Annotated in this window: 118 protein-coding genes and 2 tRNA genes (1 of these 120 only partly in view); 71 read left to right on the forward strand and 49 right to left on the reverse strand. The window is 65.1% G+C overall.

From position 1 onward, the window contains the following. A partial coding sequence (locus SSO01S_RS11560; RefSeq protein WP_174520785.1) for a beta strand repeat-containing protein occupies positions 1-4,356 on the reverse strand: 4,356 nt, incomplete at its 3' end. 476 nt (positions 4,357-4,832) lie between these two features. Here SSO01S_RS11560 and SSO01S_RS11570 point away from each other — a divergent pair. Then, the gene (locus tag SSO01S_RS11570; RefSeq protein ID WP_066798860.1) at positions 4,833-5,468 is read left to right on the forward strand and encodes a phage tail protein; all 636 of its coding nucleotides are present in this window, start codon (positions 4,833-4,835) and stop codon (positions 5,466-5,468) included. A gap of 70 nt (positions 5,469-5,538) precedes the next feature. On the opposite strand, the gene SSO01S_RS11575 is transcribed toward SSO01S_RS11570, so the two are convergent. Continuing rightward, entirely contained in the window at positions 5,539-5,829 is a 291-nt protein-coding gene (locus SSO01S_RS11575; RefSeq protein WP_066798861.1) for a DUF6916 family protein, read from the reverse strand. Positions 5,830-5,946: 117 nt separating this feature from the next. Here SSO01S_RS11575 and SSO01S_RS11580 point away from each other — a divergent pair, with 117 nt between their 5' ends. Beyond that, positions 5,947-6,492 carry a GNAT family N-acetyltransferase gene (locus SSO01S_RS11580; protein WP_083942990.1) on the forward strand — a complete coding sequence of 182 codons (546 nt, stop codon included), beginning with the start codon at positions 5,947-5,949 and terminating at the stop codon, positions 6,490-6,492. Positions 6,493-6,494: 2 nt separating this feature from the next. Here SSO01S_RS11580 and glmS read toward each other — a convergent pair whose 3' ends face one another. The 7 genes from glmS to SSO01S_RS11615 form a co-directional block, all read right to left on the reverse strand. Beyond that, complete coding sequence (glmS, locus tag SSO01S_RS11585) at positions 6,495-8,318, reverse strand: glutamine--fructose-6-phosphate transaminase (isomerizing) (RefSeq protein ID WP_066798864.1); 1,824 nt, start codon at positions 8,316-8,318, stop codon at positions 6,495-6,497. A 28-nt stretch (positions 8,319-8,346) separates the two neighbouring features. Next, on the reverse strand, positions 8,347-8,802 hold the full coding sequence (locus tag SSO01S_RS11590; protein WP_157073757.1) for a hypothetical protein: 456 nt from the start codon (positions 8,800-8,802) through the stop codon (positions 8,347-8,349). Beyond that, positions 8,748-10,103 carry a bifunctional UDP-N-acetylglucosamine diphosphorylase/glucosamine-1-phosphate N-acetyltransferase GlmU gene (glmU, locus tag SSO01S_RS11595; protein ID WP_066798866.1) on the reverse strand — a complete coding sequence of 452 codons (1,356 nt, stop codon included), beginning with the start codon at positions 10,101-10,103 and terminating at the stop codon, positions 8,748-8,750. The genes SSO01S_RS11590 and glmU overlap by 55 nt, the downstream gene beginning before the upstream one ends. A 127-nt stretch (positions 10,104-10,230) precedes the next feature. Continuing rightward, positions 10,231-11,229: a nucleotidyltransferase domain-containing protein gene (locus SSO01S_RS11600; RefSeq protein WP_066798867.1), complete on the reverse strand. Its 999-nt coding sequence runs from the start codon at positions 11,227-11,229 to the stop codon at positions 10,231-10,233. Next, positions 11,226-12,071, reverse strand: coding sequence for an HprK-related kinase A (locus SSO01S_RS11605; protein WP_066798868.1), 846 nt, complete (start codon positions 12,069-12,071; stop codon positions 11,226-11,228). Before SSO01S_RS11605 ends, SSO01S_RS11600 begins: the two co-directional genes overlap by 4 nt. Further along, a complete protein-coding gene (locus SSO01S_RS11610; protein WP_066799177.1) occupies positions 12,068-12,334 on the reverse strand; it encodes an HPr-rel-A system PqqD family peptide chaperone in 267 nt (88 codons plus the stop codon). Before SSO01S_RS11610 ends, SSO01S_RS11605 begins: the two co-directional genes overlap by 4 nt. Positions 12,335-12,358: 24 nt before the next feature. Next, positions 12,359-12,745: a hypothetical protein gene (locus tag SSO01S_RS11615; protein WP_066798869.1), complete on the reverse strand. Its 387-nt coding sequence runs from the start codon at positions 12,743-12,745 to the stop codon at positions 12,359-12,361. Positions 12,746-12,817: 72 nt separating this feature from the next. On the opposite strand from SSO01S_RS11615, the gene SSO01S_RS11620 reads away from it, so the two are divergent. The 10 genes from SSO01S_RS11620 (at position 12,818) to SSO01S_RS11665 (ending at position 22,630) form a co-directional block, all read left to right on the forward strand. After that, entirely contained in the window at positions 12,818-14,011 is a 1,194-nt protein-coding gene (locus SSO01S_RS11620; RefSeq protein ID WP_066798870.1) for an ATP-binding protein, read from the forward strand. Between the two features lie 31 nt (positions 14,012-14,042). After that, positions 14,043-15,077: a substrate-binding domain-containing protein gene (locus SSO01S_RS11625; RefSeq protein ID WP_066798871.1), complete on the forward strand. Its 1,035-nt coding sequence runs from the start codon at positions 14,043-14,045 to the stop codon at positions 15,075-15,077. Beyond that, entirely contained in the window at positions 15,077-16,453 is a 1,377-nt protein-coding gene (pstC, locus tag SSO01S_RS11630) for a phosphate ABC transporter permease subunit PstC (protein ID WP_066798872.1), read from the forward strand. Before SSO01S_RS11625 ends, pstC begins: the two co-directional genes overlap by 1 nt. Further along, on the forward strand, positions 16,446-17,747 hold the full coding sequence (pstA, locus tag SSO01S_RS11635; RefSeq protein WP_066798874.1) for a phosphate ABC transporter permease PstA: 1,302 nt from the start codon (positions 16,446-16,448) through the stop codon (positions 17,745-17,747). Before pstC ends, pstA begins: the two co-directional genes overlap by 8 nt. Then, the gene (gene pstB / locus SSO01S_RS11640) at positions 17,747-18,514 is read left to right on the forward strand and encodes a phosphate ABC transporter ATP-binding protein PstB (protein ID WP_066798876.1); all 768 of its coding nucleotides are present in this window, start codon (positions 17,747-17,749) and stop codon (positions 18,512-18,514) included. Before pstA ends, pstB begins: the two co-directional genes overlap by 1 nt. After that, complete coding sequence (gene phoU, locus SSO01S_RS11645; protein WP_066798878.1) at positions 18,514-19,206, forward strand: phosphate signaling complex protein PhoU; 693 nt, start codon at positions 18,514-18,516, stop codon at positions 19,204-19,206. The genes pstB and phoU overlap by 1 nt, the downstream gene beginning before the upstream one ends. Continuing rightward, a complete protein-coding gene (gene phoB / locus SSO01S_RS11650; RefSeq protein WP_066798881.1) occupies positions 19,206-19,898 on the forward strand; it encodes a phosphate regulon transcriptional regulator PhoB in 693 nt (230 codons plus the stop codon). Before phoU ends, phoB begins: the two co-directional genes overlap by 1 nt. Positions 19,899-19,962: 64 nt before the next feature. After that, positions 19,963-20,259, forward strand: coding sequence for a hypothetical protein (locus tag SSO01S_RS11655; protein WP_066798882.1), 297 nt, complete (start codon positions 19,963-19,965; stop codon positions 20,257-20,259). 264 nt (positions 20,260-20,523) lie between these two features. Next, a complete protein-coding gene (locus SSO01S_RS11660; RefSeq protein ID WP_066798883.1) occupies positions 20,524-21,414 on the forward strand; it encodes an SDR family NAD(P)-dependent oxidoreductase in 891 nt (296 codons plus the stop codon). Positions 21,415-21,511: 97 nt separating this feature from the next. Continuing rightward, a complete protein-coding gene (locus SSO01S_RS11665) occupies positions 21,512-22,630 on the forward strand; it encodes a hypothetical protein (protein WP_066798889.1) in 1,119 nt (372 codons plus the stop codon). 51 nt (positions 22,631-22,681) lie between these two features. Here SSO01S_RS11665 and SSO01S_RS11670 read toward each other — a convergent pair whose 3' ends face one another. Continuing rightward, entirely contained in the window at positions 22,682-23,020 is a 339-nt protein-coding gene (locus SSO01S_RS11670) for a DUF2794 domain-containing protein (RefSeq protein WP_066798890.1), read from the reverse strand. A gap of 3 nt (positions 23,021-23,023) precedes the next feature. After that, positions 23,024-23,704: a serine O-acetyltransferase EpsC gene (gene epsC, locus SSO01S_RS11675; RefSeq protein WP_066798892.1), complete on the reverse strand. Its 681-nt coding sequence runs from the start codon at positions 23,702-23,704 to the stop codon at positions 23,024-23,026. A gap of 154 nt (positions 23,705-23,858) precedes the next feature. On the opposite strand from epsC, the gene SSO01S_RS11680 reads away from it, so the two are divergent. Beyond that, positions 23,859-24,617 carry a sulfite exporter TauE/SafE family protein gene (locus SSO01S_RS11680; protein ID WP_066798894.1) on the forward strand — a complete coding sequence of 253 codons (759 nt, stop codon included), beginning with the start codon at positions 23,859-23,861 and terminating at the stop codon, positions 24,615-24,617. On the opposite strand, the gene SSO01S_RS11685 is transcribed toward SSO01S_RS11680, so the two are convergent. The 3 genes from SSO01S_RS11685 to SSO01S_RS11695 form a co-directional block, all read right to left on the reverse strand. Further along, positions 24,614-25,498 (reverse strand): DMT family transporter, encoded by an 885-nt coding sequence (locus SSO01S_RS11685; protein ID WP_066798896.1) that lies wholly within the window; start codon positions 25,496-25,498, stop codon positions 24,614-24,616. The two genes, SSO01S_RS11680 and SSO01S_RS11685, sit on opposite strands and share 4 nt — an antisense overlap. 41 nt (positions 25,499-25,539) lie before the next feature. Next, complete coding sequence (locus SSO01S_RS11690; protein ID WP_066798897.1) at positions 25,540-26,067, reverse strand: carboxymuconolactone decarboxylase family protein; 528 nt, start codon at positions 26,065-26,067, stop codon at positions 25,540-25,542. A 109-nt stretch (positions 26,068-26,176) separates the two neighbouring features. Continuing rightward, positions 26,177-26,722 carry a peroxiredoxin gene (locus SSO01S_RS11695; protein ID WP_066798898.1) on the reverse strand — a complete coding sequence of 182 codons (546 nt, stop codon included), beginning with the start codon at positions 26,720-26,722 and terminating at the stop codon, positions 26,177-26,179. A 130-nt stretch (positions 26,723-26,852) separates the two neighbouring features. On the opposite strand from SSO01S_RS11695, the gene SSO01S_RS11700 reads away from it, so the two are divergent. Beyond that, positions 26,853-27,749, forward strand: coding sequence for a hydrogen peroxide-inducible genes activator (locus tag SSO01S_RS11700; protein WP_066798900.1), 897 nt, complete (start codon positions 26,853-26,855; stop codon positions 27,747-27,749). On the opposite strand, the gene SSO01S_RS11705 is transcribed toward SSO01S_RS11700, so the two are convergent. The 3 genes from SSO01S_RS11705 to pgsA are packed head-to-tail and all read right to left on the reverse strand — an operon-like array spanning position 27,746 to position 28,985. Next, positions 27,746-28,183: a molybdenum cofactor biosynthesis protein MoaE gene (locus SSO01S_RS11705; RefSeq protein WP_066798901.1), complete on the reverse strand. Its 438-nt coding sequence runs from the start codon at positions 28,181-28,183 to the stop codon at positions 27,746-27,748. The genes SSO01S_RS11700 and SSO01S_RS11705 overlap by 4 nt on opposite strands. Further along, entirely contained in the window at positions 28,180-28,431 is a 252-nt protein-coding gene (gene moaD / locus SSO01S_RS11710) for a molybdopterin converting factor subunit 1 (RefSeq protein WP_066798903.1), read from the reverse strand. Before moaD ends, SSO01S_RS11705 begins: the two co-directional genes overlap by 4 nt. After that, entirely contained in the window at positions 28,431-28,985 is a 555-nt protein-coding gene (pgsA, locus tag SSO01S_RS11715) for a CDP-diacylglycerol--glycerol-3-phosphate 3-phosphatidyltransferase (protein ID WP_066798904.1), read from the reverse strand. Before pgsA ends, moaD begins: the two co-directional genes overlap by 1 nt. Before the next feature lie 125 nt (positions 28,986-29,110). Here pgsA and SSO01S_RS11720 point away from each other — a divergent pair, with 125 nt between their 5' ends. Then, the gene (locus tag SSO01S_RS11720) at positions 29,111-30,403 is read left to right on the forward strand and encodes an MFS transporter (protein ID WP_066798906.1); all 1,293 of its coding nucleotides are present in this window, start codon (positions 29,111-29,113) and stop codon (positions 30,401-30,403) included. Here SSO01S_RS11720 and SSO01S_RS17755 read toward each other — a convergent pair. Continuing rightward, entirely contained in the window at positions 30,400-30,567 is a 168-nt protein-coding gene (locus SSO01S_RS17755) for a hypothetical protein (RefSeq protein ID WP_169798352.1), read from the reverse strand. The genes SSO01S_RS11720 and SSO01S_RS17755 overlap by 4 nt on opposite strands. 145 nt (positions 30,568-30,712) lie before the next feature. Here SSO01S_RS17755 and SSO01S_RS11725 point away from each other — a divergent pair, with 145 nt between their 5' ends. Further along, entirely contained in the window at positions 30,713-32,290 is a 1,578-nt protein-coding gene (locus tag SSO01S_RS11725) for a family 43 glycosylhydrolase (RefSeq protein ID WP_066798908.1), read from the forward strand. Here the strand turns inward: SSO01S_RS11725 and SSO01S_RS11730 are convergent. After that, the gene (locus SSO01S_RS11730) at positions 32,287-33,294 is read right to left on the reverse strand and encodes a LacI family DNA-binding transcriptional regulator (protein ID WP_066798910.1); all 1,008 of its coding nucleotides are present in this window, start codon (positions 33,292-33,294) and stop codon (positions 32,287-32,289) included. The genes SSO01S_RS11725 and SSO01S_RS11730 overlap by 4 nt on opposite strands. A 73-nt stretch (positions 33,295-33,367) precedes the next feature. On the opposite strand from SSO01S_RS11730, the gene SSO01S_RS11735 reads away from it, so the two are divergent. Next, positions 33,368-34,144: a kinase gene (locus SSO01S_RS11735; RefSeq protein ID WP_245646743.1), complete on the forward strand. Its 777-nt coding sequence runs from the start codon at positions 33,368-33,370 to the stop codon at positions 34,142-34,144. 49 nt (positions 34,145-34,193) lie between these two features. Here SSO01S_RS11735 and SSO01S_RS11740 read toward each other — a convergent pair. Continuing rightward, positions 34,194-34,269: transfer RNA gene (locus SSO01S_RS11740), tRNA-Ala, on the reverse strand. Between the two features lie 74 nt (positions 34,270-34,343). Beyond that, positions 34,344-34,661, reverse strand: coding sequence for a TIGR02300 family protein (locus SSO01S_RS11745; protein ID WP_066798912.1), 318 nt, complete (start codon positions 34,659-34,661; stop codon positions 34,344-34,346). Positions 34,662-34,762: 101 nt separating this feature from the next. Here SSO01S_RS11745 and aroA point away from each other — a divergent pair, with 101 nt between their 5' ends. From aroA to SSO01S_RS11775, 6 genes are all read left to right on the forward strand, one after another. Then, positions 34,763-36,088 (forward strand): 3-phosphoshikimate 1-carboxyvinyltransferase, encoded by a 1,326-nt coding sequence (gene aroA, locus SSO01S_RS11750; protein WP_066798914.1) that lies wholly within the window; start codon positions 34,763-34,765, stop codon positions 36,086-36,088. A gap of 15 nt (positions 36,089-36,103) precedes the next feature. After that, on the forward strand, positions 36,104-36,745 hold the full coding sequence (gene cmk / locus SSO01S_RS11755) for a (d)CMP kinase (RefSeq protein ID WP_066798916.1): 642 nt from the start codon (positions 36,104-36,106) through the stop codon (positions 36,743-36,745). 811 nt (positions 36,746-37,556) lie between these two features. Then, positions 37,557-39,269 (forward strand): 30S ribosomal protein S1, encoded by a 1,713-nt coding sequence (gene rpsA / locus SSO01S_RS11760; RefSeq protein ID WP_066798918.1) that lies wholly within the window; start codon positions 37,557-37,559, stop codon positions 39,267-39,269. 160 nt (positions 39,270-39,429) lie between these two features. Continuing rightward, positions 39,430-39,708 carry an integration host factor subunit beta gene (locus tag SSO01S_RS11765; RefSeq protein WP_066798920.1) on the forward strand — a complete coding sequence of 93 codons (279 nt, stop codon included), beginning with the start codon at positions 39,430-39,432 and terminating at the stop codon, positions 39,706-39,708. Positions 39,709-39,788: 80 nt separating this feature from the next. Further along, positions 39,789-40,739, forward strand: coding sequence for a prolyl aminopeptidase (gene pip, locus SSO01S_RS11770; protein WP_066798921.1), 951 nt, complete (start codon positions 39,789-39,791; stop codon positions 40,737-40,739). Between the two features lie 38 nt (positions 40,740-40,777). Then, a tRNA-Leu gene (locus tag SSO01S_RS11775) sits at positions 40,778-40,864 on the forward strand. A 58-nt stretch (positions 40,865-40,922) separates the two neighbouring features. On the opposite strand, the gene SSO01S_RS11780 is transcribed toward SSO01S_RS11775, so the two are convergent. The 8 genes from SSO01S_RS11780 to SSO01S_RS11815 form a co-directional block, all read right to left on the reverse strand. Further along, positions 40,923-41,531, reverse strand: a complete 609-nt coding sequence (locus SSO01S_RS11780; protein WP_066798923.1) for a hemerythrin domain-containing protein — start codon at positions 41,529-41,531, stop codon at positions 40,923-40,925. Between the two features lie 55 nt (positions 41,532-41,586). After that, positions 41,587-42,378, reverse strand: coding sequence for a pyrroline-5-carboxylate reductase family protein (locus SSO01S_RS11785; RefSeq protein WP_066798925.1), 792 nt, complete (start codon positions 42,376-42,378; stop codon positions 41,587-41,589). Beyond that, positions 42,375-42,878 (reverse strand): type III secretion system chaperone family protein, encoded by a 504-nt coding sequence (locus SSO01S_RS11790; protein ID WP_439646565.1) that lies wholly within the window; start codon positions 42,876-42,878, stop codon positions 42,375-42,377. Before SSO01S_RS11790 ends, SSO01S_RS11785 begins: the two co-directional genes overlap by 4 nt. A 105-nt stretch (positions 42,879-42,983) precedes the next feature. Beyond that, positions 42,984-43,268: an accessory factor UbiK family protein gene (locus SSO01S_RS11795; protein ID WP_066798928.1), complete on the reverse strand. Its 285-nt coding sequence runs from the start codon at positions 43,266-43,268 to the stop codon at positions 42,984-42,986. Positions 43,269-43,287: 19 nt separating this feature from the next. Continuing rightward, entirely contained in the window at positions 43,288-43,845 is a 558-nt protein-coding gene (locus tag SSO01S_RS11800) for a TspO/MBR family protein (RefSeq protein WP_066798935.1), read from the reverse strand. A 10-nt stretch (positions 43,846-43,855) separates the two neighbouring features. Further along, positions 43,856-46,966, reverse strand: a complete 3,111-nt coding sequence (locus tag SSO01S_RS11805) for an efflux RND transporter permease subunit (protein WP_066798937.1) — start codon at positions 46,964-46,966, stop codon at positions 43,856-43,858. A gap of 3 nt (positions 46,967-46,969) precedes the next feature. Beyond that, a complete protein-coding gene (locus SSO01S_RS11810; RefSeq protein WP_066798939.1) occupies positions 46,970-48,016 on the reverse strand; it encodes an efflux RND transporter periplasmic adaptor subunit in 1,047 nt (348 codons plus the stop codon). A 13-nt stretch (positions 48,017-48,029) separates the two neighbouring features. Then, positions 48,030-48,803 (reverse strand): TlyA family RNA methyltransferase, encoded by a 774-nt coding sequence (locus tag SSO01S_RS11815; protein ID WP_066798941.1) that lies wholly within the window; start codon positions 48,801-48,803, stop codon positions 48,030-48,032. Between the two features lie 125 nt (positions 48,804-48,928). Between SSO01S_RS11815 and SSO01S_RS11820 the strand changes: the two genes are divergently transcribed. From SSO01S_RS11820 to dxs, 7 genes are all read left to right on the forward strand, one after another. Continuing rightward, the gene (locus tag SSO01S_RS11820; RefSeq protein ID WP_066798942.1) at positions 48,929-49,606 is read left to right on the forward strand and encodes an RBBP9/YdeN family alpha/beta hydrolase; all 678 of its coding nucleotides are present in this window, start codon (positions 48,929-48,931) and stop codon (positions 49,604-49,606) included. Positions 49,607-49,787: 181 nt separating this feature from the next. After that, complete coding sequence (locus tag SSO01S_RS11825) at positions 49,788-50,759, forward strand: alpha/beta hydrolase (protein ID WP_066798943.1); 972 nt, start codon at positions 49,788-49,790, stop codon at positions 50,757-50,759. 105 nt (positions 50,760-50,864) lie between these two features. Then, on the forward strand, positions 50,865-51,239 hold the full coding sequence (locus tag SSO01S_RS11830) for a MerC domain-containing protein (protein WP_439646566.1): 375 nt from the start codon (positions 50,865-50,867) through the stop codon (positions 51,237-51,239). 62 nt (positions 51,240-51,301) lie between these two features. Then, positions 51,302-51,760 carry a Fur family transcriptional regulator gene (locus SSO01S_RS11835; protein ID WP_066798945.1) on the forward strand — a complete coding sequence of 153 codons (459 nt, stop codon included), beginning with the start codon at positions 51,302-51,304 and terminating at the stop codon, positions 51,758-51,760. Between the two features lie 10 nt (positions 51,761-51,770). Next, positions 51,771-52,334 (forward strand): nicotinamide riboside transporter PnuC, encoded by a 564-nt coding sequence (gene pnuC, locus SSO01S_RS11840; RefSeq protein ID WP_066798946.1) that lies wholly within the window; start codon positions 51,771-51,773, stop codon positions 52,332-52,334. Then, positions 52,304-53,317 (forward strand): AAA family ATPase, encoded by a 1,014-nt coding sequence (locus SSO01S_RS11845; RefSeq protein ID WP_245646746.1) that lies wholly within the window; start codon positions 52,304-52,306, stop codon positions 53,315-53,317. The genes pnuC and SSO01S_RS11845 overlap by 31 nt, the downstream gene beginning before the upstream one ends. A 136-nt stretch (positions 53,318-53,453) precedes the next feature. After that, on the forward strand, positions 53,454-55,379 hold the full coding sequence (gene dxs, locus SSO01S_RS11850; protein WP_066798950.1) for a 1-deoxy-D-xylulose-5-phosphate synthase: 1,926 nt from the start codon (positions 53,454-53,456) through the stop codon (positions 55,377-55,379). Positions 55,380-55,420: 41 nt separating this feature from the next. On the opposite strand, the gene SSO01S_RS11855 is transcribed toward dxs, so the two are convergent. Beyond that, on the reverse strand, positions 55,421-55,630 hold the full coding sequence (locus SSO01S_RS11855; RefSeq protein ID WP_218000367.1) for a hypothetical protein: 210 nt from the start codon (positions 55,628-55,630) through the stop codon (positions 55,421-55,423). A 246-nt stretch (positions 55,631-55,876) separates the two neighbouring features. Here SSO01S_RS11855 and SSO01S_RS11860 point away from each other — a divergent pair, with 246 nt between their 5' ends. From SSO01S_RS11860 to SSO01S_RS11890, 7 genes are all read left to right on the forward strand, one after another. Then, positions 55,877-56,539, forward strand: a complete 663-nt coding sequence (locus SSO01S_RS11860) for a PAS domain-containing protein (RefSeq protein WP_169798353.1) — start codon at positions 55,877-55,879, stop codon at positions 56,537-56,539. 101 nt (positions 56,540-56,640) lie between these two features. Beyond that, positions 56,641-57,672, forward strand: a complete 1,032-nt coding sequence (locus SSO01S_RS11865) for a COX15/CtaA family protein (protein WP_066798957.1) — start codon at positions 56,641-56,643, stop codon at positions 57,670-57,672. Next, positions 57,639-57,983 carry a divalent-cation tolerance protein CutA gene (cutA, locus tag SSO01S_RS11870; RefSeq protein ID WP_066798959.1) on the forward strand — a complete coding sequence of 115 codons (345 nt, stop codon included), beginning with the start codon at positions 57,639-57,641 and terminating at the stop codon, positions 57,981-57,983. Before SSO01S_RS11865 ends, cutA begins: the two co-directional genes overlap by 34 nt. A gap of 170 nt (positions 57,984-58,153) precedes the next feature. Continuing rightward, positions 58,154-58,633 (forward strand): 50S ribosomal protein L13, encoded by a 480-nt coding sequence (gene rplM, locus SSO01S_RS11875; RefSeq protein ID WP_083942992.1) that lies wholly within the window; start codon positions 58,154-58,156, stop codon positions 58,631-58,633. Beyond that, a complete protein-coding gene (rpsI, locus tag SSO01S_RS11880) occupies positions 58,633-59,193 on the forward strand; it encodes a 30S ribosomal protein S9 (protein ID WP_083942993.1) in 561 nt (186 codons plus the stop codon). Before rplM ends, rpsI begins: the two co-directional genes overlap by 1 nt. An 85-nt stretch (positions 59,194-59,278) precedes the next feature. Continuing rightward, positions 59,279-59,761: a hypothetical protein gene (locus tag SSO01S_RS11885; RefSeq protein ID WP_066798965.1), complete on the forward strand. Its 483-nt coding sequence runs from the start codon at positions 59,279-59,281 to the stop codon at positions 59,759-59,761. Between the two features lie 98 nt (positions 59,762-59,859). Next, complete coding sequence (locus SSO01S_RS11890) at positions 59,860-60,594, forward strand: class I SAM-dependent methyltransferase (protein ID WP_066798967.1); 735 nt, start codon at positions 59,860-59,862, stop codon at positions 60,592-60,594. A 166-nt stretch (positions 60,595-60,760) separates the two neighbouring features. On the opposite strand, the gene SSO01S_RS11895 is transcribed toward SSO01S_RS11890, so the two are convergent. From SSO01S_RS11895 to SSO01S_RS11905, 3 genes are read right to left on the reverse strand one after another with little or no spacing between them, the layout of a single operon-like run. Beyond that, the gene (locus SSO01S_RS11895) at positions 60,761-61,507 is read right to left on the reverse strand and encodes a metallophosphoesterase family protein (protein WP_066798970.1); all 747 of its coding nucleotides are present in this window, start codon (positions 61,505-61,507) and stop codon (positions 60,761-60,763) included. A gap of 6 nt (positions 61,508-61,513) precedes the next feature. Next, positions 61,514-62,341 carry a diacylglycerol/lipid kinase family protein gene (locus SSO01S_RS11900; RefSeq protein ID WP_066798972.1) on the reverse strand — a complete coding sequence of 276 codons (828 nt, stop codon included), beginning with the start codon at positions 62,339-62,341 and terminating at the stop codon, positions 61,514-61,516. A 33-nt stretch (positions 62,342-62,374) separates the two neighbouring features. Beyond that, a complete protein-coding gene (locus SSO01S_RS11905; protein ID WP_066798974.1) occupies positions 62,375-63,844 on the reverse strand; it encodes a DUF5597 domain-containing protein in 1,470 nt (489 codons plus the stop codon). 112 nt (positions 63,845-63,956) lie between these two features. On the opposite strand from SSO01S_RS11905, the gene crcB reads away from it, so the two are divergent. From crcB to SSO01S_RS11930, 5 genes are read left to right on the forward strand one after another with little or no spacing between them, the layout of a single operon-like run. Beyond that, the gene (gene crcB / locus SSO01S_RS11910; protein ID WP_066798977.1) at positions 63,957-64,334 is read left to right on the forward strand and encodes a fluoride efflux transporter CrcB; all 378 of its coding nucleotides are present in this window, start codon (positions 63,957-63,959) and stop codon (positions 64,332-64,334) included. Between the two features lie 5 nt (positions 64,335-64,339). After that, positions 64,340-65,464, forward strand: a complete 1,125-nt coding sequence (locus SSO01S_RS11915) for an RluA family pseudouridine synthase (protein ID WP_157073767.1) — start codon at positions 64,340-64,342, stop codon at positions 65,462-65,464. After that, positions 65,461-66,135 (forward strand): HAD-IA family hydrolase, encoded by a 675-nt coding sequence (locus SSO01S_RS11920; RefSeq protein ID WP_083942995.1) that lies wholly within the window; start codon positions 65,461-65,463, stop codon positions 66,133-66,135. The genes SSO01S_RS11915 and SSO01S_RS11920 overlap by 4 nt, the downstream gene beginning before the upstream one ends. Then, positions 66,132-66,350: a hypothetical protein gene (locus SSO01S_RS11925; protein ID WP_066798982.1), complete on the forward strand. Its 219-nt coding sequence runs from the start codon at positions 66,132-66,134 to the stop codon at positions 66,348-66,350. The genes SSO01S_RS11920 and SSO01S_RS11925 overlap by 4 nt, the downstream gene beginning before the upstream one ends. Then, positions 66,347-67,039, forward strand: coding sequence for an ATP12 family chaperone protein (locus tag SSO01S_RS11930; RefSeq protein ID WP_066798984.1), 693 nt, complete (start codon positions 66,347-66,349; stop codon positions 67,037-67,039). Before SSO01S_RS11925 ends, SSO01S_RS11930 begins: the two co-directional genes overlap by 4 nt. Before the next feature lie 240 nt (positions 67,040-67,279). Here the strand turns inward: SSO01S_RS11930 and gmk are convergent, their stop codons facing one another. The 6 genes from gmk to SSO01S_RS11960 form a co-directional block, all read right to left on the reverse strand. Beyond that, positions 67,280-67,930 carry a guanylate kinase gene (gmk, locus tag SSO01S_RS11935; protein WP_066798986.1) on the reverse strand — a complete coding sequence of 217 codons (651 nt, stop codon included), beginning with the start codon at positions 67,928-67,930 and terminating at the stop codon, positions 67,280-67,282. Between the two features lie 50 nt (positions 67,931-67,980). Next, complete coding sequence (locus tag SSO01S_RS11940; RefSeq protein WP_066798988.1) at positions 67,981-68,175, reverse strand: hypothetical protein; 195 nt, start codon at positions 68,173-68,175, stop codon at positions 67,981-67,983. A 58-nt stretch (positions 68,176-68,233) separates the two neighbouring features. Further along, positions 68,234-69,625 (reverse strand): class II fumarate hydratase, encoded by a 1,392-nt coding sequence (gene fumC / locus SSO01S_RS11945; protein WP_066798993.1) that lies wholly within the window; start codon positions 69,623-69,625, stop codon positions 68,234-68,236. Positions 69,626-69,723: 98 nt separating this feature from the next. Then, positions 69,724-70,458 (reverse strand): sulfotransferase-like domain-containing protein, encoded by a 735-nt coding sequence (locus tag SSO01S_RS11950; protein WP_174520787.1) that lies wholly within the window; start codon positions 70,456-70,458, stop codon positions 69,724-69,726. Beyond that, complete coding sequence (locus SSO01S_RS11955) at positions 70,455-71,378, reverse strand: aminotransferase class IV (RefSeq protein WP_157073759.1); 924 nt, start codon at positions 71,376-71,378, stop codon at positions 70,455-70,457. The genes SSO01S_RS11950 and SSO01S_RS11955 overlap by 4 nt, the downstream gene beginning before the upstream one ends. A 195-nt stretch (positions 71,379-71,573) precedes the next feature. Continuing rightward, positions 71,574-72,056 (reverse strand): SspB family protein, encoded by a 483-nt coding sequence (locus SSO01S_RS11960; protein WP_066798997.1) that lies wholly within the window; start codon positions 72,054-72,056, stop codon positions 71,574-71,576. Positions 72,057-72,163: 107 nt separating this feature from the next. On the opposite strand from SSO01S_RS11960, the gene hisB reads away from it, so the two are divergent. The 9 genes from hisB (at position 72,164) to SSO01S_RS12005 (ending at position 77,887) form a co-directional block, all read left to right on the forward strand. Continuing rightward, entirely contained in the window at positions 72,164-72,751 is a 588-nt protein-coding gene (hisB, locus tag SSO01S_RS11965; RefSeq protein ID WP_066799187.1) for an imidazoleglycerol-phosphate dehydratase HisB, read from the forward strand. Further along, entirely contained in the window at positions 72,748-73,020 is a 273-nt protein-coding gene (locus tag SSO01S_RS11970) for a YciI family protein (RefSeq protein ID WP_066798999.1), read from the forward strand. The genes hisB and SSO01S_RS11970 overlap by 4 nt, the downstream gene beginning before the upstream one ends. Further along, positions 73,017-73,619, forward strand: coding sequence for an imidazole glycerol phosphate synthase subunit HisH (gene hisH / locus SSO01S_RS11975; protein WP_066799004.1), 603 nt, complete (start codon positions 73,017-73,019; stop codon positions 73,617-73,619). The genes SSO01S_RS11970 and hisH overlap by 4 nt, the downstream gene beginning before the upstream one ends. Before the next feature lie 144 nt (positions 73,620-73,763). Continuing rightward, the gene (gene hisA, locus SSO01S_RS11980) at positions 73,764-74,495 is read left to right on the forward strand and encodes a 1-(5-phosphoribosyl)-5-[(5-phosphoribosylamino)methylideneamino]imidazole-4-carboxamide isomerase (protein WP_066799006.1); all 732 of its coding nucleotides are present in this window, start codon (positions 73,764-73,766) and stop codon (positions 74,493-74,495) included. Continuing rightward, positions 74,492-75,253 (forward strand): imidazole glycerol phosphate synthase subunit HisF, encoded by a 762-nt coding sequence (gene hisF / locus SSO01S_RS11985; RefSeq protein WP_066799008.1) that lies wholly within the window; start codon positions 74,492-74,494, stop codon positions 75,251-75,253. Before hisA ends, hisF begins: the two co-directional genes overlap by 4 nt. Before the next feature lie 52 nt (positions 75,254-75,305). Further along, positions 75,306-75,512 (forward strand): hypothetical protein, encoded by a 207-nt coding sequence (locus SSO01S_RS11990; RefSeq protein ID WP_066799010.1) that lies wholly within the window; start codon positions 75,306-75,308, stop codon positions 75,510-75,512. Between the two features lie 31 nt (positions 75,513-75,543). Then, a complete protein-coding gene (locus tag SSO01S_RS11995) occupies positions 75,544-75,864 on the forward strand; it encodes a phosphoribosyl-ATP diphosphatase (protein WP_066799012.1) in 321 nt (106 codons plus the stop codon). Then, positions 75,864-76,241 (forward strand): histidine triad nucleotide-binding protein, encoded by a 378-nt coding sequence (locus tag SSO01S_RS12000; RefSeq protein WP_066799014.1) that lies wholly within the window; start codon positions 75,864-75,866, stop codon positions 76,239-76,241. Before SSO01S_RS11995 ends, SSO01S_RS12000 begins: the two co-directional genes overlap by 1 nt. Before the next feature lie 86 nt (positions 76,242-76,327). Further along, positions 76,328-77,887, forward strand: coding sequence for an amino acid permease (locus SSO01S_RS12005; protein WP_066799016.1), 1,560 nt, complete (start codon positions 76,328-76,330; stop codon positions 77,885-77,887). Between the two features lie 102 nt (positions 77,888-77,989). Here the strand turns inward: SSO01S_RS12005 and SSO01S_RS12010 are convergent, their stop codons facing one another. Then, the gene (locus tag SSO01S_RS12010; protein WP_066799018.1) at positions 77,990-78,988 is read right to left on the reverse strand and encodes an adenosine kinase; all 999 of its coding nucleotides are present in this window, start codon (positions 78,986-78,988) and stop codon (positions 77,990-77,992) included. A gap of 56 nt (positions 78,989-79,044) precedes the next feature. On the opposite strand from SSO01S_RS12010, the gene SSO01S_RS12015 reads away from it, so the two are divergent. Next, positions 79,045-79,722 (forward strand): EI24 domain-containing protein, encoded by a 678-nt coding sequence (locus tag SSO01S_RS12015; RefSeq protein WP_066799020.1) that lies wholly within the window; start codon positions 79,045-79,047, stop codon positions 79,720-79,722. Further along, positions 79,719-80,090, forward strand: a complete 372-nt coding sequence (locus SSO01S_RS12020; protein WP_066799022.1) for a hypothetical protein — start codon at positions 79,719-79,721, stop codon at positions 80,088-80,090. The genes SSO01S_RS12015 and SSO01S_RS12020 overlap by 4 nt, the downstream gene beginning before the upstream one ends. 29 nt (positions 80,091-80,119) lie before the next feature. On the opposite strand, the gene queG is transcribed toward SSO01S_RS12020, so the two are convergent. Then, positions 80,120-81,184 carry a tRNA epoxyqueuosine(34) reductase QueG gene (gene queG, locus SSO01S_RS12025; RefSeq protein ID WP_066799024.1) on the reverse strand — a complete coding sequence of 355 codons (1,065 nt, stop codon included), beginning with the start codon at positions 81,182-81,184 and terminating at the stop codon, positions 80,120-80,122. Between the two features lie 36 nt (positions 81,185-81,220). Between queG and SSO01S_RS12030 the strand changes: the two genes are divergently transcribed. The 4 genes from SSO01S_RS12030 to msrB are packed head-to-tail and all read left to right on the forward strand — an operon-like array spanning position 81,221 to position 85,170. Beyond that, the gene (locus SSO01S_RS12030) at positions 81,221-82,138 is read left to right on the forward strand and encodes an ABC transporter ATP-binding protein (protein ID WP_083942997.1); all 918 of its coding nucleotides are present in this window, start codon (positions 81,221-81,223) and stop codon (positions 82,136-82,138) included. Beyond that, entirely contained in the window at positions 82,135-83,388 is a 1,254-nt protein-coding gene (locus tag SSO01S_RS12035) for an ABC transporter permease (RefSeq protein ID WP_066799028.1), read from the forward strand. The genes SSO01S_RS12030 and SSO01S_RS12035 overlap by 4 nt, the downstream gene beginning before the upstream one ends. Before the next feature lie 33 nt (positions 83,389-83,421). Then, positions 83,422-84,654: a cytochrome P450 gene (locus tag SSO01S_RS12040; RefSeq protein ID WP_066799029.1), complete on the forward strand. Its 1,233-nt coding sequence runs from the start codon at positions 83,422-83,424 to the stop codon at positions 84,652-84,654. A 30-nt stretch (positions 84,655-84,684) separates the two neighbouring features. Beyond that, the gene (msrB, locus tag SSO01S_RS12045) at positions 84,685-85,170 is read left to right on the forward strand and encodes a peptide-methionine (R)-S-oxide reductase MsrB (protein ID WP_066799031.1); all 486 of its coding nucleotides are present in this window, start codon (positions 84,685-84,687) and stop codon (positions 85,168-85,170) included. Positions 85,171-85,236: 66 nt separating this feature from the next. Here msrB and SSO01S_RS12050 read toward each other — a convergent pair whose 3' ends face one another. The 3 genes from SSO01S_RS12050 to SSO01S_RS12060 form a co-directional block, all read right to left on the reverse strand. Beyond that, positions 85,237-85,785, reverse strand: coding sequence for a CHAP domain-containing protein (locus SSO01S_RS12050; protein ID WP_066799033.1), 549 nt, complete (start codon positions 85,783-85,785; stop codon positions 85,237-85,239). 128 nt (positions 85,786-85,913) lie between these two features. Further along, positions 85,914-86,996, reverse strand: a complete 1,083-nt coding sequence (locus SSO01S_RS12055; RefSeq protein WP_066799035.1) for an NAD(P)/FAD-dependent oxidoreductase — start codon at positions 86,994-86,996, stop codon at positions 85,914-85,916. Next, positions 86,996-87,937 carry an alpha/beta fold hydrolase gene (locus SSO01S_RS12060; RefSeq protein WP_066799037.1) on the reverse strand — a complete coding sequence of 314 codons (942 nt, stop codon included), beginning with the start codon at positions 87,935-87,937 and terminating at the stop codon, positions 86,996-86,998. Before SSO01S_RS12060 ends, SSO01S_RS12055 begins: the two co-directional genes overlap by 1 nt. A 49-nt stretch (positions 87,938-87,986) precedes the next feature. Here SSO01S_RS12060 and SSO01S_RS12065 point away from each other — a divergent pair, with 49 nt between their 5' ends. From SSO01S_RS12065 to SSO01S_RS12105, 9 genes are all read left to right on the forward strand, one after another. Beyond that, entirely contained in the window at positions 87,987-88,460 is a 474-nt protein-coding gene (locus SSO01S_RS12065; RefSeq protein ID WP_066799039.1) for an A24 family peptidase, read from the forward strand. Positions 88,461-88,516: 56 nt separating this feature from the next. After that, positions 88,517-89,560: a Flp pilus assembly protein CpaB gene (gene cpaB, locus SSO01S_RS12070; protein ID WP_066799040.1), complete on the forward strand. Its 1,044-nt coding sequence runs from the start codon at positions 88,517-88,519 to the stop codon at positions 89,558-89,560. Between the two features lies 1 nt (position 89,561). Beyond that, on the forward strand, positions 89,562-91,220 hold the full coding sequence (locus SSO01S_RS12075) for a type II and III secretion system protein family protein (RefSeq protein ID WP_066799042.1): 1,659 nt from the start codon (positions 89,562-89,564) through the stop codon (positions 91,218-91,220). 22 nt (positions 91,221-91,242) lie between these two features. Next, positions 91,243-91,878 (forward strand): CpaD family pilus assembly protein, encoded by a 636-nt coding sequence (locus SSO01S_RS12080; protein WP_083942999.1) that lies wholly within the window; start codon positions 91,243-91,245, stop codon positions 91,876-91,878. Further along, a complete protein-coding gene (locus SSO01S_RS12085; RefSeq protein WP_066799044.1) occupies positions 91,875-93,146 on the forward strand; it encodes a CpaE/TadZ family protein in 1,272 nt (423 codons plus the stop codon). The genes SSO01S_RS12080 and SSO01S_RS12085 overlap by 4 nt, the downstream gene beginning before the upstream one ends. 54 nt (positions 93,147-93,200) lie before the next feature. Continuing rightward, entirely contained in the window at positions 93,201-94,178 is a 978-nt protein-coding gene (locus tag SSO01S_RS12090; RefSeq protein WP_066799045.1) for a type II secretion system F family protein, read from the forward strand. Positions 94,179-94,182: 4 nt separating this feature from the next. Beyond that, the gene (locus SSO01S_RS12095) at positions 94,183-95,172 is read left to right on the forward strand and encodes a type II secretion system F family protein (protein WP_066799046.1); all 990 of its coding nucleotides are present in this window, start codon (positions 94,183-94,185) and stop codon (positions 95,170-95,172) included. Positions 95,173-95,251: 79 nt separating this feature from the next. Further along, positions 95,252-95,803 carry a hypothetical protein gene (locus SSO01S_RS12100; protein WP_066799047.1) on the forward strand — a complete coding sequence of 184 codons (552 nt, stop codon included), beginning with the start codon at positions 95,252-95,254 and terminating at the stop codon, positions 95,801-95,803. An 11-nt stretch (positions 95,804-95,814) separates the two neighbouring features. Then, positions 95,815-96,327: a helix-hairpin-helix domain-containing protein gene (locus SSO01S_RS12105; RefSeq protein ID WP_066799048.1), complete on the forward strand. Its 513-nt coding sequence runs from the start codon at positions 95,815-95,817 to the stop codon at positions 96,325-96,327. Here the strand turns inward: SSO01S_RS12105 and SSO01S_RS12110 are convergent. From SSO01S_RS12110 to SSO01S_RS12125, 4 genes are all read right to left on the reverse strand, one after another. Next, positions 96,320-96,835: a hypothetical protein gene (locus tag SSO01S_RS12110; RefSeq protein WP_066799049.1), complete on the reverse strand. Its 516-nt coding sequence runs from the start codon at positions 96,833-96,835 to the stop codon at positions 96,320-96,322. The genes SSO01S_RS12105 and SSO01S_RS12110 overlap by 8 nt on opposite strands. Next, on the reverse strand, positions 96,832-99,495 hold the full coding sequence (gene ppdK, locus SSO01S_RS12115) for a pyruvate, phosphate dikinase (RefSeq protein ID WP_066799051.1): 2,664 nt from the start codon (positions 99,493-99,495) through the stop codon (positions 96,832-96,834). The genes SSO01S_RS12110 and ppdK overlap by 4 nt, the downstream gene beginning before the upstream one ends. 159 nt (positions 99,496-99,654) lie before the next feature. After that, positions 99,655-101,889, reverse strand: coding sequence for a glycine--tRNA ligase subunit beta (glyS, locus tag SSO01S_RS12120; protein ID WP_066799053.1), 2,235 nt, complete (start codon positions 101,887-101,889; stop codon positions 99,655-99,657). Between the two features lie 232 nt (positions 101,890-102,121). Beyond that, complete coding sequence (locus SSO01S_RS12125; RefSeq protein WP_174520788.1) at positions 102,122-103,015, reverse strand: glycine--tRNA ligase subunit alpha; 894 nt, start codon at positions 103,013-103,015, stop codon at positions 102,122-102,124. A gap of 200 nt (positions 103,016-103,215) precedes the next feature. Between SSO01S_RS12125 and SSO01S_RS12130 the strand changes: the two genes are divergently transcribed. The 4 genes from SSO01S_RS12130 to pth all read left to right on the forward strand — a co-directional run bounded on the left by SSO01S_RS12130 (position 103,216) and on the right by pth (position 107,707). Beyond that, positions 103,216-105,366 carry a TonB-dependent receptor domain-containing protein gene (locus SSO01S_RS12130; protein ID WP_157073760.1) on the forward strand — a complete coding sequence of 717 codons (2,151 nt, stop codon included), beginning with the start codon at positions 103,216-103,218 and terminating at the stop codon, positions 105,364-105,366. A 71-nt stretch (positions 105,367-105,437) separates the two neighbouring features. Beyond that, on the forward strand, positions 105,438-106,313 hold the full coding sequence (locus tag SSO01S_RS12135; protein ID WP_066799189.1) for a TraB/GumN family protein: 876 nt from the start codon (positions 105,438-105,440) through the stop codon (positions 106,311-106,313). 124 nt (positions 106,314-106,437) lie between these two features. After that, positions 106,438-107,055, forward strand: coding sequence for a 50S ribosomal protein L25/general stress protein Ctc (locus SSO01S_RS12140; protein WP_066799058.1), 618 nt, complete (start codon positions 106,438-106,440; stop codon positions 107,053-107,055). A gap of 82 nt (positions 107,056-107,137) precedes the next feature. After that, on the forward strand, positions 107,138-107,707 hold the full coding sequence (gene pth, locus SSO01S_RS12145; protein ID WP_066799060.1) for an aminoacyl-tRNA hydrolase: 570 nt from the start codon (positions 107,138-107,140) through the stop codon (positions 107,705-107,707). A gap of 340 nt (positions 107,708-108,047) precedes the next feature. Here the strand turns inward: pth and SSO01S_RS12150 are convergent, their stop codons facing one another. Beyond that, complete coding sequence (locus SSO01S_RS12150) at positions 108,048-109,025, reverse strand: transferrin-binding protein-like solute binding protein (RefSeq protein ID WP_066799062.1); 978 nt, start codon at positions 109,023-109,025, stop codon at positions 108,048-108,050. 169 nt (positions 109,026-109,194) lie between these two features. On the opposite strand from SSO01S_RS12150, the gene ychF reads away from it, so the two are divergent. Continuing rightward, on the forward strand, positions 109,195-109,959 hold the 5' portion of the coding sequence (gene ychF / locus SSO01S_RS12155) for a redox-regulated ATPase YchF (RefSeq protein WP_066799064.1). The gene runs 333 nt beyond the window's last position; the window shows 765 of its 1,098 coding nt (coding positions 1-765); it begins with the start codon at positions 109,195-109,197; its stop codon lies off the right edge, out of view.

Here is a 109,959-nt window from a genome sequence, read left to right on the forward strand (position 1 = left end):
TGTGGTCGCCGACAGCGTCAGCGGCGAGGCCGAGAGCGATGCGTTCGCCAAACCGCCGAACGTGATCGTCTGCGCACCCCTTGCGATCACCGCCGTGGTGATCGTGCCGGTCGCAGTTACCGGCGTGCCCTGGCTGTCGGCCACGCGGATGCGGTAATTGTACGTGCCCGCGAAAGAGGGCGTACCTGAGACGGTGCCGGTCGCGACATCGAGCGTGGTGCCGGTCGGGACAGCGCCTGCATCCAGTGCATAGGTGTAGGGCGCGACGCCGCCCGAGGCGGGGTTGGTCTGGGTGTAGCTGGCACCCACGGACGTGCCGGTCGGCGCGTTGGTGGCGATCGTCAGCGTGAGCGGAGTGACCGTGAAGCTCTGCGGCACATTGGTTGCGGCGTTCCAGTTGCTGTCGCCCGCCTGGCTCGCGGTGATCGAGCAGGTGCCGGTCTGGAGCAGCGTGACCGTGGTGCCCGAGACCGTGCAGACGCTGGCCGTGGTCGAGGCAAAGCTCACGCTCAGGCCCGAAGATGTGGTCGCCGACAGGGTCAACGGCGAGGCCGAGAGCGATGCGTTCGCCAGAGGACCGAACGTTATCGTCTGCGCGCCCCTGGCGATCGTCGTCGTGGTGACCGTTGTGTCTGCAGTCGCCGGGGTACCCTGGCTGTCGGTCACGCGGACGATGTAGCTGAACGTTCCCGCAACGGTGGGAGTACCCGAGACCGTGCCGGTGCTTGTATTGAGCGTGGTGCCCGGTGCAAACGCGCCTGCCGCCAGCGAATAGGTGTAAGGTGCAACCCCGCCCGACGCAGGGTTGGTCTGGGTGTAGCTGGCACCCACCGTCGTACCGGTCGGCGCGTTGCGAGCGATCGCCAACAGGGCCGGCGTGACCGTGAAGCTCTGCGGGACATTGGTCGCAGCGTTCCAGTTGCTGTCGCCCGCCTGGCTCGCGGTGATCGAGCAGGTGCCGGTCTGGAGCAGCGTGACCGTGGTGCCCGAAACCGTGCAGACGCTCGTCGTGGTCGAGTCGAAGCTGACCGCCAGCCCCGAAGACGCGGTCGCCGACAGCGTCAGCGGCGAGGCGGAGAGCGATGCGTTTCCGAGAGGACCAAAGGTGATCGTCTGCGCGCGCTTGGCGACAATGATCGTATAGGCGTTCGCAACCGTATATGGCCCGCCGCTGCCGCCGCTGGACGCGTCGGTCGCCGTCACGGTGAAAGTATAGGTTCCGGCCTCGCTGGGCGTGCCGCTGAGCACGCCGGCGGGCGTCAGGCTGGTGCTGCTCGGCATCCCGCCCCCGGTAAGCGCGTAGGTGTAGGGCGCAGTGCCGCCGCTCGTGGTGAGTACCTGGCTATAGACCGTGCCGAAAGTGGCACCGGGCAGTGCGCCGGCTGCCGGGCTCATCACCAGCGTCGGTGCGGTGATCGTCAAGCTCACCGAAGTGGCAGCCGCAGTATAGGGGCCGGTGCCAGTGGAACTGTCGGTGACCATCGGGACGAAGGAGAAGGTGCCCGAAGCTGTCGGCGTACCGCTGATCGTGCAGTTGGCATTGAGCGCGGTGCCGGCAGGCAGTGCTCCAGAGACCGGAGTGGGGAGGCAGCTATAGGTGGATCGGCCACCGGAGATCGTCAGCGAAACGCCCGACAGCGCCGTGCCCCGCGTTCCGGAGCCGGTGAGACTAGCCGCAAAGCTAGGATTGCCGACCGCCATGGTGACGGTGCCCGGTGTGGACGTTCCGCTTACGTTGCTGGCGGTGTAGGTGAAGCTGTCGTTGCCGCGGAATCCGGTCGGCGGCGTGTAAATGATCTGTCCGGTGCTGTCGACGCTGACGGATCCGCCGTTTGCCGTCGTCGCCGAGCCCACCGCATAGGCGGTCGGCGCCCCCCCCGTGACCAGAGACGAGAGATTGAAGCCGTAAGGCACGTTGCTGCCGTCATTATAGGCGACGACTGATCCGTGCGTGAAGCTGGGAGTAACCGGTGCCGCAATCGCGCGGTTTACGGTCACCGTATAAATGCCGGTCGTCGTACCATCCTGCGCTGTCACAATGGTCGTGATCACGTTCGCGCCAACCGAAAGCGGGATCGAGCCCGAAGCCGAACCCGATGTAACCGTCGTACCATTCACCTGGACGGTAGCGGTCGCGTCGGTCACCGTCGGGGTCACGGTCAGCGCAGACACCGCGTTGGCGACCGAGGCCGTATAGGTGGTCGTGCCGCTGGCGAACACAGGCGTCAGCGTGCCCTGCGAAAGGGTGAGGTTCGAAAGCGTCGCGACGGCCGATGCCGCGCGCGTGACGGTGATTCCAGTGACGCGGACCGTCGTTTCGTCTTCCGCAACGACGATGACGCTGATGGTGGTCGTGCCCACTCCCAGCGCTATTGGACCAGAGAACGAGCCGGATGCGACCGCAACGCCGTTCACCTGTATGACGGCGCCGGAATGCGCGGCCGTAGGCCTGACGGTGAGCGACGAGACACTGTTCGCGACCGAAGCCGTGTACAAATTGACCCCGGCGGGAACCAGCGTACCCGTCGAAAGCGAAAGTCCCGACAGATTGGCGTTGGTCGACGCGTTGACCACCAGCGACGCGGACGTACCGCCCGTTCCCGTGGTGGCATCCGTGCCGACGGGAGTGCCGGATGGCACAGCGTACGTGCCCTTGACACTGGACGTGACGTTGAAGCTGTAGGTGCAGGGGCCAGCAGCTATTACAGTCGTGATGGCAACCGTGCCCGACCCGGGGGTCGCGCTCAGCGTTCCACCGCAACCGTTCGTGCCGGCAGTCGAACCCACCACCAGATTGGCGGGCAATGAGATCGTGTTGGAGACGCCAAGGAAGACCAAGTTCGGATTGGTCAGCGTCACCGTGACAAGGCTTTGCCCTCCGTTGGCGATGGGGCTGCTTCCCACCGCGACGGATGCGGTGGGCCCCTGCGACCAGACGGTAGTGGGGTCACTCGCCGTGGCTGAGCTTGATGCGCCGCCGCCCGAGAGCGTCACGCCCGGATTGGAATCGAGATCGTTTGCCACCGTTGCGAGCACAGACACGGTCAGCGAGATCGGATTACCGCTCGAACCCGCGTTAATGACGTCGGGCGACGTGCAGCTTGTCGACGAACAGGTCCAGCCGATGCCCGTCGCACTAACATACGACAGGCCGAAGGGAAGATTCCAGGTCGCCGTAAGCGTGCCCGAAGTGTTCGCGACAGTCGCACTGGGCGTGATGGTGTAGGTCAGCGTCTGGGCGCGAACGGCGTTGCCTGTGTGCGTCATCGTGACGCCCAGCGTCGGCGGCGTCGCGGTATAGGTGAATTTGTCGTCGGCGCTTATCGCGCTGGTCTGGCTGCCATTGGTAACCCGCACATCATGGATGCCGGCGCTGTTCGCGGGCGAAGTCGCATTGATCTGCGTACGGCTGATGACGGTGTAGCTCGACGCATTGACCGTACCGAACTTGACCCCGCCCGCACCGCTCGTTCCGGAGAAGTTGGTTCCCGTGATCGTGACCGGCGTGCCGCCTGTGCTTGGACCGGTACTTGGAGAGATGCCCGTGACGGTCGGCACCATGACGATATTGGCGGTGGAACTTGGCGTATTGGACGCCCCGCCACCGACCGCAGCCATCGTCACGCTCCGCTCGAGACTCGAATTCGTCGCTACCGACACCGTTATGCTGAGGTCGGTGTTGCTCGCCGAACTCGCGATCGTCCCGCTAAAGGTGCAGACCACGCTGGTGCCGCTAGAAGCCCCGCAATTCCAGTTTGTGCCGCTGGTGCCCACGAGGCTCAGGCCGGTCGGCAGGACCCCACTGACCGTTATGTTGGATGAGGTCGCGCCGGCACCCGTGTTGCTGACCGTCGGCTTCAACGTAAAGGTCCCGCCCTGCGCTGGAGTGCCGGTATAGGAAAGGGAAAGGCCGAGCGTCGGTGTAGGAGCGGAGCAGCTAAGATTTATGGTCACGCTGCTGTTGCGAGCGCCAATGTTGGTCGCTCCGCTGGAATAGTGCGATTCTTGCAGCGAGGCCGAGAAGTAATCATCGGGGCCCGCGCCCGAGATAGTGAAGGAGCCCGAGCCGCTCACTGCGGTCGAGCTGAGCACCCCGTCGGGTGCCCATTGCACGCCGCCCTGAACATGGGAGATGAAGACATAAGCACCCTTGGTATTCCCTGACCAGGAGTAGGTTATGACTTCGCCATTGGCCAAGGGCTGCGTAACAGGATCCGTGTACGTGTCGGTTCCAGCCCCGCTGGGCCCCACGGTGTAGGTGCCGCCCAGACTGTTGATAGCGATGCAGCCGGCAGACACTGCCCAGGCGCTGGCGGGGGTACCGAGCAGAGCGGCGGCCGCAAGCAGACGTCCCAATCGCGGCAGGATTCGCGTGACCCGGCGGGTGCGCCCAGCTGGCTTCGATCCAGCATTGATGCGCTCCGCGCCAGACGCCCATGCCCCGATGCGGACACACAGCGCACGCGCCTTCCCCAAGCCCCAAAGTCCCACGATAACCCCCCACGCCCGGAAAACAGGCGTAAACAATCTATAGCGGTACAGAGATTTGGGCAACCCGCACTAACTAACGGTAAATCCTGGCGAAGAAATCGTGTCTTTTCAGGCAAAAGGCTTTGGCCGATACGCTCCTTGCTCCGCCAATTGTAAGAAACACTAGGCGGCGACCTTCTGCATGACCGCGCATATGTTCTGTTCAAATAGTACCAAAATATGCGCCACAACGGACCAATACCCTGCTTGTTTAGTTCCCCGATGCCGTATCTAAAAATTCAGCTTTCGGAGACCGGCCGGTAATCCGCTGTGCCGCCCGCAGCATAATACGGGGGTAGACGATGTCAGATCCTTATATCGGCCAGATCATGCAGGTCGGATTCAGTTATGCGCCCGCGGGATGGTCTTCATGCAACGGCCAGATTATTGGCGTGAACCAGAACCAGGCGCTGTTTGCCTTGATTGGAACAACCTTCGGCGGAAATGGCACGACCACTTTCGGCCTGCCCAACGCTGCGGGCCGCAGCTTTGTGGGCCTCGGTCAGAGCACCGCCAGTGGCCACACCTATGTCTGGGGCCAGACCGCCGGCACCGAAAGCGAGACGCTCACCATCGCCAATATGCCGGCGCACAACCATATCGCGACGTTCACCGGGCTGCAGGGCAGCACCAGCGCGACAGGCTCGATCCAGGCGCTCTCCGGAACGACGACGCAGACCAATATCCCGGCCGAGGGCTCATTGCTCGCGAATTGCGCCAATGCCGGCCCCAGTCAGGTGAAGATCTATGTCCCGGCGGAGACGGCGGGCACGGCGGTCAATCTGGGCGGCGTCAATATCACCGGCGGCAACTTCACGCCGCAAGGTTCCGTCGCGGTGGGCGTCACGGGCAACAACCTGCCCTTCTCGGTCATGAACCCCTATGTCGCGGTGCAAACCAACATCGCGCTTTCGGGAATTTATCCGCCGCGGGGCTGAGCGCAGCGACAGACGAATATGCCGGCTCCCCCGCGAAAGCGCCGGAGCCGGTTTCGTATTGAACCGGCGATCAGGAAAAAACGGCCTCATAGACGCGGTGGCCGTCGCGCGGCTGCAATTGGGTGAGCAGGATCTCGTGCGGGCCGCCCCGTCCGCAATCAAGACTGTAGGTCGCGTCGATCAGATAGGCTTCGAAGGGCGCTTCGAAGAACAGCGAGAAGGGCTCACGCACGTCGATGCCGCGAAGGGGGCTGTGCCGGGTGATCCGCGCCAGCGTAATCTCCACCGGCTCCGGCAGCGTGGCGACCCGAACCTTGCGCCCCAGCCAGGGTTCGAAACTTTCCGGTGTGAGCAGGCCCATGTCTTTCCTTCCCCCCTCGTGCGGAGCGGCCAACCGCCCCTGCGACCCGATCATCCTGCCGCGTGCGCCACGGCGCGAAAAGCCGATACAGGCCGTTTCGGTGCAAAAGGGTGCGAGATGGCCGTGAAGCCGGGAGAGCTGGCGCGCTTCCCTGGGCCAAGGGCATTGCCGATCCTGCCGGAAGGCCTATCCGGCATCGAGCTGCCCGGGGCACGCCAAGCCGACCTGCCCATGCTTGTCGCGCTCCATCATGCGGCGCGTATGCCAGAGCTGCTTTTCGCGCCGTGGCCGCCAGAGCGGAAGCGGGCCTTTCTCGACGAACAGTTCGCGCTCCAGCACAATCATTTCGTGCGAACGCACCGTCAGGGCGATTTCCGGCTGATCTTGCAGGAAGGCAAACCGGCAGGCCGCATCTATTTCGACCGGAGCGGACGCGAATGGGCGCTGATCGACATCCTGCTTGCCGCCGAAGCGCGAGGTCACGGCGTGGGGGGCGCGTTGATCGGATGGCTGCAACGCGCGGCGCGCGAGGCAGGGGCGGACGGGTTGCGCCTTAGCGTCGCCTACAACAATCCACGCGCTCATGCGCTTTACCTGCGCCTGGGCTTTGCCGATGCGGGCGACCTCGCCGGCACCCATGCGGCGATGGTCTGGCGGCCCTGACGCTATTCCACCGTCACCGACTTGGCGAGATTGCGCGGCTGATCCACGTCCGTGCCTTTGGCAACCGCGACGTGATAGGCGAGCAACTGCACCGGCACGGCATAGACGAGCGGCGCGATCAGAGGGTGCACGCTCGGCATCTCGATCGTGGCGACCGCATCGTCACCCGCCTGGGCCAGCCCTTCGGCATCGGAGATCAGGACGACGCGCGCCCCGCGCGCCTTGGCCTCCTGCATGTTTGATACCGTCTTGTCGAACAGCGGCCCTGATGGCGCGAGCACGATGAGCGGCACGCTATCGTCGATCAGCGCGATCGGCCCGTGCTTCATCTCGCCCGATGCATAGCCTTCGGCGTGGATATAGCTGATTTCCTTGAGCTTCAGCGCGCCCTCCAGCGCGAGCGGATAATCGGGTCCGCGGCCAAGATAGAGCACGTCGCGCGCCTCGGCGATCGTATGCGCCATCGCTGCGATGCCCTCATCCCGTGCAAGCGCCGCATTGATCGCGGCGGGTGCCTCGATCAGATGGCGGACGATCTCGCGCTCCTCACTGGGCGGCAACAGCCCCTTGGCCCGGGCAAGGTTGACCGCCAGCGCAGCCATTACCGAAAGCTGGCAGGTGAATGCCTTGGTCGAAGCGACGCCGATCTCGGGCCCGGCATGGGTGGAGAGCAGCAGATCGACTTCGCGCGCCATCGAGCTGGTCGGCACGTTGATGATGCCGGCGGTGGTGACGCCGTTCGCCTTCATATGGCGCAGCGCCGCCAGCGTATCCGCCGTCTCGCCCGACTGGCTGACGACTACGCCCAGCGTGTGCGGCAGCAGCACGGGATCGCGGTACCGGAACTCCGACGCCACATCGACTTCGACCGGCACGCGGGCAAAACGCTCGATCCAATATTTGCCGATCATGCCCACATAGGAAGCCGTGCCGCAGGCGACGATCGCGACCCGCTCGATCCTCGACAGGTCGAAATCCATGTTGGGCATGGCGACCATCTGCTCGACGGGCCGGATATAGGATTGCAGCGTCTGCGCAACGACCACGGGCTGCTCATAGATTTCCTTGAGCATGAAATGCGCGTGATTGCCCTTGTCGATCACTTCCGCGGTGGCGCCCGACTGGACGATGGGGCGCTCGACGGGCTTGTTGTCGCGATCGAACACCTCGACCGACTCGCGCGTCACGACCGCCCAGTCGCCTTCTTCCAGATAGGCGATGCGCTGGGTGAGCGGCGCCAGCGCATGCGCGTCGGACCCCAGGTAATTCTCACCATCGCCATAGCCGACCGTGAGCGGCGCGCCGAGCCGGGCGCAGATCAGTATGTCGGGCTGGCTGCGGAACAGGAACGCAACAGCGAAGGCCCCATGCAGGCGCGGCAGCACGCTGGCCACGGCATCGCGCGGCGACTTGCCCGACTTGAGCTCGCGATCGACCAGATGGGCGACGACTTCGGTGTCGGTCTGGCTGTTGAACTCGCGCCCCTCGGCGATCAGCTCGTCGCGCAGCGGCTTGAAATTCTCGATGATGCCGTTGTGGACGATGGTGACGTCGCCCACGATATGCGGATGCGCATTATCCTCGGTGGGCGCTCCGTGCGTCGCCCAGCGCGTGTGCGCGATACCGATAAGGCCGGGCAAAGGGTTCTCGGCCAGCCGCTCGCCCAGATTGGCGAGCTTGCCCTTGGCGCGGCGGCGGTCGATCTCGCCACCGTTCAGCGTGGCGATGCCGGCGGAATCATAGCCGCGATATTCGAGCCGCTTGAGCCCGTCGAACAGGCGCTGGGCTACGTCACTGGTACCGACGATTCCTACGATTCCGCACATAAACTATGTCGTCCTTCAATCCGGCTGATCAGCCGATAATCTCAATTTGTGAGGCGTGCTGCGGGGTAATGCGCGTCTGGAAATGCGACCCGACCGCCACGCGCCGGACCACGCCCGTGACGCGGATGCGCTTTCCCTGAAACACCGCATTCGGCTCGGCCTTGGATTTCGCAACGATCTCATTTCGCACCTCGGGCACGATCACGATCGCCAGATTGGCGTCACTGCGATAATCCTTCTCAGAGTTCAGATAGTAATTGAATCCCGATCCCGCGCTGGAAGCCACGGTCATTTCAAATACGCCCTGCACCTCCCCGCCATTAGCCGCGAGCGCAGCCGCGACGGCCTTGGCCGGGTCCATTGCCGGCGCCGCCTGTCCGAACGCAGGCTGTGCGAGCCCCAATGCCGCAATCAGAAACAGTCCACGCATCACTTCCTGTCCTTTTTCCGCGCGGTCATCGTCTCGCGAAAGCGGTGCGCCCAACCCGGCTTCACTTGCTGCGTGGCGCGCGTAATACCCAGCGCGCTCGCTTCGACGTCCCTGGTCACGACCGATCCGGCAGCGATGATCGCGCCATCGCCGATCTTCACGGGCGCCACCAGAGCGCTGTTCGATCCGATGAAAGCGCCATGGCCGATCTCGGTGCCATATTTGAAGAAGCCGTCATAGTTGCAGGTGATCGTGCCCGCGCCGATATTGGCCCCCGCCCCCACCTTGGCATCGCCCAGATATGTCAGGTGATTGGCCTTGGCGCCGGGACCCAGCACAGCCTTCTTCATCTCGACGAAATTGCCGACCTTCGATCCCTGCTCCAACACCGCGCCGGTGCGCAGACGGGCATAGGGTCCGACCTTCGCGCCGCGCATCACGGTTGCGCCTTCGATATGGCTGAAGGCGTAGATCTGCACCTGATCCTGAATTTCGACACCGGGGCCGAAAAAGACGTTCGGCTCGATCAGTACGTCGCGGCCGATCTTCGTGTCATAAGCGAACCACACCGTCTCCGGCGCGATCAGCGTCGCACCCTCGGCCATCGCCTGCGCACGGCGCGCCCGCTGCCAGACCTGTTCGGCAGCCGCCAGCTCTGCCCGGCTGTTGATGCCCAGCACTTCGGCCTCGGGAGCCTCGATCACGACCGAGCGCTCCATGTCCTTCAACGCCAGCATGACGATGTCGGGAAGGTAGTATTCGCCCGCAGCATTCTCGTTGCCGACCCGCTCCAGCAACGGCCAAAGATCGCGCGCGCGGACCGCCATTACACCCGAATTGCACAGACGCTCGGCGCGCTGGGCCGGGGTCGCGTCCTTATATTCGATCATCGCCAGGATTCGCGTGTCGCTGTCGGCGACGATCCTGCCATAAGTGGCGGGGTCCTGAGGTCGGAAGCCGAGCACCACGATCCTGGGCTGGTCCGGCTGGTCCAGCCGCTCTACCATCCGATTGACCGTTTCCGTCCGCAGGAACGGCACGTCCCCGAAGCAGATTATGACGACGCCGTCGAATCCGGAAAGCGCCGCCTTGGCCTGCAGCGCGGCATGCGCGGTGCCAAGCTGTTGCTCCTGAACCACCGTGCGCACGCCGAGAGGGGCGACGGCAGCCTCCACCTGCTCGCGCAGGGAACCCACCACCACGACGCGCTCGCTCGCGCCGGCAGCATCGAAGCTCCGGATCAGATGCAGCAGCATCGGCAGCCCCGCGATCGGATGGAGCACTTTGTGGGTATCGGATTTCATTCGCGTGCCCTTGCCGGCAGCAAGGATGAGTGCGGCAATAGCTTGCGTCATGGTGGCCCCTCTCGGGCGGCGGTTACGCTGATAATCTTGCCAATTCCATAGCGATGCCGGGGCGAAAGAAAATATCCCCGCGCTCGATTAGAGCAGGGGCGCGACGACTTGCTCCCGGTCCGCTTCGTCATCCCGGAGAATGCGCTTTGCGCCATTTGGTCCAGAGATGCCGAACCAGCATCGCGGGCGGCATCCGCAGCCAGTGCGAGCGGATATAGAAGGCAAGCCGGGTGAGCTTGCGCGTCGGGCGTCCCCAGCCATCGCGCGCGGTGAGGCGTCGGAGGTACAGGCGGTCGCCCCACCCTCCCGCGCTGCCCGCCAGGGGCTCCGGGCCATAGAGCGCCTGGACCAGACGGATCGCGCGGGTCATCTCGCCGGCCAGGCCATGATGCTCCGCCCGGGCCTCCAGCCCTTCGGTGCCGAACTGCTCGACCAGGCACCTGACGTCCCACAGGTTGCGCATCCCGCCGGCAAGATCGCCATCGGCGAACAGATGCGCCGCGGCGTGGCAGAGCATGTCGTTCGGGCTGGGATGCCGCAGTCCGTTGGCAAGCGGCCAGGCAGCGTCCAGGATCGCCCGGGGATCGGGCGTGATCCGCGCGGTAAGCGGCAAGATCGTATGATGCACGTCGATCATGCGATCGCGCTCGCGGTGAATCAGCGGAGGCAGCTCATGCATCCAGCGCCGGTAATATTGATCGTCATAGGGATCGGGCTTCACCCATTCCCACCCTGCGGCGAGCAAGCGCGTCTCCGCCTCTTCGATCAGGTCGCGCGCGACGAGAATGTCCAGATCGCCAATGGAACGGCCCCGGCCCGCCTCCAGCCCCGCTGCGGCGAATGCGGTCCCCTTGAGCAGCACGAATGGGATATCGCCCAGCGCTCTCCGCGCCATTTCGGCTTCCCACAGCGCCGCAGTCCGGCCCTGTTCGGCGGAAGCGATAGCATCGCGGACGACCCGTCGGGCATCCTCCGGCATCGGCAGGCCCTGGATGCGCATGGCGAGCGTGCCGATCATTTGTTCGGCGCGGGCGACGGCGAACAAGGCGGTCCATTCGCCTGGACCGAGCTTCCCCGCGGATGCGGGATCGCGCAGTGTGCGCGCGAGCAACCAGGCCGGGTTCATGCGAGACGCTCCACCATCTCGATGCCGGTCGCAGTATCCGGATAGTCGATCGCGATCGCCGGCGCCCGCGCCACCAGATCGGTGAGCGCCTCGAAGCCGCGCTCCGCAAGCGTGACATAGTTGGTCGATGCCTGGGTGAGACGGACAAAGGCTTCGCTGGGCGGCACCGGCCGCTCGGCGGGATCGAAACCGAAGCGCGGGAACAGGATCAGCGCGGGGGCAGCCGGCTCGGCCATCGCCGCGATCGCCGGGGCATCGGGTACGACGTGGCGCAACGTGCCCTTGGGCGTGCCGGTGAGGCGCGGGCCGAAACGGGCGTGGGGCAAAAGCGCCTCGACCACCGGGATGGCTTCGTTCTTGAGGCTGATCAGGCGCGGAAAGGCATGCGCCATGCCGGTGGCCGGATCGATGAGGATGAACTCATCGCCCATGAACCGCCAGCCGCGCGCCATCAGCAACGCAGCCAGTGTCGACTTCCCCGCGCCCGAAATGCCGGTCATCAGCACTGCGCGCCCGTCGCGCTCGACGCCGGAGGCATGGAGCAGCAGATAGCCGCGCTGGCCGAGCGCCATCTGGAGGTTCATCCCCATTTCGGCGGCCAGCAGGGCCTGGGCGAGTGGAAGGGGGGCTGCGTCGGGAATGACGAAATCGCCGCCGATATGAACCGAGGGACGGAGATAGCGGCGCCACGGCCGCGCAGCGAAGAGGTGAACGTTGAAGTCCGGGATCACCGGCCTTGGGTAATCGCGGTAGAGATCATCCAGCGCGTCTATCGGCGCGCGCCAAGCGCTGCCGATACGGAAGCCGACCGGCCCGATGCGGAGGCTGGTGACGTGCTTCACAGACGCTCGACCAGACCGGCGGCCGCAAGCTCATCGAGCCGGACGGCGAGCGCCAACGCATCGGCATCCAGCAGGTCATATTGCGCCGCGAGCTTCGCCAGCAGGGCATCGGCGCTGAGCGGCTCGGCCAATGCCTCCAATATCTCCGGGACGGGTGCATCGACGATGTGCGTGATCCCCGACGCGCGATGATAGATCAGGGTGAGCGCGTCGGTGGGCACGATGCGGAGGGTCGCCAGCGATGCGGCGCGATATCTGGCCATAAGCGGCTGAGCCTGCACGCAGCCTCAGCCGCGCGGCATTTGCAGCGATGCGAAGCAGGTGAAGCCGCTCGTCCCCGATTGAAGGCGGCGGATATAATTGGTGTAGGCCCGGCTGCGTTCGTAATCGACGCCCGGAAGCGTGCCGCCGTTCAGCGCGCGCTTCACATCCTCGGCCTTGTAGGTGCCGCCTGCCGGGAAGGCACCCGGCGTTCCCGACGGAACGATGCTGCCATCAGGCGCAATGAAGCTGCCCGCTCGGCCCGGATCGGGCACCGGAATCTCGCATTGGAGCACCGAGGCGCTGGTCTGGGCGAGTGCCGGCCGGATCGATACGATCGCGGATACGCTGGCGGCTCCGAGCATCAATGCGCGGCGGCTGGCCTTGGGCCCGGATGCGTTGTCGTCGCTCATAGCCCTCTTGTCTTGCGCCCGCCGCCCTTTCGCAATCGTAAATTGTGGAAGATCACGCTAGGGAGCCGGGCGATGCAGCGGATCGCCAACCCCCATATACTGGCCGCACTCGCGATCGCCGTGGCGACCGCGATCGCGGCAGGTCTGCTGGGCGGCCAGCCGCAGATCGTGCTGATCGTATTGATCGGCGCGGTTGCCGCAGCTTTGCTTGCGGCGCGCAAACCCGAACCCCTGGTGCTTTCCCCCACCCCCGCCCCGGATACGACGCCGACAGTCGCGGCGGTGCTCGAAGGGATCAGCGAACCCGTGCTGCTGATCGAGCGCAACCGCGTCTCCGCCGCCAACGAAGCGGCCCGCACGCTGCTGGGCGCGCATATTCTGGATGAAGATGTCCGCGTCGCGATCCGGCATCCGGCGGCGGCGCAGCGGCTGATGGCCGATGACGAGAAGGAGGCCGGGCCAATCCACCTTGTGGGACTGGGCACGCGCGACCAGCGCTGGGAGATGCACGTCCATCCGCTGGACGGGGACCAGCGCCTCGTTCACCTGATAGACCGCACCGGCAGCCACGCCGCAGAGAAGATGCGCGTCGATTTCGTCGCCAATGCCAGCCACGAACTGCGCACCCCGCTGGCTTCGCTGCTGGGCTTCATCGAAACGCTGCGCGATGGGGCGGGCGAGGATGCCGAAACGCGCGAACGCTTCCTGAAGATCATGCATGGGGAAGCGCAGCGGATGCAGCGGCTGATCGATGATCTGATCTCGCTGAGCAGGATCGAGGCGGAGAAATTCCGCGCGCCCAATGAGGCTGTCGATCTGGGCGCACTGGTGCGCGAGGTATGCGGCGTGCTGGGCGAGGAGGGCGGCGAGCGCGCTCGCGACCTGCGCGTCGAGATCGCTCCCACCACCCCCGTCCGCGGCGATCGCGCGCAGCTTTCGCAGCTGCTCCATAATGTGATCGGCAACGCGCTGAAATATGGCCGCAGCGGCACGCCCGTGGCGGTTACGCTGGCGCCCGAGGGCGAAATGACGCGGCTGAGCGTCGCCGATAAGGGCGACGGCATTGCTCCCCAGCACCTCCCCAGGCTGACCGAGCGCTTCTACCGCGTGGATGCCGGCCGGAGCCATGCGGTGGGTGGCACCGGGCTCGGATTGTCGATCGTCCGCCACATTGTCGAGCGGCATCGCGGGCGGCTCGACATTGCCAGCGTGGTCGGCACGGGCACCACGGTCACCATCCTGCTGCCGGCCCGCAAACTGTCATAAAGCTGTAACGCGGGGGTAAGAGAGGGTCCGCGTGAAGCGGGCCGATTCTCTTATCCTTCTGTTGGGCGCGCTGGCGCTCGGCGCGTGCGACGGCAACAGCGCGCGCGAGATTCGCGTGGTCGGATCGTCGACCGTCTATCCCTTCACCACCGCCGTTGCCGAAGCCTTCGTCAATCAGGGCGGTGACCGGCGTGCGCCGGTGATCGAATCGATCGGCACCGGCGCCGGCCTCAAGCGCTTCTGCGAGGGCGTGGGCTGGGAGTTTCCCGACATCGCCAACGCATCGCGCCGGATGAAGAAGTCCGAATTCGCGCTGTGCGAGAAGAACGGCGTCGGCGAGATCATGGAGATCCAGATCGGCGTGGACGGCGTCGCGCTTGCCGAAAGCAATCGCGGCCCCGGGCTGAAGCTCTCGAAGCGCGACGTCTATCTCGCGCTGGCCGCCAATCCGCTGGGCAGGCCCAATGCGGCGCGCACCTGGCGCGACGTGAACCCCGCTTTGCCCGCTATCCCCATCCAGGTGATGGGTCCGCCCGCGACCAGCGGTACGCGGGACGCGCTGGTCGAGCTGGTGATCGAGCCGGGATGCGAGGAAGCAGACCCGCAGGCCAAGGCGCTCAAGGCCGCCAAGGACAGCGCCCCCTATGACCTGCGCTGCAAGCGCATCCGCGACGATGGGGCCTATATCGACAAGGGCGAGAACGATAACCTGATCGTGCAGGGCCTCGCCGCCAACCCCAATGCCGTCGGCGTGTTCGGCTATTCCTATCTCGAGGAAAACCACGACCGGCTGGTCGGCGTGCCGATCGATGGCGTGACCCCCAGCTATGCCGCGATTGCGGACAAGAGCTATCCGGGCGCGCGACCGCTGTTCCTCTACGTCAAGAAGCGCCATCTGCGCGCCGTGCCCGGCCTTGCCGATTTCCTGAAGCTCTACACCGCGATGTGGAATCCCAAGGGCAAGCTGGCGCAGCGCGGGCTGATCGCCGCGCCCGACGATGTGCGCGCCGCTGCGGTGCGTGAGGTCGAGCTGCGCACGCCGATGACGGCAGAGGGGCTGCACTGATGAGCGCGCTCGCGCTCATCTTCGTCGTCGCAGGGCTCGGCCTGATCGGCTGGCTCACCGCACGCGCCCGCGCCGCCAGCTTCGAGCTGGGCGGGGCAAAACGGCTGCACTCGCTCCCCGGACAGCATGGCTGGTACGTCGCGATCTGGACCGTGCTTCCAGCATTGCTGTTCATCGCAGTGTGGAGCGGCATGACGCCCCGGCTGGTGCAGGACGCCGTGCTCCAGCATCCCGCCGCCGCGCAGCTTCCCGCCTTTGACTTCGAGCGCGACGCCCTGCTTGCCGAGGCCAAGCGCGTAGCCCGGGATCGCAGCGCGACAGCGTTCGATCCGGTGGCCGAGCAGCTTGTCGCCCCCACCCGCGCGGCGATATCCTATTATGGCTGGATCGGCGCGGGCGTGAGCGTGCTGCTCGCCTTTGCCTGCGGCGCGCTGGCGTTCACGCGGATCAAGGCAAGGTTCAAGGCGCGCACGCGGGTGGAGCGCGGCGTGATGTCGCTCCTCCTGCTTGCATCGCTGATCGCGATCCTCACCACGCTCGGCATCTTCCTTTCGCTATTGTGGGAATCGCTGCGCTTCTTCGGGCAGGTGCCGATCACCGATTTCCTGCTGGGCACGCATTGGAGCCCGCAGGTCATCGACGCGAACGATCCGGGCAAGTCGCTGGGTGCTGTGCCGCTATTCTGGGGCACATTCTTCATCGGCGCGGTGATCGCGATGATCGTCGCGATTCCGTTCGGGCTGATGAGCGCGATATACCTGACCCAATATGCAGCGCCCGGCGTGCGCCGCTGGATGAAGCCGATCCTTGAGATCCTCGCGGGCGTGCCGACCGTGGTTTATGGCTATTTCGCAGCGCTGACCGTCGCGCCTGCGGTGCGCGACCTCGCGGTGATGCTCGGCATGCCCTTCGCCAGTTCCGAAAGCGCGCTCGCCGCCGGCCTCGTAATGGGCGTGATGATCATCCCGTTCGTATCTTCGATAGCCGACGATTCGATCGCCGCCGTGCCCACCGCGATGCGCGACGGATCGCTGGCGATGGGCGCGACCCGGAGCGAGACGATCCGCAAGGTGCTGATCCCCGCAGCCTTGCCCGGCGTGGTCGCGGGCATATTGCTGGCCGTCAGCCGCGCGATCGGCGAGACGATGATCGTCGTCATGGCCGCATCGGGTGCCGCCAACATCACGCTCAACCCGCTGGAGAGCGCCACTACCGTCACCAAGCAGATCGTCGATCTGCTGACCGGCGATGCGGAGTTTGACAGCCCCAAGACGCTCGCCGCCTTTGCGCTGGGGTTGACGCTGTTCGTCATCACCCTGATCCTCAACATCGTCGCGCTGCGCGTCGTCAAAAAATATCGGGAGGCGTATGAATAGCCCCCTGCCCGCCCAGGCCGACCGCACCCCAACGGATTGGAACGCCCCGGCGATGCAGAAGCGCATCGCCCGCCGCTACGCCGCCGAGCGCCGGTTCAAGCTGTTCGGGCTAGCCGCGGTGGTGCTGTCTGCCGCGTTCCTCGCCTTCCTGCTCGCGACGATGGTGTCACAGGGCTGGCGCGGCTTCGTGCGCACCGATGTGGCACTGACGATCGACTTCAAGGCCGCAGCGCTGCCGGTGGACCGCGCCGTGCTGCGCACCCCCGGCGCGGACCTCGCGCTGGCCGGGGCCGAGCTGGAAAACACCGTGAAGGGCGCGGCCGCAACGCAGTTCGGCGTAGGCGGCGAGGATGCGATATCCGAATATGCCTGGCTGAAGGTGCGCGAGGCGATCAAGCAGGATCCAACCAACCTGGATCGCGCGGTGCGCATCCCCGTGCCGGCCTCGACCAGGCTGGATCAGGCTCTGCGCGGTGACGGCACCGCCGAAGCGCAGGCGCTCGCGGAGCGGCTAAAGGCTGCTGGCCTCGTCAGCACCGGCTTCAACGCGGATTTCCTGCGCATGTCGGACTCCACCGATCCCGTGGCGGTGGGCATCTGGGGCGCGCTCAAGGGTTCGCTACTGACCATGGCGATCACCTTCCTGATCGCGTTTCCGGTGGGCGTGCTCTCCGCCATCTATCTGGAGGAATATGCGCCGCGAAACCGCTGGACCGATCTGATCGAGGTTTCGATCAACAATCTGGCGGCGGTGCCCTCGATCATCTTCGGGCTGCTCGGGCTCGCGGTGTTCCTCGGCACCTGGGAAGTGATGGGCGTACGCTTCGGGCCGATCCTGCCGCGCTCGGCGGCTTTGGTCGGCGGCGTCACGCTCGCGCTGATGATCATGCCCGTCATCGTCATCGCCAGCCGCAACGCGATCAAGGCCGTGCCCCCTTCGATCCGCGACGCGGCCCTCGGCATCGGCGCCAGCCCGGTGCAGGTGGTATTCCACCATGTCCTGCCACTCGCCATGCCCGGCATCCTCACCGGCACGATCATCGGCATGGCGCGCGCGCTGGGCGAGACCGCGCCGCTGCTGCTGATCGGCATGCGCGCCTTCATCGTCCAGCCGCCGGGCGGGTTCACCGATCCCGCGACCGTGCTGCCGGTGCAGATCTTCCTCTGGTCCGACGAGGTCAGCCGCGGCTTTGTCGAGAAGACCAGCGCGGCGATCCTCGTGCTGCTGGCCTTCCTGCTCGCCATGAACAGCCTCGCCATTTACCTTCGCAACCGATTCGAGACCCGCTGGTGATGACCGAACAAACCCCCAAAATGTCGGCCCGCGACGTCAGCGTCTTCTATGGCGACAAACAGGCCGTGAAGAATGTCTCGATCGATATCGACATGGACAAGGTCACCGCCTTTATCGGCCCTTCGGGCTGCGGCAAATCGACCTTCCTGCGCAGCTTCAACCGGATGAACGATACCGTCGCAGGGGCCCGCGTCGAGGGTCTGGTGACGCTGGACGGCGAGGATATCTATGCGCCGTCGATGGACGTGGTGCAGCTTCGCGCCCGGGTCGGCATGGTTTTCCAGAAACCCAATCCGTTCCCCAAGTCGATCTTCGAGAATGTCGCTTACGGCCCGCGCATCCACGGGCTGGCCGCGTCGCGCAGCGAACTGGAGGGGATCGTCGAATCCGCCCTGCGCCGCGCGGGCCTGTGGGACGAGGTAAAGGATCGGCTATCCGACAGCGGCACCGCGCTTTCGGGCGGGCAGCAGCAGCGGCTGTGCATCGCCCGCGCCATCGCGGTGGACCCCGAAGTGATCCTGATGGACGAGCCCGCATCGGCGCTCGATCCGATCGCCACCGCCAAGATCGAGGAACTGATCGGCGAACTGCGCGGGCGCTATGCCATCGTCATCGTCACGCATAACATGCAGCAGGCGGCGCGGGTGAGCCAGCGGACGGCATTTTTCCACCTGGGCACGCTCGTCGAATATGGCGAGACGGACGCGATGTTCACCGCGCCCCGGATGGAGCGGACCAAGGACTATATCACCGGAAGGTACGGCTGATGGGCACGGGCGCGGAACATACCGTCAAGGCATTCGACCAGGATATCGGCGAACTGCGCGGGCTGATCTCGCAGATGGGCGGGCTGGCCGAACAGGCGATCCATGATGCGATGAAGGCGCTGGCGCGCGGCGATACCGAGCTCGCCAAGGAGGTGCGCGAGAAGGACAAGGCGATCGACGCGATCGAGGCGGAGGTCGAGCGGCTTGCCGTGCGCGTGATCGCGCTACGCGCCCCGATGGCCGACGATCTGCGCGAAGTGGTCGCCGCGCTCAAGATCGGCGGCGTGATCGAGCGGATCGGCGACTATGCGAAGAACATCGCCAAGCGCGTGCCGCTGATCCATTCGGACGGATCGGAGCGCATCGAAGTCGTCTCGATCCTGCCCACCATGGCGCGGATGGCCAGCGACATGGTGCGCGACGTGCTCGACGCCTTCTCGGCCCGCGACGCGGCGGCGGCGGAGGATGTCTGGCGGAGCGACACCGCGCTCGACGATTTCTACGACAGCATCTTCCGCACGCTGGTGACCTTCATGATCGAAAACCCCCAGACGATCAGCCAGGTCTCGCACCTGCTCTTCGTCGCCAAGAATATCGAGCGGATCGGCGATCACGCGACCAACGTCGCCGAGATGGTCTATTTCGCCGCCACCGGCAGCACACTTGCCGACCGAACCGAGAGCGACGCCTGATGGCCCGGGTGAAGATGCTGCTGGTCGAGGATGATCCGGCGATCGCGGAGCTGGTCAGCTATCATTTCAAGCGCGAGGATTATGAGGTCCGCCACACGCCCGATGGCGAGGAAGCGCTGATGCTCGCCAAGGAGGCTGCCCCCGATATCGTGCTGCTCGACTGGATGGTCGAGGGGATTTCGGGCATCGAAGTGTGCCGCCGCCTGCGCCGCATGCCCGAGACCGCCAATGTGCCGATCATCATGCTGACGGCGCGCGGCGAGGAGGAGGATCGCGTCCGCGGGCTTGAGACCGGGGCGGATGACTATGTCACCAAGCCCTTTTCCCCGCGTGAGCTGGTCGCCCGGATCGGCGCGGTGCTCCGCCGCGTGCGGCCCGCGCTGGCGGGTGAATCGCTCCTCTATGCGGACGTCGAGATGGACACCGTGCAGCACAAGGTCCGCCGGGGCGGCGTGAACGTGGCGCTGGGTCCCACCGAGTTCCGCCTGCTCAAGCATTTCCTCGAGCATCCTGGTCATGTCTTCTCGCGCGAACGACTACTCGACAGCGTCTGGGGACATGACAGCGATATCGAGAGCCGCACGGTGGACGTGCATATCCGCCGACTGCGCAAGGCCATCAACCAGGGCGGGCGGCCCGATATCATCCGCACCGTGCGCTCCGCCGGCTACGCGCTGGATTCGGGAAACTAAGCGCGGCACAGCTGCGTTGCCTGATGCGAGCGCGACGAAACACGCTCGTTGCAGGAGAAAACCGATGAAGCTCATTGCTCTGGCGGCAGCCTTTGCCCTTGGCGGGACGGCGATCGCACAGGATGTGCCGCAGACTTCGGCGCAGAAGGCGGAGGCACCGACCAACGATGGCGCGAGCAGGCTGGGCGGCTATGCCCCCGCCACGCCGCTGTTCAACGGCACGCCGACCCCCGGCGCGACTGTCGTGTTTGTGCCCAACCCGCAGACGCCGACCGAGGCATTCCCGCCCCCGCCGCCGAAGGACAGCTATCCGATCTGCAAGCGCGGCCAGTTCGACGGGTGCCGCCAGCGCGGCGGCTGATCGACGGAGCGACGGCGTAACGAGACGGAGCGTGACGGGCGATGCGTCGCCCGCCGCTCCAGAGGCTCCGGCAGCGCCTGCCGCGCCGGCTACCACCTATACCGCCCCGCCGCCCCCCGCCGCGGCCCCCATTCCGGCCGACCCCAAAAGCCACCCGCCCTGCTCGCGCACGGTGACCGATCATTGCCGCCAGCGCGGCGGGATTTGACCCGCCGGGATTGACGGTTAGGGATGCGCCCACTGATTTCAGTGGAGCGCATTCCCATGACCATTTCGTTTGAGAACCGCGTTGCGATCGTGACCGGAGCTGGTGGAGGGCTCGGTCGCGCCTACGCGCTCGAACTCGCCCGGCGCGGCGCGAAGGTGGTGGTCAACGATCTCGGCGGCGCGCGCGATGGCACCGGCCACTCCGACGCGGCGCTCAAGGTCGTCGAAGAGATCGAGGCGCTTGGCGGACAGGCATTCTCGAACGGTGGCAGCGTCACCGATTATGGCCAGATGGTCGAGATGGTCGAGCAGGCCAAGGCGCGCTGGGGCCGTATCGATATCCTGATCAACAATGCCGGCGTGCTGCGCGACAAGAGCTTCGTGAAGATGGAGCCGGAGGATTTCCGCTTCGTCGTGGACGTGCACCTCAACGGTTCGGCGAACTGCACCAAGGCGGTGTGGGAGACGATGCGCGAGCAGAATTACGGCCGCATCCTGATGACCGCGTCCTCGACCGGCCTGTACGGCAATTTCGGCCAGGCAAATTATGGTGCCGCCAAGCTGGGCCTAGCGGGCCTGACCAAAACGCTCCATCTCGAAGGCGCGAAATATGGCATCAAGGTCAACACCATCGCGCCGGTCGCGGGCACGCGGATGACCGAGGACATCTTCCCCGAGGAAGCCTTCAAGCTCTTCTCGCCAGAGAATGTCGCCCCCGCCGCGCTCTATCTGGTCAGCAAGGACGCGCCGACCAACATGATCATCGGCGCGGGCGCAGGCGTGGTCCATGCCGCTTATGTGACCATGACCCCCGGCGCGCGGCTGACCGAGGCGACGCCCGAGGCGGTGGCCGCGCAATGGTCCGAGATAATCGACCGCACCGGTGAGACCGTGCCCAATTCGGGTGCCGAACAATCGATGGTGATCATGAGCAAGCTGAAGGGCTGACCCCCCTCCTCCTCCCCGTTGCGCGGAGAGGAAGCGGCGTATTGCTTCGCTAATACACTGGTGTTATACTCTTCCATAACAGGAGGAGGAATGCCCCATGTATAGCGAAATCGATCTCGCGAATGCGGTGGAGGCAGGGGTGCTCACCCCCGAAGCCGCCAATGCGTTTCGCAACCATGTCGCGGAGGGCCGCTCGGCTCCCGCCGTCGATGAGGAGCATTTCCGGCTTCTCACCGGTTTCAACGATATCTTCGTCTCGATCGCGGCGATGCTGATCCTGGTCGCAGTGGCCTGGATCGGCTTTTACATCGGCTCGAAAATCATCGGTAATCAAGCATTTGAAGGTCCGCGCCAGTTCGGCACGTCGATCGCGATCGCCGGGGGCGCGGTTGCGGTCACGAGCTGGCTGCTCGCCGAATATTTCACGCGCCAGCGCCGCATGGCGCTGCCCAGCATCCTGCTTTTGCTCGGTTTCACCGGTGGCGTCTTCACGCTGATCGGCGGTATCTTCGCTGCGAACACGCCCTGGCTGGCCGAGCAGTTCAACCTGACCACCGAGATGCAGCAGCGCCAGCTCGCAGGCGCGATCTCGATCTCCACCGGCGTGGTGACCGCCATCGCTGCCTGGATGCACTGGCGCCGCTTCATGGTGCCGATCACGGTCGCGGTTGGTGCGATGGCGCTGGTTGGCGTCGCCGTGGGCGCGATCATGGCGTTCATTCCGGGCTCGCACGAAGCGATCAACCCGATCCTGCTCGGCGCTGGCCTGTTGGTGTTCGCACTCGCGATGCGCTGGGACATGAGCGACCGCGAGCGCCGCACCCGCCGCAGCGACGTCGCCTTCTGGCTGCACTTGGCCGCAGCCCCGCTGATCGCGCATCCGATCTTCCACATGCTCGGCGTGTTCGACGGCCAGATCTCGATCGCGATGGCCGGCGTGGTGCTGGTGCTCTACGTCGCCTTCGCCTGCATCGCGCTGGCGGTGGACCGGCGCGCATTGCTCGTATCCAGCCTGGTTTACGTGCTGTGGGCGATGTACGCGCTGTTCCAGCAGTCCGGCGCGGTCGAGCTGGCTGCTGCACTTACCGCATTGGTGATCGGCTCTGCACTGCTGATGCTCTCCGCCTTCTGGCAACCGATGCGGCGCGCGGTGGTCGGAATGCTGGGCGGGGTTGGCGAGCGCCTGCCCCCTACGCAGCAGCTTTCAGTAGCCTGAGCTATCGGGCACGATGAGAAAGGGCCCGGGAGGTGACTCCCGGGCCCTTTTCTATTCGCCGACCAGCTTGAGCAACCGGCGCTCTACCGGGGCCAGCACCGGCCCCAATTCGTGCCCGCGTTTCAGGATCATGCCGCTTTCGTTGACCAGCGCCCACATGCCCTGGCGATTGCGCAGGGCCGGGCGCTTTTCGATCCGGTATTCGGGACGTTCGGCAGCGCGGCGAAATGCCGCGAAGACCGCCGCGTCGTTATCGAACTGGATGGCATAGTCCTTCCAGTGCCCCGCCGCGACCATGCGGCCATAAAGATCCAGGATTCGCGTAAGCTCAAGGCGCTCGAAACCTACCTGCGCGGGACGGCCGACCGGCAGCGGGGTAACCGTTCCCATCAGTTACGCACGATCGCGATGATCCTCACGTTCGGCCAGCAATGCATCGAGCCGCTTGCGCATCGTCTCCAGCTCGCAGCGCATGAGCTCAAGCTTCTGCGTTGCGGGATCGAACATCTCGCTGCACGGCGTGCCATAGGGCACGAATTGCCGCTGCCCGGCTTCGGATTCGATCAGCGTGGCCTTGGCCGGGATGCCGACCATCGTAGCGCCGGGAACCACGTCCTTGGTCACCACCGCATTGGCGCCGATCCGCGCCCGCTCGCCCACGGTAATCGGGCCCAGCACCTGTGCGCCCGATCCGATGATCACCCCGTTCGATAGCGTCGGGTGGCGCTTGCCCGCCACGCCATTGTCCGGGCTGGTGCCGCCCAGCGTGACGCACTGGTAGATGGTGACGTCGTCTCCGATCTGCGCAGTCTCGCCGATCACCACGAAGCCATGATCGATGAAGAAATTGCGGCCGATCGTGGCACCCGGATGAATGTCGATCGCCGTCAACCAGCGCGACCAGTGATTGACCAGCCGGGCCAGGAAGAACCAGTTCGCTTTGTAGAGCCTGTGCGCCACGCGATGATAGCCGAGAGCCCACACGCCCGGATAGAGCAGGATTTCGGCGCGGCTGCGCGGCGCCGGATCGCGGGCGCGGATCGAATCGAGATACGCATTCAGACGACGGAACATGGCCGGTTCCCCTTTGATGCGTTCATTTAGGCGCTTGTCGGGCGGATTTCCAGAACACCTCACCCTGAGCTTGTCTCGTCTAAACACGATGTATCTTGTCGGATTTCGCCCCGGGCGGCATGTCACTCGTCCAACAGCAGGGATTAGAGCGCGGATGATTTTCGGTATCGAGCTATCGGATATCCTTCCCTTCATTCTTGTTGGCTTTGCGGCACAGATGGTCGATGGCGCGCTCGGCATGGCCTTCGGCGTCATCTCTAACACCTTGCTCCTTAGCTTGGGTGTGCCGCCGGCAGTCGCGTCCGCGGGCGTCCACACCGTGGAGAGCTTCACCACGGCGGTCTCCGGCATCAGCCACGCGCTGCACAAGAATGTGAACTGGAAGCTGTTCCTGCGGATCGCGATACCCGGCATGATCGGCGGCGCATTGGGCGCCTATGTGCTATCCAATATCGATGGCGAGGCGGCCAAGCCGTTCGTGCTGGCCTATCTGATCTCGATCGGCCTGTACCTGCTGTGGCGCAGCCGGCACTATCCGCCGAAGGAGAAGGCACCGAAGATCGTCGAGCCGCTCGGGCTGACGGGTGGTTTCCTGGATGCTGCGGGCGGCGGCGGCTGGGGTCCGGTTGTGACGAGCAATCTGCTCGTGCAGGGATCGAGCCCGCGCACGACGATCGGCACGGTCAACACGGCCGAATTCTTCGTGACGGTGACGATTTCGGCTGCGTTCATCACCCATCTCGGCTGGGAAGCGTTTACTGCGGCAACGGTCGGCTTGCTGATCGGCGGCGTGGTCGCGGCACCGTTCGGCGCGCTGCTCGCCAAGCGGATCGAGGCCAAGACGCTGATGCTGCTGGTCGGCGTGGTGCTGACAATAACCAGCATCTACGGGCTGTACCGCGCTCTCGCCTAAAGGTCGCGCTTCACGGGTGGGCGGCGCGCATGGAGCGCTACCGCAACGCCCGAAAGCGCGACGATCGCCATGCCGAGCGCGGTGATGCGATCTGGCAGATGCCCGAACACCATCCAGCCGAGCAGCCCCGCCCATAGCAATTGCAGATAGTTGGTGGGCGCGAGCAGCGATGCGGGCGCATGGCGATAGGCTGCGGTGAGCAGGAAATGGCCCAGGCCGCCATAGACGCCCAGGCTGGCGAACAGCAGCATCTCGAACGGCGGGGGAGTCTCCCCCGTCCAATACCATGGCAGCGCCAGCCCGAAGATGATCGAGCCCGCAAGCGCGGTATAGAATAACAGGGCAATGGTGCTCTCGCTCGCGGCCAGCACGCGCGACAGCATCTGGTATCCCATTGCGGCCGCGACCCCGGCGAGCGCGCAGATCACGCCGATCGGCTCCAGCCCGCTGCCGGGCCGGACGATCAGCAGCACGCCCGTGAAACCGAACAATGCAGCGGCCCACCCCACCCAGCCGATCTTCTCGCCCAGCAACGGACCTGCCGCGACGACGACGAGCATCGGTGCGAGGAAGTTGATCGCGGTGGTTTCGGCGACCGGCATCCGCTGAAGCGCGAAGCCGACCAGCACGGACGACGCCGCGAGGCACAATGCACGCACCACGGCCATGCCGGTCCGCTCGGTACGCAGCAGCTTTTCGCCATGACGCGGCGTGAGCAGCACGAGCATCAGCAGCAGATTGCCGATATACCGCGCCGCGACGATCAGGGGCACGTCATGGCGTGCCGCCAGATATTTGGTGGTGGTGTCCATGCACGCGAAAAGCGCGAGGCTCGCCACGAACAGCAATATGCCGCGGAGCGGATTGGTTGTCGTCGTCATCGTTGAGTTCCAATCCGCCCCGGGGCGGGCTGGCGACGCGCTCAGTTCGCGCTGATCGCCGAATGCACCGTAGCGGCCGCCTTGATCACCGCGCCGAAGCGCACCGAATCCTGGATCACCTGGGCAGGCACATTGTGCTGCTTGAGCACCTTTTCATGCGAATCGATGCACATGCCGCAGCCGTTCATCGCGCTGACCGCGAGGCTGAACAGCTCGAAATCGGCCTTGTCGATGCCGGGCGCGCCGATCACGTTCATGCGCAGCCGCGCCGGGAGCGACAGATACTCCTTGTTCGAGGCAAGATGCGCGAAGCGATAATAGACGTTGTTCATCGCCATCACCGCGGCGGAAGCGCGCGCCGCATTGGCGGCCTCCTCGCTGAGCTTGCCCGCCACTTCGGCTTCGGCGGCGTCGACGATCGGCTTGTAGCCGGTGCCGTGGGCGCAAGCGAGGATCAGGCCATATTTGCGCTGATCGCCCAGCGTCTGATCGTTGACCAGGCTGCCGACGTTCAGGCGAATGTCCTTGGCGAAATCGGGAAGCGCTTCGGCGAAGGTCTTGAGCGACATTTTGAGTCTCCTGTCAGACAAACGGCATCACGCTGGGGGCAGCGTGATGCCGTTTGAAACTGGCGCGGGGCAAAGAGGGGGAGGAGTCCCCGCGCCGGGGGCTGGTTGATTACGCGGCCGGGCGAAGGACGTCGTCGCCCTTGTTCCAGTTGCACGGGCACAGCTCATCGCTCTGCAGAGCGTCGAGCACGCGCAGCGTTTCCTGCGGGTTGCGGCCCACGTTCAGGCCGTTGACCTGCACCGCCTGGATCACGTTGTCCGGATCGATCGTGAAGGTGGCGCGGAAAGCGACATGCTCGTTGGCGTCGACGATGCCGAGCGCGTTGGCGAGAACCGCGCCGTTGTCGGCGAGCCAGGGGAAGTCGGCTGCTTCCAGATCCGGATCCGACTTGCGCCATGCGAAGTGGACGTGCGCGGTGTCGGTCGAAGCGCCGATCAGCACGGCGTCACGGTCGGCGAAGTCGCCCTTCAGCCCGGCATAGCCGACGATTTCCGTCGGGCAGACGAAGGTGAAGTCCTTCGGCCAGTAAAACAGGACCTTCCACTTGCCCGGAAACGCGGTGGTGAGATCGAGCGTCTCACCGGCGGGAAGCGCTGCTACGCCCTGCTGGACGGGAACGGTGATCGAGGGAAACTTGTCGCCAACGGTCAGCATAATGCTTCTATCTCCGGAATGAGTTGCGTCGCAGCAATGATCTGCTGCAGCGCGATATAGGCATGCCGCTTAAACGTTCCAATCGTTTATTCTCTAGTCATTGATCGATTTAGGCGATAAGTCTCCGGCTGTGTCCACAACCTATCTGCCCACGCTCAAGCAGCTCCAATATCTGGTGTCGCTGCACGATGCCGGGCATTTCGGGCGGGCAGCGGAAACCTGCTTCGTCACGCAATCCACGCTTTCCGCAGGCATTCGCGAACTGGAAACGCTGATCGGCGTGGTGCTGGTGGAGCGAACGCGGCGGGTGGTGCGCTTCACGCCGCTCGGCGAGCGAATCGTGGCGAAGGCGCGGCGGGTTCTGCGCGAGGCCGACGAGCTGGGCGATCTGGCGCGCGCCGCGGGCCGCCCGCTTTCCGGCGAGATGCGGATGAGCGTGATCCCCACGATCGCGCCGTTCCTCTTGCCGCGAATCCTGCCGCGCCTGCGAAAGGATTATCCCGACCTGAAGCTTTTCCTGCGCGAGGAGACCAGCAGCCAGGCCTGTGAAGGGCTGCATCATGGCCGCACCGATTGCGTGCTGCTCGCGCTTCCCTATGCCTGCGGCGAGGTCGAGACCGCGCCCCTGTTCGATGATCGGCTGTTCGTCGCCTTCCGCGACGGCGAGATGGACCCCTCGCCAACGATCGCGCCCGCGATGATCGATGCGTCGCGGCTGCTGATGCTCGAAGACGGGCATTGCCTGAAGGACCACGCCCTGTCGGCATGCAATCGCCCGGAGCTGCGCGCCGAAGCGACGATGATGGGCACGTCGCTGCACACGATGGTGCAGATGGTGGACAACGGCCTGGGCGTGACGATGCTTCCCCAGATGGCGGTGGATGCCGGCATCCTGAAGCATACCGACGTCAGCGCCCGCCCGCTCGAGGCCGAGAATGCCGTGCGGCACATTGCCCTGGTTTGGCGAAAGGCAAGCCCGCGCGAGCGCGATTTCCGTTTGCTGGCAGAGGTGCTGGGCCGCGCCTAATCCCAGCGCCCGGCGGCGGCAGAGTCGCTTTCGCGCGCTTCCACCCATGCCGCAGCGTCCCCGCGCTGCTCGCGTTTCCAGAAAGGCGCATCGGTCTTCAGCCGGTCGATAAGATAGGCGCAGGCGTCCAGCGCCTCGCGCCGATGGCCTGCCGCCGTGCCGACAAAGACGATGCGCTCGCCGGGCGTCATCCTGCCGACACGGTGGACGATGGTGACTCCCAGCAACCCCCAGCGCTCGGTCGCCGCCTCGGCAAGGTCGCACAGCACGGCCTCGGTCATTCCGGGATAATGCTCAAGCTCCAGCGCCGTAACGCCGCCCTCGCCCCGGACCACGCCGGTAAAGGTCGCGACCGCCCCTGCCCCGCGCTCTTCCAGCGCCGCCACTTCCTGCGACAGCGCGATCGGCGCGGTATCCACCGATACGCGGATCATCCGCCGGTTACCGGGGGGAAGATCGCCACTTCCTTCGCATTGCCCAGAAGCGCATCGAGCGGCACGAACTTCTGGTCGATCGCGGCCCGCAGCTTGCCCGGCTCGCGCAGCGCCTCGGCATGGCCGGAGCTGCGTCCGGCCAGCCAGCAGATCAGATCGGCAACGTTGCGTACCGCCTCGGGCGGATCGACATGCTCATGCCCGATCCCGATGCGCTCGCGGACCCAGGCGAAATAGAGCAGGTCCATCAGCTATCCATATGCTTCAGGCCGACCCGCAGATAATCCCAGCCGGTGATGACGGTGAGCGCAGCCGCGCCCCACAGGAACACCAGCCCGGTATCGAGCACCCAGGTCCATTCCGGCGCGGCGCGCGAAAAGACCAGGAACCCAAGCGCGCCGAGTTGCAGCGTCGTCTTCCACTTGGCCAGTTGCGTGACGGGCACCGACACCTGGATGCCGCCCAGAAACTCGCGCAGCCCGGATACCGCGATCTCGCGCGCCAGGATGACGAGCGCGGCGATCAGATGCCAATCGACGATCACCTGCTTGCCCACCAGAACCAGGATCACCGTGGCGATCATGATCTTGTCGGCAATGGGATCGAGGAACATGCCCAGCTTCGAAACCGTGCCCTGCGCTCGCGCGAGATAGCCGTCGAAATAGTCGGTCACGCCCATCAGCACATAGATCACAAACGCGATCAGATAGCCCTGCGGCCAATTGGGCCACCAGAGGAACAGCGCGAGCAATGGCAATGCCAGGATGCGCGACAGCGTGAGGATGTTCGGCAACGTCCACATGGGCGACCCTTAGCATTGCCCCGCACGGCGCGGGAGGGGAATTTCCGTTGCCCGTTAACGATCGCGTCGGCTAAACGGCCCACGAAGCTGGGCGGATTTCCGTCACTTTAAGGGATGGAAAACGCATGATCGGTTCGATCGGGCTCTTGAAGGCACGTCGATTCCTACCACTTTTCGTCACGCAGTTTCTGGGTGCGTTCAACGACAATCTGTTCAAGAACGCGATGATCTTCTTCGCGACCTACCAGATCTTCAACTCGGTCGAATCAGAGACGCAGTTCAGCGCGATCGCGCAGGGGCTGTTCATCCTCCCCTTCTTCCTCTTCTCCGCGATGGCGGGGCAATTGGCCGACAGCTATGACAAGGCCCGCATCATGCGGACCATCAAGATGGCCGAGGTTATCATCATGCTCGTCGGCGCGGCCGGCATCCTGATGAGCAGCCTGCCGCTGATGCTGGCCGCGCTGGTCGGCATGGGCATCCATTCCTCCTTCTTCGGGCCGATCAAATACGCGATCATCCCGCAGCACGTGGCCGAGGACGAAGTGCTGAGCGGCACCGGGCTGGTCGAGGCGGGCACCTATATCGCGATCCTGTGCGGCACGATCGCCGGCGGGCTGCTCAGCCCCAAGGCGGCGGCGGCGGGCGTGGTCGCGGTCGCATGCATCGGCTATATCGCGTCGCGAAACATTCCGCCCGCGCCGCCTTCGACGAAGCTGAAGATCGACTGGAACATCTTCCGTTCCTCGTACCGGCTTATCGCGGCCACCACGCATATCCGCCGCGTATGGCTGGCGATCATCGCGATCAGCACCTTCTGGACGATCGCGGCCGTCCTCGGAGTGCTTTTCCCTCCGCTGGTGAAGAACACGTTCCACGCGCAAAAGGATGTGGCCAGCATCTTCCTGGGCATCTTCTCGGTCGGGATCGCGATCGGATCGATCGTGATCAATCGCCTGCTCAAGGGCGAGGTCTCGGCGCGCTATTCGATGCTGTCGGTGCTGGCGATGGCCGCGTTTGTCGTGGAATTCTATCTCGCCGCCGAATTCTGGCCGGTGAGCGATGGCCCGCTGCTCAAGATCCATGAATTCCTGCAGATGCCCGCCGGCTGGCACCTGCTGTTCTCACTGATCATGATCGCGATCACCGGCGGCATGTTCGTCGTGCCGCTTTATGCCTTCCTCACCACCACCGTCGACAAGTCGCAGACCTCGCGCACCGTGGCGGCGAACAACATCGTCAATTCGGCCTTCATGGTCGGCGGCTCGGTGGGCGTGCTGGGGCTCACCATGGTGCCCGGCATCAGCGTCGAGAATTCGATCCTCGTGATCGTCATTCTCTGCCTGCTCTCCGCGCTCTGCGCGCGAAGACTCCACCAGGCCGAGTCCGCGCCCCATGGGGCCGAACTGCTCCCCTAGAAGATAAAGGTCGTGAAGCAGACGAAGAAGGCGGCGAAGCTCATCGCAAAGAGCTTCCAATCGCCATCGTCGCGCGCCTTGCGGTTAGCGATCGATACCCGGCGCGCATGATTGCGAATGGGGTGGCGGCGGGCGGAGCCCTCGATGACTAGCTGGCGTTGCATAAGCAGGAGTTAACAATCTGTTTACGAAATCCGCCAGCGCGATCCTTGGTTAACGCGTGTTCGTGTTCGGGACGGGTTTTGGCTGATATTAAAGGTTAATTCCGGCCCGGCTTGCATGGCGCGGACGCTCAGGTAAACCGGTGTCATGAAGATCACCCGTCGCGGCGCCCTGGGCTCGGCAATGGCCGCGGGCCTTCCCCTCCCCGCCTTTGCACGCGCACCCCAAGCCATGCGCGATTGGCAACGCGGGCGGGACAATCAGCGCACGCCCGATCTGGGCGACGGCCGTTTCCTCAATCCGCTGATGGCAGGCGATCATCCCGATCCGTCGATCCTCAAGGACGGGAAGGACTATTACATGACCTTCTCGACCTTCGATTCCTATCCGGGCCTGATCCTCTGGCACTCGCGCGATCTGGTGAACTGGCAGCCCATCGGCCCGGCGCTGACGAAGAATATCGGATCGGTCTGGGCGCCCGAGCTCTGCAAGCACAAGGGCCGCTTCTACCTCTACATTCCGGTGAAGGCCGCGCCCAACACCATTTATGTGATCTGGGCGGACAGGATGGAAGGGCCATGGAGCGAGCCGATCGACCTGCACCTGCCCAATCATATCGATCCCGGCCACGCCGTGGACGAGCATGGCAAGCGCTGGCTGTTCCTTTCGGGCGGCGACCGCGTGCCGCTGAGCGACGATGGCCTCACGCGCTCCGGCGAGCCCGAGCATGTCTATGATCCGTGGCGCTATCCAGACGACTGGGACGTCGAGGGCTTCTCGCCCGAGGGGCCGAAGCTGCTGCGGCACAATGGCTGGTACTACATGATCACCGCGGTGGGCGGCACGGCGGGTCCGCCGACCGGGCACATGGTGATCGCCGCGCGCGCCCGCTCACTGGCAGGCCCCTGGGAAAACCATCCCGGCAACCCGATCGTGCGCACCACGTCGCTGGCCGAGAAATGGTGGTCGCGCGGGCATGCCACCTTGGTCGAGGGGCCGGACGGAAGCTGGTGGTCGGTCTATCACGGCTATGAGAATGGCTATTGGACGCTTGGTCGTCAGGCCCTGCTCGATCCTGTGGAGTGGACCACCGATGGCTGGTTCCGGATGACCGGCGGCGATCTGTCTCAGCCCATCGCCAAGCCCAAAGGCGGCGAGGCTGTGCCGCACGGCCTTGCCCTGTCCGACGATTTCAGCACGCTCGAACTCGGCACGCGCTGGAATTTCTTCAAGCCCGCGCCCGATGAGCGGGATCGCGTGCGCGTGAAGGACAATGTCTTGCTGCTCGATGCCAAGGGCATAGCCCCCAGTTCCGGCGCGCCTTTGCTGCTGATCGCTGGCGACCAGGCCTATCAGTTCGAGTGCGATATCGAGATCGAGCAAGGCGGCGTCGCCGGACTGCTGCTCTTCTATGACGAGAAGCTCTATTGCGGGCTCGGCTTCGACGAGAGCCGCTTCGTCACGCACCAATATGGCATCGAGCGCGCCCGCCCCGCCAATCCGCATGGCCGCCGGATGCGGATGCGCGTGACCAACAACCGCCACATCGTCTCCTACCACAGCAGCGGCGACAATGGTGCGACATGGCAGCGCTTTGATCGCGGCATGGAAGTCTCGGGCTACCACCACAATGTCCGCGGCGGCTTCCTGATGCTCAGGCCCGGCCTCTATTCGGCGGGCAAGGGCACCGCCCGCTTTCGCGACTTCCGCTTCCGCGCGCTTTAGGCTTTCGGCGCGGGTCCGGTGGACTTGCGCACGATCAGTTCGTGATCCAGCGATACCTGCGTCTCGCCGGTGCCGCCAAGCAACAGGTTCACCGCGGCATCGGCAAGTTCGCGCACCGGCTGGCGGATCGTGGTGAGCGGCGGCCACACCGCGCGCGCCAGATCCGAATCGTCGAAGCCGGCGATCGAAAGCTCGCCCGGCAGTTCGATATCCAGTTCGTGCGCCACCGCGAGCGCACCTGCGGCCATGTCGTCGTTGCCGGCGAAGATCGCCGTCGGGCGCGGGTTGAGCGCCAGCAGGGTGCGCGTCGCCTCTCCTCCCGACCGGAAGCTATAGTCCCCAGCGGCAACCAGCCCGGGATCGAAGGCGATGCCGTGCGCCTCCAGCGCCTCGCGATAGCCTGCAAGCCGGTCCTTCGAGGAAATGTGCGTCTCCGGCCCGCGGATAAAGGCGATGGCGCGGTGCCCCTGCCCGATCAGATGCTCGGTCAGCGCGCGCGCGGCGGCCACGTCGTCCATGGTCGATGCCATGCCCTTGTCCTTGCGCACCCCCGGGCCGATGCGGACATAGGGCAGCCCGCGCGCGTCGAGCGCGTCGAGCAGGGCCGTCGCTTCGGTCACCGGCGGCGACAGGATCAACCCATCCAGATGCGCCTCGTCGATCAGCGCCATCACGTTCGACACCAGATCTTCGGACAGCACGTCGACCGGCTGGAGCAGCAACCGGTATCCCAGCGCCGAGCAGCGTTCCTGCGCGCCGGTCTGGACATGATAGACGTAATAGGGACTGGGATTGTCGTAGAGCAAAGCCACCTGGAACGAGCGCCGCCCGGCAAGCGTGCGCGCTGCGTGGCTCGGCCGGAAATTGAGCCGCGCCACCACTTCCTCGACGCGGCGCCGGGTTTCCTCGCTGACGTGCTTCTCATTGTTGAGCACACGGCTGACGGTCTTGAACGAGACCCCGGCGATCTTCGAGACTTCCTTGATCGTCGGCCGGCTGGACATGATGCGTTCCCTCTTCCCCCGCCCCGCTTATTTGACAGCGCCGCAGCCTTGCAAGCACTGATGTGTCACAATCATGGCTGATCCCACCGTTCGCATCGCCGAATCGATCGCCGCGCGGCCTCCGCATCCCGGCCGCAAGCGGCCGTTCGTCCTCGGAATAGCAGGTGCGCAGGGAAGCGGGAAATCGACCGTGGCGCGCGCGCTGGCGGAACGCTTCGGATGCCCGATCCTCTCGCTCGACGATCTCTATCTCGATGGCACGTCGCGAAGCGCGCTTGCCGCCCGGGTACATCCATTGCTCAGCACCCGCGGCGTGCCCGGCACGCACGACCCGGCGGCGGGACTGGCGGCGATCGAATCGCTGGGCCGGCCGGGCGTCACGCACCTGCCCCGCTTCGACAAGGCGCGCGACGAACCCGGCGCGCCGGAGGCATGTCAGGGGCCGGCGGACATACTGATCCTCGAAGGCTGGTGCCTTGGCGTGCAGCCGCAGCCGGAGAGCGAACTGGCCGCCCCGGTCAATCCGCTGGAGGCAGAGCAGGATCGCGACGGCGTGTGGCGGCGCTGGGTGAATGCGCAGATCGCCCCGTATCAGCCGCTGTTCGCGCGGATCGACATGCTGGTGTTCCTGGCCGCGCCGGGATTCGATGTCGTGCTGCGCTGGCGCACCGAACAGGAGCATGCGCTACGGCGCGCGCTGAGCCCCGATGCGGGGATGAGCGATGTTCAGGTGGCGGAATTCGTCCAGCATTATCAGCGCCTGACCGAACATATGCTGCGCCACGCGCGCGATTGGGCAGACCTGGTGATCCCGCTCGACGAAGCGCGCCGCGCGATCAGCGCAGCGTAAAGCCGATCGCGTTTCCGCGAGCCAGGCTTCGATGCTTCATGAAGGAAAATGGTGGAGCCGAGGGGGATCGAACCCCTGACCTCTGCAATGCCATTGCAGCGCTCTCCCAGCTGAGCTACGGCCCCACACCTTGGGAGGCGAGGCCATTAGAAGGCCCCGCCCATATTGGCAAGAGCCTGATGCCCTCGCCAAAATCTTTTTAGTTTTCGTCCTCGTCGCCGCCGGTTTCGACGCCCAGATCGTCGTCGCCGCCCAGATCGACGTCATCGTCGGCCGAGGGCTCTTCGTCGTCGACGACATCCAGATCATCGTCACCGAGATCCGAATCCTCCTTGATCGGCTTGGCTTCCGCCTTGGCCTGCTCGAACGGCAGCGGCTGCTTCGATTTCAGGATCGGCTCGGGATCCCACGAATAGGCACAGGCGATGCAGACCACGGGCTCGTCCTTGGTCAGATCGTAGAACCGCGTTGCGCACTTCGGGCACGTACGCTTGGTGCCCCATTCCGGCTTCACCATGTGTTGCCTCTTTGCCTTTCAAAATATCTTGATTTCGGGAGTGGCCCGTAAAGTGGGGCGCGCCTTGCCATGGCGCAAGGCGGCTGTCAAAGCCCGCCCACATGTCTGCCTCTCCTCCCCGCCCCTATAGCATTTCCGCGCGCGGCCCTTTGCGCGGCATCGTGCGCGTGCCCGGCGACAAGTCGATCAGCCACCGCGCCTTGATGTTCTCGGCGCTTGCCGTGGGCGAAAGCCGGATCGAAGGGCTGCTGGAGGGCGAGGATGTTCTGGCCACCGCCGCCGCGATGCGCGCGATGGGCGCCACGGTGGAGCGCGACGCGGACGGCACCTGGCGCGTCCACGGAGTCGGCGTCGGCGGGTTGCTCCAGCCGGCCCAGGCGCTGGAGATGGGCAATTCGGGCACGTCCACCCGGCTGCTGATGGGCCTGGTCGCCAGCCATGGCATCACGGCGACCTTCACGGGAGACGCATCGCTGTCCTCGCGTCCGATGGGCCGGGTGATCGAGCCGCTCAGCCAGATGGGCGCGGATATCACGGCGAGCCCGGGCGGCAGGCTGCCCCTGATGGTGCGCGGCATGAACCCGGCGGTGCCGATCGCCTACACGCTCCCGGTCGCCTCGGCGCAGGTCAAATCGGCGGTCCTGCTCGCCGGGCTCAACACACCGGGCATCACCCGCGTGATCGAGCCGGTGCCCACGCGCGACCATAGCGAGCGGATGCTGCGCGGCTTCGGCGCGGAGCTGACCGTCGAGGATTCGCCCGAGGGGAAGGTCATCTCGATCACCGGAGAGGCCGAACTCCAGCCCCAGCACATCGTCGTGCCGGGCGATCCCTCCTCGGCGGGCTTCTGGATGGTCGCGGCGTCGATCGTGCCGGGGTCGGAGGTTACCATCGAAAATGTCTGCATGAATCCCACGCGCACCGGGCTGGTCACCGCGCTGCGCATGATGGGCGCGGACATCGCCCAGCTGAACCCGCGCGAAGTGGGCGGCGAGCCTGTGGCGGATCTGCGCGTGCGCCACGCGCCGCTCCGCGCGATCGAGGTGCCGCCCGATCTCGCGCCCAGCATGATCGACGAATATCCGATCCTGTTCGTCGCCGCTGCGCTAGCCGAGGGCCGCACCGTGGCGCGCGGCGCGCACGAGCTGCGCGTCAAGGAATCGGATCGGATCGCGACGATGAAGGCGGCGCTCGAAGCCGCTGGCGTAGCGCTCGAGGAATTTGAAGACGGCCTCGCAATCACGGGCTCCGCGGGCAGGCCGCTGGCCGGCAACGCTCAGGTCGCCTCGAAACTCGACCATCGTATCGCGATGTCGATGGTGGTGGCTGGACTTGCATCTGCGGCGGCGATCAGCATTGATGATGTAGCGCCGGTTTCGACCAGCTATCCCGATTTCTTCCAGACCCTTGATGCACTTGCCGAGTAATCCGACGTGTCAGCCATGATCATCGCCGTCGACGGGCCCGCAGCTTCGGGCAAGGGCACGATCGCCCGCGCCCTGGCGCGCCATTACAAGCTGCCGCATCTCGATACCGGCCTGCTCTACCGCGCCGTCGCGGCGACCGTGCTGCGCGAGGATCTGACGCCCGAGAAGGAAGCCGATGCCGTCTCGGCGTGCAGCTTCGAGGATTATCTGCTCGAAGATCCATGGCTGCGCACCGATGAGGTCGGCAAGATCGCCTCGGTCGTATCCGCGCACCCGCTCGTCCGCGCGGCCCTGCTCCATCGCCAGAAGAAGTTCGCGCACCAGCCCGGTGGCGCCGTGCTCGATGGCCGCGACATCGGCACCGTGATCGCGCCCGACGCGAACGTGAAGCTGTTCGTCAAGGCAACCCCGATGATCCGCGCCCAGCGCCGCCATCTGGAGCTGCGCAAGAACGGCATCCTGACCAGCCTCGACAAGGTCCTCAGCGACATCCGCGCCCGCGACGAACGCGATTCGAAGCGCAGCGAAGCCCCGATGACCCAGGCCGCCGACGCCGTGCTCCTCGACACCAGCTTCCTCTCGATCGACGCCGCCGTACAGCGCGCGATCGCGATCGTGGAAGCGGCAAAGGCGAAGACGACTTCGGCCCCGGCCTGAACACGCATCGAGCAGCCCCGCCCTTTCCCTCGCCACCCCGAACTTCCTGATTTTCTCTTGTCACCCCGGGCTTGCCCCGGGGTCCCGCTATCTCTGACGCGCATGGCTTGCGCATGACGCACAAGCCGCGCTAGCCGCGCCGCGCAGTGCTGACGATATTCGAGGAAGAAGCTGGACCCCGGGTCAAGCCCGGGGCGACCGAGAGGATTGGGAGCAGACATTCCCCACGTCCACACCCGTCATCCCGGACTTGTTCCGGGATCCACCTGGCGGCCAGAGGACCAGCCCTCTCCCCTGTCACCCCGGGCTTGCCCCGGGGTCCCGCTAGCTCTGCCCGGCATAGCCCCGGCACAACGCCCAAGCCCCACTACATCGCCCTTGCAATGTAGGATTTCGCCTGCTTGGCTGAGCCGGTCGGCGCTGCCGGCCGCTCTTTGAAATCGTCCGCCTGAAATCACCGTCGCCGGCGCGAGCATTGGGAACATTCGCGCCGCAAAGGCCGATCTTGGTGTCACTTTAGTGTCACCTTTCGCACCGCGCCGCCGCGCATGGACGCAAGCTTCCGCCGCTCCGGCTCCAACTTGCCTCTTCTCCCCCTTTCCGCTAAGGGCGCGCGGTCCGGCGGGCTGTGCTCGCGGGAGGTGTGGCGCGTCCATGTGCCCATTTCGCTTCTTCGATGCGTCTTGATCCTCTCGCGGCTCTTGTCCGCATGGATGCCGCGACCGGCATTCGGCCGCCGCGGCAGTTCGGCCAAAAGACCACCGGATTCAACCGGTTGGCCGGAATATGACGAAACAGGAACTCTAACCACATGGCCACTACGGCAAACCCGAGCCGCGACGATTTCGCGGCCCTCCTCGAACAGACCCTTGGCGGCGCAGAGAGCTTTGAAGGCCGCGTTGTCATCGGCACCGTCACCGGCATCGAAAACGACCTTGCAGTCATCGACGTTGGCCTGAAGTCCGAAGGCCGCGTGCCGCTGCGCGAATTCGCAGCGCCGGGTCAGAAGGCTGACCTGAAGGTCGGCGACGAAGTGCAGGTCTATGTCGACCGCGTCGAGAATGCGAACGGCGAAGCGATGCTCAGCCGCGACCGCGCCCGCCGCGAAGCCGCCTGGGACAATCTCGAAACCGAATTCGCGAAGACCGCACGCGTCGAGGGCGTCATCTTCGGCCGCGTCAAGGGCGGCTTCACGGTCGACCTGTCGGGTGCCGTTGCCTTCCTCCCCGGCTCGCAGGTTGATATCCGCCCCGTGCGCGACGTCACCCCGCTGATGGATATCCCGCAGCCCTTCCAGATCCTGAAGATGGACCGCAAGCGCGGCAACATCGTCGTTTCGCGCCGCGCCGTTCTCGAAGAGACCCGCGCCGAGCAGCGTTCGGGCCTGATCCAGTCGCTGGCCGAGGGCCAGGTGATCGACGGCGTCGTAAAGAACATCACCGATTATGGTGCGTTCGTTGATCTGGGCGGCATCGACGGCCTGCTTCACGTCACCGACCTGAGCTACAAGCGCGTCAACCACCCGTCGGAGGTCCTGAACATCGGCGACACCGTCAAGGTTCAGATCATCCGCATCAACCGCGACACGCAGCGCATCTCGCTCGGCATGAAGCAGCTTGAGAGCGATCCGTGGGATGGCGCTTCGGAGAAGTATCCGGTCGGCGCGAAGCTTTCGGGCCGCGTCACCAACATCACCGAATATGGTGCGTTCGTCGAGCTGGAAGCCGGCATCGAGGGCCTGGTCCACGTCTCCGAAATGAGCTGGACCAAGAAGAACGTCCATCCGGGCAAGATCGTCTCGACCTCGCAGGAAGTCGACGTCATCGTGCTCGAGGTCGATCCCGAGAAGCGCCGCATCTCGCTTGGCCTCAAGCAGGCCCAGAACAATCCGTGGGAGGCCTTCGCGGCTGCCCATCCGGTTGGCTCGGAAGTCGAAGGCGAAGTCAAGAACGCCACCGAATTCGGCCTGTTCATCGGCCTGGACGGCGACGTCGACGGCATGGTCCACATGTCGGACATCGCATGGGGCATTTCGGGTGAGGACGCGCTCAACCTGCACCGCAAGGGCGAGACCGTTAAGGCCGTTGTCCTCGCGATCGAGCCGGACAAGGAGCGCATCAGCCTCGGCATGAAGCAGCTCGAGCGTGGCGGCCCGGTTTCGGCGGCTTCGCCGGTTTCGGGTGACAAGCTGAACAAGAACGCGATCGTCACCGTCACCGTTCTCGAAGTCCGCGACGCGGGCCTCGAAGTGCAGGCTGGCGACGATGGCGCGACCGGCTTCATCAAGCGCACCGATCTCGGCCGCGACCGCGACGAGCAGCGTCCGGAGCGTTTCCAGGTCGGCCAGAAGTTCGACGCGATGGTCACCGGTTTCGACCGTTCGAAGAAGCCGACCTTCTCGATCAAGGCGATGCAGATCGCCGAAGAGAAGCAGGCCGTTCAGCAATATGGTTCGTCCGACTCGGGCGCATCGCTCGGGGACATCCTGGGCGAGGCTCTCAAGGCTCGCGAAGAAAAGAAGTAAGCCTGATCGGGGGAGCGGCATCGCCGCTCCCCCTTTTCCTGCAAAAACTTGCTCGGGCAGAGCATCTTCGCCTTGATGCAAGTCATTGAATGCCGCTAGGGTTCTGGCGGGATCGCCGCGCGGAAACCCGAAGTTCGCGCGCGCAAAAGGGAGGGTGCGGATGATCCGCTCGGAACTCGTTCAGTTGCTGGTTCAGGACAATCCCGGGCTATCGGTCCGCGAGGTTGAAAAGATCACCTCGATTTTCTTCGACGAGATCGTTGAACGGCTCGCCGCAGGCGGCCGTGTCGAGCTTCGCGGCTTCGGCGCCTTCTCCACCCGCGCACGCGATGGCCGCACCGGCCGCAACCCGCGCACGGGCGAAACCGTAGAGGTCAATGCCAAGCGGGTGCCCTATTTCAAGCCCGGCAAGGAAATGCGCGCGCGCCTCAACGTGTGAACCGCTTCCGACACGCGATCTAGGACGAGGCCGGGCTTCCCCGGCCTTTTCTTTTGCCGGGGATTCCGCAAGGACGTGGCATGCTTCGAACCCTCTACCCCGCAATCGAACCCTATCAGACCGGCATGCTCGATGTCGGCGATGGCCACCAAATCTATTATGAGCGCGTCGGCACGCCCGGCGCCAAGCCCGCGGTCTTCCTGCACGGCGGCCCGGGCGGTGGCATCTCGCCCACGCATCGCCGCCTGTTCGACCCTGCCCTCTACGACGTGATCCTGTTCGACCAGCGCGGCTGCGGCAAATCGACCCCGCATGCCGAGCTGGAGGCCAACACCACCTGGCACAGCGTCGCCGATATCGAGCGGCTCCGCGAGATCGCGGGCGTCGATCAATGGCTGGTGTTCGGCGGCTCCTGGGGCTCGACGCTGGCGCTAGCCTATGCCGAGACGCATCCCGAGCATGTCAGCGAACTCGTCCTGCGCGGCATCTATCTCTGCTCCAAACCCGAGCTGGACTGGTTCTACCAGTTCGGCGTCTCGGAGATGTTCCCGGAGAAATATGAGCGTTTCGTGGCGCCGATCCCCGAGGCCGAGCGGGGCGATATGCTCGCCGCCTATCACCGCCGCCTGACCAGCGGCACGCGCGAGGAGCAGATCGCCGCCGCGCGCACATGGAGCCTGTTCGAAGGCGAGATCATCACGCTGCTTCCCGATCCAGCCATGTCCGCCCAACATGACGAAGGCGAGTTCGCCTTGGCCTTCGCCCGGATCGAGGCGCATTACTTCGTTCATGGCTGCTGGCTCGAAACCGATCAGCTACTCCGCGACGCGCACAAGCTGCGCGCCATCCCCGGCACGATCGTCCATGGCCGCTACGACATGCCCTGCCCCGCGCGCTATGCCTGGGCCTTGCACAAGGAGTGGCCCGAAGCGGACTTCCACCTGATCGAAGGTGCCGGCCATGCCTTTTCCGAGCCCGGTATCCTCGACCAGCTGATCCGCGCCACCGATCGCTACGCGGGCAAGTTATGATTTGACGCGGCGGCGCGGCTGCGCTTGTCAGGACGCGAGCGGACGTGGCGGAACCGGTAGACGCCGGAGACTTAAAATCTTCTGCCCCTCGGGGCGTGCGGGTTCGAGTCCCGCCGTCCGCACCAAAGAAAAGCGGCTCCCCGGTCGATTCCGGAGAGCCGCTTTGTTCGGGTAAAATGGCGTTCAGGCGACCTTGAAGCCCTCCTTGTTCATGGCGAGCGTCAGCGCCTTGCTCTTCTCTTCGCTGAGCTGGGCGCGCAGCGTGGGGAAGAGCTCGTCTTCCTCTTCGCGCATATGCGCCTCGATATCGGCGCGGAACTCCTTGAGCTTGGCGATCCATTCAGGCGAGGCGTTGGGCATGTTCTCCAGCTCGTATAGATACTGCTTCACATAGCCGTGCTCCTGATTGAGCGCGTCGGCCGCCTCGCGCTGACCGGCCTCTCGCAGTGCCGGATAGATCACATTCTCTTCCTCGATCGCATGCTTCATCAGCGCATGCTTCAAATGGGATAAAAGCATCGATCGCTTGGTCGTGTTGGTCTCGTCAGTGGCTTCCAGCGCGTCGAACACCTTGCGGGTCGCCGCGTGTTCGAGCGCGAGCGCTTCATCCCAATTCCCGGCCAGCGCCGTCGGTGCCTGCACAGCGGCCTTGCGGCCCAGCATCGCGAGTAACCCGAGCGCTGCGCCGCCGGCGGCCGCTCCCGCGATCACGCCGAGATTGGCTGTGGAATTGGTGCGCTTCGCCCCGATAAAGCGGCCGTCCTTGCCGCGTGTGGCTGTGGTCGTGGTCATTTCCGCCTCCGATATGATTCGGGAGGCATAACCCTTTGGACGGGCTGACGTTCCGCTAATTCCGCGCTTCAGCGGCCATCTCCGCATTGCGCCGGGCCGAGGCAGCAAGTGTCTCGCGAAGGAGGTTGAGGAGCGCCCCGTTGGCGTCGAGCACGTCGAGTCCCTTGCGCGTGGAGCCATTGGGGCTGGCGACGCGGTCGGCCAGCGTGCCTGGCGACAGGTCCGATTGTGCCGCGAGAAGCGCCGAGCCCTCCACCGTCGCGAGCGCGAGGCGCCGCGCCTGATCTGCGGGCACCCCTAGCGCCGCCCCCCCCGCAGCGAGCGCATCGATGAAGCGATAGACGAAACCCGGTCCGCTGCCCGCGAGCGCGGTCACCACGTCGAACAACGCCTCGTCCCCGATCCACTCGACGAGCCCGAGCGGCTTCATCAGCGCTTCGGCGGGAGCGTTATGTGGACCGTGCAGCGCCACAACGCCCTTGCCCAGCGCCACGGGCAGATTGGGCATCGCCCGGACGATCGCGCCTGCCTCAAAGCGCTGGGCCAGCGTTTCGACCTCTATGCCGGCCAGAATCGAGAGCAGCAGCGGAACACCGGCGATACGGCTGCCATGCGTATCGGCGATCAGGCCAAGCTGCTGCGGCTTCATGCCAAGCATCACGGCGCCCGGAAGCGGTTCGTCGGGAAACGACCTGCCCTGCCGAACACCCTGCGGCAACGCGCGGTCTTCCCGATTGACGACGAAAACCTGGGCGGCATCCACCGTACCGGTCTCGATCCACCGCGAGAGCATCGCTCCGGCCATGTTACCACAGCCGACCAGCCAGAGCCGGCCCGGGATGATCATGCTTCGCCTTGGGTTTCGATTAGGGAGGAGGCCATCGCGTCCGCGGGAGTCTTGCCGCCCCAGAGGACAAATTGAAACACCGGATAGAAACGTTCGCACTCGTCGACGGCGCTTTCGACAAGCAGCTCAGCCTGAGCGAGACTCAAAGTTGGCGTGTCGCCGTCGATCATTGCAGCGTGGCGGAACAGCAGAATCCCGCTGGCCGACCATAATTCGAAATGGCCGATCCAAAGTTGCTCGTTGACCAGCCCGATCGTCTCATACAGCGCCGCGCGGCGCTCGTCAGGCACGCGAATGTCCGGGAAAGCGAGGAATTGCAGCACGCCATCATCGTCACGCCAGATCGCGCGCAACTCATATTCGGTCCAGCTGCCCTTTACCTTGGCGACGACTTCCTCGTCCTCGCGCTGATAGGTCCAGCCATGGGCGGCGAAATAGCTTTCGAGCATGTCGATCGGCGCGGCGTCGTCGCGTTCAAATTCGGCTTCGTCCAACATCAACACCCTTCCCCCAGACGAACTGCCTGGGCGGGATTCTGCCAAGCGCCAGGGAACGGCACAAGGAACCCCGTGCGCAACCCTGTCGAAAAGCTGTGGAAAAGGAGTTTAGTTCCCCGCAGCCTTGCGAGGCGCGGCCTTGGGCTTTGCCGCCATCTGGGCCTCCAGCGCGGCGATGCGGCTCTTCAGCTCCTCATTCTCGTCCCGCGCTGCGGCGGCCATCGCCTTGACCGCTTCAAATTCGTCACGCGCCACGAAATCGAGACCGCCGAGCCACTCCTTCGCACGCTCGCGCGCGCCATCCGCGCCTTCGCGGGCCATGCCGGCCATGGTGCCGGCCGCGCCGTTCACAAACTTGACGAAATCGTCGAACAGGCGGTTGTCGCTCTGCATGTCGGTATTCCTAAAAAACTCAGTGGATCTGGATTTGGTCAGCCGAGCGCGAAGGTACAAGACTTGCGGCGTTCGGATTGAGCTCGTTGATCTGAAAAAGCAGAAATCCGGCAAAGCCGATCCAGGCCAGATACGGGATGAGCAACAGCGCCGCGCCCATCCGGATCCGGGCGAACAGAATGGCCGTCGCCAACGCGAGCACGAACATCACGCAGACGATGATCAGGGCCGGAACCACCAGATGCATTCCGAAGAATACCGGCGCCCAGGTGAGGTTCACCGCCATCTGCACCGCAAAGAGGACCAGCGCCGGCCCCCGCAGCGTGGAGCCGCGCGCATTGATTATCATCGCCAGCGCAAGCCCCATCAGCACATAGAGTACCGTCCAGGCGATCGGGAAAGCATAGCTGGGCGGCATGATCTCTGGCTTTACCAGCCGCACGAACCAGGCATTTTCCGAGCCCGACGGCGCCAGCCTGGCCGATGCGAAGCCGAGCAGGAGGATGAAGGGCACGGTGACCACCGCCCAGCGCAGGAACGCGAGCCGCAACTGACCCTTCGATGCGATTTCCCTCATATTCTCACCCTCATTCCCCTGAGCGCGGCGCGGCACCTTCCCCCAGCGCCGCATCGAGTTCCCGGCCCACCGCTTCGGGTGAGCCCGTCCTTTTCGCAAGCCTAGAGTAGAGAATCGGAATTAGGAACAGGGTGATGATCGTGGCGATGGACACGCCGAACACGATGACCACGCCGATCGAAGCTCGTGCGGCAGCACCCGCCCCCGTGGCAATGGCGAGCGGCACCGCGCCAGCGGCGGTTGCGATCGAGGTCATCAGGATTGCGCGCAAGCGACGCTGCGCCGCCTGGCGAATCGCCGCGCCAATCTCTTCGCCCTTGTCACGCAACTGGTTCGCGAACTCGACGATCAGGATGCCGTTCTTGGCCGCCAGCCCGACCAGCATGACGATGCCGATCTGGCTGTAGAGATTGAGCGATGAACCCGAGATCATCAGGCCTATCAACCCACCGCCCACCGCAAGCGGGACAGTCATGATGATCACGCCGGGATGGACGAAGCTCTCGAACTGCGCGGCCAGCACCAGATAGACGATCAGGATCGTGATGCCGAAAACCGCGAGAATGGAACCGCCGGTTTCGACAAAGGCCTGGCTCTCGCCACGGTAGCCGATCGCCAGCACCTCGGGCGACGCCGCCGCCTCCCGCTCGAGAAACGCCAGCGCCTCGCCCAGCGAATAGCCCGGCGCGATACCGCCCTGGAGAGCTATCGCGCGCAATTTATTGAAGCGGCCGAGATCACGCGGGCCCGCCGCATGCCGCGTCGTCACAAGATTCGACAGCGGCACCAGACCGCCATCGCGCGCGCGCACATAGATTGAGGCGAGGCTCGCCAGATTCTCGCGGTCGCGCTCTTCGGCCTGCACGATCACGCGATATTCCTCGCCACGATCGACATAGGTGGAAACGCGGCGCGAACCCAGAAGCGACTGGAGCGCCTGGCTGACGGCGGAGACCGAGACGCCGAGATCGCCGGCGCGCTGCGTATCGACATCGATGCGAAGCTGCGGCTTGGTTTCCTTATAATCCGAATCGAGATTGATGATCCCAGGATTCTGCGCCGCCGCAGCCAGGATGCGGTCGCGCGCCTTGACCAGATCCTCGTAACTTGTGCCGGCGATGACAAAGCCGATCGGCTGCCCGCGGCCGCGGCCAAGCGCCGAGCGAACCTGTGCGTTGCCACGCACCGCAGGCATGCCTGCAAGGATCTTGTTGAGCTCCGTCGCCACCTGCTGGGTGGTGATCCTGCGATCCTCCCAGGACCGGAGAAACACGTTGAACTGGCCGCTATTGAAATCGTCGCTGGCTGAGAAACCACCCGGCGTCCTCGTGATGACCGAACGAAGCGCGCCCTTTTCGACCATCGGGAGAATCTTTGCCTGCGCTTCGGTCATGTAGCGATCCATCTGCGCGAAGCTGGTTCCTTCCGGCGCATTCACGGAGACCTGAATGATGCCCTGATCCTCGGCCGGGACCAGTTCGGACCGGAGCGTGGAGAAAGCGAACGCCGAAAGCCCGAAAAAGGCGACAATTCCGAACAGCGGCAGCAAAGGCTTGCGGAGCGCCCAATCGAGCCGGCGGCCATAGAATGCCTCCAGCCTGCCGAACTGCCGATCGATCCAGCCGGTAAAGCGTCCGCGCTTCTCATGCCGGAGCAGTTTGGAGCAGAGCATCGGCGTGAGGCTGAGCGCGAGAAAGCCCGAAAAGGCCATCGCACCGATCATCGCCACCGCCAGTTCGCGGAACAACAGGCCAGTCTGGCCCGAGAGGAAGCAGACAGGGACAAACACCGCAATCACCACGAGCGTGGTCGAGATCACTGCGAAGCCCACCTGGCGGGTACCCCGGAACGCAGCAACGAGCGGCGGCTCGCCCTCCTCGATCCGGTGATAGACATTTTCCAGCACGACGATCGCGTCATCGACCACGAGCCCGATCGCCAGCACCAATGCTAGCAGCGTCAGCAGATTGATCGAGAAGCCGAACAGCCACAGCACGGCGCAACTGCCGAGCAGGCAGATCGGGACCGTGACCGCAGGAATGAGCGTCGCGCGCCAGCTTCCAAGGAACAGGAAGATGACCAGCACCACGAGCACGGCGGCCTCGCCGAGGGTGTGCCAAACGCTTTGGATCGCGCGGGCGATGAACAGCGATTCGTCTGACCCGAGATCGAGCGTCATACCCGGCGGAAGCGTCGGCCTGAGCGATTCCATCATTTTCTTGGCGGCATCGGCGACCGCCAGCGTGTTTGCGCCGGACTGGCGCACGATGCCCAGACCGACTGCGGAGCCACCATTCACCCGGAAGCGCGAATAGGGATTTTCGGCACCCTGTTCGACGCGAGCGATATCGCCGAGCTTCACCTGATATCCATCGGCCCCGCGCCCAACGACCAGCTTCGCGAAACTCTCCGCAGTGTCGAACGGGCGGCTGACGCGGAGCGTGGTGTTTTGCTGGCTCGATTGAAGGCGGCCAGCGGGCAATTCGACATTCTGGGTACGCAGCGCGCTTTCGACATCAGCGGGCGTGAGGCGGAAGGCGGCGAGCCGGGCGGGATTGAGCCATACGCGCATCGACGGGCGTGCGTCGCCGCCGATGAACACGCGCGCGACGCCGTCGATATTGGCGAAACGATCGGTCAGGTTGCGATCGACCCAGTCCGAAAGCGCGACCTGCGTCCAGCCCGGACGGCTGACCGTGATGAACATGATCGGTGCGGCATCGGCATCGACCTTGCGCACCTGTGGCGCGAGGGCATCCTCCGGCAGATCATCGGCGGCTGAGGCGACGCGATCGCGCACGTCGTTCGCGGCGACATCGATATCGCGCCCGGGGCGGAATTCGACGGAGATGTCCGAGGAGCCGTCCCGCGAGCGCGAGGTGATCGTCTGAAGCCCCTCAACCCCAGACAGTCGCTCTTCCAGCACCTGCGTGATGCGTGACTCGATCACGCTGGCGGCAGCGCCGGTATAGCTGGTGGAGACCGAGACGATGGGCGGATCGGTATCGGGATATTCCCGCACCGAAAGCGACAGGAAGCCCACCACGCCAACGATCACCAGCAGGATCGACATCACCGCCGCGAAAACGGGGCGGCGGACGGACAGGTCCGAAAGCTGCACGGGTTATCTGGCCTGCGGCTTGGCGGCGGGCGCGCCGGCTAGGCGGACGGTCTGCCCGTCGGAAATCTTGACGACGCCTTCGGTGACGATGCGCTGGCCAGAGCTGAGCCCTTCCAATATCTCCACCATGCCGCCCTGCCTGATCCCCGGCTTGACCCGCGTGCGCTTCACCTTCTCCCCATCGAGCAGATAGACGAAGCTCTCTTCGCCTTCTTCCACCACGGCGAGCTCGGGAACGGCAAGCGAATCGCGCGACGCGCTTTCGATCGACACCGTGAGCAGCATCCCCGGCTTCAGCCTGCGATCACCATTGGCGAGGATCGCGCGCACGGTGGCGGCGCGCGTATCGGCGCTGAGCACCGGATCGATCGTCGCGATCGTGCCGCGGAAAGGCTGATCGGGATAGGCAGCGGCTCGAGCACTGATCGCCTGGCCCGGCTGGACCCGCGCGAGCAATGTCTCTGGCACGGCGAAATCGAGCTTGATCCGAGAAATATCGCTGATCTGCGCGATCTCCGTTCCGGCGCTCACCACCGCGCCGGCCGAAATGTTGCGAAGCGAAACCCAACCGGAAAAGGGCGCGCGGATCACGCGATCGCCGATCGAGGCGCGCGCCTGCGCAGCCTGGGCGCTGGCCTGACCCGCAAGCGCAGTCTGCGCATCGACTGCGCTGGTGGTGGCGAAACCGCGCGCCTTTAGCTGCTCCAGGCGCTCAAGCTGTTGCCGCGCCTCGCGCGCCCGCGCGCCCGCCTCCGCCAGCTGCGCGTTTTCCTGACCCGCGGCGAGCACGGCGATGACCTGGCCGCGCTGCACAAATGCGCCATCGTCGAAATTAAGCCGAGTAATTCGTTCTGTGACGGGCGCGGCGAGCGTGACCTGTTCATTCGCACGCGCGGTGCCGACCGCATCGATGCGATCGACGAAGCGCATCGACCCGACAGCGGCGGCGGAGACCAGCGGTGCCTCGCGCCCCTTGGGCTGCGAGCCGCCTCCCCCCGAGCATCCAGCAGCCGTCAAGGCAAACGCGATTAGTCCGAGTAGATTTCGCATGGGCTCCGTAGCGCTATTCGTGGGCTTGGCTAAACGCAAGCGGTGTCGGCGATGTTTCCCGCAGCGCAGCAATCAGAAATTCCACATTCCCCTCAGGGCCCTTGATCGGGCTCTCCACCACGCCTTCCACGCGCCAGCCCTGGCTGGCGACCCAGTCGCTGACTTCGCCGCAGACGCGGGCATGGATAGCGGGATCGCGCACCACACCGCCCTTGCCCACTTCGTCGCGGCCCGCCTCGAACTGGGGTTTGATCAGCGCGAGGAGGCGCGCTTCGGGACCGGCGAAACGGAACGGCACCTCGAGCACTTTCGCCAGGCCGATAAAGCTTGCGTCGCACACGATCAGGTCCACGCTTTCGGGGATGTGCGCGGCGGTCAGCACGCGTGCGCTGGTCTGTTCGTGCACGATCACGCGATCGTCCTGGCGCAGCTTCCAGGCGAGCTGATTGGTGCCGCTGTCCACCGCATAGACGCGCGCGGCGCCCTTGCTCAGCAGCACATCGGTGAACCCGCCCGTCGAGGAGCCGACGTCGATCGCCACGCAGCCGGTCACGTCCCAGCCGAAATGATCGAGCGCGTGCGCCAGCTTGATGCCACCACGCGAGACCCAGGGGTGATCGCGCCCGCGCACATCGAGCACGACGTCGTCCGCCAGCGCCTGGCCGGGCTTGTCCACCTTGCGATCGCCGACGAAGACCAGTCCCGCCATGATCAGCGCCTGCGCGCGGGTCCGGCTTTCCACCAGCCCGCGATCGACGAGCATCTGATCCGCACGCTGCTTGGCCATGCGGCAGCGTGTAGGCGCACCCGGCGGCCCGGCGCAACCGCCGCCCGCTTCGACGCAGCTTTATTGCATACTAACTTAGTGGGAATATGTTGGAAGCCCGGCCTCCTCTCTCGAAAGAGCGGAACATGACGATCTTCAACCCCCATGACGAACAATCGCCGATCATCCTTACCGTTCCCGGGCTGGGCGGCTCGGGCCCTTCGCACTGGCAGACCTTGTGGGAGCAATCCCGCCCCGACACGAGCCGGGTGGAACTGGGCATGTGGGACACACCACACCGCAATGCCTGGGTGACCAAGCTCGACCAGGCGATCCGCAGCGCGCAGGCACCCGTGGTGCTGGCGGCGCACAGCCTGGGCTGCCTCGCCGTCGCCTGGTGGGCAGAGCTTGCGGGGCAGCCCTTCAGCTATCCGGTCGCAGGCGCACTGCTGGTGGCCCCCGCAGATGTCGACCGGCCCGGCGCGCGCAGCGAACTGGGCGGTTTTCGCCCGACACCGGCCAAGCCCCTGCCCTTCCCCTCGATCCTCGTATCGAGCAGCGACGATCCGTGGGTCACGCCTGAGCGCGCCCGGGCGATGGCGCGGAACTGGGGCAGCCTGTTCATCGACGCCGGCGCGCAGGGACACCTCAACGCCGCGAGCGGGATCGGATGGTGGCACGAGGGGCAGGAATTGCTCGATCGCGTGCTCGACACCGCTTCGGACCGCGCCGGGCGAATCCGCTCTGCCGCAGAGGCGCGATCGGTGCTTGCGGTCAACGCCACCGACGCGGCACAGGCGCATTATCTGGGCGACCGCGCGTGATTGGCCGCCGCTCCGGGCCGGACCGGCGCAACAAGCTGGCAATTCGCCCGCTGCTTCCTAGATAGGAAGCAGCGGGCATGGCCGGGTAGCGTACCCTAGAGCGCTACCCGGCCTATCCTTGGCCGCCCCGCCTTCATCCGCGACGATTGCATGAGAGGTCAGCGGGCGGCAGAACCGGCGCATGAACCGCCGTGACCTTCTCGCCACTGGCCTTGCCGGTACCGTGCTCGTCTCTACCGCGCAGGCGAGCGGGGATAATGCGCCCGTCAAGCCCGATGCCAGCTTCAATTTGTGGCCGGGCGACGCTCCGGGGCTTAACGATGCCGCGCTTGCGGACCATGTCCTGGTGCGATCCGCAGACCCCAATTTCCCCGACCGGGCGTATGACAGCGTCCGCACGCCCCGGCTGGACGTGTTTCGCCCGGCGAACCCCAATGGGGCGGCGATGCTCGTCATACCAGGCGGCGGCTATCACCGCGTCGTGGTCGACAAAGAGGGGTATGAGATCGCCCCGTGGCTGGCAGCGCGCGGGGTGACTGTGTTCATATTATTCTACCGACTGCCCGTGCAGGGCTGGCGCGACCGGAGCAACACGCCGCTAGCAGACGCGCAGCGCGCAATGCGGGTAATACGGGCGCGCGCGGCGGAATTTGGGATCGACCCGAAGCGCGTCGGCGCGATGGGCTTTTCGGCAGGCGGGCATTTGTGCGCCGACCTTGCAACGCGCTTTGCGCACCAGGCCTACACGCCCGTCGATTCAGCCGACGCAATCGACCCCCGGCCTGCGCTAGCCGCGCCCATCTATGCAGTCGTCTCGCTGGATCCTGCGATCGCGCATTCCGGTTCAAGCGATGGACTGCTGGGTCCAAACCCCTCGCCAGCACTGATCGAAGCACATTCGCCCGACAGGCAGGTAACCGCAGCAACGCCACCCTGCTTCCTGATGCACGCGGAAGATGACGATGTCGTACCGGTCGAAAACACGATTCGGCTGCGCGCAGCGCTCAAAAAGGCGGATGTGCCGGTGGAGACGCACCTGTTCGAGCGAGGCGGACACGGATTTGGCTGGGGCCGCAGGACCATCGGCAAGCCCGTGCATGCCTGGCCCGAGCTGTTCCTCGCCTGGTCCAAAACGCACCGCCTGCTGGGTTAACCGCGCGCACGGGGACGCAGCACATCGGGCGGCGCGCATTTTGCCTGCGATGATATGTTGTACCTTTACCTATAGGCGTCTATATGAGTCGCCATGCCGGTGTCTCTGCCAATCGCCCGATTCTGGGGCTCGATTGACGCGCGCTTCGATCGCATCGCGATCGGGGTGAGCGGCTTGTGCCTTGTCCATTGCCTCACCACCACGATCCTGCTCACCGTCATTTCCTCGGCGGGCGGCCTGCTCAGCCCTGTGATTCATGAAGTCGGACTGACGCTCGCGATCGCTTTCGGGGTGATCGCGCTGGGCCGCGGCATCTTTGCCCATGGCTATATGATGCCAGCCGTGGTGGGTGCTTTCGGGCTGGGAATCATGGCGGGCGCGCTGAGCCTGCCACATGGCGAGTTCGAGATTTTCTGGACCTTGGTAGGCGTCAGCCTGGTTGCGCTGGGCCACGACCTGAATCGACGCGCCACCTATTAGCCCTGCCTGAAGCGGACCGCTGACAGCTTGCCGCGCAGCCCCGGCGGGCCTACATCGGCGGCATGCACGCACACGATCATCATGAGCACGCGGGCGAGGATCTGACTCGTGTCGCCCAGACGACGCTGGAGAAATCCGGCGAGCAATGGACGGCCATGCGCGAGCGCGTGTTTGAAGCGCTGGCGAGCTTCGACAAGCCCGCGTCTGCCTATGACATCGCCGAAGCGGTATCCAAGGCCGAAGGACGCCGCGTCGCAGCCAACAGCGTCTATCGCATCCTGGATCTGTTCGTGGGATCAAACCTCGCGCGGCGCGTGGAAAGCGCCAACGCCTATATGGCGAACACGCATCCCGATTGCCTGCACGACTGCATCTTCCTCGTCTGCGATTCCTGTGGCCAGACCACGCATCTCGACGACGATACGATCACACGAACCGTGCGCGCCGCCGCCAAGGGCGCGGGCTTCGCGCCCGAGCGCCCGGTGATCGAAGTGCGCGGCAAATGCGCCGACTGCGACTGAAGCCACACCGTTGAATCCGCTGGAGCTCGCCGCAGCGGCGCTGGGGCTGATCAATGTCGCGCTCGTGGCGCGGCGCAGCCTGTGGAACTACCCCTTCGGCCTGGCGATGGTGGCGCTCTATTTCTTCGTGTTCGCAGAGGCCAGGCTCTATAGCGACGCGCTCCTCCAGATCTTCTTCTTCGCGATCCAGCTATATGGCTGGTGGAACTGGAGCCGCAGCGACCGCGTCGATCACGGCGTCGCGATCGGTCGCCTGTCCAATCCCGCGCGCACCACATGGCTAGCAGGAACCATGCTGACGAGCGCCGCATGGGGCGCAGCCATGGCGAACTTTACCGATGCCGCCGCCCCCTATCCAGATGCCGCCATAGCAGGGATGAGCGTCGCAGCGCAGATCTTGCAGTCTCGTCGGCGGTTCGAGAGCTGGCTGCTCTGGATCTGCGTCGATTGCATCGCCATCGGCCTGTTCTGGAGCCGCGGCCTCCACCCGACCGCCATCCTCTACGCGATCTTTCTCGGCATGGCCGTATGGGGACTGTTCGCATGGCGCTCCAAACTGGATCCGGCGCAGTGAAGCGGGGCTTCCTGCTCGGCAAGTTCATGCCGCCGCACGCCGGGCACCTCACGCTTGCCCGCGCCGCGCGCACGATGGTGGACCGGCTGACCGTGCTGGTCTGCTGGCTGCCGGACGATCCGATCCCGGGCGAGTTGCGCCTGGCATGGATGCGCGAATTGCTGCCGGATTGCGAAGTGATCGGTCACGGCACGCCGGTCCCGCAGACGCCAGAGGAAAGCCCGGATTTCTGGCCGATCTGGCGCGGGATCGTACGGGACGCGCATCCCCAGCCGATCGACATGCTGTTTGCCGGTGAAGCATATGGCAAGCGGCTGGCGGAAGAGCTGGGGGCGTTGTTCGTGCCGTTGGGCGGGCGAATCATGGCCGCCGATCCGCGGGGAATTGGCGGCCTTTCCGGCAGCGCAGTTCGCGCCGATCCCTGGGCGCATGCGCCGTTTCTGCCCGGCCCGGTTCGCGCGCATTATACCCGAACGGTGGTGCTCCACGGTGTCGAGAGCACCGGAAAGTCGGTTCTGGCCGGGCGGCTGGCCCGGCATTTCGGCACCGTCTGGGTGCCCGAATATGGCCGCGCACAGGCGGAAGTGCATGGCGGCGAGATGAACGCAGCCGACCTCACACTGATCGGTGAAGCGCAAAGCGCGATGATCGCCGCGTGGCGGCGCTGGGCGACGCGCTACCTGTTCGTCGATACCGACGCGCTGATGACGATCGCCTGGTCGAAGATGATGCTCGGCACCGTGCCGGAGGGGCTGGCGCGGCACCCGTCCGGCGACCTCTATCTGCTATTGGAGCCCGATGTCGCCTGGATCGACGACGGCACCCGCATTTATGGCGACGCCGAAAGCCGCACCCGGTTCGCGAGGCTCTCGCGCGAGGTGCTGGAAGATGCGGGCGTGCGCTGGATCGCGATTCGCGGCGACTGGGACTCGCGGTTCGACGCGGCGCTTGTGGCGATCGAGGCCCTGCCCGCGCAAAACTGATGCGCGTGCTCAGCGCTTACCAATTGCTCAGCTTTTGATCATGCCCAGCGGCGATTTACCGGGCATTTTGAACGAAATGGCGCCCGTGCGCTTTGTTCAATCGACAGTGTGAGTGCGCAGGAGTAAGTGCGGTCAAATGGCTGATGTTCTTTCTACGCCGCTGCTCGACACCGTCGACACACCGGCTGACCTCCGCAAGCTCAAGCCCGAACAGCTCCGTCAATTGGCGGACGAGCTGCGCAGCGAGACGATCAGCGCTGTCGGCACTACGGGCGGGCATCTCGGCTCAGGGCTGGGCGTCGTCGAGCTGACCACGGCGATCCATTATGTGTTCAACACGCCCGAGGATCGGCTGATCTGGGACGTGGGGCATCAATGCTATCCGCACAAGATCCTGACCGGCCGGCGGAATCGCATCAGAACGCTGCGCCAGGGCGGCGGCCTCTCCGGCTTCACCAAGCGCAGCGAGAGCGAATATGACCCGTTCGGCGCGGCGCATTCGTCGACGTCGATCAGCGCGGCGCTCGGCTTCGCCATCGCCAACAAGCTGAACGACAAATCCGGCAAGGCGATCGCAGTGATCGGCGACGGATCGATGAGCGCCGGCATGGCCTATGAGGCGATGAACAATGCCGAGGCGGCGGGCAACCGGCTGATCGTCATCCTCAACGACAACGACATGTCGATCGCGCCGCCGGTAGGCGGACTATCGGCCTATCTGGCGCGGATGGTCTCGTCGTCCGAATATCTCGGGCTGCGCAGCCTCGCCAAGCGCGCGATCCGCAAGCTTTCGCGCCGCGCGCACAATGCCGCCGAAAAGGCCGAGGAATTCGCCCGTGGCATGGTAACCGGCGGCACGCTCTTCGAAGAACTGGGCTTTTATTATGTCGGCCCGATCGACGGGCATAATCTGGACCATCTGATCCCGGTGCTGGAGAATGCCCGCGACAGCGAGCATGGCCCGATCCTTGTCCATGTCGTCACCAAGAAGGGCAAGGGCTATGCCCCGGCCGAAGCTTCGGCGGACAAATATCACGGCGTCCAGAAGTTTGACGTGATCACCGGCGCGCAGGCCAAGGCACCGCCCGGACCGCCGGCCTATCAGAACGTGTTCGGCGAGACGCTCGCCAAGCTGGCCGAGACCGACGAACGGATCGTAGCGATCACTGCGGCGATGCCCTCTGGCACCGGGGTCGACAAGTTCGCCAAGGCGCACCCGACGCGAGCCTTCGACGTGGGCATTGCCGAGCAGCATGCAGTCACCTTCGCCGCCGGCCTTGCCGCGCAGGGCATGCGCCCCTTCTGCGCGATCTACTCCACATTCCTCCAGCGCGCCTATGATCAGGTCGTTCACGACGTCGCGATCCAGAACCTGCCGGTTCGCTTCGCGATCGATCGCGCGGGGCTGGTCGGCGCGGATGGCGCGACGCATGCAGGCAGCTTCGACGTCACCTATCTGGCGACGCTTCCCAATTTCGTCGTCATGGCCGCCGCCGATGAGGCAGAGCTGGTCCACATGACCTATACCGCCGCCCAGCATGACGGCGGCCCGATCGCGGTTCGCTATCCACGCGGCAACGGCACCGGCGTGCCGCTGCCCGAAACCCCGCAGTTGCTGGAAATCGGCAAGGGCCGGATCGTCCGCGAGGGCAAGACCGTCGCGATCCTTTCGCTCGGCACACGCCTCGCCGAAGCGCTCAGAGCCGCAGACACGCTGGAAGCGAAGGGGCTTTCGACGACCGTCGCCGACTTGCGCTTCGCCAAGCCGCTGGACGAAGCACTGATCCGCCGCCTGCTCACCAGCCATGAAGTGGCCGTGACGATCGAGGAGAACTCCGTGGGCGGCCTTGGCGCCCATGTGCTGACCATGGCCAGCGATCAGGGGCTGATCGACGGCGGCCTGAAGCTGCGCACGCTGCGCCTGCCCGACATCTTCCAGGATCAGGACAGCCCAGATGCGCAATATGCCGAGGCCGGGCTTGATGCGGAGGCCATCGTCGATACGGTGCTGCGCGCACTGCGCTATAATGAAGCGGTTGCCGAGGGGGGCGCGCGAGCCTGAGTGCGCGCGTAGGGCCGGGAGGCCTCCCCGGCTCCGCTCTATTATTGCGGGATAATACGCCTGAGCCCGCGGGCCGACGCGTCGAGGTAGCGATCGACTTCCTGCATACGCCCGTCGATCGCCTTTACTTCATCATCATCGCCCTTGCGCACCGCCGCCACGGCGAGGCTCACCAAGAGCTGCCGTGCCGCTGCGCCATAGCGGCGGACCATGTCCTCGCCGGACATCATGCCAACATCTTCAAGCGTCATCGCATCGTTTCCGTTCACGCCACCCGTGCAGCGCCCAACAACGCGCACCGCATAAACCCATCCGATATGGACCGAAATTTCGAAACTCGTAAAATTACGGGGAAACCGTGACAGTTTCGGGATTGCGTGCTGACGACAAGGAAAACATAGATGCTAAACCTGCACATTAGTGCATAATAGGATCCGAATAATCAGACAAACGGTCGCAAATATAGTAAGAGTGGCGTAATGGCGTTTAGGAACGTTATGGCGGAAAGCCAATTTAATATACTTAAGCTATGTGTCAAAGCAATGAATGCAGGCATATGGGATTATGATATCGATAACAACGTCATGGTCTGCGATCGCCGCTGGTACGAGCTGCTTGGGCAGGAATTCGATACGATCCACACCGTCGATGACTTCCGGCCGTTCATTCATCCCGACGACGTAGCAAGGGCGACCGCCATCGATCTGGAGCGGGTGGGCGAACTGATCGCGCGGGACGGCCGCTACCATGCCGATTTCCGCATTATCCGGCCGGACGGGGAAGAACGGTGGTGGCGCTCTGTCGCCTGCGTTTTGATCGACCCCAAGACGGTGCATCGCAGGGCGGTGGGTTGCGTGACCGACAACACCAGATTCCGGCTGCTCGAACGGGAGCTGACCCGCCGAACGGACGAAGACGAAAGCCCTGCTCCGGGCGAGGCCGCGGCCGCTCCGCAAGCGACAGAGCCGCGCACGCTGAGCGCGAAGGAGATCGAATGCCTGCGCTGGGTCAGCGTCGGCAAGACCGCCTGGGAAAGTGCGATCATCATGGGCCGCAGCCAGCGGACTGTGGAGTTCCATCTGGTGAACGCCGTGCGCAAGCTTGCCGCGACCAACAAGATCCATGCGGCGGTAATCGCCGTCCGCGAAGGATTGATCTGAGCCGCCCGATCGGCAGTGGAAACATGCAAGGCGCGTGAATCCGTTAGTTTCGCGCGACGACCGGACTGGCTTTTGCGTTCCACCGGGGCTAGGCCCGAAGGGTGTTCAGATCGAGACGCTTTTCCTACGACCCGCGCCCGCGCGCGATCGCCAACTGGCTGTTCTTCGTCGCCGGGATGATCGTTCTGATCGTCGTCGTCGGCGGCATCACCCGCCTGACCGAATCGGGCCTCTCGATCACCAGCTGGAAGCCGATCAGCGGCATCATTCCGCCGCTGAACGAAGCGCAGTGGCAGGCCGAGTTCGCCAATTACCAGAAGATCCCCGAATATCAGCTGCTCAACCAGGGCATGACGCTGGCCGGTTTCAAGGCGATCTTCTTCTGGGAATATATCCATCGTCTGCTCGGCCGGTTGATCGGCATCGCCTTTGCCGTTCCGCTATTCTGGTTCTGGTTCAACCGGCAGATCCCGCGCGGCTATGGCTGGCGGCTCGTGGCCCTGCTGCTGCTGGGTGGACTGCAGGGCGCGGTCGGCTGGTGGATGGTGCAATCGGGCCTTAGCGAGCGCACCGATGTCAGCCACGTCCGGCTGGCGGTGCACCTGCTCGTTGCCTTGTTCACGATGGCAGGGGTGGTGTGGACCGCGCTCGACCTGCGCACGCTGGTGCGCCGCTCGGAAGCGCGGCCCGCGCGGATGACCGGGCTGGGGCTCGCCACTTCGATCGTGCTGTTCATCCAGCTTCTGTTCGGCGCGCTGGTCGCCGGGCTCAACGCCGGGCTCGTCACCGATCAATGGCCGCTAATGAACGGCCATTTCTTTCCCGGCGCGACCACAACGGGGCAGAGCTTCCTCCACGCCTTGTTCAACGATCCGGCGATCGTCCATTTCGTCCATCGCTGGTGGGCCTGGGTGACGGTGGCGATGCTGATCGTGCTCGCCCGCGCCGTGCGCCCGCTTGATCGCCGCGCGTCGATCGCGATCCACACCGCCTTTGGCATCCAGATCCTGCTCGGCATCGCGACCGTGATGACGGGCATGAACATCCCCCTCGCCGCGTTGCACCAGTTCGTCGGCGCGCTGCTGGTAATTGCCACGGCATGGGGCGTTCACGTGATCGGCCGGCTGCGGTGAGCGATACCGCGCTCGTCTTCGTCACCTTTCGCAACCGAACCGAAGCTGAGCGCATCGCCGAGACACTGCTCACCGAACGGCTGGCGGCGTGCGTGAACATCATGGCGCCGTGCGTATCGCTCTATCGATGGGAAGGGCGCATCGAGCGCGCCGAGGAAGTCCCAGCGCTCCTCAAGACCCGCACGATGATGGCAAGCAAGCTGCGCGAGCGCCTCGCCGAATTGCACAGCTACGAGCTGCCGGTAATCGAAAGCTGGAACGTACAGGCTACGGATGCGGCCGCAGCATGGATCGAACGGGAGACGCGCTGAGGCACTGCGTCGCAGCCTGGAGCGTTCGACTTCATGCCACAAGGTATTATAATACCCGTCAGCAAACCCGCGCATTTGCTTGACTTCCAAGCCCCAATCGTCAAAGAGCCGCCAACCGCGCTGGCCGAAAGGTCGGCGCGATCGCATTTCAACTCGAAAGGTCACAGGCCATGAAGGCTCTGATGAAGACCACCAAGTCGGTAAAGCCGGCCGAAGTGGAAAAGAAGTGGCACATCGTTGATGCCGACGGCCTGGTGGTCGGTCGTGCGGCGACGATTATCGCCAACGTGCTTCGCGGCAAGCACAAGCCCAGCTTCACCCCGCACGTCGATTGCGGCGACAACGTCGTCGTCATCAACGCGGACAAGATCCGCTTCACCGGCAAGAAGCTGGCGGACAAGGTCTATTACAAGCACACCGGCTATGCCGGCGGCATCAAGGAAATCACTGCGGCCAAGGTGCTCGCAGGCCGTTTCCCGGAGCGCGTGCTTGAAAAGGCTGTGGAGCGCATGATCCCGCGCGGTCCGCTTGGCCGTCAGCAGATGCGCAACCTGCGCATCTTCGCCGGCAGCGAGCACCCGCACGCGGCCCAGAACCCCGAAGTTCTCGACATCGCGTCGATGAACCGCAAGAACAAGGTGGGCAACTAATGTCCGACAATCGCCAGTCCCTTTCCGATCTGGGTGCGATCGCTGCGGGCGAAACGCCTGAAGCCGTTTCTGCAGCGCCTGCCGCCGCACCGCAGAGCGCCGACGAGTATCTGAACGCACCGGTTGCGCCTGCCGCACCGGCGACGCCGTTGCGCGAGAAGATCGTTGACAGCCTCGGCCGCGCTTATGCTACCGGCCGCCGCAAGGATGCTGTTGCCCGCGTCTGGCTCAAGCCCGGCACCGGCAAGATCACCATCAACGGCCGCGACCAGGAAGTTTATTTCGCGCGTCCGACGCTGCGTCTCGTCATCAACCAGCCGTTCGGCGTTGCCGACCGCACCGGTCAGTATGACGTGGTCTGCACCGTCAAGGGCGGCGGGCTTTCGGGCCAGGCCGGCGCGGTCAAGCACGGCATCAGCCAGGCGCTGACCCGCTTCGAACCGATCCTGCGTGCGCCCGTCAAGGCAGCAGGCTTCCTGACCCGCGACAGCCGCGCAGTCGAGCGTAAGAAGTACGGCAAGGCGAAGGCCCGCCGCAGCTTCCAGTTCTCGAAGCGCTAAGTTCCGGTTCACCGGCAAACGAAGGGGCGGTCCGGCAACGGGCCGCCCTTTTGCTTTTTCGGGCGCACGCGATAGGCTCGCCCGGATGGCACTCGACGATCCCGATACCGCGCGCATAGTCGCGTTCCTCGAATCGATCGGCATTCCGGTGCGCATCGAACCTGTTCAGCCAGACAGCTTCCTGCCGGGCATCGCGATCCACTCAGGCGGGCTGGCGGTCGACCCGTCGCGCCCTTTCTATCCGGGCGACCTGTTGCACGAGGCCGGGCACATCGCAGTGACCGATCCGGCGCTACGCGCAACCGGCACGGTAAGCGAGGACCCGGGCGACGAAATGGCGGCAATCGCCTGGTCCTATGCCGCGGTCCGGGCGATCGGGCTCAATTCACGCATCGTGTTCCACGACCACGGCTATCGCGGCGGCGGTCCGTCGCTGGCCGAGGCGTTCGACTCAGGCAGCTATCCCGGCGCGCCGATGCTGCAATATTACGGGATGAGCGCCGAGCCGCATCAGGCGGAGCGCCTGATGCTTGCCCCCTATCCCCAAATGAGCCGCTGGCTGCGCTGATGCCAGCTGCTACCCAGTGCAAACTACTGGCATTTGGCGAATACATCGCGATAAAGCGGAATTGAAGCTGCGGGGGCGGTGGCAATCACGGATATTACATGACTTCGCGTGAAGTAACTTCGTTCTTGCCGCTGGCCGGGCATGGCGCCGAAAAATCGCTCGCCGAAATGGGCATGGTCATCCTTTACGGCGCGATCGGCTGGCCTTGGCTTCTCAAGAGCCTGTCGGGGGGAACAAAGGCCGCGAAACGCGCCTTGCTGCAACGGCTCGCTTTGCCAGCCGACGCGCTTCCCAACCTGGGAAGCTGGAAAGCAGATACCGGCTTTCTGCACCTGATCATCGGCCATATCGAGGCGCATCGCCCGCAAAACGTGGTCGAACTGGGCGCGGGCGCAACCAGCCTGGTAATCGGTCGCGCGCTCCAGCTGCATGGCGGAGGGCATTTGCTGAGCCTGGATCAGCATGAGGGTTTCATCCACGCGACGCACGATTGGCTCCGCGAGCACGGCGTTCAGGCCGATCTGCGCCACGCCCCGCTGGGCGATTCGCCGGGAAACTGGCCCGGCTGCTGGTACGAGACGGGGCCGATGCCCGACCAGATCGATTTGCTTGTGATCGACGGGCCTCCCTGGACGATTCACCCCTTTGTGCGCGGCGCAGCGGAAGCGCTGTTCGATCGCATTCCGGTCGGTGGCACCGTCCTTCTCGACGATGCCGCACGGCCCGGCGAACGGGTGATCGCCGGCCGCTGGCGCAGGAAATGGACCAATTTCAGCTTTCGCCTTGTCAGCGTCGGCACCAAGGGAACGCTGATCGGCACGCGGCTCCGTTAGGATTGTTTCACGCGAACTGAGTTGGTCAACTCCACGAAAGCGGGAATAGGAGCGAGGCAGGTATTCCCCGCACCCTGGGTCTCCGCTTGCGCAGGGACGACAATTCAAAAATGCCCGGGCGTGGCTTTTGGGTCAGGTTCTCTCCGAAGCAAAACCCGCAGCGCCCTTAAAGCTGCACGCTGCTTTCGCCGAGGAACCGGGCAACGGTATCGAATCCATTGTCACCCACGGTGATCACGTTGAACGAGGGCGGCCTGGCGCGGAGGCGCTGAGACAGGGTCCCCGCTCCGATCAGCCGCACCGTGCGTCCGCCCGCTTCGTGCGCGATATCGAACGGGTCGTGGACATGCCCGCTCAGCACGGCATGCGCGCCGGCCACGGAAAGCGCCTCCAGCGCCCGGCTTCCACGCCGCGTATTGGAACGCATCCGCACCCCGCTTTCGATCAACGGGTGATGACAGGCGACGAAGATCGTGTCGCCCCGCGGCGCGGCCTCGATCAGCGCCAGCGATTGCTGAAGCGCCCCCAAACTGACATGGCCTTTCGACCAGTTGAGCCGCAACTGAAAGCGCGCCGTGGTCTTGAGCGGAACGACCGCCACGCCCTCGATGTCGAGCGGCCTCTCGATCAACCGTTTGAGCGCACGATATCTTTTGTACGGCGTCACCAGCCGTGCCCAGGGATTGAAATAGGGCAGATCGTGATTGCCCACCTCCACGGTGGTCGGGCGCCCGAGCCCCTCAAGCCATTCCGCTGCAGCTTCGAATTCGCGCCGGTGCGCGCGCATCGTCAGGTCGCCCGTCATGATGATGGCGTCGGGCTGTTCCTCGCGCACGCACGCCGCGAACCAATCGATCGCGGCACGATCCTCGCGCCCGAAATGCACATCGCTCACATGGAAGAACCGCGCCATCCTCTCTCAAGCGCGCGTGGCGATGAAGCGTTCCGCGCTCTTGCCGGGCACGATCCGCACATCGGCATCGAGATTGACCGGCTCCCCGTCGAACAGCGCCATCGCCGGCTTGCTCCCGGCTAGCCGCAATTCCTGCGCCCGAGCCTCCGTCACCGAATGGCCCGCGACCCAATCGCCCGTCACCCAGTCCCAGCCAAGTTTCGCGATCGCGCTCCACTCGCGCGCATCGACCGCCGCCACATCGAGCCCGTCCAGATGCGGAAACACGAACACGGCCTGGTAATGGTCGCCGAGCGCCGCGGCTCCGGTCACGCGGATGCCCTTGCGATCAAAAGTCTTGCGCCACGCCGCGCGCACCGCGCCGACCATCCGCCCGATCCTGCCCTTCCGCGCTGCCTCGCGCGCCCGCGCCCAGGCAGCTGCGGGCCCGAGGATCAGCCCGACAAACGCGCGATGCTCACCCGCTTCGATAAAGGGCAATGCCACACGCCGCTTCGATTCATGCGCGGCAGCAACGATCTTATGCGGATCGAGTTCCTCGTGCAGCGCCTTGGCAAGCAGGTTCATCGTACCCCCCGGCAGGATGAGGAAATCGCCTTCCCATTCGGCGAGCGCACACAGCGCCGCGTTGATCGTGCCATCGCCCGCATAAAGCACGACGGTGTCTACGCCCTGCGCGGTGAGATCTTCGCCCTTGGGAATCGCCTGATCCGGAAACTCGGTGCGCCCCGTCAGGGTCAGGCCGCATTCCTTGAACACAGCCTGCAATGCTTCGCACTTTGCGGGCGTCGCGGTGCCCGAGTTCGGGTTGGTGATGAACCACAGATTCTGCATGGCCACCCAACGCCGTCGGGCACGTCTGGTTGCCTAGCCGTAACGATAAATCCGCACGCGCTGCACGCTGTGACTGCCCGGCGGCAGGCGGATATGGCGGCCCTGATGCGTCTGATCGCCGTTCAGCCGCCGCCCGGGCACCCAGCGCCCATCGACGAAGCTTCCTTCCTCGACCAGCTCGAGCCCCGCCTTCCCCTTCCCATCCGCCGGTTCCACGGTGACGGTAATCCCCCCGCCCGCGACCAGATAGTCGTCACCCCCAATCCAGAGCAGGATACCGCCATGCTCGGCGGGAACCTGCTTGTCCTTCGCCGTCCAGGGATCGATGAAATTCACCGTGAAGCGATAGGCACCGAGCACGCTCGCCTGGGGCGCTTCGTCGACGATGTTGTCGAACGTCACCGGCGTCGCAAAGCCCGCTTTTCCCTTTGCCGCGAACAGCGACGGCGTAAGCCCGTCGAGCACGGCATATAGCGAACCCAGCATATCGCCTTCGGGCAAATTCTCGATCGAGAAAGGGCTGAACCCGAACGCACCCAACGCGCCGATCGCGTGCAGCGCATTGGCTGCGGCGCGCTTGTCGCCCGCGTTGTTCGCCTCGGGGATGAAGAAGGGATTGCCCTTCGTCTGATAGCCGCGCGCAATCTCCGCGAAGTTCGGGAAATAGATATCGGGCGCGATGAAATCGATCGACGGCGCCTGCTTGCGCCAGATTTGCATCAGATGCGCCAGCGGGCCGCCGCTGGGATATTCACCCGGCTTCTTGCCCGGACGCCCCTGCGCGCCGTTCACGAAGAGCGGGAGCGCATATTCGCGCTTCCCAGCCGCCGCTAGCGCCTCGACGAAGCGGGCATAATGATGCGCGGTGAACTCCTCCTCGCCGCCTTTCCACTTGGCGAACGCAGCATCGGCGGCAGCACCATGCTCGCGCGCGGTGGAGAGGAAACCTATCTCATTCTCCACCTGCACCATGATGACCGTGTGCCGGTCGCCATCCACCTGCTTCAGGTGCCGCATCAGCGCGCCAAAGGCCCTGGCGTCGCTTTCCCGCGTCGCCGCGCCGAATACCGACAGGATCTCCTGCGCCTTGCCGTCCGCGTCCACGGTGGAGGGGAAACGCTTGCGATCGCGCTTCACCCAGGCCGGCGTGTAGGTCGACATCGAATTCTTCCATGCGCCGAACCACAGGAGCACCAGCCGCATATCGTGCGCCCGGGCATCCTCGATCAGCCAGTCCACGCTGGAAAAGTCGAAGCGGCCCTCTTCGGGTTCGATCAGCTCCCAATTTACCGGGGCGAGCACGGTGTTGAGATGCGCGTCCTTCATGCGCTGCCATTTGGGCCGGAGCCATTCGCGGTTCGATGCCGAGCTGTTACCCAGTTCCCCGCCCAGGATCAGGAAGGGCTTACCGTCGACGATCAGGCGATCGTCCTTGAAGTGCGGAATCTGCGCGGCGGCCGGAGAGGCGGCGAGCAGGACGAGCGAGAGCAGCCAGCGGAGCATGCGCCATTTTCTCAGACAAATTGCGCCGGTCAAGTGACTGACTGATACTCCCTGCGGCGCGCGCTCCGCGTCCCGTTTCCCTTTTGTCGCGATCCGCGCTACCGGCACGCGCATGCCAAACCTCTTTCTCGTCATGCTCGGCGGCGCCATCGGCTCCGGCGCGCGCTATCTGGTCGGGCGCTTTGCGCTCACCACATGGGGCCCGGGCTTTCCCTGGGGTACGCTGGCCGTGAACCTGATCGGTGGGCTGTTGATGGGCCTGCTCGCTGGGGCCCTCGCCCGGCTCGAGCAAGGCGGCGAGCCATGGCGTCTTTTGATCGGCGTTGGCGTGCTGGGGGGCTTCACCACCTTTTCCGCGTTCAGCCTCGATACGATCCAGTTGATCGAGCGTGGCGACTGGGGGCTCGCTTTGACCTATGTCGTGATTTCGGTCGTCGGTTCGCTCGCAGCGCTTGTGATCGGCCTTAACGCCGCGAGGGCAGTCGCATGAGCGAGATGAGCAAGGATGTCCGCCAGTTCATCGTCCAGGCCGATGATGATGGAATCCGGCTGGATCGCTGGTTCAAGCGGCATCTGCCGGACGCCAATTTCAACCTCGTCTCGCGCTGGGCGCGCACCGGCCAGCTCCGCGTCGATGGCGCGCGCGCCACGCCGGGCGACCGCGTAGCTGCGGGCCAGACGATCCGCGTACCTCCGGCCGACGCGCCCAAGCCCGGCGTGTCCAAACCCAAGATCGTCCGCCGCAAGCTGAGCGAGGACGAGCTCGACTTCGCCGAGAGCATGGTGATCTACAAGGATGAGCAGGCCTTCGTCCTCAACAAGCCGCCGGGGCTCGCCACGCAGGGCGGCACCAAGACCACCGAGCATGTCGATGGCCTGCTCGGTGCCCTGCAATATGAGAATGAAGGCCGCCCCAAGCTGGTCCACCGGCTCGACAAGGACACGTCCGGCGCGCTGCTGATCGCGCGTACCAGCCGCGCCGCCGCCTATTTCTCCAAGCATTTCTCCGGGCGCAGCGCGAAGAAGCTCTATTGGGCGCTGGTCGTCGGCGTGCCCGATATCGAGGACGGCATGATCGACCTGCCGATCGCCAAGCAGCCGGGCACCGGCGGCGAGAAGATGCACGTCGATACCAAGGAAGGGCAGCCGGCGCGCACGCGCTACCGGATGATCGAACAGGCAGGCAATCGCTGTGCCTGGGTCGAGCTCCAGCCGCTCACGGGCCGCACGCACCAGCTGCGCGTCCATATGGCGGCGATCGGCCATCCGATCGTCGGTGACGGCAAATATGGTCTACAGGATGCTTTCCTAACCGGCGGGATCAGCCGCAAGATGCACCTGCACGCACGGCGCATCCGCATCGATCACCCTGACGGCGACGGCGAGAAGATCGACGTCACCGCCGATCTGCCCGAGCATTTCGCCGAATCGATGAAGACGCTGGGCTTCGACGTCGCGCTCGGCGATGCCAGCGACGCGCTCGACGACCGGCCGCCGCTCTCCCGCGAGCAGAAGAAGTCGATCGCCAAGGCGCATGCCAAGTCGGTCCGCAAGGAACGCCGGGGCGAGCGCCGTGGCCGCGGCGAGCGGACCGGGCCGAGGGACGCAAAGAAAAAGTGACCATTTGTGTGGGGCCGCGCCTCGCCGTGTTCGACTGCGACGGCACCCTTGTCGACAGCCAGGCCAATATCTGCCGCGCGATGGAGGAAACGTTCGCCGCCCAGCGTCTGAACGCGCCCAGCCGCGCGGACATAAGGCGCATTGTCGGACTCAGCCTGGTGCCCGCCATCGCATTGCTCCATCCAGAGGGCGAGCGCGCGCAGCATGAGGAAATGGCAGAGGGTTACAGGAGCGCCTTCCGCGCGATGCGAGTGAACGCAGCGCTTGATCCCGAGCCGCTGTTCGAAGGGGTGCGGGACGCGATCGACGCGCTCGCAGCGGCGGGCTGGCGGCTCGGCGTCGCCACCGGCAAGTCCGATCGCGGGCTGCGCCTCCTGCTGGAGCACCACGGCCTTACAGATTGCTTCGTCACGCTCCAGACCGCCGATCGCCACCCCTCAAAGCCGCATCCTTCGATGCTCGAACTCGCGATGCGCGAAGCCGGCGCGGAGCCGGGCAAGACGGTGATGATCGGCGACACCAGCTTCGACATGGAAATGGCCCGCGCGGCTGGCGTTCACGCCGTTGGTGTCGTATGGGGATACCACACGCCCGCCGAACTGGTCGCTGCCGGCGCGGGGCATGTCGTCAGCCATGCCAGCACGCTGCCTGCGCATCTGGAGAGCCTATGACCGACGCCGATCGCCTGGCCCGCACCCGTTACTTCACCATCGTCGCCGTCAACATGGTGGCGACGGCGGGCGCAGTGTTCGGACTCGTCCTCGCCGGCCGCTCGGACAACACTGTCCAGACCGCGATCGGCGCGGGCATTCTGCTCTCCGCGCTATATTTCATGGCCGTCGTCCCCCGCGCGATGGCGCGCCGCTGGAAAACCCCCGAGGCATGAAGCGCTTCTGGAAGGATGTGGCCGTAGCGAACGGAGGCATTGCGCTCGACGGCAAGCCGGTGCGCACGCCGGGCCGTGCCCCACTGACCCTGCCCACCCCCGCGCTGGCCGAAGCCGTGGCGGAGGAATGGCGCGCGGTGGGCGAAGATATCGATCCGCGCGCAATGCCGCTCACCGGCCTCGCCAATGCGGCGATCGACCGGATTGCGCCCGATACAGCCGCTTTCGCTGCCGGGCTTGCCGCTTATGGCGAAAGCGATCTCCTTTACTACCGCGCCGAACAGCCCGAACCTCTAGTCGCGCGACAGGCAGCGGCGTGGGACCCGCTGCTCGATTGGGCGCGTGGCCGCTACGATGTGCATTTCGAAACCACGACGGGCGTGATGCACCGCGCACAGCCGCCCGCGACAGTCGCCCGCCTGGCCGATGCCGTGACCGCGCAGGATGCCTTCCGCCTCGCCGGCCTGTCGCCGGTCGTCACGATCAGCGGCTCGGTGGTAGCAGCACTCGCCCTGATCGAAGGGGCCACCGATGCCGAGACGGTCTGGAAAGCGTCGCAAATCGACGAGGACTGGCAGACCGAGCTGTGGGGCGAGGACGAACTCGCCGCTGAGGCACGCGAGGCACGCCGCACCGACTTCCTCGCCGGCGCGCGGTTCCTCTCGCTGCTCGAGACCGCGAACTCGTAAACGACCGCGTACGGTTGAGAAGACCGAATGGCAGAGTTTGGGTAGAAAGCCGTCATTCCGCACGTCCCCACCCGTCATCCCGGACTTGTTCCGGGATCCACCTAGCAGCACTCGGTGGACAAGAGGCTCCAGCATAAGCACCCGCGGCTCCGTGGACCCCGGAACAAGTCCGGGGTGACAATGATTCAAGTCCGCAACGGGTCGTTAGCGGCCCGGCCGTTTATTGGGCCAGCACCCAGCCTATTTGTTCAGGCCGCGGATGAAGCCGATCAGCCCGGTCTGGCGCGAGCGCTTGAGCCTTTCGGCCTTCAGGATGGTGTGGACCGATTCGTAGGTCGACTGGATGTCGTCATTGACGAGCACATAATCATAGCCATCCCAGTGGCTGACCTCGCTGGTCGCGCGGGCCATACGGGCGTCGATGATCTCGGTCGCGTCTGTGGCTCGCTTGATCAGCCGCTCGTGGAGGATCTTGAGGCTGGGCGGCAGTATGAAGACGCGGACCACGTCGCCGCCGGCAAGCTGGAAGAGCTGCTGCGCACCCTGCCAGTCGATGTCGAACAGCACGTCGCGGCCCGAGGCGAGGATGTCGCTCACTTGCTGCTTGGGGGTGCCGTAGCGCTCGTTGAAGACGTGCGCCCATTCAAGGAACTCGTGGTTCGAGACCATCTCGCGGAAGCGCTCGAGATCGACGAAGTGATAGTCCTTGCCGTCCACCTCGCCGGGCCGCATCGGCCGCGTGGTGTAGGACACCGACATTTCGAGATAGGGATCGGCCGCGAGCAGCTTGCGCGCGATGGTAGACTTACCCGCACCGGAGGGGGATGACAGGACGAACAGGACTCCGCGGCGGCGGAACTTGTGCGGGTCGAGCTCGGTGCGGTGGGGCATGGGCGCTACTGGCGGATGCTGAGCGCCCACGTCAAGTCAGTAGGAGACCGTCATCGCGCGCTGCCGCGCCGCTTTTGCAGCGCGCGGGCACCATAGGCGGCGGCACCCAGCACGATCGCGGCGGGCAACGCACGTTTGCCGAGCCCAAACGCCGCCATGCCGGCAAGCGCACCGAGGGTACCACCCTTGCCGTCGCGGCGATCGATGCGATTGCCGATATATGCCGCGATTGCCTTGCCAATCATATGCCGCTCCCGGATATCAGGTCCGCAAACCAAGCGATTGGCAAGGCTATCGGTTCCCTCAGCGGCCGATCATCGTCTCGGGCCGCACATATTGATCGAAGATCGCCTCGTCGACCAGACCGAGCGCCAGCCCGCTCTCCTTGAGCGTCAGGCCCTTCTCATGCGCGTTCTTGGCGATCTTGGCGGCATTGTCATAGCCGATCGCCGGCGCCAGCGCAGTGACAAGCATCAGCGAACGATCGACCAGATCCTTGATCTGCGTTTCGTTGGCCTCGATCCCGTCGACGCAGCGCTCTGCAAAGCTCACCATGCCAACCGAGAGCAGCTGGATCGAGCGCAGCACGTTCGCGCCGATCAGCGGCATGAACACGTTGAGCTCGAAATGGCCCTGCATGCCGCCGATGGTGACGGCCTGGTTGTTGCCCATCACCTGGGCCGCGACCATCGTCAGCGACTCGCACTGGGTGGGATTGACCTTGCCCGGCATGATCGAGCTGCCCGGCTCGTTCGCCGGAAGCGAAAGCTCGCCCAGGCCCGAGCGCGGGCCCGAACCGAGGAAGCGGATATCGTTGGCGATCTTGTTGAGCGCGACCGCGAGTGTGTTGAGTGCGCCCGAGAAGAAGACGAGGCCGTCTTTCGCCGCCAACTGCTCGAACTTGTTCGGCGCAGGCTCGAACGCGGTGCCAGCAATGTCGCTGATCGCAGCCGACATATCCTCGGCCCAGCCCTCCGGCGCGTTCAGCCCGGTGCCGACCGCAGTGCCGCCGATGGCGAGCTTGCGCAGATTGCCGTTCAGCGCGCCTTCGATCCGCGCCTTGCAGCTGATCAGCTGCGCGGCATAGCCCGAGAATTCCTGGCCGAGCGTGAGCGGCGTCGCGTCCTGCGTATGGGTACGGCCGATCTTGATGATGTGATCCCATGCCTTCGCCTTGGCCACCAAGGATGCGGTGAGCGTGTCGAGCGCTGGGATCAGCGCATCGCGCGTCGCCAGCACCGCCGCGACGTGCAGCGCGGTCGGGAAGCTGTCGTTCGACGACTGGCTCATATTGACGTGATCATTCGGGTGCACGGGCGACTTGCCGCCCTTGGTGCCGGTAAGCACGAAGTTCGCGCGACCGGCGATCACTTCGTTGACGTTCATGTTGGTCTGGGTGCCCGAGCCGGTCTGCCAGATCACCAGCGGGAACTGATCGTCGAGTTTGCCCGCCACGATTTCCTGCGCGGCTGCCTCGATCGCGTCGGCGATCTTGGCGTCCATGCCATGCTTGCGGTTCACGCGGGCCGCGGCCTGCTTCACGATCGCCTGGGCATGAACGATGCCGAGGGGCATTCGCTCCATCTCACCGAAGGGGAAATTCTCGATCGAGCGCTGGGTCTGTGCAGCCCAGTAAGCATCGGCAGGAACTTCGATGGCGCCGATCGAGTCGGTTTCGGTGCGGGTATTGGTCACGCGTGCCTCCAGAATGTTTGCGCGCGCTCTAGCGCCACCGGGCCGATGAATCCAACCTGCGGTTTCGCGCGCGGTCCTAAGCAAAACTTGGGGCGGAGCTAAAGCGCCAGCCGATGCGCCGCCATGCGCTCATAAAATGGCCGCGCAGCCTCCGCGACCGGCTTGAGCGCGTCGGGCAATTCCTCGAACGTCACGACGCTCGCCGGCGCCGCGAAACCGGTCGAGCGTTCAACGGCATCGTACCAGGCGGGTGCCCAGACTCCGTCGCTCGCGCGGCGACCAGCGGGCCAGGCGAGCATCTTTTCGGAAAATGGGATGCCCAGCGCCCCACACAAAGCCGTCAGCGCGCGACGCGGATCCGCGGTCACATCGCTGCCCTCGATCACCGGCGGCGCGAAGCCGAGGCGATCAGCGACGCGATCGAATATCTCATTCTGCCTAACCACCCCGATATCGTCGAGCGTCGCGCTGCTTCGCTTGACCAGATAGGAGGCCAGCACCTGCTCGGGCGGGCGGATCAGGAAGGCATTGGTGCACGCATCCATCCAGTCCAGCCCGAAATCGGGCAGCATGTGGTGGCACATATGCTTCTGGTACCAGATCGGCGCGCCTTCGGGCGCGGGCCCCAGCATCGCCTCCGCCACTTCGCGCCAGTCATTGGGCTGCGAGGCGAGCACTTCGTCGCGCATCGGGTGGATGTCGCTGGTCGCCGCCAGGAATGCCGCGTAAAAGGGCTCGTCGCTGACGGACGTATCCTCGCGATTCTCGAACGCGCGCATCATCGCGGTGGAGATATTCCGCGGCCCTGACCACATCGCGATGCGCAGTGTCATACGATCCGGTTCGCGGCGGCGTCCGCGTCCTTCATCGCTTCATATGCGGCGGCGATGCGCTGCGTGACCGGGCCGTTCACCACCGGCATCACGTGCCCGTCGATCGATCGCACCGGTGTGATTCCCCCCATGGTTCCCGTCACGAACGCCTCCTCTGCGGCCAGCACGTGGCGCAGCGGCACGCTGCATTCGAGCACCGGCGCGACGCCCGCCCGGCACGCTGCGATGACATTGGCGCGGGTGATGCCGTTGAAGCAATAGCTCTCGGTCGAGGTCTCGACCCGCCCGTCGCGCACCCAGAAGAAGTTGGTCGCGTTGCAGCTCGCCACTTGTCCGTGCGGATCAAGCATGATCGCCTCGTCCGCCTCCGGATCTATCTCGATGGCCTCCAGCAGCGCGCGGATCAGGTTCAGGCGGCTGTGCGAATTGAGCCGCATGTCGAACGTGTCGGGCCGCGAGGTGCGCAGCGAGACGCTGCGCAGCGCCAGCCCCCTGCCCGCCTCGGGCGGCTTAGTCTTGAACTCAGCGGTGATCGCGATGGTGGGCGTGCCCAGCGCGTTGCGCGGATCCTGGTTGACCGTCGCCTTGCGCCCGCGCGTCACCATCAGCCGCAGATGCGCGCCGTCGGTCATGTTGTTGGCGTCGAGCAGGCGCTTCATCCCGGCGATGAGCTCGGCACGGCTCAACCCGATATCGATCCGGATCGCCTCGGCGCCCGCATAAAGCCGGTCGAGATGCGCATCGAGGAACAACAGCGCGCCCTTGTGCAGCCGCACCCCCTCCCACACGCCATCGCCCATCCCGAACCCGGCATCGAAGATCGAGACGCGCGCCTGATCGCTGGGGACCAGATCGCCGTTCATATAGACGAGGAGATTGGCGTTGCGGGGATCGGGGACGAAGTCTTGGGAGCCGGCCATGCCCAACCTAACCACAGCCTGCATCCCGGTGAAAGCGTGTCGCTCGAAATAGGCCAGCAGCCGTCATCCCGGCGGAAGCCGGGATCGCTGGGCGAGAGGGCGAGGGGTTTGCGGCACGAGATCCCGGCTTTCGCCGGGATGACGGGTGATCGCGAAGAATTGCAGTTAGTTCGCTCGGATGACGGCGAGCACCGCTCACTTCTTCCGCTTGAAATCCACCGAGACGACGTTCGAGCCGTCTTCGGGCGGCTTGACCGCGGGGCCGTCATTCTCGGCCTCGTCGTGCTGCTCGGGATCCATATCGCCTTCCTGCGCCTGGAAGCGCAGTTCGAAATTGACCGCCGGATCGTGGAAGCCGGTGATCGCCGAGAAGGGGATGTTGAGCATCGCCGGGACCTGATTGAAGCTCAGCCCGACCGAGAATTTTTCGTCGTCCACCTTCAGATCCCAGAAGCGATGCTGGAGGACGATGGTCATCTCGTCCGGAAAACGCTCGATCAGCCGCTGCGGGATATCGACCCCCGGGGCATGCGTCTTGAAGGTGATGTAGAAATGGTGCCCGCCCGGCAGCGCCTGCGTCGCGGCGACGGTGCCCAGCACCCGCCCGACCACGGCGCGCAGGGCCTCCTGGACGATTTCGTCATAGGGAATCAGGCTGTCGGGCACGTTGGTCGTCATAAACTCGTGGGTAGCGGCTCCGGCCATGGGGTCAAGGCGCAAGCCGAGTTGCACGGGGCCAAGCAACGCTATTTTGATTGTGCGCGCGCTATCGCTATGGGGGCGCCATGCGCACCGCCACGATCAGCCGCAAAACCACCGAGACCTCGATCGACGTTACCGTCAATCTGGATGGCACCGGTGCATATCGGATCTCGACCGGAATCGGCTTTTTCGATCACATGCTCGAGCAGCTCAGCCGCCACTCGCTGATCGACCTCGAGGTGACGACGGTAGGCGACCTGCATATCGACCAGCACCACACGGTGGAGGATACCGGGCTGGCGCTGGGCGAGGCGATCGCCGCCGCGCTGGCCGACAAGAAGGGCATCCGCCGCTATGCCGATGCGCTCTCGCCGATGGACGAGACGCTGACGCGCGTGGCGATCGATATTTCGGGCCGGCCCTTCCTCGTCTGGAAGACCGGGTTCAGCCAGAAGCGCCTCGGCGAGATGGACACCGAGATGTTCGAGCATTTCTTTCATTCGTTCGCGCAGACCGCCGGACTGACGCTGCACATCGAGACGCTCTACGGATCGAACAACCACCATATCGCCGAAGCCGCGTTCAAGGGGCTGGCCCGCGCGCTGCGCGAAGCGGTGGAGATCGATCCGCGCAAGGCGGGCGTGATTCCCAGCACCAAGGGCGTGCTGTGATCATCGTTCTGCTCAGCTACACCGGCGACGTGACTCCGCACCGCCCCGCGCATGTCGCGTGGCTGCGCGAGGCGCTGGCCGCCGGGCGGCTGGTGACGGCGGGACGCCAGCCTGAGACCGGCGGCGTATTGATCGCGAATGGCGAGCGCGCCGAGGTGGAGGCATGGGCGGCGCAGGATCCGTTCCTGCTGAACGGCGTGGCGACGGCGCGCTTCGTCGAGTTCACGCCGAGCATGGCCGCGCCGGGGCTGGAAGCGCTGCTGCCGTGAGCATCGCGTTGATCGATTATGGCGCGGGCAATCTCCATTCGGTTCACAACGCGCTCAAGGCCGCAGGTGCTGCGAACGTTTCCGTCACCGCCCATCCGCAGGTCGCGCTGACGGCAGATCGCATCGTGCTGCCCGGAGTCGGCGCGTTCGGCGCGTGCGCGGCGGGGCTGCGCGGAATCGATGGCATGGTCGATGCGCTGGAGCAGCGCGTCGTGCGCGAAGGCGCGCCGTTCCTCGGCGTATGCGTCGGCATGCAATTGATGGCGACGCGCGGCGAAGAGCTTGGCTCGCATCCCGGGCTCGGCTGGATCCCCGGCGTTGTCCGCCAGCTCATCCCGGCCGAGGATGTGCGCGTGCCGCATATGGGCTGGAACGACGTGATCCCCGCCACCCCGCATCCGCTGATCGAACGCGGCGAGGCCTATTTCCTCCACAGCTTCGCCTTTGAAGGCGATTCGGTGCTGGCGACGACGAACCATGGCGGCCCGGTCACCGCAGCGATTGGCCGCGACAATATGATCGGCGTCCAGTTCCACCCCGAAAAGAGCCAGCGCTACGGCATCGCGCTGCTGGAGAGGTTTCTAGAATGGCGGCCCTGATCTTTCTTCACTCCTCCCCCGGAGGGGGAGGGGGACCGCGAAGCGGTGGAGGGGTAGTCGCCCCGGACGATATCTTATCGTGTGCGGAGAATACCCCGTCGTCATGCTTGGCATGCCACCTCCCCCTCCGGGAGAGAATTTGAGATGTCGTTGATCGTTTTCCCCGCCATCGATCTGAAAGGCGGACAGGTCGTCCGCCTCGCCGAGGGCGATATGGACCGCGCGACCGTCTATGGTGACGATCCCGCCGCACAGGCTGAGGCGTTCCAGCATGCGGGCGCCGAATGGCTGCACATGGTCGATCTCGACGGCGCGTTCGCCGGGGCTTCGGTCAATGGTGCCGCCGTCGCAGGCGTGCTCCAGCGCTTCGGCGGCAAGATCCAGCTCGGCGGCGGCATCCGCACCCGCGAGTCGATCGAACGCTGGCTCGATCTGGGCGTCGCGCGCGTCGTGATCGGAACTGCGGCGCTCAAGGATCCGGAACTGGTCAAGGCCGCAGCCCGCGACAATCCGGGCCGGATCGTCGTCGGCGTCGATGCGCGTGACGGCATGGTCGCCACCGAAGGCTGGGCCGACGTATCGGACGTATCGGTGATCGATCTCGCCCGCCGGTTCGAGGATGCAGGCGTCGCTGCGCTGCTCTTCACCGACGTAGGCCGCGACGGGCTGTTGAAGGGCTGCAATGTCGAAGCGACCGTCGCCCTCGCCCGCGCCGTATCGATCCCCGTCATCGCCAGCGGCGGTGTCGCCGACATCGCCGACATTCACGCGCTGCGCCCGCATGTCGCGGACGGCATTGAGGGCGTGATCACCGGCCGCGCGCTGTATGACGGGCGGCTCGATCTGAAGTGGGCGATCGAGGTAGCGAAGGGATGACCGTCCGCGCCCGCGTCATTCCCTGCCTCGACGTTGCCGGCGGCCGCGTGGTCAAGGGCGTCAACTTCGTCGACCTGATCGATGCGGGCGACCCGGTAGAACAGGCCCGCGCCTATGATGCAGCCGGAGCCGACGAACTCTGCTTCCTCGATATCGGCGCAAGCCATGAGGGCCGCGGCACGATGGTCGATGTCGTGCGGCGCACGGCGGAGGTGTGCTTCATGCCGCTCACCGTGGGCGGCGGGGTGCGCACCGTCGAAGATGCGCGGGCGTTGCTGCTGGCGGGCGCGGACAAGGTCGCGGTCAATTCGGCCGCCGTTTCGCGCCCCGAACTGGTGTCCGAAATCGCCGCGCGCATGGGAAGCCAGTGCGTCGTCGCGTCGGTCGATGCCCGGCGCGTGGCCGACGCCCGCTGGGAAGTCTTCACCCATGGCGGCCGCCGTGAAACCGGGATCGATGCGGTCGCGCATGCGCTGCGGCTGGCGGAAATGGGTGCGGGCGAGCTGCTCGTCACCTCGATGGACCGCGACGGCACGCGCGACGGCTATGATCTGGAGCTGATCCGAACCATCGCCGATCAGGTGACGGTGCCCGTCGTCGCATCGGGCGGCGTGGGCAATCTTCAGCATCTCGTCGATGGCATAACAAAGGGGCATGCCAGCGCGGTCCTCGCCGCTTCGATCTTCCATTTCGGCCAGTCCACGATCGCGGAGGCGCATGCGGCGTTGGCTGCCGCTGGAATCCCCGTTCGATCCTGAACGCGTCCGGCACGGGGAGGAACTTTTAACCCGGCCGGACTACACTCTCCTCATGCTCCGCTACGCCCTCCCGCTCCTTCTCGTCGCCGCACCCGCTTTGGCCGACGAGCCGCCGCACACCGGCGTCGCGGGCTCGCGCTCGATGCCGGAGCTGTCAGATATCCTACTCGCCGCCTGCGCTGCCGGAGGGCTATGGTTCGTTCGCAGCCGGATGCGTGCGCGCTTCCGCAAGGCACCCGAGGCCGACGCCGAGGATTGACTTGGCCTCCGGCCTAAAGCAGCCGGAAACCATGGACACGCTCGACACCCTCGAACAGACGATCCGCGCGCGCCGCACCGGCGATCCCGCATCCTCTTATGTCGCAAAGCTGACCGGGAAGGGCCGCGCCAAGATCGCCGAAAAGCTCGGTGAAGAAGCGATCGAAACCGTGATCGCTGCCGTGGCGCAGGACAAGGCGGCGCTCACCAGCGAAGCCGCCGACCTCATCTTCCACCTGCTCGTCCTGCTCGCCGATGCCGACATAACCCTGAACGATGTCCGCGCCGAACTCGCCCGCCGCGAAGGCGTGTCGGGCTTGGACGAAAAGGCCAGCCGCCCGAAGGAACCATAATGCCGATCGACGCTACCCAGCCCTATGAGCCGAACAACATTTTCGCGAAGATCCTGCGCGGCGAGATCCCGAACAAGACCGTCTATGAAGACGAATTCGCCCTCGCATTTCACGATATCAATCCGCAGGCGCCGCATCACATTCTGGTGATCCCAAAGGGTGCCTATGTCTCCTGGGACGACTTCTCGGCGCGCGCGCCCGACGCTGAGATAGCGGGCTTCATTCGCGCCGTGGGGCATGTCGCGCGCGAAGCGGGGCTGGTCGCTCCCGGCTACCGGCTGCTCGCCAATGTGGGCCAGCATGGCGGGCAGGAGGTGCCGCACCTGCACGTGCACCTGTTTGCGGGCCAGCCCTTGGGGCCGATGCTCGCGCGATAACCGCTTGCGCGTCAGCCATTTGCAGCTAGGCTCGCGCCTTTCAATTCGTGGGGCGGCGCATAAGACGCCGCGTTAGGGGACCATCCATGACATTTGGGCGCGTAAAGCCACTCGACGCCATTTTGGCGACGGCTGAAAAGAAATCACTCCATCGCTCGCTGGGCTGGTTCCAGCTTACCTTGTTCGGCATCGGCTGCGTGATCGGCACGGGCATCTTCGTGCTCACCGCCGCCGGCGCGCAAAAGGCGGGCCCGGGCCTGTTGCTCGCCTTTGCCATCGCAGGCGCGATCTGCATCGTCGCCGCACTCTGCTACGCCGAAATCGCCGCGATGATCCCGGTGGCGGGCTCTGCTTATACATATACTTATGCCACCATGGGCGAGTTGCTCGCCTGGACGGTCGGCTGGGCCCTGATCCTCGAATATGCGGTCGCAGCGTCCGCAGTGTCGGTCGGGTGGTCCGGCTATTTCACAGGCACGATATTGAACGAGACATTGGGCATACATCTGCCCGCCTGGCTCTCGTCCGCGCCGCTGGCGCTGGGGGGATCGCCCGGCGGCTTGATCAACCTGCCCGCAGTTGCGATCGCGCTCCTCGTCACTTGGCTGCTGATGCTCGGCACCACGGAATCGGCCCGCGTCAACGCGGTGCTGGTGCTTATCAAGGTGACCGCGCTCACCGCGTTCATCGTCCTTACGCTCCCGTCCGACCAGTTCGACGCGGCGCGCTTCAATCCCTTCCTGCCCGCCGGCATGTTTGGTGGCTTCGGCTCGGGCGTCGGCGCGGTTGGCGCGGCGGCGACGATCTTCTTCGCTTATGTGGGTTTCGACGCGGTTTCGACGGCTGCCGAAGAAACCAAGAACCCCCAGCGCAACGTCCCGATCGGCCTGATCGGATCGCTGCTGTTCTGCACGATCTTCTACATGCTCGTCGCGGCAGGTGCTGTCGGCACGATCGGCGGTCAGCCGATCATGGGTCCGAACGGCATCCCCTTCCCCGCCGGTTCGGAAGAGCTCGCACGCCAGTGCGCACTGCCCGAATTCAAGGAAGCACTGGTCTGCTCGAACGAAGCGCTGGCACATGTGCTGCGCCAGATCGGCTTCGGCACGGTGGGTAACTTCCTTGGGTACGCAGCGTTCATCGCGCTGCCGTCGGTGATCCTCATCCTGCTCTTCGGCCAGACCCGCATCTTCTTCGTGATGAGCCGCGACGGTCTGCTTCCGGAAGGCCTGTCGAAAATCCACCCGAAGTGGAAGACCCCCTATGTCGTGACCGCCATCACCGGCGCCGCCGTGGCATTTGCTGCAGCGTTCCTGCCGGTTGGCAAACTCGCCGACATTGCCAATGCCGGTACGCTCTATGCGTTCATGATGGTCGCCGTCGCGGTCATGATGCTCCGCAAGACCGCGCCGAACGTTGAGCGCAAGTTCAAGACGCCGTTGCTCTGGCTGATCGGGCCGCTCACCATCGCGGGCACGATCTTCCTGTTCTTCAATCTGCCGCTGGATGCGATGCTTGTGCTCCCCGCCTGGGGCGCGATCGGCATGGTGATCTACTTCGCCTATGGCTTCCGGAAGAGCCATCTCGGCCGCGGTGTGGTCGAAGTGGTGACCGACTCGCCCGGCGAGACGCCCGGCACGCACTGAGAACGGGAACCGTCCCAAAGAAAAGGGCCGGGGGAGCGATCCCCCGGCCCATTTTTTACGCCTGCTGCCGGAAGACCCCGGGGGTCTGCCCGGGGCGGGATATTACCCCAGCCGTTCGGCCGCCAGCTTCTTGAGGTCCGCTTCGGCGCGTGCGCCATAATGCTGGATGATCTCCGCCGCGGCGACCGCGCCAAGGGTGAGCGATTCCTTGAGGCCGCGGCCCTGCGCCTGGCCGTGGAGGAAGCCAGCGGCGAACATGTCGCCCGCACCGGTGGTGTCGACCAGCTTCTCGATCGGCTCGGCCGGCACTTCGACGCGCTCGTCCCCCTGTAGCGCGATCGCGCCCTTTTCGCTGCGCGTCACCACCAGCAACGGCACCTTGCCATGGATATGCGCGACTGCGCTTTCAAAATCCTCGTGCTCGCAAAGCGCCAGCAGCTCGCTCTCATTGGCGAACAGGATGTCGATCAGCCCGTCGGCGATCAGCTGGCGGAAATCACCGCCGTGGCGCGAGATGCAGAAGACGTCGCTGAGCGTGAACGCCACCTTGCGGCCATTGGCGCGGGCAATGTCGATCGCCTTGCGCATCGCGGCGCGCGGCTCCTCGGGATCCCACAGATAGCCTTCGAGATAGAGGATCGCGCCGCTGGCGATCAGATCCTCGTCCAGGGCGGACGCCGGCAGGAACTGCGATGCGCCCAGAAACGTGTTCATCGTCCGCTGCCCGTCGGGCGTCACGAAGATCAGGCAGCGCGCCGTGGTCGGCTGGCCCGGACGGACGGCCGTGTCGAAATGCACGCCCGCCGCACGCAGATCATGCGCGAAGACCGCGCCGAGCTGATCGTCTGCCACCTGGCCGATAAACGCCGCCTTGCCGCCCATCGCCGCGATGCCCGCCACGGTGTTGCTCGCCGAACCGCCCGAAACTTCGCGGCCCGGGCCCATCTTGGCATAGAGCGCATCCGCTTCCTCGGGCGAGAACATCAGCTGCATCGATCCCTTGGCCACGCCAATTTCCTCGATGAAACTGTCCTCGGCCTGGGCGAGAATATCGACGATCGCGTTGCCGATCGCGACAACGTCATAGGTAGGGCTGGTCAAGTCGTTGCTCCAATTGGGTTGCGTCGAGGCACTAGAGAGGGGCAAAGGATTCCGCAATGATCCAGGCCTTCTTCCTGTCGCTGGGGCAATTGCTCGACAGCCGCGTGGCGATGGTCTTCCTCAAATCGCTTTTGCTCACGCTGTTGCTGTTCGCGATGCTCGGCTTCGGCCTGTATCACGCCGTCCATTGGGCCTCCGCGCGCTGGCTGGGCGACTATTCTGGTCCCTTTGCCGATATCGCCGTGATCGTGCTGATGTTGGCCGCGCATTGGGTGCTGTTCCGCGCCATCGCGATCGGCGTGATCGGAATCTTCGCCGACGAAGTCGTCGCCGCCGTTGAAGCCAAATATTATCCGAACGCGCATGCCAGCGCGCGCGAGCTTTCCTTTGGCCGCTCGCTGGCGATGGGCTTGGGCTCCGGGGTCCGCATCATCCTGATCAACCTGGCGCTGTCGCCCGTCTATATCGCCTTGCTGATCACCGGGGTGGGCACGGCGGTGGCCTTCTTCATCGTCAATTCCTGGCTGCTGGGCCGCGATCTGGGTGACATGGTTGCGGCGCGCCACATGCGCTATGGCGAGCTTCCCAAATGGCGGCGGCGAACCAATTTCCGTCGCTTCGTGCTCGGCATGTTCGGCACGGGGGTGATGCTGGTCCCGATTGTCGCGTTCATCGGCCCGGTGATCGGCGCCGCGATGGCGACCCACGCATTTCACAGAGGCAGGCCCGCATGAGACTATGGATTCTGGCCGGAGCAGCGGCGCTGGGCGCGTGCGGTGAGAGAGCGTCTCCAGTACGCTCCGCCGGTCATGTGCCGGTCCCGCCCCGGATCAGCAACGCCCCGGTGCCCGAGCGCGTAAACGAAGCGCTGGCCGGCCAGCCTGCCGCCCGCCTGATCGCGCAGTTCGGCCAGCCCCATCTCGACATGAGCGAAGGCACCGCCCGCAAGCTCCAGTTCGCCGGCCCGATCTGCGTGCTCGACGCCTATCTCTATCCAAAGGGTCGTGGCGAAGCGGTCGTCACCTATTTCGACACCCGCCAGCGCGACGGAAGCCCGATCGATCCCGCAAGCTGCGTGGCGGCGCTGGCGAAGCGGCGGTGATGCGCACATGCTTTCGCGCGGATGACGATTCAGATTTTCGAATCATGCGATAGTTGCAGCAACGCCCATTCCGCCGCCTCGCGCACCGTTTCGTCCGGATCGTCGAGCAGCGCCCGCACCGGCTCGATCAGCGCTGTACTCCCGCTGTTTCCCGCCGCGATCAGGCAATTGCGCATCATCCGGTCGCGCCCGATGCGCTTGATCGGGGAGCCCGAAAAGACCTCGCGAAATCCCGCATCGTCGAGCGCGAGCAGATCCGCCAGCGCTGGCGCTGTAAGCTCGGCGCGCGGCTGGAAAGCCAGATTGGCGCGCGCAGCCTCCGCAAACTTGTTCCACGGGCACACCGCCAGGCAATCGTCGCAGCCATAGATGCGGTTGCCCATCGCGGCGCGGAATTCGTGCGGGATCGGCCCCTTATGCTCGATCGTAAGGTACGAGATGCAGCGCCGCGCATCGAGGCGATAGGGCGCGGGAAACGCATCGGTGGGGCACGCAGTCTGACACGCATCGCAGCTCCCGCAGGTCGAGTGCTGCGGGGCATCGGACTCCAGCTCGAGCGTGGTGTAGATCGCGCCTAGGAACAGCCAGCTGCCATGCTCACGGCTCACCAGATTGGTATGCTTGCCCTGCCAGCCCAGCCCCGCCGCCTCCGCCAGCGGCTTTTCCATTACCGGCGCGGTATCGACGAAAACCTTCAGATCCGCGTCGCTTGCCTGCCCCACGATCCAGCGTGCCAGCTCCTTCAGCCGCCGCTTGACCACATCGTGATAGTCCTGGCCCTGCGCATAGACCGAGATGCGGCCCGCCTCCCCTTCTCCGGCCAGCGCGAGCGGATCCGTGGCCGGCGCATAGCTCATGCCCAGCGAGATCACCGATCGCACCTCCGGCCACAGCCCGGCGGGGCTTTCGCGGTGATGCGCGCGCTCCTCCATCCAGATCATCGATCCGTGGCGGCCCTCGCTCAGCCATTGACGCAACCGCTCACCCGCGGCCGGGGCCGCATCGGCGCGCGCGATTCCACAGGCGGCGAACCCGATTTCTGCGGCCTTCACCTTGATTTGAGTGACGAGTGACTTGTCGATCTGCACCAGCACCCGCTACCACCAAAGCGTGGTTTTAGGGGACAGATTTTGAGCAGCGCATTGGCGGTAAGCGCCAGCGGCCTCGTCAAGCGTTTCGGCGCCCGCCGGGTGGTGGACGGCGTAGACATCGCGGTTCCTGAGGGCATGGTCTATGGCGTGCTCGGCCCCAATGGCGCGGGCAAGACGACCACGCTGCGCATGCTGCTGGGCATCATCGAGCCCGATGGCGGCGCGCGGACCTTGCTCGGCCACGACAATCCCCGCGATGCCAGCGATTCCGTCGGCTATCTGCCCGAAGAACGCGGTCTCTATCCCGGCATGAAATGCCGCGAGGCGATCGCCTTCATGGGCGCGCTACGCGGATTGCCCTGGGCCGTGGGGCGCAAGCGCGCGGTGGATCTGATGGAGGCCGCCGGCCTCGGCCACGCCGCCGACGACAAGATCCGCAAGCTCTCCAAGGGCATGGCGCAACTCGTCCAGTTGCTGGGTTCGGTGGTTCACGAGCCCAAATTGCTGGTGCTCGACGAACCCTTTTCGGGGCTGGACCCGGTCAATCAGGAGCGGCTGGAAAAGCTGATCCGCGCCCAGCGCGATCGCGGCGCGACGATCCTGTTCTCGACGCATGTGATGGCGCATGCGGAGCGGCTGTGCGACCGGCTTTCGATCATCGCTGGCGGCAAGGTCCGCTTTGAAGGCACCGTCACCGATGCCCGCGCCACCCTGCCCTTCAAAGCGCATTACACCCCGCACCATGATGCTGCGGGCGCGGGGGCGCTGCTGCCCACCGATGCCGAGCGCGAAGGCGAAGGCTGGCGCTTCACCATGCCATCCGAAGGGATAGAGGCGCTGCTCGTGAAACTGATCGACGCGGGGCACGGCATCTCGGGACTGTCGATCGAGCGGCCCGGCCTGCACGACGCGTTTGTCCGCATCGTCGGCCAGCAGGCGCTGGAGGATGCGGCATGAGCAAGTTCCGGCGCACGCTGCGCCAGACTTTCACGGTGATCCGCCGGGATTTCACCGCGACGGTGTTCACGCCCACCTTCCTGCTCTTCCTGCTCGCGCCTTTGATCTTCCTGACGTTCAGCGTGGCGGGCGGCATCGGCGCGAGCCAGATCACCGACAGCAGCGCCGATAAGCTGCGCATGGTGGTGATCGCGCCACCCGCGCAATCCGCCACGATCCAGCAGGTCGATCGGCAGTTGCGCACGCTCTTCCCGAAGCGCGGCGACGAGGCTCCGCCGCCGCTGGTGATCGTGGCACCCGATGCCAATCCTGCGGCTCAGGCGCGGGGCATGTTCGATGCCGATGCGTTCGAGGCGGCGGCGGTGCTGCACGGACCGCTCGACAAACCCGAGATTCTCTATGCCGCGCGCGGCTGGGGCGAGGCGCAGTATCTGGCGCAGATCGCCGAGCAGACCCTTCGCGTCCAGCGCGCCGGGCTGGGCCCCGCCCCGCTCAGCACGCCGACCCGCACCGCGGTGACGCGCGAACAGGCTTCGTTCAGCGGCAAGGGTCAGGTCGCGTCCGCCGGTGTGTTCGGCATCTTCTTCCTTACCCTGTTCCTCTCGGGGCAAGCGGTGGGCACCATGGCCGAGGAACGGTCGAACAAGGTGATCGAGGTGCTCGCCGCCGCCGTGCCGCTCGAAAGCGTGTTCTTTGGCAAGCTGATCGCGATGTTTGCCGTCGCGGTGCTGTTCCTCGCCTTCTGGGCGACGCTGATCGTCAATGGAGCGAAACTGCTGCCCGAAGGGGCGATGCGGCTGTTCGCGGACGCGGCTCCGGCGGTGGGTCCGGTGGCCTTCCCTTTGCTCTTCGTCGGCTATTTCACCATGGCCTACATGCTGCTCGGGGCGATGTTCCTCAGCCTGGGCGCGCAGACCAACACCCAGCGCGAGCTGCAGATGCTGTCGCTGCCGATCACCTTTTTCCAGATGGGCATGTTCGGGCTCGCACTGGCGGGCACCGCGACGCCGGGTAGCTGGGTCGCCTTCATTGCCGAGGCATTCCCGTTCAGCTCGCCCTTCGCGATGATCGGCCGCGCCGGCAATTCGTCCGCGATCTGGCCGCATCTGGTGGCGCTGGCATGGCAGGCATTGTGGGTGGCGATCACGGTCACTGTGGGCGCGCGGCTATTCCGGCGGGGCGTGCTCAAATCGGGCAATCCGCCATTCTGGAAGCGTCGCCGCGCCGCTATTGACACAACTGTCAATTAGCGCTTTCCTCTCCGCATAAAAGGAGAGGCTTGAATGGCTACGCTTGCGACCGGTCCGCTGGAGAATGTCGTCGATCCACTCGATGTGAGCCGTCCGGAACTGTACCGCGACGATACCTGGCACGAGCCTTTCCGCGAGCTGCGCGCCAAGGCGCCGGTCTATCGCTGCGAGCACAGTGCCTTTGGCCCTTATTGGTCGGTCTCGACCTACAAGCCGCTGGTCGAGGTCGAATCGCTTCCCGATATCTATTCGTCCGAAGTGGGCGGCATGACCATCGCCGACATGCAGCCCGATGACATCAAGATGCCGATGTTCATCGCGATGGATCGACCCAAGCATACCGGTCAGCGCCGCACCGTCGCGCCTGCCTTCACGCCCAGCGAGATGGTGCGGATGAGCGACAATATCCGCACGCGCACGGCCGAGATTCTCGATTCGCTGCCGGTGGGGCAGCAGTTCGACTGGGTCGATCAGGTCTCGATCGAGCTGACCACCCAGATGCTGGCGATCCTGTTCGACTTTCCGTGGGAAGACCGGCGCAAACTCACTTACTGGTCCGACTGGGCCGGCGATATCGAGATCGCCAAGGATCCGGTGCGCAAGGAAGAGCGCCGCCAGATCCTGTTCCAGTGCGCCGCCTATTTCGGCAATCTCTGGCAGCAGAAGCTCGACAAGGAGCCGACGCCCGACCTCATCTCGATGATGATCCATTCGGACGCGATGGCGCATATGGATCAGATGGAGTTCCTCGGGAACCTCATACTCCTCATCGTCGGCGGCAACGATACGACGCGCAACTCGATGAGCGCCTATGCGCTGGGGCTCGATCAGTTTCCCGACGAACGCGCCAAGCTGGAGGCCAATCCGGGGCTGATCCCCAACGCCGTGCAGGAGCTGATCCGCTGGCAGACGCCGCTGTCGCACATGCGCCGCACTGCAACGCAGGATACCGAGCTGGCGGGCCAGAAGATCCGCGAAGGCGACAAGGTCGTGCTCTGGTACGTCTCGGCAAACCGCGACGAGAGCGTGTTCCCCCATGCCGACAGGATCATCGTCGATCGCGAGAATGCGCGGCGGCATCTGGCGTTCGGCCACGGTATCCATCGCTGCGTCGGCGCGCGGCTGGCCGAGCTGCAGATCGGCATATTGCTCGAGGAAATGGGCAAGCGCCGGCTGCGCGTGAACGTGACCGGCGAGGTCGAGCGCATCGGCGCCTGCTTTGTACATGGGTATAAGAAGATGCCGGTGGAGCTCAGCCACTATTGAGTAGGGCGCGGGCGTTCCCACATCCTGCGCATGAACTACGCCCGCCGCTCCCTTCTCGCCGTTGCCGGTGCCGTCTCCACGGTGCTGCTGTCGCGCTTCGCCTTGTCCGCGCCCGCTGCGGCGCAGGCCTTTCCCTTCACGCTCACCGATGCGGAGTGGCGCAAGCGCCTGTCGCCCCAGGCCTATGACGTGCTGCGCAAGGGCGCGACGGAGTGGCCCTATTCGAGCCCGCTGAACAAGGAGCACCGCCAGGGCACCTTCTTCTGTGGCGGCTGCGCGCTCCCGCTGTTCAATTCCAAGACCAAGTTCGAAAGCGGCACCGGCTGGCCGAGCTTCTATGCGCCCGCGCCCAATGCGGTCTTGACCCGGCCCGATCACTCGCTGGGCATGGTGCGCACCGAAGTGCTGTGCCGCCGCTGCGGCGGGCATCTCGGCCATGTGTTCGACGATGGCCCCAGGCCGACCGGCAAGCGCTATTGCATGAACGGCGTCGCGATGACCTTCAAGCCAGGCTGAGCAGCGCCCGCACCAACAAAAAGGGCCGCGGTCGCCCGCGGCCCTTTTTGTTGGTTTGTCGTGCAATCAGCCCAGATTGGTTTCCATCACCAGATCGCTGAGGTCGAGCTCGAGCGAAGGCTGGGCCGGAAGATCTTCTTCGCTGGTATTGCCGCCATAGATGAAGCCGTTGACCGGATAGACCGTGGTGCCCAGCCCGCCGGTGGGCGCGAACCAGACCTTCACCTGGCTCCAGTCGCCCTTTGCCGAGACATCGACGGCACGGACGTTGCGCTCGATGCCGCCCGCGAACGACCAATTGGCGTGGGTGAGCAGCACTTCGCGGTCGCTGACGATCTTCGAGACCATCGCGACATGGCCATAGGGGTTACGCGCCGTCTTCTTGAACGACATGACCGCGCCGATTTCGGGGTTGTCGCCGCGCTCGTAGCGGCCCGCCGCCTGTTCCCACCAGGTCCAGGCATTGCCATGGATCTTCACGGCCGAGATTTCGCGCGCATAGGGGGCGCACTGCCAGAAGCGGCTCTTGGAAGCAGCGGCCTGCGCCGGCAGCGCCGTCGCGAGGGTGCAAGCTACCAACAGCGCGAAACGCGCTGCAAAAGCACGGAAATTCATGGACCCCCCGGTCGGGAAGAATTGGTGTTGCAGCGTCATAAGCAGAGCGATTCGCCTGCGTACACCCCCGCAACCTGTCTATGGGATGAACCGTTCAGCGGAGCCGATGGGCCGACGGAACGGACGCCCTACCGGGCAAATCGCGCCGGTGAATAGCGCGCCGGATCGATGCCGCGCACCGCCGGATCGGCTTCGCGGCCAAGCAATATCCCCGCGGCAAGCCTGGCTGCGGCGGGCGCTGTCTGGATGCCGAAGCCCCCCTGCCCCGCGCACCAGAAGAAGGCGGGCTGGCCAACGTCAAAGCCATAGACCGGCAATCGATCGGGCGCGAAGCTCCGCAGCCCGGCCCATTTGTGCTCCAGCTTCTCGATCCGCCAATCCACGACATTTTCGAATCGATCGATCGCGATCGCCACGTCCAGATCTTCGGGCTGGGAATCGCAAGGCTCGCTCGCGATCTCGTCATGCGGGCTGAGCCACAGCCGCCCACCCGCCTCGGGCTTCCAATAGAAATCGCCGCCGATATGCGCGACATGCGGGCTGCCCTCGGGCGGCGCGGGATCGGTCTTCAGCTGCATGATCGTGCGGCGATAGGGCTGGATGCCGATCGGCGCGACGCCGCACGCCTGCGCAACCGGATCGGCCCATGCACCTGCCGCGTTGACCAGAATATCCGCCGCGAAGGTCCCGGCCCGCGTCTCGATCGTCCAGTGACCATCATATGCCGCCGATTCCAGCCCGGCGGAAAGCTCCACGTCGCCCCCGGCGCGCTTCACGGCCTTCAGGTAATCGTCATGCAGCCGGCCGACATCGATATATTGGCAGCTCGGCTCCAGCACGCCCAGCGTCCATTCGGGGCGCAGCCCGGGGATGATGCTGTGCGGATCGACCACGTTGAGCGGCACGCCGCTGCCCTCGAACTCCGCGAGTAACGCCTCGACCGCATGCGCCTCGTCCGCCCGGCCGATATGGAGCGATCCCATCGGATCGAGATAGCCGCCCGCCGCCAGCAGCGCGCCCGAAGCCGTGGTCAGCGGCTGGATATCCGGCCCGCCATAGGTTTCGGACCAGAAGGCGGCGGAGCGCCCGGTCGCATGATATCCCGGCCGATCCTCCGCCTCGAGCACCAGCACGCGAACATGCGGCGCAATCTCCGAGGCAAGGCTGGCGCCGGCGATTCCGCCGCCGACAATCGCAACATCGTAACGCATCAGCGCTGCTGGGCCCTCGCCGCCAGGAACAGATCGATCTCGCCGATGGCGCGGTTGCGCACCGCATCCGCCTCGCGCAGGATCTCGTGTGCGCTTTCCTCGCCAAAGGCGACAATGCGGGCATCGCGAAGTTTCGCGCCGATCTTCAATGCGGCCTTGCCGTCCACCAGCCCGTCGGCCTTTGCGACGAGCATCAGGACGGGAACCGGCATCTTCCTCAGCCGCGGATCGCCGCGCAATTCGCGCATCGATCGAAACGCCTCGATCAGCCAGCGCCAGCTTGGCGGGCCGGTGACGATCTCGGGCTTCTCATTGTGCCACCAGATCTCGTCGTCATAGCGATCCTGATCATGGGTGAGCAGCGAATAGCGGCTGTCCCGGGTATAGGGTTTCTCGTTGGTCTTCCACGCCGGGCGCGCGGAATCGCCGATGCCGCCCATGATGCGGGCGAAGCGCTCGGCAAAGGGCAGCGAATTCTTGAAGCCCAGCATCGGCGCGATCAGCACCGCCGCATCGGGCACGGCTGCGCCCTCCACCAGGCCACGCAGCACCAGATGCCCGCCCATCGAATGGCCCATCACGACATGCGGCCCCGGCGTGCTGGCATGCCATTCGGCGTAAAAGGCGCGGAAATCTGCGATATAGTCGGCGAAATCCTCGATATGGCCGCAATTGCCCGCCGGGGTCAGCCGGCCCGATCCGCCCTGCCCGCGCCAGTCGAACGAGGTGATCGTCCATCCCTGCGCGTGCCAATGGGCCATCGTTTCGAGATACTTTTCGAAGATGTCGCCGCGGCCGCCCTGGAAAAGGATGCTGCCTCGCGGAGTCGCGGTGGCGGCAGGCCATGCAAAGGCACGTAGCTGGCCACCGGCAGGGGCATCCCAGAAGTGAATCCGGGCGCCATCGGGAATCGCGCGACGCGCTAAATTATCACCGCTCATGCGCCTTGGTTACGTTTTGATAAGCGCTGCCGTCTAGGCATTTGGCTGCATGGGGGAAATGTTTGCGCCTTTTTTGGTGATCACGCTTGGCATCCTGCTGGTCGCAGCCGGTGTGGAGGACGCACGCACGCGTGAGATCGCCAATTGGAAGAATGCCGTGATCGCCCTGCTCGCGCTTCCCTGGTGGTGGGCGAACGGCTTGGCCGTCTGGCCGGACATGGCGCTCCAGATCGGCGTGGCAGCCATCGTATTCGCATTTTTCGCCGGCGCGTTCGCGCTGGGTCAGATGGGCGGCGGTGACGTAAAGCTTATCGGCGCGCTGGCGCTGTGGTTCCCCCTGCAACCTTTGATCTGGATGCTGATCCTGATGTCGCTGATCGGCGGCGTGCTCACGCTGCTGATGGTCGCGGAGAAGAAACTGCGCAGCCGCAGCGGGATGCCGTTGGAAATTCCCTACGGCGTGGCGATCGCGCTGGCGACCTTGATCGTGCTTCGCGAACCGATTTTTAACCAATTCCAGTGAATGCTTAACGCCGCCGAAACCACGAACGGCGCGATTTTGAGAAGGCCTGACGCGAAATGGACGCACGCAAGCTGATCCTGCTCTTCGGAGCGCTGGTAATCGCCGGCATCACCGCGTTCATGGCGCGCAACATCCTTGTGGGCGCCCCTACCCCGATCGCCGGCGCGGCACCGGTGAACGGCGTGGCTCCCGAAAACACCACCGAAGTGCTGGTCGCCACGCGCGCGCTGCCGGTGGGCACGATCATCGACAATGAAGCGATCAAATTTGTCGCCTGGCCCAAGGAGCTGGTCGAAGGCGCCTATTTCATCAAGGGTCAGGGCGATCCGAAGCTTCAGGGCACCGTCGTCCGTTTCGCGATTCCTGCCGGTCAACCGATCACCCAGGGCGCATTGGTGAAGCCCGGCGACCGCGGCTTCCTGGCCGCGGCGCTCGGCCCGGGCATGCGCGCCGTGACCGTTCCGGTTTCCTCGCAGACGGCCGTCGCAGGCTTCGTCTTCCCGGGTGACCGCATCGATCTGGTGCTGACCCAGTCGGTTTCGGGCGGCGGCGATGGCCCCCCGCTCAAGGCATCGGAGACCATCCTGCGCAATCTGCGCGTGCTCGCCACGGATCAGCGCACCGACAAGAACACCGACGAGCATGGCAATACCATCGTCACGAACTATTCGACCGTCACCGTCGAAGCGACGCCCAAGATCGCGGAGAAGATCGCCGTCGCCCAGACCGTTGGCAGCCTGTCATTGTCGCTGCGTTCGATCGCCGACAATCAGGGCGAACTCGAAGAGGCAATCGCCAATGGCGACGTCAAGGTGCCCGACGGCACCGATCCAAAAGCGGAAAAGGCCATGCTGGCACGCGTGGCAGCCCGCCCGCAGGAAGGCGGCTCGACCTTCGCCACCGGCGCTGACGTCTCGCGCTTCCAGCGCAGCTCGGTGCCCGGCAAGCCCAAGGAAGGCAGTGGCGGCATGAACGGCGCCCCTCCGGCGTCCGGGGGGCCGGCATTTCCTGGGGGAGCCGCACAAGCGCCCACCGGACCGGTGGTGACAATTACTCGCGGCAACAGCGTCACCGTTGTTCCGCTCGGGGGGAAGAACTGAGATGCGTATCCTGGCAAAGCCATTGGGCCTGCCGCTCGCGATCCTCGCGGCCGCCGGTAGCCTGGGCGTAGCAGCGCCGGCCGCCGCGCAGACCATGCCGGGCGGCGCGGGCCTGAGCCTGCTCCAGCTCAACACCGGCCGTGGCCGCCTCGTCACGCTCGACGCGCCGATCACCAACGTGTTCGTCGCCAGCGATGTCATCGCCGACGTGCAGGTCCGCTCGCCCACCCAGATCTATGTCTTTGCCAAGGCGCCGGGCGAAACCAGCGTCCACGCCACCACGAAGACCGGCAAGGTCGTCTATGCGGCCACCGTCCGCGTGGGCAACAATATCGATTCGATCGATTCGATGCTGCGCCTGGCGATGCCCGATGCGCAGATCGTCGCGACCCCGATGAACGGCATGGTGCTGCTGACGGGCACGGTGAGCGCCCCTGCGGACGCCGCCGAGGCCGAGCGCCTGGTCGGCGCGTTCGTCGGCAAGGAAACCCAGATCATCAGCCGCCTCAAGACGGCCACGCCGCTCCAGGTTAACCTGCAGGTGCGCTTCGCCGAAGTGAGCCGCAGCTTCGTAAAGGACGTCGGCGTCAATATGTTGACGCGCGACCAGACGAGCGGCTTCCAGTTCGGCGTCGCCTCGGGCAATCGTTCGCCCGGAACCATCGGCGCGCCGAATATTTCGAACCTGCCTGTGCTCGATGCTTCGTCGAAGTTCGGCTTCCCGGCTGGCACGATCAGCCTGCCCTTCGATCCGCAGCGCGGCGACTTCGTCTATCCGGGCACCGGATCGGCCTACACCTTCAACAAAGGCACGGCGAACACGGCGCTCGGGCTGGCGGGCAAGCTGCTGGGCCTCGACATTCTCGGCTCGCTCGATCTGGGCGAGCGGATCGGCCAGGTGACCACCCTCGCCAATCCGAACCTGACCGCGCTTTCGGGCGAGACCGGCACCTTCCTGGCAGGCGGCGAGATTCCGCTGCTGATCAGCCAGGGGCTGGGTGCCGTCTCGGTCGAGTATAAGCAATATGGCGTCAGCCTGGCCTATACGCCCACCGTGCTTGCGGACGGGCGTATCTCGCTGCGCGTGAAACCCGAGGTTTCCTCGCTTTCCGCCGCCGGCGCGGTGACGATGCCCAACGGCACGACCGTCCCGGCGCTCACCACGCGCCGCGCAGAGACCACGATCGAGCTGGGATCGGGCGAGAGCATGATGATCGCCGGCCTGCTTTCGAACACGCACAACAATGTGATCGATAAGGCTCCGGGGCTTGGCGACGTGCCGATCCTGGGCACGCTGTTCCGCTCGAACAGCTTTCAGCGCAACGAAACCGAGCTCGTGATCGTGATCACGCCGTATCTGGTGAAGCCGGTCAACGCGAACCAGATCGTCCTGCCTACCGACGGGTATAAGGCGCCGGACGACTTCCAGCGTATCTTCGGCGGCCAGTTGAGCGGCAGCACGCCCGCCGATCGGCCCAAGCCGGCAATGGCGAACCCGAGCGGCCAGCCCTCGGTCGGCGCGATGGTGCCCGCCCCGGTAACGCCTGCTCCCGCCCCCGTCCCGCAAAAGCAGGAACGTCCAGCGAAGGCGGAACCGAAAAAGCCGTCCAAGAGCACCAAGAAGACGGGTGCGTCCGCCGCTCCCGGATTCGGATTCTGATATGCCTCTCAGGAGATTCGCAATGTCCGCGCGCTTCACTCCCCTGCTCCTGGCGCCCGCGCTGCTGCTCAGCGCCTGTGGGAGCTATAATGGCGGGGTCGAATCGGTTCACCAGCCGGTCGTCCAGCGCAACGACTATGTGCTCGACCTGCAGACGCAGGGCTATGGCCTGGCGCCCGGCGAAAGCCGGCGGCTCGCCGGATGGATGGATTCGATGCGGCTCGGCTATGGCGACCGCGTCTCGATCGACGATGGCGCGGATGGCTCGACCGGCCGCGACGAAGTGGCTGCTCAGGCGAACCGCTATGGCCTGCTGCTCGATGCCAAGGCTCCGGTGACCGTGGGCCAGGTGGCGCCGGGCACGGTTCGTGTGGTGGTGACCCGGATGACTGCGAGCATCCCCGGCTGCCCCGACAAGTCACGCGAATATCAGCCCGATTTTTCGGCCAGCACCTCATCCAATTATGGCTGCGCGGTCAATTCCAACCTGGCGGTGATGGTCGCCGATCCGGCCGATCTGGTGCGCGGCGTGCCCGGCTCGCCGACGAGCGACCCCGCCACCGGCACCCGCGCGGTCAAGGCGCTTCGCGATGCCGTTCCCACCGGCGGCGGCGGCACGGTCGTGAAGTCCGAAAGCTCGAAGGGTGGTGGCAAGTGAACGCTCCCTTCAACCCCGCGCGGGCTGCGCATCGTGAGCCATTTGCGGCCTTTGTCTGCGACGAAGGCACGGCGGAGGCGCTGCGGCCGATCGCGGTCGAGCTCGGCTGGTCGCCGGAAAAGGTCAACAAGGGCGGCCTGCGCAACGCGGTCCAGTCGCTTTCGGTCTCGGCAAGCCCGCAGATCCTGTTCGTCGATCTTTCCGAATCGGGCGATCCGCTCAACGATATCAATGCGCTTGCAGAGGTCTGCGAGCCGGGCACGATCGTCATCGCGTCGGGCCAAGTCAACGATGTGCGCCTGTATCGCGATCTGGTGGCCAGCGGAATCCACGATTACCTGCTAAAACCGCTCAATCCAGATGCGTTGCGCGACACCTTCGCCCAAGCCCAGTCAGCGTTGAATGCCCCCAAGCTGACCGAAACCGCCAGCGACCGCCCGCATTGCGCGGTAGCCGTCATCGGTACGCGCGGCGGGGCGGGCGCCTCCACGATCGCTACGTCGCTAGCCTGGCTGCTCAGCGAGAAGCATGGCCGAACAGCCGCGCTGCTCGATCTCGATGTGCATTTCGGCACGGGCGCGCTCGCGCTGGACCTTGAGCCAGGGCGCGGCCTGACCGACGCGATCGAGAATCCGAGCCGCATCGATGGGCTGTTCATCGAGCGTGCCATGGTGAAGGCCTCGGATCGACTTTCGGTGCTTTCCGCCGAGGCGCCTATCCATTCGCCTGTGATGACCGATGGCGCGGCATTCTATCAGCTCCAGGAGGAAATCCGCGGCGCTTTCGAATCGACCGTGATCGATTTGCCGCGCGGGATGCTGGTGAATCACCCGCACCTGATTACCGATGTGCAGATCGCCGTACTCGTCACAGAACTGACTCTGGCTGCCGCGCGCGACGCGATCCGCATCCTGAGCTGGTTCAAGTCGAACGCTCCGCAAACCCAGGTGATCGTGGTCGGCAACCGCGCCCAGCCAGCTGCAATGATGGAGATCAGCCGCAAGGATTTCGAAGGATCGATCGAGCGCAAGATCGATATCCTGATCCCGTTCGAGCAGAAACTTGCAGCGCAGGCGGCCAAACTCGGCAAGCCGCTGGCCGAAGTCGCCAAGGGCAGCAAGAGCTTCGCGCCGCTGTTCGATCTGGCCCAGCGCATCATCACGATCACCGATTCGGGCGAGCGCGACGACAAGGCAGCCAAGGCCGCGAAGGGCGATTCGCTGATGAGCAAATTCAAGCTGAAGCTCGCCTCGAAGGCAAAGAAGTAACCACTTCGCGCTTAAGGTGCGTAGCATTGTGATGGTTCGGGAGGCTCGCGCGGCATGGAATTAATGCCCGTATTGATGGTCGGTGGGGGCGCCATGGCGGTGCTCGTGCTGATGATGCTCGCCCTTTCCGGCCCATCGGCCGAACGCGCGAGCTCGCGTCGCCTCTCTGGTATCAAGGATCGCAACGTCGTCAGCGCCACCGGCGCCAACGCGATGGAAACCCAATTGCGCCGCGTCACCCGCGGCTCAAGCCGCGCGGATATCAACGCCGCACGGCTCCTGCCAAATCCGGCGCAGCTGCAAAAGCGGCTTAACATGACCGGCAAGGATTGGACGCTCAGCCAATATATGATGGCAACCGCCGGGCTCACGGTGTTCGTCGGCGCGCTATTGCTGCTTCAGGGCGCGCCGCCATGGCTGGCGCTCGCACTTGCCTTGTTCGTAGGGATGGGCGCGCCGCACAAGATAGTGGGCTTCCTCATCAAGCGCCGTGTTGCCCAGTTCACCGCCAAATTCCCCGATGCGATCGAACTGCTCGTGCGCGGGCTGCGCTCGGGTCTGCCGATCACCGAGACGATGGGTGTGGTCGGCGCCGAAGTGGACGGCCCGGTCGGCGAGGAATTCCGCGCGATCGCCGACAAGATGAAGATCGGCCGCACGCTCGACGCCGCGCTTCAGGAAACCGCGGACCGCCTCGGCACCCCCGAGTTTCAGTTCTTCACCATCACTATCGCCATCCAGCGCGAGACCGGCGGCAACCTCGCGGAAACGCTGGCAAACTTGGCAGACGTGCTCCGCAAGCGCAGCCAGATGAAGCTCAAGATCAAGGCAATGTCTTCGGAATCCAAGGCATCCGCTCTGATCGTGGGCGCGCTCCCCTTCATCGTGTTCGGCCTCGTCTGGTTCATCAACAACAATTACATGATGAACTTCTTCCAGGACGACCGCCTGATGGTCGCTGGCGGCGGCGGGCTGGTATGGATGGCGATCGGCGCCTGGATCATGGCCAAGATGGTCAATTTCGAGATCTGATGCGATGACACCTGCACAAGGCCCCACGGTGCTCGGCATCGACGTTCTCTGGGTCGCGACCCTGCTCGCCGCAGTCGCAGCCGCGGCGACGTTCTTCGCCATCTACACCGCCACTACGGTGCGCGATCCGATGCGCGGCCGCGTCAAGGCGCTGCAGGAGCGCCGCGAGCAATTGAAGGCGGGCATCACCGCCTCAACCAAGCGCCGCGCCAAGCTGGTTCAGAAGACCGACACGACCGACAGGATCCGGGCGTTGCTTTCCAGCATGAAGGTGCTGCAGGAAAGCCAGGTCAAAATGGCGCAGCTGAAGCTCGCCCAGGCGGGCATCCGCCGCAAGGAATGGGCCGTCGGCGTGATCTTTGGCCGGCTCGTTCTGCCGATCGTGATCGGCGGGCCGATGCTCTACGCCGTCTATGGCACGTCGATGGTGGCCGACTGGAGCCCGCTCAAGGCCTATGGCCTGGTCGCTGCGACCTTCATCCTGAGCTACAAGGCGCCCGATATCTATCTGAAGAACAAGATCACCAAGCGCAGCCACGCGATCCGCAAGGGCCTCCCCGACGCGCTCGACCTGCTGGTGATCTGTGCCGAAGCGGGACTCACCGTCGATGCAGCTTTTGCCCGCGTCTCCAAGGAACTGGGCAAGGCTTATCCCGAACTGGGCGAGGAATTCTCGCTCACCGCAATCGAGCTGGGTTTCCTGACCGACCGTCGGCAAGCGTTCGAGAATCTGGCGAACCGGATCGATCTCGACGCGATCCGGGGCGTCGTTACCACTATGATCCAAACCGAGAAATACGGCACGCCGCTGGCATCGGCGCTGCGCGTCCTCTCCGGCGAGTTTCGCAACGAGCGCATGATGCGCGCCGAGGAAAAGGCCGCGCGCCTGCCCGCGATCATGACGATTCCGCTGATCCTGTTCATCCTGCCGGTGCTGTTTATCGTGATCTTGGGGCCTGCGGCCTGCTCGATCAACGACGCGCTGATGACCTAAATCACGCGTTAATCATTACGGTAGCGTCCGGCCTCTTCGCGCGGTACCTTCCCTCGCAACAACCGGGGGAGGTCGTACGATGCAGGATTTGCCGTTCCAGACGCTGACGCAGTTTTCGGCGCTAGGTCTCACGCTGATTGGTGGTTGGTTCCTGGGGCTCGCAAGCACTTCGGGCGGCCGCAAATGGCGTGACCGCTACTACGACGAAGAGCTCAACAATGTCGGCTATCGCGACCGCGCCGAATCGGACCTGCGCGACGCCGCGCGCCGAATCCGCGATCTGGAAGCCGAAAACGCCAAGCTGCGCGCAGCGGCCCCTGCGCATGATGCCGGGCACTCGACCGCTGCGGTGGCCGGGGCCGCCGTCGCCGGTGCTGCTGCAGGCGCTGCCGCGACGCATGCGGCGCACGAGCACCATGACAACCACGCGGCACCCGCCGCCCACGATCATCATGACGATCACGCCGCACATGCGGCACCCGCCGCGCACGCCGAACCGGCCCATGCAGCGCATAACGACCATGGGCACGGCCATGGCGACGACCATGGCCACGGTCATGACGATCACGCGCCCGCCACGCACGATTCGCACGGGGATCATCACGCCCCGGCGGACGCGCACCATCACTAAGGCCACGGCGCGTGGCTCTGCCTTATGAGACGCTGACGCAGTTCGCCGGGCTGGGGCTGACCCTACTCGGCGGCTGGTTCCTGGGCCTCGCGACGGCCCCGGGCGGCGGTAAATGGCGTGATCGCTACCATGACGAAGAAGCAGAGCATGCGCGCTACCGCGATCAGGCAAATGAAGAGCTTCGCGCCAAGACCAAGCGGATCCGCGAGCTGGAAGCGCTGACCAAAGGCGCTACGGCGGCTGCCGCTGGAGCCGCCACGGGCACCGCATGGCGCGGCTGGTTTGGATGGGGCCGCGACAATCTGGCCCGCATCCGCAGCATCGACGAGGCCCGGGAAAAGCGGCTCAACGAGCTGGGCATCAAGACCTATCGCGAGATCGAGAAGATGACCGCCGACGACGAATTGGCGCTCGAGCAGCGGCTGGGTCTGTCACACGGCACGATCGGGACCGAGGGCTGGCGCGAGCAGGCTGCGCTGCTTGGCGCGGGCAACGAAGACGAACACAGCCGCCGCTTCAGCTGATCAGCATCGCCCGCTGATAGGTTTCTCGCACTTCCGAGATTGGCTGCCCCTCTACGATCAGCACCGCGTGATGGCGCAGGACCTCGTTCGCGCCCTGCCCCGCCCAGCTCCGCTCCGATGCAAGGTTGCGGCGGCTGGGTGCCAGCGGGCGGACCGCCACGCCGAACGGCGTATCACCCGCCAGCGCATCGACCATCTCAGCCGTAAGCCGCGCGGGGACGTACCAATTGTCAGCTTCGGACAGCACTTGCTCGCCGCACATCAGCTGCACGCGGCGATAGGCAATCTGGTCGCCTTCGCCGACGCCAAGAACCACGGCATGAGTACCCGCCAACATGGCCTCCCGACGCGTAACCACGGCCCGGACCTTCGATCCCGGGCTATGGCGATCGCACCAGGACTGGAGCACCGCAGTCGCGCTCGGATTGGCGAGGAGCGCGCGATCGAGCGCTTCGACCTCGGCGGCCTGCACGGTCCCGATCGCCACGATCGCCAGAAGCGGGTTCATCCCCGCCGAAGCGCGGCCTGCGCCGCTGCGAGCCGGGCGATCGGCACGCGATAAGGCGATGCCGAGACGTAATCCAGGCCGGTCTGCTCGCAGAAATCGATCGAGGCGGGATCGCCGCCATGCTCGCCGCAGATGCCGAGCTTGATGTCGGGACGGGTCTTGCGACCGCGCTCCGCCGCGAGGCTGATCAGCTCACCCACGCCTTCGACATCGATGGAGACGAATGGGTCGCGGGCGTAGATCTGCTTCTCGACATAAGTCGTCAGGAAGCGCGCGGCGTCGTCGCGGCTGACGCCCAAAGTGGTCTGGGTCAGATCGTTGGTGCCGAACGAGAAGAACGCGCCCACCTCCGCGATCTCGCCCGCACGCAGCGCGGCGCGGGGAAGCTCGATCATCGTGCCGACCAGATATTCGATCTCGCGGCCCTTCTCGGCGAAGACGGCCTTTGCGGTCTTGTCGACCACGGCCTTCATCAGCTCGAGCTCGCGCCGGGTGGCGACGAGCGGGATCATCACCTCGGGGATCGGCGCTGCGCCCGACTTCTCCGCGACCTCGCAAGCCGCCTCGAAGATCGCACGGGCCTGCATCTCGTAGATCTCGGGATAGGTCACGCCGAGGCGGCAGCCGCGATGGCCGAGCATCGGATTGAACTCGTGCAGCTCGGCGGCGCGGCGCTTGAGCGTCTCGACGTCGAGGCCCGCAGCCGCCGCGACTTCGGCGAACTCGGCTTCCTCGTGCGGCAGGAACTCGTGCAGCGGCGGATCGAGCAGGCGGATCGTGCAGGGCAGACCGACCATGACCTCGAAGATCTGGACGAAATCGCTGCGCTGCTCGGGCAGCAGCTTGGCGAGCGCGGCGCGGCGGCCGGCTTCGTCTTCGGCCAGAATCATCTGGCGCACCGCAGTGATGCGGGCGGAATCGAAGAACATGTGCTCGGTGCGGCACAAGCCGATACCCTCTGCGCCGAACTCGCGCGCGGTGCGGCAATCGAGCGGGGTCTCGGCGTTCGCGCGCACCTTCAGGCGGCGCTTGGCGTCTGCCCACTGCATCAGTGTGCCAAAATCGCCGGACAGCTCGGGCTGCACGGTCGGCACTTCACCGAACATCACTTCGCCGGTGGTGCCGTCGATCGTGACGGTCTCGCCTTCGCGGACCACACGGCTCCCGACGCGCATCACCTTTTCGCGCGCGTCGATCGAGAGCGAGCCGGCACCCGAGACGCAGGGACGCCCCATGCCGCGCGCAACCACGGCGGCGTGGCTGGTCATGCCGCCGCGCGCGGTCAGGATGCCCTTGGCCGCGTGCATGCCGTGGATATCCTCAGGCGAGGTCTCGGTGCGGATCAGGATGACGCTGGTGCCATCCGCCGCGCGCTTCTCGGCAGTGTCGCTGTCGAACACGGCGATGCCCGATGCCGCGCCCGGCGACGCGGGAAGCCCCTTGGTCAGCACGTCGCGCGGCGCCTTGGGGTCGAGCGTCGGGTGCAGCAGCTGATCGAGCGCCTGCGGATCGACGCGGAGGATCGCTTCCTCCTCGGTGATCAGCCCTTCGCTAGCCATGTCGACCGCGATCTTGAGCGCAGCCTTTGCGGTGCGCTTGCCCGAGCGGGTCTGGAGCATCCAGAGCTTGCCGCGCTCGACGGTGAACTCGATGTCCTGCATGTCGCGATAGTGGCGCTCGAGCTGGTCGAACACCGCAGCGAGCTCGGCATAAGCCTCCGGCATCGCTTCTTCCATCGACAGCGGCTTGGCGCCAGCGGCTTCACGCGCAGCCTTGGTCAAATATTGCGGGGTGCGGATGCCCGCGACCACGTCTTCACCCTGCGCGTTGATCAGGAACTCGCCATAATAAGCGTTGTCGCCCTTGGCGGGATCGCGCGTGAAGGCGACGCCGGTAGCCGAGGTGTCGCCCATATTGCCGAACACCATCGCCTGGACGTTGACGGCGGTGCCCCAATCGCCGGGAATGTCGTTGAGGCGGCGATAGACCTTCGCGCGCTCGGACTGCCACGAGCCGAACACCGCGCCGATCGCGCCCCAGAGCTGGTCATGCACGTCCTGCGGGAAGGGCTTGCCCCACAGTTCCTGGACGATCGCCTTGTACTCGGTAACGAGCGCCTGCCAGTCTTCGGCGGTCAGATCGGTATCGAGATTATAGCCGCGATCTTCCTTGGCGATCTCCAGAGCTTCCTCGAAGCGGCCATGATCGAGCTCGAGCACCACATCCGAATACATCTGGATGAAGCGGCGATAGCTGTCCCAGGCGAAGCGGGGATCGCCGCTGGCTTCGCAGAGGCCGACGACCGTCTGGTCGTTCAGGCCGAGGTTGAGCACGGTATCCATCATGCCCGGCATCGACACGCGCGCGCCCGAGCGAACGGATACGAGCAGCGGATCCGCCGCATCGCCGAACTTCTTGCCGGTCACCGCCTCGATATGCGCGACGCCGGTGGCGACTTCGGCCTTCAGCGAATCCGGGAAGGTCTCGCCATTGTCGTAGTAGAGCGCACACACCGGGGTGCTGATCGTGAAGCCGGGAGGCACCGGCAGGCCGATCGCGGCCATGCCATCCAGGTTCGCACCCTTGCCGCCGAGCAGATTCTTGTCGCCCTTGCCGCCATCGGACACGCCGCCACCGAAGCGGTACACATATTGCGTCATCACAGCCCCTTTTCGCGCTTGCGGCGCGCCTACCGCAGGTGCGAACAAATCGGAAGCCATTGACTGCGTTGTCAGGGGCAAGATTTGGTTTGCCGCGACCAGCGGTGCGCGAAAGGTGACACTAAGGTGACACCAAGGCGGCGTTGGCCGCGGCGGATCTCAGCCTTCGATGCGGGAGAAATCCGCGACCTTGTGGACCGCATCACGCATGCGGGCGAGCAAAGCGAGCCGATGCTCGCGCTTGCCCGGTTCATTCACCATCACCTTGTCAAAGAAAGCATCGATCGGCGCGCGCAGCGTTGCCAACGCCGCCATCGCCCCTTCGAAATCCTCGCGCGCGATCGCAGCGTCCGCTAGCGGAGCCGCCGAGTCGAGCGCCTGGATCAGGGCAGCTTCCTCATTTTCGGGCGTGTAGGACAGCGAAAAATCTTGCGGCTCCTGCCCCGCGCCATCGCCTGAGATCCCAGCTTTCGCTGGGATGACGAAGTTTTCCTTTTTGAGGATGTTGGCGGCGCGCTTGTAGCCAGCGAGGAGGTTCTTGCCGTCTTCGGTGTTGACGAACGCCTGGAGCGCATGGACGCGGGCGAGCAACCGGACGAGATCGTCCTCCCCGCCCAGCGCGAACACCGCGTCGATGAGGTCGTGGCGGACACCGGCTTCCTTCTGCTGGACCTTGAGGCGGTCGATAAGGAATCCAACAATTTCGTCGGATACGATCTCCCGAAGCCGGGCTTGGGCAGGGTCCATCTGGCGAGTGAAGACGCCAAAGATCCGTACCCGCAGATTGTTCTCGAAGATAATTTGAAGCAACGAAAGTGCCGCTCGGCGTAAAGCAAACGGGTCTTTTGATCCGGTCGGCTTCATGTCGTTGGCGAAAAACTGAGCTAAAGTATCGATACGTTCGGCCAGCGCCACCGCCACCGTCACCGGCGCAGTTGGCACGTCGTCGCCCTGCCCGACCGGCTTGTAATGATCGCGGATCGCTTCGGCGACTGCGGGGTCTTCGCCCTGGGCGGCGGCGTAATAGCCGCCCATCAGGCCCTGAAGCTCGGGGAACTCGCCGACCATGCCGGTGACGAGATCGGCCTTGGCGAGGCGGGCGGTGCGTTCGGCGAGGTTGGCCAGATTCCCTCTCCCGTCGGGAGAGGGAGGGAGCGACGAAGTCGCGGAAGGGTGAGGGTCAGACGAGAGCGCGTCGCCCTCACCCTTCTCCCTCGCTGACGCGAGCGGGCCCCTTCCCTCTCCCGACGGGAGAGGGATTATGCCCTCTTCCACGAGCCACCGTGCCAGCTTGGCGACGCGTTCGACCTTGTCGGCGACGGTGCCGAGCTTTTCGTGGAAGACGATCTTTTCGAGCTTGGGCTGGAGATCCTCCAGACGCCTCTTGAGATCGGTTTCGTAGAAGAAGCGCGCGTCGCTGAGGCGCGCGGCGAGGACCTTCTGGTTGCCCTCGACGATCTTCGCGCCGCCATCCGAAGCATCGATATTCGCGGTGCAGACGAAGGCATTGGCGAGCTTGCCCGCAGCATCGCGGCAGACGAAATATTTCTGGTTCACGCGCGCGGTGAGCTGGATCACCTCGGGCGGCACGCTCAGGAATTCGGGATCGAAGCGGCCGAGCAGGGGCACCGGCCATTCGGTGAGCCCAGCATTTTCGTAGAGCAGCCCTTCATCCTCGACGAGGGTGAGGCCGGCCTTGGTCGCGGCCATCTTGGCACCGACGGCGATGATCGCGCGGCGCTCCGCCCCATCGACGATGACGTGGCAGGCGCGCAGTTTCTCGATGTAATCGGCGGCGCTGCCGATGGTGATCGCGCCGGGATGGTGGAAGCGATGGCCCATGGTCTGGACGCCGCTTTTCACACCCGCGACCTCGACCGGCACCAGCTTGTCGCCGAGCAAGGCGATGATGCCCTGCAAGGGGCGGACCCAGCGCAGGCTTTCGGTGGACGAAGAGGCGGCGCCCCAGCGCATCGATTTGGGCCAGGGGAAATTATGGATGACATGGGTCGCCGCGCTGGCGAGCACCGAACCGGCGACGACGCCGGGACGATCGATCACGGCGAACAGCACCTGCCCCGCCTTGCCCATGTCGCGCTCGACAAGCTGATCGCGGGTGAGGCCGGTGGAGCGCAGGAAACCCTCGATCGCCTGTGCGGGGGCATCGGCGCGGGGGCCCTTGCGCTCTTCGCTCATCGCCAGCGTGGTCGCCGCGACGCCGCGGACGATCAGCGCGAGGCGGCGCGGCGTGGCGTAGCTTTCGATCCGCTCGAAGGGCAGGTTGAGCGACTTGAGCCGCTCACCGAACAGACTGGCGAGATCGGTGCGCGCCTTTTCCTGCATCCGCGCGGGGATTTCCTCGCAGCGCAGTTCGAGGAGGAAGTCTTCGGTCATTTCGGGTTACGCCGGGGAGAGGGAGTAAGGAGGTTCGCGCGGAGGCGCGAAGGCGCGGAGAAGAAGGAAAGAGGTTCGCGCAAAGACGCGACGACGCGAAGGAAAGAAGGTGTTTTCACGCAGAGGCGCAGAGGACGCAGAGATTGCACGCGGCGACGTGGCGCGGCGAGCAAGACACTGCGGTTTCCGCGCCTCTGCGTGAACCAATCTGCGCGTAGCGGAGGATTGCGGGTCATACCGTCCACCCGGGGTATCTGGCCTGCCATTCGGGGGTCATGTGGGTGATCCATGCCTCGCACGAGCCCTTCGCCAGATCGCGGACGCGGCCGATATAGGCCTGGCGTTCGGCGACCGAGATGACGCCGCGGGCCTGGAGGAGGTTGAAGAGGTGGCTGGCCTCGATCGCCTGCTCATAGGCTGCGATCGGCACCCCCGCGTCCAGGCAGTTTTCGCACTCGGCCATCGCCTTGCGGAAGCCCTCGAACAGCGTCTCGGTGTCGGCGACTTCGAAATTGTACTTGGACATCTGCTTCTCGTTTTCGAGAAACACGTCGCCATAGGTCACGCCCGCATCGTTGAAGGCGAGATCGTACACGCTGTCCTTGTTCTGGATGTACATCGCCAGACGTTCGAGCCCGTAGGTGAGCTCGCCCGCGACGGGCTTGCAATCGAAGCCGCCCATCTGCTGGAAATAGGTGAACTGGGTGACTTCCATCCCGTCGCACCAGACTTCCCAGCCGAGACCCCAGGCGCCGAGCGTCGGCGATTCCCAGTCATCCTCGACAAAGCGGATGTCGTGGCGGGTGAAATCCACGCCGATCGCCGCGAGGCTGCCGAGATACAGCTCCTGCAGATCGGGCGGGCTGGGCTTCAGGATCACCTGATATTGGTAATAATGCTGGAGCCGGTTCGGGTTCTCGCCATAGCGGCCGTCGGTCGGTCGGCGACATGCCTGGACATAGGCCGCGTTCCACGGCTCGGGACCGAGCGCCTTGAGCGTGGTTGCCGGGTGGAAGGTGCCCGCGCCCATGCGCATGTCATAGGGCTGGAGGATCACGCATCCCCGCTCGCTCCAATAATCATGGAGCTTCAGGATCATGCGCTGGAAGCTGAGAGGCTGGGACATTGCCGGTGCTTTGACGCAGGCGACACAGCCGGTCAATGGCGCGGCAGAGCCGGAACCCGCCCTCGCACGCACCGGAGCAAGATTGCGGGCGCACGCGTCTTATGCGAACGACTCTTAATAGCATTGACACATCGGCCCACGCGCACCATTAGCCCCGCGAGATATGCGAATCATTCGCAATATCAAACGGGGTGGCTATAGTGTTCAAACGCGTTTGCGTACCTTCGTATCTGACGCTCGCGCTGGTGCTGTCGCTGGGCCATGCGCCCGCCGCCCTTGCCGCCGATCCGACCGAAGCGACGGAAGCCAATCTGGACGCCGGCGACGACAATGACCCGATCGTCGTCACCGCATCGGGATTTGAGCAGAAGCCCAAGAACGCCCCGGCCAGCATCACCGTGATCGATCGCAAGGAGCTGGAGACCAAGCGGTTCGGCAGCCTGGCAGAAGCGCTGAGCGACGTGGAGGGCGTGGACGTTGGCGCGACGGCGGGCAAGACCGGCGGGCTCAATATCTCGGTTCGCGGCATGCCGAGCGATTATACGCTGGTGCTGATCGATGGCCGACGCCAGAACGCCCCGGGCAGCGTGACCCCCAACGGCTTTGGCGAAAGCTCGACCAGCTTCCTGCCCCCCTTCTCCGCGATCCAGCAGATCGAAGTGGTGCGCGGCCCGATGTCGACGCTCTATGGCTCCGACGCGATGGGGGGCGTGGTGAACATCATCACGCGCAAGACCAGCGGGAATTGGGTGGGCACCGTATCGGCTGAATCGACCGTCCAGTTCGACGGCGATTACGGCAATATCGTCTCGACCAACGGCTATGTGCAGGGCCCGATCATTCCCAACCTGATCGGCCTGTCGGTTCGCGGCAGCTATTGGGATCGCGGCGCATCCAACCTGTTCTACACCGATGCGAGCGGGAAGCCGGTGGAAGTGTCCAAGCGCGGGCCGAGCCCGGTTGCGGGCAATATCTGGTCCGCCGGCGGAAAGCTGACGCTGACCCCGCATGCCGATCACGACATCTGGATCGAAGCCGATGTCGCGCGCCAATGGTATGACAACAGCAAGTCTCAGCTCGGCACGGGAACGGTGGCCGGGGGCTATGGCCCCGAGCTGCGGTTCAACCGCAACAATTATGCGCTGGCGCATAGCTGGCGCGCCGGGTTCGCGACGATCGACACGACGCTGTCGCGCAACGAGACGATCACGATCGGCCGCACCGTGCCGCCGGGTACGCCGGGCAAGGTCGCCGGTTCGCCGCGCACGCTGGATGCGCGCAACACGATCTTCGACAGCCGCGCGGTGATCCCCGCGGGCTTCGCCAACTTCACCGTGGGCGGGCAATATTGGAAGGCCGACATGGTCGATGCCGTGGCGGTCGACAAATATGAATTCGTGCAATGGGCGCTGTTCGCCGAAAGCCAGATCAAGCTGGCCAAGCAGTTCAGCGTGACGCTGGGCGGCCGTTACGACGATCACGACACGTTCGGCGGCAAATTCTCGCCCCGCGCCTATGCGGTGTGGAACGCCAGCGATGCGCTGACGATCAAGGGCGGCGTAAGCCGGGGCTTCAAGACGCCGCGCCTCGACCAGATCGCGCCCGGCATCACGGGCTTTACCGCACAGGGCACGCGCCCGTCGATCGGCACGCCGGGGCTGAAGCCGGAAACCAGCACCAGCTATGAAGCCGGGGTCTATTTCGACGATGGCGGCTTGCTGAGCGGCAACGTCACGGTCTTCCACAACGAGTTCAAGGACAAGATCGCGACGGGCATCGGCGTGGCAAACTGCTCCTTTGCGGGATCGCCCAACCGGCCCGGATGCATCAGCGTGGGCAACTTCCCCGCCGTCGATCTGTTCGACCAGACGGTCAACATCGACGAGGCGGTGACGCGCGGCCTGGAAGTGGCGGCCAAGATGCGCTTCAGCCGCGCCCTGTCGCTCAACCTCAACTACACCCTCAGCGACAGCGAGCAGAAGACCGGCATCAATGCGGGCAATCCGCTGATCGGCACCCCGCGCCACATGCTGAACGGCAATCTGCGCTGGCAGGCGACCGACAAGCTCAATGCGTGGATTCGCGCCGATATCCGCTCCAGCCGCTTTCGCGGCGTAGGTGTCGAGCAGACCGCGCTGGGCGACTATAAGGGCTATGCCCTGTTCCACCTTGGCGGCAATTTGCAGGTGACCGAGAAGTTCAAGCTGAGCGCGACGATCTTCAACCTGCTCGACAAGGATTTCGGAGGCTATCGCCCGTACCGGAACGGCGCCGTCACCGCCTATGGCTCGGAATTTGCCAATCTGCAGGAGCCGCGACGGATCTGGCTGAGCGCCAATATCGACTTCTGATTCCGGCACAGCCGCATTTCTGCTGATGGTGTGGGGATGCTATGAGCATCCCCATGCTGTTTTCGTCGCGCATGCTCCGCCCCCTCGCCGCCCTGCTCCTCGCAATTCCCGTGCTGGGCGGGTGCGGTGCTTCCGGCACGGATGCGGACCCCGGACTGTGGGTGGTCAAGGACGCCGACACGACCATCTATCTGTTTGGCACCGTCCATATGCTCAAGCCCGGGCTGAGCTGGTTCGACGAGGGCGTGAAGGACGCGTTCGACAAGAGCGACGCGGTGATGCTCGAAGTCGTGATGCCGGATGCCTCCGAGATGAACGCGCTGGTGGCCGAACTGGGCGTCGCGCAGAGCGGACCGACGCTGCCCGAGCAGCTAACGGCAGAGGAGGCGGAGCGGTTGCGCGCGGCGCTGACCGGGCTGGGGATGCCCGCCGACGCGCTCGACCAGAGCGAGCCCTGGCTGGCGGCGACCATGCTGGCGTCGCTGCCGCTCCAGAAGCTGGGCTATGATTCGAAGCATGGCGCCGAGGCGGTGCTGACCGAGGCTGCGCGCAAGGCGGGCAAGCCGGTGGCGGGACTGGAGACCGCGCGCGAGCAGCTCGGCTATTTCGATACGCTGCCCCTGCCCGCGCAGAAGGCGCTGCTCGCCCAGACGATCAAGGGGCTGCCGGATGCGGGCAAGATGCTCGAACAGGCGCTGGCGGCGTGGAAGGCCGGGGACGCGGACAAGCTCGCCGCGCTGATCAACGACGATGTGGCCGCGTCACCCGAACTGGCCGAGGCATTGCTCTACAAAAGGAACCAGCGCTGGGCCGACTGGATCGCCAGGCGCATGGAACAGCCGGGCACGCTGTTCGTCGCGGTGGGCGCGGGGCATCTGGCGGGCAACGGCGATGTGCAGAGCGAGCTGGCGAAACGGGGGCTGAAAGTGGAGCGGGTGGCGTATTGACGCGCCGCCGGGCCGCCCGGCTTGCCCTTCCCGGCCATTTCGGCTATGCGCCCGCCTTCCGCGTCAGGGTCATCCCTGGAGGCCTGGCCGGGATTGGTTTAATTCAACGCATTGGAATCGACACATGAGCGACACGCTTACGCTGTCGGCCGAGACGCGCGAACAGGTTGGCAAGGGAGCCTCCCGTTTGCTTCGTCGTGAAGGCCGCGTCCCCGCCGTAATCTATGGCAACAAGGCAGATCCCGCCGCGATCCACGTATCGGAGCGCGAACTCACCAAGCTCCTGATGACCGGCCACTTCTTCAATTCGGTGGTGATGATCAACGGCGAGCGCACCCTGCCGAAGGACGTTGCTTTCGACGTCGTCACCGATCGTCCGGTCCATGTCGATTTCCTGCGCATCGGCGAGCATTCGAGCGTGCATGTGAACGTGCCGATCGTGTTCACCGACGAAGCCGAAGCCCCGGGCATCAAGCGCGGCGGCGTGCTCAACGTGGTTCGCCACGAGCTGGAGCTGATCTGCGACGCGGCCGAGATCCCCGACGACATCACCATCTCGCTCAAGGGCCTGGAAGTCGGCGATTCGATCCACATCTCGGCAGTGACGCTGCCGAAGGGCGCGAAGCCCGCGATCACCGACCGCGACTTCACCATCGCGACGGTCGTCGCTCCGTCGGCGCTCAAGTCGAGCGAAGGCGACACGAGCCAGACCGAAGCCGGCGAAGGCGATACGGCCGAATAAGCCGCTTCCCGAACTTCACGGTTCAAAAAATCGCCTCCGCGCCCTACTGGCTCGGGGGCGATTTTCTTTTGAGGTGTGCGCGATGCAATTGTGGGTGGGGCTGGGCAATCCGGGGCCGACATATGCGATGCACCGGCACAATGTGGGCTTCATGGCGATCGACGCGATCGGCGAGGTGCATGATTTCTCCGCGCCCAAGAAGCAGTTTCAGGGATGGACGCAGGAAGGGCGGATCGGCGGCGACAAGCTGATCCTGCTCAAGCCGGGCACCTTCATGAACGAAAGCGGCCGCGCCGTGCGCGCGGCGATGGACTTCTACAAGCTCATGCCCGCGGACGTGACCGTCTTCCACGACGAGCTCGACCTCGCCCCGTTCAAGGTGAAGGTGAAGACCGGCGGCGGCACTGCGGGGCATAACGGGCTACGCTCGACCGACGCGCATATCGGGCCGGACTTTCGCCGCGTGCGGCTGGGCATCGGCCATCCGGGGCACAAGGATCGCGTGACCGGCTATGTGCTGGGCAATTACGCCAAGGCAGAGATCGAGGATCTGAGCGACATGTTGGGCGCGATCGCGGCCGAAGCGCCCTGGCTGGCGGCGGGCGACGATGTGCGCTTCATGAACGACGTGGCGATGCGGCTGGCGCGTTAGGGCGCGTCCGGAGCGGGCGGGATGAAGTGACCTTCGGGCCGGCCTTCGTCATATGGGTGGGCCCGGGATTAGGGGCGGAGGCGTTTCTGGCTCTGGGTCCCCGCTTTCGCGGGGATGACGGGAATGACTGAAGGAAGGACGGGACGCTGCTTATGGCGACACCCCTCCACCGCCTGCGGCAATCCCCTCCCCCTCCGGGGGGGGAATTTGGTCTGGCGCCCCCCGCTTCCCGTGACCGTCCGGAGCATGGCCGGGCAATTGGCCAAAGGAAAAGGGCCGAGGCATTGCCCCGGCCCTTCAACCTGCTTCTCGCGAAACTCCGGACGGGCCGGAGCGCGGATCAGGACTTCTTGCCGACCACGTCGCCGACGAGGCGGATGTTGGTGCCCGAGCCAGCGAAGGTCAGGCCGATCTGGCTGCCCTGCGACCCGAAGAAACCGCCCGCGATCGTGCCGGTGAGCGGTCCGCCCGTGATGCTGCCGGTGAACTGGTTCTGCCCGGCGGGGATCGCGCCCGACGCGGTCAGCGTGGCATAAGGGGTGGTCGCGCCGCCCGTAGCCGTCTGGGTCAGATCGAGCGTGAGATTGACCACGCCGGTCGAGAAATTGACGCTCAGCGTAACCGTGCCGCCGATGCGGTTCACCACGGTGGTGGCACCGGCATTGTTCACGATGCGGCCAACGACGCGCGCCGTATATGCCTGCGTGCCCGAAGTCGGCATGTCGGTCAGCACCGTGGGATAGCCGAACACGGTGTAGGTCAGGCGCTTCTGGCCCGCCGTGGAATCGCCGCGATACCAATTGCCGTAGCTGAGCTGGGTCAGCGAGGCGAACAGCGGCTCGCTGGTCACGGTCGTCGGGATCACATTGTTGAGGAACTCGATCTGCGAGAACTTGCCCGCCGTCGTCGTATCGTCGCTGCGGAAGACGAATTCGGTGTTCGCGGCAGCCGAAGGCGTGGTCGGCGTGGCCGAGGCGAAGCGCGTTTCCTCCGATGCTTCGCGGAACACGAAGGTGCCGGTGCTGACGACATTGCTGGTCGCGAGGCGGACGCGATCGGTGCGCTGCTCGGTGGCGGCGGCGCCAAGCGTTACGGCGCCCGCACCGATATCGCCGGTGAAATTGGTCGTCGCATTGATCGTCATGAACTCGGCGGCGCCCGAAAGCGGCAGCGCGGCATAAGTGGGCGATGCAGTCGGCGTCGGAGTGGGCGTCGCGGTCGGCGTGGGGGTCGGGCTGGTCTTCGTGTCATTCCCGCTGCAGCTCGACAGCATGACAGTCGCTGCGGCTGCGCTCATGAAGATGTGACGGCGAATCATTCCCAACTCCTCAGATATCGTATCTGCCCTAAAGGGCTTGGCCTCCTGTACCCCAGATGAACGGGGGTGCGTCAAGCAAAGCGGGACGAAGGAGCGACCAGACGCTGGAAAAGCAGGCGCGAACGCTCTATCGGGCAGCCTTTCCCGGAACATTACAGGTCTTTTTCTCATGGGTTTCCGCTGCGGCATCGTTGGTCTGCCCAACGTCGGCAAATCGACGCTCTTCAACGCGCTGACCGAAACGGCGGCGGCGCAGGCGGCGAACTATCCCTTCTGCACGATCGAGCCGAATGTCGGCAACGTATCGGTCCCCGATCCGCGGCTCGACAAGCTGGCCGAGATCGCGGGCTCTCAGAAGATCATCCCGACGCAGCTCGGCTTTGTCGATATCGCAGGGCTGGTGCGCGGCGCGAGCAAGGGCGAAGGGCTGGGCAATCAGTTCCTGGGCAATATCCGCGAGGTGGACGCGATCGTCCATGTGCTGCGCTGCTTCGAGAATGACGACATCCAGCATGTCGACAACAAGGTCGATCCGATCGCCGACGCAGAGACGGTCGAGACCGAGCTGATGCTCGCCGACCTCGAAAGCCTGGAGAAGCGCGTGCCGAACCTCGCCAAGAAGGCGGCGCAGGGCGACAAGGAATCGAAGATCGCGGCCAGCGTGCTCGGCAAGGCGCTGGAGCTGCTGCGCGACGGCAAGCCCGCCCGCCTGACCGAGCCGGCCGATGACGAGGAAGCCCGCGTGCTGCGCCAGGCGCAGCTACTGACCGGCAAGCCCGTCCTCTACGTCTGCAACGTCAACGAGGAAGATGCGGCGAACGGCAACGCGCTTTCCGCCAAAGTGTTCGAAAAGGCGGCGGCCGAAGGCGCACAGGCAGTGGTCGTCTCGGCGGCTATCGAGGCAGAGATCGCGACCATGCCGGTCGAGGATCGC

Source organism: Sphingomonas soli NBRC 100801 (assembly GCF_001591025.1).
GTDB lineage: Bacteria > Pseudomonadota > Alphaproteobacteria > Sphingomonadales > Sphingomonadaceae > Sphingomonas > Sphingomonas soli.

Excerpts from the sequence above, each read along its gene's own strand:
- glyS (WP_066799053.1), bottom strand. The coding sequence starts at position 101,889 with ATGACCGAAGACTTCCTCCTCGAACTGCGCTGCGAGGAAATCCCCGCG.
- SSO01S_RS11725 (WP_066798908.1), top strand. The coding sequence starts at position 30,713 with ATGAAGATCACCCGTCGCGGCGCCCTGGGCTCGGCAATGGCCGCGGGC.
- SSO01S_RS11810 (WP_066798939.1), bottom strand. The coding sequence starts at position 48,016 with ATGCGAAATCTACTCGGACTAATCGCGTTTGCCTTGACGGCTGCTGGA.
- SSO01S_RS11925 (WP_066798982.1), top strand. The coding sequence starts at position 66,132 with ATGACCGACGCCGATCGCCTGGCCCGCACCCGTTACTTCACCATCGTC.
- SSO01S_RS11895 (WP_066798970.1), bottom strand. The coding sequence starts at position 61,507 with ATGGCGCGGTTCTTCCATGTGAGCGATGTGCATTTCGGGCGCGAGGAT.
- rpsI (WP_083942993.1), top strand. The coding sequence starts at position 58,633 with ATGTCCGACAATCGCCAGTCCCTTTCCGATCTGGGTGCGATCGCTGCG.
- ppdK (WP_066799051.1), bottom strand. The coding sequence starts at position 99,495 with ATGACGCAATATGTGTACCGCTTCGGTGGCGGCGTGTCCGATGGCGGC.
- rpsA (WP_066798918.1), top strand. The coding sequence starts at position 37,557 with ATGGCCACTACGGCAAACCCGAGCCGCGACGATTTCGCGGCCCTCCTC.
- SSO01S_RS11990 (WP_066799010.1), top strand. The coding sequence starts at position 75,306 with ATGCTCCGCTACGCCCTCCCGCTCCTTCTCGTCGCCGCACCCGCTTTG.
- SSO01S_RS11780 (WP_066798923.1), bottom strand. The coding sequence starts at position 41,531 with ATGACCACGACCACAGCCACACGCGGCAAGGACGGCCGCTTTATCGGG.
- cmk (WP_066798916.1), top strand. The coding sequence starts at position 36,104 with ATGATCATCGCCGTCGACGGGCCCGCAGCTTCGGGCAAGGGCACGATC.
- SSO01S_RS12060 (WP_066799037.1), bottom strand. The coding sequence starts at position 87,937 with ATGAGCGGTGATAATTTAGCGCGTCGCGCGATTCCCGATGGCGCCCGG.
- SSO01S_RS12125 (WP_174520788.1), bottom strand. The coding sequence starts at position 103,015 with ATGTCCCAGCCTCTCAGCTTCCAGCGCATGATCCTGAAGCTCCATGAT.
- glmU (WP_066798866.1), bottom strand. The coding sequence starts at position 10,103 with ATGACGCAAGCTATTGCCGCACTCATCCTTGCTGCCGGCAAGGGCACG.
- SSO01S_RS12065 (WP_066799039.1), top strand. The coding sequence starts at position 87,987 with ATGGGGGAAATGTTTGCGCCTTTTTTGGTGATCACGCTTGGCATCCTG.
- SSO01S_RS12040 (WP_066799029.1), top strand. The coding sequence starts at position 83,422 with ATGGCTACGCTTGCGACCGGTCCGCTGGAGAATGTCGTCGATCCACTC.
- epsC (WP_066798892.1), bottom strand. The coding sequence starts at position 23,704 with ATGTTCCGTCGTCTGAATGCGTATCTCGATTCGATCCGCGCCCGCGAT.
- SSO01S_RS12140 (WP_066799058.1), top strand. The coding sequence starts at position 106,438 with ATGAGCGACACGCTTACGCTGTCGGCCGAGACGCGCGAACAGGTTGGC.
- SSO01S_RS11745 (WP_066798912.1), bottom strand. The coding sequence starts at position 34,661 with ATGGTGAAGCCGGAATGGGGCACCAAGCGTACGTGCCCGAAGTGCGCA.
- SSO01S_RS11620 (WP_066798870.1), top strand. The coding sequence starts at position 12,818 with ATGCAGCGGATCGCCAACCCCCATATACTGGCCGCACTCGCGATCGCC.
- SSO01S_RS11665 (WP_066798889.1), top strand. The coding sequence starts at position 21,512 with ATGTATAGCGAAATCGATCTCGCGAATGCGGTGGAGGCAGGGGTGCTC.
- pstA (WP_066798874.1), top strand. The coding sequence starts at position 16,446 with ATGAATAGCCCCCTGCCCGCCCAGGCCGACCGCACCCCAACGGATTGG.
- SSO01S_RS12035 (WP_066799028.1), top strand. The coding sequence starts at position 82,135 with ATGAGCAAGTTCCGGCGCACGCTGCGCCAGACTTTCACGGTGATCCGC.
- SSO01S_RS11670 (WP_066798890.1), bottom strand. The coding sequence starts at position 23,020 with ATGGGAACGGTTACCCCGCTGCCGGTCGGCCGTCCCGCGCAGGTAGGT.
- SSO01S_RS11900 (WP_066798972.1), bottom strand. The coding sequence starts at position 62,341 with ATGCAGAATCTGTGGTTCATCACCAACCCGAACTCGGGCACCGCGACG.
- SSO01S_RS11705 (WP_066798901.1), bottom strand. The coding sequence starts at position 28,183 with ATGATCCGCGTATCGGTGGATACCGCGCCGATCGCGCTGTCGCAGGAA.
- SSO01S_RS11690 (WP_066798897.1), bottom strand. The coding sequence starts at position 26,067 with ATGTCGCTCAAGACCTTCGCCGAAGCGCTTCCCGATTTCGCCAAGGAC.
- pstB (WP_066798876.1), top strand. The coding sequence starts at position 17,747 with ATGACCGAACAAACCCCCAAAATGTCGGCCCGCGACGTCAGCGTCTTC.
- SSO01S_RS11825 (WP_066798943.1), top strand. The coding sequence starts at position 49,788 with ATGAACCGCCGTGACCTTCTCGCCACTGGCCTTGCCGGTACCGTGCTC.
- SSO01S_RS11950 (WP_174520787.1), bottom strand. The coding sequence starts at position 70,458 with ATGACACTGCGCATCGCGATGTGGTCAGGGCCGCGGAATATCTCCACC.
- SSO01S_RS11960 (WP_066798997.1), bottom strand. The coding sequence starts at position 72,056 with ATGACGACCAACGTGCCCGACAGCCTGATTCCCTATGACGAAATCGTC.
- SSO01S_RS11765 (WP_066798920.1), top strand. The coding sequence starts at position 39,430 with ATGATCCGCTCGGAACTCGTTCAGTTGCTGGTTCAGGACAATCCCGGG.
- SSO01S_RS11685 (WP_066798896.1), bottom strand. The coding sequence starts at position 25,498 with ATGACGACGACAACCAATCCGCTCCGCGGCATATTGCTGTTCGTGGCG.
- SSO01S_RS12090 (WP_066799045.1), top strand. The coding sequence starts at position 93,201 with ATGGAATTAATGCCCGTATTGATGGTCGGTGGGGGCGCCATGGCGGTG.
- phoB (WP_066798881.1), top strand. The coding sequence starts at position 19,206 with ATGGCCCGGGTGAAGATGCTGCTGGTCGAGGATGATCCGGCGATCGCG.
- SSO01S_RS11815 (WP_066798941.1), bottom strand. The coding sequence starts at position 48,803 with ATGGCCAAGCAGCGTGCGGATCAGATGCTCGTCGATCGCGGGCTGGTG.
- msrB (WP_066799031.1), top strand. The coding sequence starts at position 84,685 with ATGAACTACGCCCGCCGCTCCCTTCTCGCCGTTGCCGGTGCCGTCTCC.
- SSO01S_RS11695 (WP_066798898.1), bottom strand. The coding sequence starts at position 26,722 with ATGCTGACCGTTGGCGACAAGTTTCCCTCGATCACCGTTCCCGTCCAG.
- dxs (WP_066798950.1), top strand. The coding sequence starts at position 53,454 with ATGGCTGATGTTCTTTCTACGCCGCTGCTCGACACCGTCGACACACCG.
- SSO01S_RS12100 (WP_066799047.1), top strand. The coding sequence starts at position 95,252 with ATGCAGGATTTGCCGTTCCAGACGCTGACGCAGTTTTCGGCGCTAGGT.
- SSO01S_RS11735 (WP_245646743.1), top strand. The coding sequence starts at position 33,368 with ATGGCTGATCCCACCGTTCGCATCGCCGAATCGATCGCCGCGCGGCCT.
- SSO01S_RS12050 (WP_066799033.1), bottom strand. The coding sequence starts at position 85,785 with ATGAATTTCCGTGCTTTTGCAGCGCGTTTCGCGCTGTTGGTAGCTTGC.
- SSO01S_RS17755 (WP_169798352.1), bottom strand. The coding sequence starts at position 30,567 with ATGCAACGCCAGCTAGTCATCGAGGGCTCCGCCCGCCGCCACCCCATT.
- SSO01S_RS11915 (WP_157073767.1), top strand. The coding sequence starts at position 64,340 with ATGAGCAAGGATGTCCGCCAGTTCATCGTCCAGGCCGATGATGATGGA.
- SSO01S_RS11940 (WP_066798988.1), bottom strand. The coding sequence starts at position 68,175 with ATGATTGGCAAGGCAATCGCGGCATATATCGGCAATCGCATCGATCGC.
- SSO01S_RS11930 (WP_066798984.1), top strand. The coding sequence starts at position 66,347 with ATGAAGCGCTTCTGGAAGGATGTGGCCGTAGCGAACGGAGGCATTGCG.
- SSO01S_RS11610 (WP_066799177.1), bottom strand. The coding sequence starts at position 12,334 with ATGGCCAGATATCGCGCCGCATCGCTGGCGACCCTCCGCATCGTGCCC.
- SSO01S_RS11615 (WP_066798869.1), bottom strand. The coding sequence starts at position 12,745 with ATGAGCGACGACAACGCATCCGGGCCCAAGGCCAGCCGCCGCGCATTG.
- SSO01S_RS12135 (WP_066799189.1), top strand. The coding sequence starts at position 105,438 with ATGCTCCGCCCCCTCGCCGCCCTGCTCCTCGCAATTCCCGTGCTGGGC.
- gmk (WP_066798986.1), bottom strand. The coding sequence starts at position 67,930 with ATGCCCCACCGCACCGAGCTCGACCCGCACAAGTTCCGCCGCCGCGGA.
- SSO01S_RS11835 (WP_066798945.1), top strand. The coding sequence starts at position 51,302 with ATGCACGCACACGATCATCATGAGCACGCGGGCGAGGATCTGACTCGT.
- pgsA (WP_066798904.1), bottom strand. The coding sequence starts at position 28,985 with ATGTGGACGTTGCCGAACATCCTCACGCTGTCGCGCATCCTGGCATTG.
- SSO01S_RS11995 (WP_066799012.1), top strand. The coding sequence starts at position 75,544 with ATGGACACGCTCGACACCCTCGAACAGACGATCCGCGCGCGCCGCACC.
- hisF (WP_066799008.1), top strand. The coding sequence starts at position 74,492 with ATGACCGTCCGCGCCCGCGTCATTCCCTGCCTCGACGTTGCCGGCGGC.
- SSO01S_RS11800 (WP_066798935.1), bottom strand. The coding sequence starts at position 43,845 with ATGAGGGAAATCGCATCGAAGGGTCAGTTGCGGCTCGCGTTCCTGCGC.
- SSO01S_RS12005 (WP_066799016.1), top strand. The coding sequence starts at position 76,328 with ATGACATTTGGGCGCGTAAAGCCACTCGACGCCATTTTGGCGACGGCT.
- SSO01S_RS12110 (WP_066799049.1), bottom strand. The coding sequence starts at position 96,835 with ATGAACCCGCTTCTGGCGATCGTGGCGATCGGGACCGTGCAGGCCGCC.
- SSO01S_RS11860 (WP_169798353.1), top strand. The coding sequence starts at position 55,877 with ATGGCGGAAAGCCAATTTAATATACTTAAGCTATGTGTCAAAGCAATG.
- SSO01S_RS11845 (WP_245646746.1), top strand. The coding sequence starts at position 52,304 with ATGGCGCTCCAAACTGGATCCGGCGCAGTGAAGCGGGGCTTCCTGCTC.
- hisB (WP_066799187.1), top strand. The coding sequence starts at position 72,164 with ATGCGCACCGCCACGATCAGCCGCAAAACCACCGAGACCTCGATCGAC.
- SSO01S_RS12000 (WP_066799014.1), top strand. The coding sequence starts at position 75,864 with ATGCCGATCGACGCTACCCAGCCCTATGAGCCGAACAACATTTTCGCG.
- crcB (WP_066798977.1), top strand. The coding sequence starts at position 63,957 with ATGCCAAACCTCTTTCTCGTCATGCTCGGCGGCGCCATCGGCTCCGGC.
- cutA (WP_066798959.1), top strand. The coding sequence starts at position 57,639 with ATGGGGCGTTCACGTGATCGGCCGGCTGCGGTGAGCGATACCGCGCTC.
- SSO01S_RS11820 (WP_066798942.1), top strand. The coding sequence starts at position 48,929 with ATGACGATCTTCAACCCCCATGACGAACAATCGCCGATCATCCTTACC.
- SSO01S_RS11785 (WP_066798925.1), bottom strand. The coding sequence starts at position 42,378 with ATGATCATCCCGGGCCGGCTCTGGCTGGTCGGCTGTGGTAACATGGCC.
- SSO01S_RS11580 (WP_083942990.1), top strand. The coding sequence starts at position 5,947 with ATGGCCGTGAAGCCGGGAGAGCTGGCGCGCTTCCCTGGGCCAAGGGCA.
- SSO01S_RS11655 (WP_066798882.1), top strand. The coding sequence starts at position 19,963 with ATGAAGCTCATTGCTCTGGCGGCAGCCTTTGCCCTTGGCGGGACGGCG.
- SSO01S_RS11795 (WP_066798928.1), bottom strand. The coding sequence starts at position 43,268 with ATGCAGAGCGACAACCGCCTGTTCGACGATTTCGTCAAGTTTGTGAAC.
- SSO01S_RS12095 (WP_066799046.1), top strand. The coding sequence starts at position 94,183 with ATGACACCTGCACAAGGCCCCACGGTGCTCGGCATCGACGTTCTCTGG.
- SSO01S_RS12015 (WP_066799020.1), top strand. The coding sequence starts at position 79,045 with ATGATCCAGGCCTTCTTCCTGTCGCTGGGGCAATTGCTCGACAGCCGC.
- SSO01S_RS11885 (WP_066798965.1), top strand. The coding sequence starts at position 59,279 with ATGGCACTCGACGATCCCGATACCGCGCGCATAGTCGCGTTCCTCGAA.
- SSO01S_RS12055 (WP_066799035.1), bottom strand. The coding sequence starts at position 86,996 with ATGCGTTACGATGTTGCGATTGTCGGCGGCGGAATCGCCGGCGCCAGC.
- SSO01S_RS12075 (WP_066799042.1), top strand. The coding sequence starts at position 89,562 with ATGCGTATCCTGGCAAAGCCATTGGGCCTGCCGCTCGCGATCCTCGCG.
- SSO01S_RS12080 (WP_083942999.1), top strand. The coding sequence starts at position 91,243 with ATGTCCGCGCGCTTCACTCCCCTGCTCCTGGCGCCCGCGCTGCTGCTC.
- SSO01S_RS11890 (WP_066798967.1), top strand. The coding sequence starts at position 59,860 with ATGACTTCGCGTGAAGTAACTTCGTTCTTGCCGCTGGCCGGGCATGGC.
- SSO01S_RS11660 (WP_066798883.1), top strand. The coding sequence starts at position 20,524 with ATGACCATTTCGTTTGAGAACCGCGTTGCGATCGTGACCGGAGCTGGT.
- moaD (WP_066798903.1), bottom strand. The coding sequence starts at position 28,431 with ATGGACCTGCTCTATTTCGCCTGGGTCCGCGAGCGCATCGGGATCGGG.
- SSO01S_RS11855 (WP_218000367.1), bottom strand. The coding sequence starts at position 55,630 with ATGACGCTTGAAGATGTTGGCATGATGTCCGGCGAGGACATGGTCCGC.
- pip (WP_066798921.1), top strand. The coding sequence starts at position 39,789 with ATGCTTCGAACCCTCTACCCCGCAATCGAACCCTATCAGACCGGCATG.
- glmS (WP_066798864.1), bottom strand. The coding sequence starts at position 8,318 with ATGTGCGGAATCGTAGGAATCGTCGGTACCAGTGACGTAGCCCAGCGC.
- pth (WP_066799060.1), top strand. The coding sequence starts at position 107,138 with ATGCAATTGTGGGTGGGGCTGGGCAATCCGGGGCCGACATATGCGATG.
- pstC (WP_066798872.1), top strand. The coding sequence starts at position 15,077 with ATGAGCGCGCTCGCGCTCATCTTCGTCGTCGCAGGGCTCGGCCTGATC.
- phoU (WP_066798878.1), top strand. The coding sequence starts at position 18,514 with ATGGGCACGGGCGCGGAACATACCGTCAAGGCATTCGACCAGGATATC.
- SSO01S_RS12150 (WP_066799062.1), bottom strand. The coding sequence starts at position 109,025 with ATGATTCGCCGTCACATCTTCATGAGCGCAGCCGCAGCGACTGTCATG.
- rplM (WP_083942992.1), top strand. The coding sequence starts at position 58,154 with ATGAAGGCTCTGATGAAGACCACCAAGTCGGTAAAGCCGGCCGAAGTG.
- SSO01S_RS12020 (WP_066799022.1), top strand. The coding sequence starts at position 79,719 with ATGAGACTATGGATTCTGGCCGGAGCAGCGGCGCTGGGCGCGTGCGGT.
- SSO01S_RS11575 (WP_066798861.1), bottom strand. The coding sequence starts at position 5,829 with ATGGGCCTGCTCACACCGGAAAGTTTCGAACCCTGGCTGGGGCGCAAG.
- SSO01S_RS11955 (WP_157073759.1), bottom strand. The coding sequence starts at position 71,378 with ATGGCCGGCTCCCAAGACTTCGTCCCCGATCCCCGCAACGCCAATCTC.
- SSO01S_RS11720 (WP_066798906.1), top strand. The coding sequence starts at position 29,111 with ATGATCGGTTCGATCGGGCTCTTGAAGGCACGTCGATTCCTACCACTT.
- cpaB (WP_066799040.1), top strand. The coding sequence starts at position 88,517 with ATGGACGCACGCAAGCTGATCCTGCTCTTCGGAGCGCTGGTAATCGCC.
- aroA (WP_066798914.1), top strand. The coding sequence starts at position 34,763 with ATGTCTGCCTCTCCTCCCCGCCCCTATAGCATTTCCGCGCGCGGCCCT.
- hisA (WP_066799006.1), top strand. The coding sequence starts at position 73,764 with ATGTCGTTGATCGTTTTCCCCGCCATCGATCTGAAAGGCGGACAGGTC.
- SSO01S_RS11570 (WP_066798860.1), top strand. The coding sequence starts at position 4,833 with ATGTCAGATCCTTATATCGGCCAGATCATGCAGGTCGGATTCAGTTAT.
- SSO01S_RS11680 (WP_066798894.1), top strand. The coding sequence starts at position 23,859 with ATGATTTTCGGTATCGAGCTATCGGATATCCTTCCCTTCATTCTTGTT.
- SSO01S_RS11730 (WP_066798910.1), bottom strand. The coding sequence starts at position 33,294 with ATGTCCAGCCGGCCGACGATCAAGGAAGTCTCGAAGATCGCCGGGGTC.
- SSO01S_RS11905 (WP_066798974.1), bottom strand. The coding sequence starts at position 63,844 with ATGCTCCGCTGGCTGCTCTCGCTCGTCCTGCTCGCCGCCTCTCCGGCC.
- SSO01S_RS11600 (WP_066798867.1), bottom strand. The coding sequence starts at position 11,229 with ATGAACCCGGCCTGGTTGCTCGCGCGCACACTGCGCGATCCCGCATCC.